This is a genomic window from Prochlorococcus sp. G5PB11 (genome assembly GCF_059772425.1).
Window position 1 is genome coordinate 825255 of sequence record NZ_CM186287.1, and the last position, 115343, is coordinate 940597.

Annotated in this window: 120 protein-coding genes, 5 tRNA genes and 1 other RNA gene (2 of these 126 cut by a window edge); 58 read left to right on the plus strand and 68 right to left on the minus strand. The window is 35.1% G+C overall.

Going from position 1 to position 115343, the window contains the following annotated elements; genetic code table 11:
- Positions 1 to 4, plus strand: the end of a protein-coding gene (locus AC6EI0_RS05100; protein WP_498523350.1) for a TIGR00180 family glycosyltransferase. The gene continues 1010 nt to the left of window position 1, outside the view; the window shows 4 of its 1014 coding nt (coding positions 1011-1014); its start codon lies off the left edge, out of view; the stop codon is at positions 2 to 4.
- Between the two features lie 205 nt (positions 5 to 209).
- Here AC6EI0_RS05100 and AC6EI0_RS05105 read toward each other — a convergent pair whose 3' ends face one another.
- From AC6EI0_RS05105 to AC6EI0_RS05120, 4 genes are all read right to left on the minus strand, one after another.
- Positions 210 to 992: a formyltransferase family protein gene (locus AC6EI0_RS05105; protein ID WP_498523351.1), complete on the minus strand. Its 783-nt coding sequence runs from the start codon at positions 990 to 992 to the stop codon at positions 210 to 212.
- Positions 989 to 1924, minus strand: coding sequence for a polysaccharide deacetylase family protein (locus AC6EI0_RS05110; protein ID WP_498523352.1), 936 nt, complete (start codon positions 1922 to 1924; stop codon positions 989 to 991). The genes AC6EI0_RS05105 and AC6EI0_RS05110 overlap by 4 nt, the downstream gene beginning before the upstream one ends.
- Before the next feature lie 282 nt (positions 1925 to 2206).
- Positions 2207 to 2812 carry a YdcF family protein gene (locus AC6EI0_RS05115; RefSeq protein WP_498523353.1) on the minus strand — a complete coding sequence of 202 codons (606 nt, stop codon included), beginning with the start codon at positions 2810 to 2812 and terminating at the stop codon, positions 2207 to 2209.
- 286 nt (positions 2813 to 3098) lie between these two features.
- Positions 3099 to 3171 (minus strand) — tRNA-Ala (locus AC6EI0_RS05120).
- 535 nt (positions 3172 to 3706) lie between these two features.
- On the opposite strand from AC6EI0_RS05120, the gene AC6EI0_RS05125 reads away from it, so the two are divergent.
- Positions 3707 to 5464, plus strand: coding sequence for an FAD-binding protein (locus AC6EI0_RS05125; RefSeq protein ID WP_498523354.1), 1758 nt, complete (start codon positions 3707 to 3709; stop codon positions 5462 to 5464).
- Between the two features lie 1037 nt (positions 5465 to 6501).
- Here AC6EI0_RS05125 and AC6EI0_RS05130 read toward each other — a convergent pair.
- Positions 6502 to 6897, minus strand: coding sequence for a hypothetical protein (locus AC6EI0_RS05130; protein WP_498523355.1), 396 nt, complete (start codon positions 6895 to 6897; stop codon positions 6502 to 6504).
- A 220-nt stretch (positions 6898 to 7117) separates the two neighbouring features.
- Here AC6EI0_RS05130 and AC6EI0_RS05135 point away from each other — a divergent pair, with 220 nt between their 5' ends.
- On the plus strand, positions 7118 to 7597 hold the full coding sequence (locus AC6EI0_RS05135; RefSeq protein ID WP_498523356.1) for a DUF2214 family protein: 480 nt from the start codon (positions 7118 to 7120) through the stop codon (positions 7595 to 7597).
- Positions 7598 to 7677: 80 nt separating this feature from the next.
- Here AC6EI0_RS05135 and AC6EI0_RS05140 read toward each other — a convergent pair whose 3' ends face one another.
- The 9 genes from AC6EI0_RS05140 to AC6EI0_RS05180 form a co-directional block, all read right to left on the minus strand.
- Entirely contained in the window at positions 7678 to 8856 is a 1179-nt protein-coding gene (locus AC6EI0_RS05140) for a polysaccharide biosynthesis/export family protein (RefSeq protein WP_498523357.1), read from the minus strand.
- A gap of 65 nt (positions 8857 to 8921) precedes the next feature.
- Positions 8922 to 10613 (minus strand): GumC family protein, encoded by a 1692-nt coding sequence (locus AC6EI0_RS05145; RefSeq protein WP_498523358.1) that lies wholly within the window; start codon positions 10611 to 10613, stop codon positions 8922 to 8924.
- Between the two features lie 188 nt (positions 10614 to 10801).
- The gene (gene galE / locus AC6EI0_RS05150) at positions 10802 to 11845 is read right to left on the minus strand and encodes a UDP-glucose 4-epimerase GalE (protein ID WP_498523359.1); all 1044 of its coding nucleotides are present in this window, start codon (positions 11843 to 11845) and stop codon (positions 10802 to 10804) included.
- Between the two features lie 1740 nt (positions 11846 to 13585).
- Complete coding sequence (lexA, locus tag AC6EI0_RS05155; protein WP_498523360.1) at positions 13586 to 14194, minus strand: transcriptional repressor LexA; 609 nt, start codon at positions 14192 to 14194, stop codon at positions 13586 to 13588.
- 65 nt (positions 14195 to 14259) lie between these two features.
- A complete protein-coding gene (gene argF, locus AC6EI0_RS05160) occupies positions 14260 to 15216 on the minus strand; it encodes an ornithine carbamoyltransferase (protein ID WP_498523361.1) in 957 nt (318 codons plus the stop codon).
- A 45-nt stretch (positions 15217 to 15261) separates the two neighbouring features.
- Positions 15262 to 17145: an ATP-dependent zinc metalloprotease FtsH gene (gene ftsH / locus AC6EI0_RS05165; RefSeq protein ID WP_498523362.1), complete on the minus strand. Its 1884-nt coding sequence runs from the start codon at positions 17143 to 17145 to the stop codon at positions 15262 to 15264.
- Positions 17146 to 17250: 105 nt separating this feature from the next.
- Positions 17251 to 18345 (minus strand): bifunctional diaminohydroxyphosphoribosylaminopyrimidine deaminase/5-amino-6-(5-phosphoribosylamino)uracil reductase RibD, encoded by a 1095-nt coding sequence (gene ribD / locus AC6EI0_RS05170; RefSeq protein ID WP_498523503.1) that lies wholly within the window; start codon positions 18343 to 18345, stop codon positions 17251 to 17253.
- 2 nt (positions 18346 to 18347) lie between these two features.
- The gene (locus AC6EI0_RS05175; protein ID WP_498523363.1) at positions 18348 to 18878 is read right to left on the minus strand and encodes a DUF3122 domain-containing protein; all 531 of its coding nucleotides are present in this window, start codon (positions 18876 to 18878) and stop codon (positions 18348 to 18350) included.
- Positions 18826 to 19113, minus strand: coding sequence for a DUF8678 family protein (locus AC6EI0_RS05180; RefSeq protein WP_498523364.1), 288 nt, complete (start codon positions 19111 to 19113; stop codon positions 18826 to 18828). The genes AC6EI0_RS05175 and AC6EI0_RS05180 overlap by 53 nt, the downstream gene beginning before the upstream one ends.
- A 98-nt stretch (positions 19114 to 19211) precedes the next feature.
- On the opposite strand from AC6EI0_RS05180, the gene cbiE reads away from it, so the two are divergent.
- Complete coding sequence (cbiE, locus tag AC6EI0_RS05185; RefSeq protein WP_498523365.1) at positions 19212 to 20498, plus strand: precorrin-6y C5,15-methyltransferase (decarboxylating) subunit CbiE; 1287 nt, start codon at positions 19212 to 19214, stop codon at positions 20496 to 20498.
- A 3-nt stretch (positions 20499 to 20501) separates the two neighbouring features.
- Here cbiE and AC6EI0_RS05190 read toward each other — a convergent pair whose 3' ends face one another.
- A complete protein-coding gene (locus tag AC6EI0_RS05190) occupies positions 20502 to 21410 on the minus strand; it encodes an NAD(+) kinase (RefSeq protein WP_498523366.1) in 909 nt (302 codons plus the stop codon).
- Between the two features lie 96 nt (positions 21411 to 21506).
- Positions 21507 to 22514, minus strand: a complete 1008-nt coding sequence (gene pheS / locus AC6EI0_RS05195) for a phenylalanine--tRNA ligase subunit alpha (RefSeq protein ID WP_498523367.1) — start codon at positions 22512 to 22514, stop codon at positions 21507 to 21509.
- A gap of 70 nt (positions 22515 to 22584) precedes the next feature.
- On the opposite strand from pheS, the gene surE reads away from it, so the two are divergent.
- Entirely contained in the window at positions 22585 to 23373 is a 789-nt protein-coding gene (gene surE, locus AC6EI0_RS05200; RefSeq protein WP_498523368.1) for a 5'/3'-nucleotidase SurE, read from the plus strand.
- A gap of 2 nt (positions 23374 to 23375) precedes the next feature.
- On the opposite strand, the gene AC6EI0_RS05205 is transcribed toward surE, so the two are convergent.
- Entirely contained in the window at positions 23376 to 23939 is a 564-nt protein-coding gene (locus AC6EI0_RS05205) for a DUF3611 family protein (RefSeq protein WP_498523369.1), read from the minus strand.
- A gap of 27 nt (positions 23940 to 23966) precedes the next feature.
- Here AC6EI0_RS05205 and AC6EI0_RS05210 point away from each other — a divergent pair, with 27 nt between their 5' ends.
- From AC6EI0_RS05210 to AC6EI0_RS05235, 6 genes are all read left to right on the plus strand, one after another.
- Entirely contained in the window at positions 23967 to 24920 is a 954-nt protein-coding gene (locus tag AC6EI0_RS05210) for a bifunctional riboflavin kinase/FAD synthetase (protein ID WP_498523370.1), read from the plus strand.
- A gap of 157 nt (positions 24921 to 25077) precedes the next feature.
- Complete coding sequence (locus AC6EI0_RS05215) at positions 25078 to 26124, plus strand: thiamine phosphate synthase (protein WP_498523371.1); 1047 nt, start codon at positions 25078 to 25080, stop codon at positions 26122 to 26124.
- Positions 26121 to 26339, plus strand: a complete 219-nt coding sequence (thiS, locus tag AC6EI0_RS05220; protein ID WP_498523372.1) for a sulfur carrier protein ThiS — start codon at positions 26121 to 26123, stop codon at positions 26337 to 26339. The genes AC6EI0_RS05215 and thiS overlap by 4 nt, the downstream gene beginning before the upstream one ends.
- 18 nt (positions 26340 to 26357) lie before the next feature.
- Positions 26358 to 27323, plus strand: coding sequence for a DUF1517 domain-containing protein (locus AC6EI0_RS05225; protein ID WP_498523373.1), 966 nt, complete (start codon positions 26358 to 26360; stop codon positions 27321 to 27323).
- A 127-nt stretch (positions 27324 to 27450) separates the two neighbouring features.
- Positions 27451 to 27618 (plus strand): DUF8633 family putative protein, encoded by a 168-nt coding sequence (locus AC6EI0_RS05230; RefSeq protein WP_498523375.1) that lies wholly within the window; start codon positions 27451 to 27453, stop codon positions 27616 to 27618.
- A gap of 66 nt (positions 27619 to 27684) precedes the next feature.
- Entirely contained in the window at positions 27685 to 27822 is a 138-nt protein-coding gene (locus AC6EI0_RS05235; protein WP_498523376.1) for a hypothetical protein, read from the plus strand.
- Here the strand turns inward: AC6EI0_RS05235 and larB are convergent.
- From larB to era, 4 genes are all read right to left on the minus strand, one after another.
- On the minus strand, positions 27819 to 28466 hold the full coding sequence (gene larB, locus AC6EI0_RS05240; protein ID WP_498523377.1) for a nickel pincer cofactor biosynthesis protein LarB: 648 nt from the start codon (positions 28464 to 28466) through the stop codon (positions 27819 to 27821). The two genes, AC6EI0_RS05235 and larB, sit on opposite strands and share 4 nt — an antisense overlap.
- Positions 28467 to 28468: 2 nt before the next feature.
- Positions 28469 to 28834 carry a TIGR03792 family protein gene (locus AC6EI0_RS05245; RefSeq protein WP_498523378.1) on the minus strand — a complete coding sequence of 122 codons (366 nt, stop codon included), beginning with the start codon at positions 28832 to 28834 and terminating at the stop codon, positions 28469 to 28471.
- 76 nt (positions 28835 to 28910) lie between these two features.
- On the minus strand, positions 28911 to 30137 hold the full coding sequence (gene trmD / locus AC6EI0_RS05250; RefSeq protein WP_498523379.1) for a tRNA (guanosine(37)-N1)-methyltransferase TrmD: 1227 nt from the start codon (positions 30135 to 30137) through the stop codon (positions 28911 to 28913).
- 5 nt (positions 30138 to 30142) lie between these two features.
- Positions 30143 to 31084: a GTPase Era gene (era, locus tag AC6EI0_RS05255; RefSeq protein WP_498523380.1), complete on the minus strand. Its 942-nt coding sequence runs from the start codon at positions 31082 to 31084 to the stop codon at positions 30143 to 30145.
- Between the two features lie 50 nt (positions 31085 to 31134).
- Between era and AC6EI0_RS05260 the strand changes: the two genes are divergently transcribed.
- Positions 31135 to 31647 (plus strand): sll1618 family protein, encoded by a 513-nt coding sequence (locus AC6EI0_RS05260; protein ID WP_498523381.1) that lies wholly within the window; start codon positions 31135 to 31137, stop codon positions 31645 to 31647.
- Between the two features lie 45 nt (positions 31648 to 31692).
- Here the strand turns inward: AC6EI0_RS05260 and AC6EI0_RS05265 are convergent, their stop codons facing one another.
- From AC6EI0_RS05265 to AC6EI0_RS05285, 5 genes are all read right to left on the minus strand, one after another.
- Positions 31693 to 32430: a Bax inhibitor-1/YccA family protein gene (locus tag AC6EI0_RS05265; protein ID WP_498523382.1), complete on the minus strand. Its 738-nt coding sequence runs from the start codon at positions 32428 to 32430 to the stop codon at positions 31693 to 31695.
- Positions 32431 to 32505: 75 nt separating this feature from the next.
- A complete protein-coding gene (locus AC6EI0_RS05270) occupies positions 32506 to 33483 on the minus strand; it encodes a PhoH family protein (protein ID WP_498523383.1) in 978 nt (325 codons plus the stop codon).
- Between the two features lie 37 nt (positions 33484 to 33520).
- Complete coding sequence (rpsP, locus tag AC6EI0_RS05275; RefSeq protein WP_498523384.1) at positions 33521 to 33853, minus strand: 30S ribosomal protein S16; 333 nt, start codon at positions 33851 to 33853, stop codon at positions 33521 to 33523.
- Between the two features lie 87 nt (positions 33854 to 33940).
- Positions 33941 to 35404: a signal recognition particle protein gene (gene ffh, locus AC6EI0_RS05280; RefSeq protein ID WP_498523385.1), complete on the minus strand. Its 1464-nt coding sequence runs from the start codon at positions 35402 to 35404 to the stop codon at positions 33941 to 33943.
- A gap of 39 nt (positions 35405 to 35443) precedes the next feature.
- Positions 35444 to 37501, minus strand: a complete 2058-nt coding sequence (locus AC6EI0_RS05285) for an IMS domain-containing protein (protein ID WP_498523386.1) — start codon at positions 37499 to 37501, stop codon at positions 35444 to 35446.
- Positions 37502 to 37615: 114 nt separating this feature from the next.
- Between AC6EI0_RS05285 and pdhA the strand changes: the two genes are divergently transcribed.
- Positions 37616 to 38692: a pyruvate dehydrogenase (acetyl-transferring) E1 component subunit alpha gene (gene pdhA / locus AC6EI0_RS05290; protein ID WP_498523387.1), complete on the plus strand. Its 1077-nt coding sequence runs from the start codon at positions 37616 to 37618 to the stop codon at positions 38690 to 38692.
- Positions 38693 to 38710: 18 nt separating this feature from the next.
- Here the strand turns inward: pdhA and AC6EI0_RS05295 are convergent, their stop codons facing one another.
- Together AC6EI0_RS05295 and AC6EI0_RS05300 are read right to left on the minus strand one after the other, a co-directional pair.
- Positions 38711 to 39652: an RpoD/SigA family RNA polymerase sigma factor gene (locus tag AC6EI0_RS05295; protein ID WP_498463344.1), complete on the minus strand. Its 942-nt coding sequence runs from the start codon at positions 39650 to 39652 to the stop codon at positions 38711 to 38713.
- Positions 39653 to 39809: 157 nt separating this feature from the next.
- Positions 39810 to 41357 (minus strand): NAD(P)H-hydrate dehydratase, encoded by a 1548-nt coding sequence (locus AC6EI0_RS05300; protein WP_498523388.1) that lies wholly within the window; start codon positions 41355 to 41357, stop codon positions 39810 to 39812.
- A gap of 42 nt (positions 41358 to 41399) precedes the next feature.
- Between AC6EI0_RS05300 and mnmA the strand changes: the two genes are divergently transcribed.
- The gene (gene mnmA, locus AC6EI0_RS05305) at positions 41400 to 42614 is read left to right on the plus strand and encodes a tRNA 2-thiouridine(34) synthase MnmA (RefSeq protein ID WP_498523389.1); all 1215 of its coding nucleotides are present in this window, start codon (positions 41400 to 41402) and stop codon (positions 42612 to 42614) included.
- Positions 42615 to 42616: 2 nt separating this feature from the next.
- Here the strand turns inward: mnmA and AC6EI0_RS05310 are convergent, their stop codons facing one another.
- Positions 42617 to 44089, minus strand: a complete 1473-nt coding sequence (locus AC6EI0_RS05310) for an apolipoprotein N-acyltransferase (RefSeq protein ID WP_498523391.1) — start codon at positions 44087 to 44089, stop codon at positions 42617 to 42619.
- 118 nt (positions 44090 to 44207) lie between these two features.
- Between AC6EI0_RS05310 and AC6EI0_RS05315 the strand changes: the two genes are divergently transcribed.
- The 3 genes from AC6EI0_RS05315 to sodX all read left to right on the plus strand — a co-directional run bounded on the left by AC6EI0_RS05315 (position 44208) and on the right by sodX (position 45725).
- Positions 44208 to 44807, plus strand: coding sequence for an FKBP-type peptidyl-prolyl cis-trans isomerase (locus AC6EI0_RS05315; protein ID WP_498523392.1), 600 nt, complete (start codon positions 44208 to 44210; stop codon positions 44805 to 44807).
- A 74-nt stretch (positions 44808 to 44881) separates the two neighbouring features.
- Positions 44882 to 45373: a superoxide dismutase, Ni gene (sodN, locus tag AC6EI0_RS05320; RefSeq protein ID WP_369793859.1), complete on the plus strand. Its 492-nt coding sequence runs from the start codon at positions 44882 to 44884 to the stop codon at positions 45371 to 45373.
- Positions 45348 to 45725: a nickel-type superoxide dismutase maturation protease gene (gene sodX / locus AC6EI0_RS05325; RefSeq protein WP_498523394.1), complete on the plus strand. Its 378-nt coding sequence runs from the start codon at positions 45348 to 45350 to the stop codon at positions 45723 to 45725. Before sodN ends, sodX begins: the two co-directional genes overlap by 26 nt.
- A 33-nt stretch (positions 45726 to 45758) precedes the next feature.
- Here the strand turns inward: sodX and trpC are convergent, their stop codons facing one another.
- The 3 genes from trpC to AC6EI0_RS05340 are packed head-to-tail and all read right to left on the minus strand — an operon-like array spanning position 45759 to position 48964.
- On the minus strand, positions 45759 to 46646 hold the full coding sequence (trpC, locus tag AC6EI0_RS05330) for an indole-3-glycerol phosphate synthase TrpC (protein WP_498523395.1): 888 nt from the start codon (positions 46644 to 46646) through the stop codon (positions 45759 to 45761).
- A gap of 42 nt (positions 46647 to 46688) precedes the next feature.
- Positions 46689 to 48131, minus strand: coding sequence for a dihydrolipoyl dehydrogenase (gene lpdA / locus AC6EI0_RS05335; protein ID WP_498523396.1), 1443 nt, complete (start codon positions 48129 to 48131; stop codon positions 46689 to 46691).
- The gene (locus AC6EI0_RS05340; protein ID WP_498523397.1) at positions 48128 to 48964 is read right to left on the minus strand and encodes a TrmH family RNA methyltransferase; all 837 of its coding nucleotides are present in this window, start codon (positions 48962 to 48964) and stop codon (positions 48128 to 48130) included. Before AC6EI0_RS05340 ends, lpdA begins: the two co-directional genes overlap by 4 nt.
- A 239-nt stretch (positions 48965 to 49203) precedes the next feature.
- Between AC6EI0_RS05340 and murA the strand changes: the two genes are divergently transcribed.
- From murA to AC6EI0_RS05360, 4 genes are all read left to right on the plus strand, one after another.
- Positions 49204 to 50580, plus strand: a complete 1377-nt coding sequence (gene murA / locus AC6EI0_RS05345) for a UDP-N-acetylglucosamine 1-carboxyvinyltransferase (RefSeq protein ID WP_498523398.1) — start codon at positions 49204 to 49206, stop codon at positions 50578 to 50580.
- A 39-nt stretch (positions 50581 to 50619) separates the two neighbouring features.
- Positions 50620 to 50701: transfer RNA gene (locus AC6EI0_RS05350), tRNA-Leu, on the plus strand.
- An 8-nt stretch (positions 50702 to 50709) separates the two neighbouring features.
- On the plus strand, positions 50710 to 51891 hold the full coding sequence (locus AC6EI0_RS05355) for an aspartate aminotransferase family protein (protein ID WP_498523399.1): 1182 nt from the start codon (positions 50710 to 50712) through the stop codon (positions 51889 to 51891).
- Positions 51870 to 53108 carry a bifunctional folylpolyglutamate synthase/dihydrofolate synthase gene (locus AC6EI0_RS05360; protein ID WP_498523400.1) on the plus strand — a complete coding sequence of 413 codons (1239 nt, stop codon included), beginning with the start codon at positions 51870 to 51872 and terminating at the stop codon, positions 53106 to 53108. Before AC6EI0_RS05355 ends, AC6EI0_RS05360 begins: the two co-directional genes overlap by 22 nt.
- 25 nt (positions 53109 to 53133) lie before the next feature.
- Here AC6EI0_RS05360 and AC6EI0_RS05365 read toward each other — a convergent pair whose 3' ends face one another.
- Both AC6EI0_RS05365 and AC6EI0_RS05370 read right to left on the minus strand, forming a co-directional pair.
- On the minus strand, positions 53134 to 54486 hold the full coding sequence (locus tag AC6EI0_RS05365) for an FAD-binding oxidoreductase (RefSeq protein ID WP_498523401.1): 1353 nt from the start codon (positions 54484 to 54486) through the stop codon (positions 53134 to 53136).
- On the minus strand, positions 54479 to 55798 hold the full coding sequence (locus AC6EI0_RS05370) for an amidohydrolase family protein (RefSeq protein ID WP_498523402.1): 1320 nt from the start codon (positions 55796 to 55798) through the stop codon (positions 54479 to 54481). The genes AC6EI0_RS05365 and AC6EI0_RS05370 overlap by 8 nt, the downstream gene beginning before the upstream one ends.
- A 205-nt stretch (positions 55799 to 56003) precedes the next feature.
- Here AC6EI0_RS05370 and AC6EI0_RS05375 point away from each other — a divergent pair.
- The 6 genes from AC6EI0_RS05375 (at position 56004) to ftsZ (ending at position 61178) form a co-directional block, all read left to right on the plus strand.
- Positions 56004 to 56076: transfer RNA gene (locus AC6EI0_RS05375), tRNA-His, on the plus strand.
- Between the two features lie 63 nt (positions 56077 to 56139).
- Positions 56140 to 57531 (plus strand): tRNA (N6-isopentenyl adenosine(37)-C2)-methylthiotransferase MiaB, encoded by a 1392-nt coding sequence (gene miaB / locus AC6EI0_RS05380; RefSeq protein WP_498523403.1) that lies wholly within the window; start codon positions 56140 to 56142, stop codon positions 57529 to 57531.
- 53 nt (positions 57532 to 57584) lie between these two features.
- Positions 57585 to 58646 carry a D-alanine--D-alanine ligase family protein gene (locus AC6EI0_RS05385; protein ID WP_498523405.1) on the plus strand — a complete coding sequence of 354 codons (1062 nt, stop codon included), beginning with the start codon at positions 57585 to 57587 and terminating at the stop codon, positions 58644 to 58646.
- Between the two features lie 36 nt (positions 58647 to 58682).
- Complete coding sequence (locus tag AC6EI0_RS05390; protein ID WP_498508021.1) at positions 58683 to 59093, plus strand: hypothetical protein; 411 nt, start codon at positions 58683 to 58685, stop codon at positions 59091 to 59093.
- Positions 59081 to 59911, plus strand: coding sequence for a cell division protein FtsQ/DivIB (locus AC6EI0_RS05395; protein WP_498523406.1), 831 nt, complete (start codon positions 59081 to 59083; stop codon positions 59909 to 59911). The genes AC6EI0_RS05390 and AC6EI0_RS05395 overlap by 13 nt, the downstream gene beginning before the upstream one ends.
- A gap of 169 nt (positions 59912 to 60080) precedes the next feature.
- Positions 60081 to 61178 (plus strand): cell division protein FtsZ, encoded by a 1098-nt coding sequence (gene ftsZ, locus AC6EI0_RS05400; protein ID WP_498523407.1) that lies wholly within the window; start codon positions 60081 to 60083, stop codon positions 61176 to 61178.
- Positions 61179 to 61202: 24 nt separating this feature from the next.
- On the opposite strand, the gene ffs is transcribed toward ftsZ, so the two are convergent.
- Positions 61203 to 61299: signal recognition particle sRNA small type (ffs, locus tag AC6EI0_RS05405), an RNA gene on the minus strand.
- A gap of 42 nt (positions 61300 to 61341) precedes the next feature.
- Here ffs and panB point away from each other — a divergent pair.
- Positions 61342 to 62160 carry a 3-methyl-2-oxobutanoate hydroxymethyltransferase gene (panB, locus tag AC6EI0_RS05410; RefSeq protein WP_498523408.1) on the plus strand — a complete coding sequence of 273 codons (819 nt, stop codon included), beginning with the start codon at positions 61342 to 61344 and terminating at the stop codon, positions 62158 to 62160.
- On the opposite strand, the gene hemW is transcribed toward panB, so the two are convergent.
- Complete coding sequence (gene hemW / locus AC6EI0_RS05415) at positions 62102 to 63331, minus strand: radical SAM family heme chaperone HemW (RefSeq protein ID WP_498523409.1); 1230 nt, start codon at positions 63329 to 63331, stop codon at positions 62102 to 62104. The genes panB and hemW overlap by 59 nt on opposite strands.
- Positions 63332 to 63439: 108 nt before the next feature.
- Between hemW and AC6EI0_RS05420 the strand changes: the two genes are divergently transcribed.
- From AC6EI0_RS05420 to cbiB, 5 genes are all read left to right on the plus strand, one after another.
- Positions 63440 to 64525: a PIN/TRAM domain-containing protein gene (locus AC6EI0_RS05420; RefSeq protein ID WP_498523410.1), complete on the plus strand. Its 1086-nt coding sequence runs from the start codon at positions 63440 to 63442 to the stop codon at positions 64523 to 64525.
- A gap of 64 nt (positions 64526 to 64589) precedes the next feature.
- Entirely contained in the window at positions 64590 to 65264 is a 675-nt protein-coding gene (locus AC6EI0_RS05425; RefSeq protein WP_498523411.1) for an ATP-dependent Clp protease proteolytic subunit, read from the plus strand.
- A 64-nt stretch (positions 65265 to 65328) separates the two neighbouring features.
- Positions 65329 to 65931 carry an ATP-dependent Clp protease proteolytic subunit gene (locus AC6EI0_RS05430; protein ID WP_498463368.1) on the plus strand — a complete coding sequence of 201 codons (603 nt, stop codon included), beginning with the start codon at positions 65329 to 65331 and terminating at the stop codon, positions 65929 to 65931.
- Positions 65932 to 66058: 127 nt separating this feature from the next.
- Positions 66059 to 67054 (plus strand): ketol-acid reductoisomerase, encoded by a 996-nt coding sequence (gene ilvC / locus AC6EI0_RS05435; protein ID WP_498523412.1) that lies wholly within the window; start codon positions 66059 to 66061, stop codon positions 67052 to 67054.
- A 64-nt stretch (positions 67055 to 67118) separates the two neighbouring features.
- Positions 67119 to 68054 (plus strand): adenosylcobinamide-phosphate synthase CbiB, encoded by a 936-nt coding sequence (gene cbiB, locus AC6EI0_RS05440; protein ID WP_498523413.1) that lies wholly within the window; start codon positions 67119 to 67121, stop codon positions 68052 to 68054.
- Positions 68055 to 68056: 2 nt separating this feature from the next.
- Here cbiB and AC6EI0_RS05445 read toward each other — a convergent pair whose 3' ends face one another.
- From AC6EI0_RS05445 to AC6EI0_RS05455, 3 genes are all read right to left on the minus strand, one after another.
- Positions 68057 to 68809: an undecaprenyl-phosphate galactose phosphotransferase family protein gene (locus AC6EI0_RS05445; protein ID WP_498523415.1), complete on the minus strand. Its 753-nt coding sequence runs from the start codon at positions 68807 to 68809 to the stop codon at positions 68057 to 68059.
- A gap of 52 nt (positions 68810 to 68861) precedes the next feature.
- Positions 68862 to 70094: a glycosyltransferase gene (locus tag AC6EI0_RS05450; protein ID WP_498523416.1), complete on the minus strand. Its 1233-nt coding sequence runs from the start codon at positions 70092 to 70094 to the stop codon at positions 68862 to 68864.
- A 134-nt stretch (positions 70095 to 70228) separates the two neighbouring features.
- Complete coding sequence (locus AC6EI0_RS05455) at positions 70229 to 70681, minus strand: NAD(P)H-quinone oxidoreductase NdhF (RefSeq protein ID WP_498523417.1); 453 nt, start codon at positions 70679 to 70681, stop codon at positions 70229 to 70231.
- Positions 70682 to 71123: 442 nt separating this feature from the next.
- Here AC6EI0_RS05455 and AC6EI0_RS05460 point away from each other — a divergent pair, with 442 nt between their 5' ends.
- Both AC6EI0_RS05460 and AC6EI0_RS05465 read left to right on the plus strand, forming a co-directional pair.
- Entirely contained in the window at positions 71124 to 71417 is a 294-nt protein-coding gene (locus AC6EI0_RS05460; RefSeq protein WP_498523418.1) for a high light inducible protein, read from the plus strand.
- 57 nt (positions 71418 to 71474) lie between these two features.
- On the plus strand, positions 71475 to 71687 hold the full coding sequence (locus AC6EI0_RS05465) for a hypothetical protein (protein ID WP_498523419.1): 213 nt from the start codon (positions 71475 to 71477) through the stop codon (positions 71685 to 71687).
- Here the strand turns inward: AC6EI0_RS05465 and AC6EI0_RS05470 are convergent.
- From AC6EI0_RS05470 to AC6EI0_RS05490, 5 genes are all read right to left on the minus strand, one after another.
- On the minus strand, positions 71684 to 71923 hold the full coding sequence (locus AC6EI0_RS05470; RefSeq protein WP_498523420.1) for a hypothetical protein: 240 nt from the start codon (positions 71921 to 71923) through the stop codon (positions 71684 to 71686). The two genes, AC6EI0_RS05465 and AC6EI0_RS05470, sit on opposite strands and share 4 nt — an antisense overlap.
- 56 nt (positions 71924 to 71979) lie before the next feature.
- A complete protein-coding gene (locus AC6EI0_RS05475) occupies positions 71980 to 72168 on the minus strand; it encodes a DUF8633 family putative protein (protein ID WP_498523421.1) in 189 nt (62 codons plus the stop codon).
- Between the two features lie 174 nt (positions 72169 to 72342).
- Positions 72343 to 72618, minus strand: coding sequence for a hypothetical protein (locus AC6EI0_RS05480; protein ID WP_498523422.1), 276 nt, complete (start codon positions 72616 to 72618; stop codon positions 72343 to 72345).
- A 147-nt stretch (positions 72619 to 72765) separates the two neighbouring features.
- Entirely contained in the window at positions 72766 to 73092 is a 327-nt protein-coding gene (locus AC6EI0_RS05485; RefSeq protein ID WP_498523423.1) for a hypothetical protein, read from the minus strand.
- A 184-nt stretch (positions 73093 to 73276) separates the two neighbouring features.
- Complete coding sequence (locus tag AC6EI0_RS05490) at positions 73277 to 73552, minus strand: HU family DNA-binding protein (protein ID WP_011295240.1); 276 nt, start codon at positions 73550 to 73552, stop codon at positions 73277 to 73279.
- Positions 73553 to 74321: 769 nt separating this feature from the next.
- On the opposite strand from AC6EI0_RS05490, the gene AC6EI0_RS05495 reads away from it, so the two are divergent.
- A complete protein-coding gene (locus AC6EI0_RS05495) occupies positions 74322 to 76382 on the plus strand; it encodes a glycogen debranching protein (RefSeq protein ID WP_498523424.1) in 2061 nt (686 codons plus the stop codon).
- A gap of 12 nt (positions 76383 to 76394) precedes the next feature.
- Here the strand turns inward: AC6EI0_RS05495 and AC6EI0_RS05500 are convergent.
- A tRNA-Gly gene (locus AC6EI0_RS05500) sits at positions 76395 to 76465 on the minus strand.
- Between the two features lie 92 nt (positions 76466 to 76557).
- Between AC6EI0_RS05500 and AC6EI0_RS05505 the strand changes: the two genes are divergently transcribed.
- Genes AC6EI0_RS05505 through plsY form a run of 5 tightly spaced genes read left to right on the plus strand, consistent with a single transcriptional unit; the run spans position 76558 to position 80806 of the window.
- A complete protein-coding gene (locus AC6EI0_RS05505) occupies positions 76558 to 77958 on the plus strand; it encodes an MFS transporter (protein ID WP_498523425.1) in 1401 nt (466 codons plus the stop codon).
- Entirely contained in the window at positions 77955 to 78704 is a 750-nt protein-coding gene (locus AC6EI0_RS05510; protein WP_498523426.1) for an MlaE family ABC transporter permease, read from the plus strand. Before AC6EI0_RS05505 ends, AC6EI0_RS05510 begins: the two co-directional genes overlap by 4 nt.
- Positions 78705 to 78709: 5 nt before the next feature.
- Entirely contained in the window at positions 78710 to 79138 is a 429-nt protein-coding gene (locus AC6EI0_RS05515) for a DUF3119 family protein (RefSeq protein WP_498523427.1), read from the plus strand.
- A 16-nt stretch (positions 79139 to 79154) separates the two neighbouring features.
- A complete protein-coding gene (locus AC6EI0_RS05520) occupies positions 79155 to 80189 on the plus strand; it encodes a DUF3086 domain-containing protein (protein ID WP_498523428.1) in 1035 nt (344 codons plus the stop codon).
- Between the two features lie 20 nt (positions 80190 to 80209).
- Positions 80210 to 80806 carry a glycerol-3-phosphate 1-O-acyltransferase PlsY gene (plsY, locus tag AC6EI0_RS05525; protein WP_498523504.1) on the plus strand — a complete coding sequence of 199 codons (597 nt, stop codon included), beginning with the start codon at positions 80210 to 80212 and terminating at the stop codon, positions 80804 to 80806.
- 4 nt (positions 80807 to 80810) lie between these two features.
- Here the strand turns inward: plsY and pyrF are convergent, their stop codons facing one another.
- Genes pyrF through AC6EI0_RS05540 form a run of 3 tightly spaced genes read right to left on the minus strand, consistent with a single transcriptional unit; the run spans position 80811 to position 83134 of the window.
- Positions 80811 to 81536, minus strand: a complete 726-nt coding sequence (gene pyrF / locus AC6EI0_RS05530; RefSeq protein WP_498523430.1) for an orotidine-5'-phosphate decarboxylase — start codon at positions 81534 to 81536, stop codon at positions 80811 to 80813.
- 8 nt (positions 81537 to 81544) lie between these two features.
- A complete protein-coding gene (gene tyrS, locus AC6EI0_RS05535; RefSeq protein ID WP_498523431.1) occupies positions 81545 to 82792 on the minus strand; it encodes a tyrosine--tRNA ligase in 1248 nt (415 codons plus the stop codon).
- A 24-nt stretch (positions 82793 to 82816) separates the two neighbouring features.
- A complete protein-coding gene (locus tag AC6EI0_RS05540; RefSeq protein WP_498508050.1) occupies positions 82817 to 83134 on the minus strand; it encodes a DUF1825 family protein in 318 nt (105 codons plus the stop codon).
- A gap of 315 nt (positions 83135 to 83449) precedes the next feature.
- Here AC6EI0_RS05540 and AC6EI0_RS05545 point away from each other — a divergent pair, with 315 nt between their 5' ends.
- Positions 83450 to 84040 (plus strand): GIY-YIG nuclease family protein, encoded by a 591-nt coding sequence (locus AC6EI0_RS05545; RefSeq protein ID WP_498523432.1) that lies wholly within the window; start codon positions 83450 to 83452, stop codon positions 84038 to 84040.
- A 46-nt stretch (positions 84041 to 84086) separates the two neighbouring features.
- Complete coding sequence (locus AC6EI0_RS05550) at positions 84087 to 85574, plus strand: leucyl aminopeptidase (protein WP_498523433.1); 1488 nt, start codon at positions 84087 to 84089, stop codon at positions 85572 to 85574.
- A 37-nt stretch (positions 85575 to 85611) separates the two neighbouring features.
- Here the strand turns inward: AC6EI0_RS05550 and msrA are convergent, their stop codons facing one another.
- From msrA to purC, 7 genes are all read right to left on the minus strand, one after another.
- Positions 85612 to 86220 (minus strand): peptide-methionine (S)-S-oxide reductase MsrA, encoded by a 609-nt coding sequence (gene msrA, locus AC6EI0_RS05555; RefSeq protein ID WP_498523434.1) that lies wholly within the window; start codon positions 86218 to 86220, stop codon positions 85612 to 85614.
- Entirely contained in the window at positions 86217 to 87392 is a 1176-nt protein-coding gene (gene lpxB, locus AC6EI0_RS05560; RefSeq protein WP_498523435.1) for a lipid-A-disaccharide synthase, read from the minus strand. Before lpxB ends, msrA begins: the two co-directional genes overlap by 4 nt.
- Before the next feature lie 3 nt (positions 87393 to 87395).
- The gene (gene lpxA, locus AC6EI0_RS05565; protein ID WP_498523436.1) at positions 87396 to 88247 is read right to left on the minus strand and encodes an acyl-ACP--UDP-N-acetylglucosamine O-acyltransferase; all 852 of its coding nucleotides are present in this window, start codon (positions 88245 to 88247) and stop codon (positions 87396 to 87398) included.
- A 4-nt stretch (positions 88248 to 88251) separates the two neighbouring features.
- Positions 88252 to 88659 (minus strand): 3-hydroxyacyl-ACP dehydratase FabZ, encoded by a 408-nt coding sequence (gene fabZ, locus AC6EI0_RS05570; RefSeq protein WP_498523505.1) that lies wholly within the window; start codon positions 88657 to 88659, stop codon positions 88252 to 88254.
- Between the two features lie 63 nt (positions 88660 to 88722).
- Entirely contained in the window at positions 88723 to 89568 is an 846-nt protein-coding gene (gene lpxC, locus AC6EI0_RS05575; RefSeq protein WP_498523437.1) for a UDP-3-O-acyl-N-acetylglucosamine deacetylase, read from the minus strand.
- Positions 89568 to 91871: a BamA/TamA family outer membrane protein gene (locus AC6EI0_RS05580; protein ID WP_498523438.1), complete on the minus strand. Its 2304-nt coding sequence runs from the start codon at positions 91869 to 91871 to the stop codon at positions 89568 to 89570. Before AC6EI0_RS05580 ends, lpxC begins: the two co-directional genes overlap by 1 nt.
- A 54-nt stretch (positions 91872 to 91925) precedes the next feature.
- Entirely contained in the window at positions 91926 to 92669 is a 744-nt protein-coding gene (gene purC, locus AC6EI0_RS05585; protein WP_498523439.1) for a phosphoribosylaminoimidazolesuccinocarboxamide synthase, read from the minus strand.
- Positions 92670 to 92857: 188 nt separating this feature from the next.
- Between purC and purD the strand changes: the two genes are divergently transcribed.
- Positions 92858 to 94171 (plus strand): phosphoribosylamine--glycine ligase, encoded by a 1314-nt coding sequence (gene purD / locus AC6EI0_RS05590; protein WP_498523440.1) that lies wholly within the window; start codon positions 92858 to 92860, stop codon positions 94169 to 94171.
- 15 nt (positions 94172 to 94186) lie between these two features.
- Positions 94187 to 96256, plus strand: coding sequence for a HAMP domain-containing sensor histidine kinase (locus AC6EI0_RS05595; protein ID WP_498523441.1), 2070 nt, complete (start codon positions 94187 to 94189; stop codon positions 96254 to 96256).
- A 3-nt stretch (positions 96257 to 96259) separates the two neighbouring features.
- Here AC6EI0_RS05595 and kaiC read toward each other — a convergent pair whose 3' ends face one another.
- Together kaiC and kaiB are read right to left on the minus strand one after the other, a co-directional pair.
- On the minus strand, positions 96260 to 97762 hold the full coding sequence (kaiC, locus tag AC6EI0_RS05600) for a circadian clock protein KaiC (protein WP_498519771.1): 1503 nt from the start codon (positions 97760 to 97762) through the stop codon (positions 96260 to 96262).
- A 130-nt stretch (positions 97763 to 97892) separates the two neighbouring features.
- Positions 97893 to 98216: a circadian clock protein KaiB gene (kaiB, locus tag AC6EI0_RS05605; protein WP_498463399.1), complete on the minus strand. Its 324-nt coding sequence runs from the start codon at positions 98214 to 98216 to the stop codon at positions 97893 to 97895.
- A gap of 171 nt (positions 98217 to 98387) precedes the next feature.
- On the opposite strand from kaiB, the gene rplU reads away from it, so the two are divergent.
- Together rplU and rpmA are read left to right on the plus strand one after the other, a co-directional pair.
- A complete protein-coding gene (rplU, locus tag AC6EI0_RS05610) occupies positions 98388 to 98813 on the plus strand; it encodes a 50S ribosomal protein L21 (RefSeq protein ID WP_498519772.1) in 426 nt (141 codons plus the stop codon).
- Between the two features lie 27 nt (positions 98814 to 98840).
- A complete protein-coding gene (rpmA, locus tag AC6EI0_RS05615; protein ID WP_498463401.1) occupies positions 98841 to 99113 on the plus strand; it encodes a 50S ribosomal protein L27 in 273 nt (90 codons plus the stop codon).
- A gap of 1 nt (position 99114) precedes the next feature.
- Here the strand turns inward: rpmA and AC6EI0_RS05620 are convergent, their stop codons facing one another.
- Positions 99115 to 99861, minus strand: a complete 747-nt coding sequence (locus AC6EI0_RS05620; protein WP_498523443.1) for a class I SAM-dependent methyltransferase — start codon at positions 99859 to 99861, stop codon at positions 99115 to 99117.
- Between the two features lie 96 nt (positions 99862 to 99957).
- Between AC6EI0_RS05620 and truB the strand changes: the two genes are divergently transcribed.
- Positions 99958 to 100896, plus strand: coding sequence for a tRNA pseudouridine(55) synthase TruB (gene truB / locus AC6EI0_RS05625; RefSeq protein ID WP_498523444.1), 939 nt, complete (start codon positions 99958 to 99960; stop codon positions 100894 to 100896).
- Positions 100897 to 100947: 51 nt separating this feature from the next.
- Here truB and AC6EI0_RS05630 read toward each other — a convergent pair whose 3' ends face one another.
- Positions 100948 to 102165: a SpoIID/LytB domain-containing protein gene (locus AC6EI0_RS05630; protein WP_498523445.1), complete on the minus strand. Its 1218-nt coding sequence runs from the start codon at positions 102163 to 102165 to the stop codon at positions 100948 to 100950.
- Positions 102166 to 102262: 97 nt separating this feature from the next.
- Between AC6EI0_RS05630 and rnz the strand changes: the two genes are divergently transcribed.
- Complete coding sequence (gene rnz, locus AC6EI0_RS05635) at positions 102263 to 103219, plus strand: ribonuclease Z (protein WP_498523446.1); 957 nt, start codon at positions 102263 to 102265, stop codon at positions 103217 to 103219.
- Between the two features lie 73 nt (positions 103220 to 103292).
- Complete coding sequence (locus AC6EI0_RS05640; RefSeq protein WP_498523447.1) at positions 103293 to 103841, plus strand: pentapeptide repeat-containing protein; 549 nt, start codon at positions 103293 to 103295, stop codon at positions 103839 to 103841.
- Positions 103842 to 103914: 73 nt separating this feature from the next.
- On the opposite strand, the gene AC6EI0_RS05645 is transcribed toward AC6EI0_RS05640, so the two are convergent.
- The 5 genes from AC6EI0_RS05645 to serA all read right to left on the minus strand — a co-directional run bounded on the left by AC6EI0_RS05645 (position 103915) and on the right by serA (position 107590).
- Positions 103915 to 104106: a hypothetical protein gene (locus tag AC6EI0_RS05645; RefSeq protein ID WP_158467090.1), complete on the minus strand. Its 192-nt coding sequence runs from the start codon at positions 104104 to 104106 to the stop codon at positions 103915 to 103917.
- A gap of 91 nt (positions 104107 to 104197) precedes the next feature.
- The gene (locus AC6EI0_RS05650; protein ID WP_498523448.1) at positions 104198 to 104620 is read right to left on the minus strand and encodes a DUF8632 family protein; all 423 of its coding nucleotides are present in this window, start codon (positions 104618 to 104620) and stop codon (positions 104198 to 104200) included.
- Between the two features lie 109 nt (positions 104621 to 104729).
- Positions 104730 to 105029 (minus strand): 2Fe-2S iron-sulfur cluster-binding protein, encoded by a 300-nt coding sequence (locus tag AC6EI0_RS05655; RefSeq protein ID WP_498523449.1) that lies wholly within the window; start codon positions 105027 to 105029, stop codon positions 104730 to 104732.
- Positions 105030 to 105066: 37 nt separating this feature from the next.
- The gene (prmA, locus tag AC6EI0_RS05660) at positions 105067 to 105978 is read right to left on the minus strand and encodes a 50S ribosomal protein L11 methyltransferase (protein ID WP_498523450.1); all 912 of its coding nucleotides are present in this window, start codon (positions 105976 to 105978) and stop codon (positions 105067 to 105069) included.
- A 25-nt stretch (positions 105979 to 106003) separates the two neighbouring features.
- Entirely contained in the window at positions 106004 to 107590 is a 1587-nt protein-coding gene (serA, locus tag AC6EI0_RS05665; RefSeq protein ID WP_498523452.1) for a phosphoglycerate dehydrogenase, read from the minus strand.
- A gap of 104 nt (positions 107591 to 107694) precedes the next feature.
- Between serA and AC6EI0_RS05670 the strand changes: the two genes are divergently transcribed.
- The 3 genes from AC6EI0_RS05670 to AC6EI0_RS05680 all read left to right on the plus strand — a co-directional run bounded on the left by AC6EI0_RS05670 (position 107695) and on the right by AC6EI0_RS05680 (position 109337).
- Positions 107695 to 108261, plus strand: a complete 567-nt coding sequence (locus tag AC6EI0_RS05670; RefSeq protein WP_498523453.1) for a hypothetical protein — start codon at positions 107695 to 107697, stop codon at positions 108259 to 108261.
- 147 nt (positions 108262 to 108408) lie between these two features.
- Positions 108409 to 109197, plus strand: coding sequence for a photosystem II electron transport protein, Sll1252 family (locus AC6EI0_RS05675; protein ID WP_498523454.1), 789 nt, complete (start codon positions 108409 to 108411; stop codon positions 109195 to 109197).
- A gap of 68 nt (positions 109198 to 109265) precedes the next feature.
- Positions 109266 to 109337 (plus strand) — tRNA-Val (locus tag AC6EI0_RS05680).
- A gap of 64 nt (positions 109338 to 109401) precedes the next feature.
- Here AC6EI0_RS05680 and AC6EI0_RS05685 read toward each other — a convergent pair.
- Entirely contained in the window at positions 109402 to 109548 is a 147-nt protein-coding gene (locus AC6EI0_RS05685) for a hypothetical protein (RefSeq protein WP_498523455.1), read from the minus strand.
- Between the two features lie 290 nt (positions 109549 to 109838).
- Here AC6EI0_RS05685 and murD point away from each other — a divergent pair, with 290 nt between their 5' ends.
- The 4 genes from murD (at position 109839) to AC6EI0_RS05705 (ending at position 112482) form a co-directional block, all read left to right on the plus strand.
- On the plus strand, positions 109839 to 111248 hold the full coding sequence (gene murD / locus AC6EI0_RS05690) for a UDP-N-acetylmuramoyl-L-alanine--D-glutamate ligase (protein ID WP_498523456.1): 1410 nt from the start codon (positions 109839 to 109841) through the stop codon (positions 111246 to 111248).
- 96 nt (positions 111249 to 111344) lie between these two features.
- Positions 111345 to 111659: an MATH domain-containing protein gene (locus AC6EI0_RS05695; protein ID WP_498523457.1), complete on the plus strand. Its 315-nt coding sequence runs from the start codon at positions 111345 to 111347 to the stop codon at positions 111657 to 111659.
- A gap of 107 nt (positions 111660 to 111766) precedes the next feature.
- Complete coding sequence (locus tag AC6EI0_RS05700; protein WP_498523459.1) at positions 111767 to 112189, plus strand: hypothetical protein; 423 nt, start codon at positions 111767 to 111769, stop codon at positions 112187 to 112189.
- Between the two features lie 47 nt (positions 112190 to 112236).
- Positions 112237 to 112482 carry a hypothetical protein gene (locus AC6EI0_RS05705; protein WP_498523460.1) on the plus strand — a complete coding sequence of 82 codons (246 nt, stop codon included), beginning with the start codon at positions 112237 to 112239 and terminating at the stop codon, positions 112480 to 112482.
- Here AC6EI0_RS05705 and AC6EI0_RS05710 read toward each other — a convergent pair.
- From AC6EI0_RS05710 to AC6EI0_RS05720, 3 genes are all read right to left on the minus strand, one after another.
- Positions 112479 to 113345, minus strand: a complete 867-nt coding sequence (locus AC6EI0_RS05710; protein WP_498523462.1) for an EamA family transporter — start codon at positions 113343 to 113345, stop codon at positions 112479 to 112481. The genes AC6EI0_RS05705 and AC6EI0_RS05710 overlap by 4 nt on opposite strands.
- A 99-nt stretch (positions 113346 to 113444) precedes the next feature.
- Positions 113445 to 114206 carry a GAF domain-containing protein gene (locus AC6EI0_RS05715; protein ID WP_498523464.1) on the minus strand — a complete coding sequence of 254 codons (762 nt, stop codon included), beginning with the start codon at positions 114204 to 114206 and terminating at the stop codon, positions 113445 to 113447.
- 217 nt (positions 114207 to 114423) lie between these two features.
- The gene (locus AC6EI0_RS05720) at positions 114424 to 114672 is read right to left on the minus strand and encodes a DUF8653 family protein (protein ID WP_498523465.1); all 249 of its coding nucleotides are present in this window, start codon (positions 114670 to 114672) and stop codon (positions 114424 to 114426) included.
- 424 nt (positions 114673 to 115096) lie between these two features.
- On the opposite strand from AC6EI0_RS05720, the gene AC6EI0_RS05725 reads away from it, so the two are divergent.
- A protein-coding gene (locus AC6EI0_RS05725; protein ID WP_498523466.1) for a DoxX family protein crosses the window boundary here: on the plus strand, positions 115097 to 115343 show its 5' portion. Its footprint extends 155 nt past the window's final position; the window shows 247 of its 402 coding nt (coding positions 1-247); its start codon is at positions 115097 to 115099; its stop codon lies off the right edge, out of view.

A 115343-nucleotide genomic window follows, 5' to 3' on the forward strand; every position in this document is an offset into this window, starting at 1 on the left:
TTAGATAAAACTTTATATACATATTCTAAGGGTTAAATTAATTAACCCTTTCTGATTCGAGCAATTAAACATCTAGAAATGCATGGATTTCGACCTTATAGTTAGATTGTTAAAACCTTCTTAAAAAGCAAGTAATTATTTAGATGTTTAAATTATATGATTTGGTTAAAATCAGAATATTTTTAATTTAATGATTGCAATAAAAATATTTAACCAAATAACGGATTTAACAAACTAGGATAGGTAAATAATTTTGAATCTAATTTCATATTTCTATTTAAGAATTCAGATGCAACTTTATCTGTAAAGTCATTATTCTTGCTATATCTAACTTCTTTTGATTGATCCTGTTTTAAGCTTTTTAAATTTGAAATAGTTCCATTACTAATAACCTTTAGGAGGCCTTCTTGAGCTATGAGCACAGACCGCATTGAAAAGTCGAAGGTATTATCATCCTTTTTTAGTTTTGGAACACAATGAAAAAGAATATTTCCACTATCTAGCCCCTTGCTAAGCAAATGAATTGTTGCTCCCACATATTCAGGTTTGTTATCATACAATGCCCAAAAATTGCAAGATGATCCCCTGTAATAAGGAGATAGACCCATATGTATATTGAGAGCTTTCTTGCTTATCAAAAAATCTATCAACCAACCTTTAATATAGCTAGCCCCAAACACAATGTAAAAATCTGAGTCAATAGCTTTTTGCAATTGAGCTCTATGAAGTTTAGTTAAATCACCACTTTTTATTATAAGAGATTTAACATTAGAGGGTAAGAAACTAATCTCACCAAAAATTTTTTTTTCAGAATTTATCACGTTACTCATATACTCTTTCATCACTTCGCTTTTACGATAAATATCATTTATTTGTCCAGGAAAAACAGTATTAGCCTCACTTATAAAAAAAACTTGATCTGCAATTTCAGAAAATAATTTTACCAAGTTTAAATGTCTTGGCTGGTTACTGCTAAATATAGTTACTTTCATTTGAGCATTTCCTTGTATACATATGTATGATCTCTACGTGGAATTTCGTATGAAGATTTACTTTTTTTGATACTCATATTAGCTCTAAAGCCTATTTCAACGCCTAATTCTTTTAAAATCGAAATTGTATCATCATTATAGCTTCCACAGGGATGTGACATTGAGTTAATATCCTTACCAGTTATTTTATATAAATACTCATAATTTTTTTTATATTCAGATTTCTGTTGTTCTTTTGAAAGTTGCTTCATTTGTGTAGGATGAGTATGAGAATGTAACCCAATAGCATATCCACTTTTATTTAAATCAATTAGATCTTTTTCAGTCATCCATAATTTGGTCTTAGCCCCAGAAACATCAAATTTCCTCTCTTGAATCAATTTAGTCATGATTTGTTTATATTTTTCTTCAGACAAATACTGATCTCTAATAAATCTAAACCACTTATCATTTTGGGAATAACAAGGATACTCTGATAAATAATTAATACGAAAAAAATCGGATCTTTTTTTCATAAATTCTTTAGGTGAGTATTCTTTAGTTTTCTCAAAAAACTCCTCATAAAAATCATCCATGTCAGAATACGCAGAATTTCTAAAATATCTATAAATTTCAAGCTCATCATAATCATTAGTTAATATACTTGTATAAACAAAGAAAAATGCATCTATTCCAAATTCCTTCAATATAGGCACAGCTATATCATATTGACATTTCAAAGCATCATCAAAAGATAGGCAAATATCATTACTTTTTAAAGTTTTATTTTTAAATTTTTTTGAATATTCATAAGCTCCTAATAGAGAATAATTATCACTCAACCAAACCAACATTTTCCTAAAATCAGATTCACTCAAACTACCTTGGACTGGTTCATGAACTTTATTATGAAAGTGATGAAACATAACTGAGTGAGAGATTATATTTTTCATAAACAAGAATTACAACAGACTTGTATAATACAGGTATTTTTTGTTCCTATTAGTACTTTCGACTCTCTTTTTAGTAAAACAAAACTAAAATATCTTCTATAATTATTTATTTCACATAAATTTTTAAAATAATTATCTTTTCTATAATAAAATATTTATAAAACCAAGAAGATAGAACATCTTGCTTGCTTCCGCAATAGATTGGCAAGGCAAATGATAGAAATAGCTTGATAAAACCTGAGATAATTAACTTTGAAAGAGGTTTAAAAATTTTTTTTTTATTTACCAAGATCTATAAATAATTCTTCCAATTAGTTCTCTTAAGGCCTTCGAACTTCTGTTTAAGCTACCAGCATTAGGTATCCATTGATTTGGGCTATGCCATGGTGAAATTTTGGAAGTTTTGAAGTCTACAGGGAAAGGGTAAACAATCAAGCCCTGCCGCTCAAATAATTTTTTTGCTCTTTTCATATGAAAAGCACTGGTAACGAGAAGAATCTTCGATGAAGAATTCATGTGATTTAGGTTTCTTCTTATTTCTATAGCTTCTTGTGCCGTATTAACTACTTTTTTAGTAGTCGAAATAGCCTCTAAAGGCAATCCAAGACTTAGCGCATGTTCTTTATATAAAGTTCCTTCATCCTTTAATTCTTTAGCATAGGGAGTTGTTCCGCCTGTAAAAAATAGTTTTGGAGCTTTTTTCTTTTGATAAAGCCTAATTCCAGCAAAATATCTATCTGGGTCTCCCCATTCAAAAATATTGGCTATTCCAGGAGCTTGAGGCCTACCTCCACCACTTAATACGATAATTGCATCAGCAGTTGGGGCATCATTTTCATCTATTCTTTGCCAAGGATGTTCAACTAATTTCCATAGGAGATCTGCCACAAAGCCTATACTAAAAATCCCAAGAAATAAAATCACACATAAGATATTTTTCTTGGCTGGTTTCTTGAGATTTACAATTAAACAAAACAAACTAAATCCCAGAGGGAGAATAAAGAGTGGTAATAGCTTGCTTAGGAAGTACGTTTTTAAGAGGAATAAGAATTAATAGTCTAAAAACAATTAATCATTAATCCAAATCTACTATATTTTCAATTATTTACTTTAAATTATCCTCAACACCTTTGAGATAAGAACTAAAGTCAGTTAAAAAAATAATCTTCTTGAATGGAGCCAAGCGGACTCGAACCGCTGACCCCCTGCATGCCATGCAGGTGCTCTACCAACTGAGCTATGGCCCCATATCATTGAAATGACAGTGATTGCAATCAGTCTCAAACGACTTGATTATTATACTTTACCAGCTAAAAACACCCAAATTGGAGTATCTTTAAGGGAAATATGCGGCAAAATCGTAAAAAAAAGGTCACATTTTTAGTGCAGTTACTCAGAAATAAGGAAAAGCTGAGCTAACTCACCTCATCAATTGGGAATACAAAAGTGACGCAGAAAAGACCAATTGACAATACATTGATCAAGAAACCTTGAAATATGAAATAGAGAAATTCAAGAAATTAGTAGAGGTGAATGTATTAGAATTGATAGATTCAAGATCTCTTAAAGAGTTGGGATAATTACCAAATCCATTATTTGCAAAAGGTCTGGACTAACAACCTCCCTTTGCAGGGAGATATCCGCTTCTAAATTAAAAAAGAGGGTAAATCTCTTTTAGATTAATACTATTACGCTGTTCTCTTTTAGTCTTTTTATGCAAATTAATTAATTTGCATAAAAAAATAATATAATAAATATATAAATAGTAAGGACAAAGCTCAATTGACTTTTAATTCGCATTTAACTCAAATATCAAATGTTTTAGTAATAGGTTGTGGTGGTGCAGGTCTAAGATCAGCCATAGAAGTAAAAAAAGCTGGTCTTGATGTTTGTATCCTTGGGAAAAGACCTAGAACCGATTCCCACACCGTATTGGCGGCCGGTGGGATTAATGCAGCTTTTGGAAATTTAGACATTAAAGATTCATGGGAACAACATTTTGTTGATACATATTTGGAAGGATATGGAATTGGTGATCCTTCAAAGATTGAGATAATGGCAAAAGAAGCACCTTCTTTGGTTAGAGAAATAGATAAATGGGGAGCTAACTTCGCCAAACTGGAAAACGGTAACTTTGATCAAAGATATTTTGGTGCTCATAAATATCGCAGAACATGCTACTCAGGAGATTTCACAGGTTTCTCAATACTAAAAACACTACTTAAAAAGGCTGATAATCTAAAAATCCCTATTTATGATTCTGAGTATGTTACTGAACTTTTGATAAAAAAAGATATTTGTTTTGGGGCTATGTCATTCAATACATTATCAGCTGAACGAACAATACATTTAGCTGATTCAGTTATTATTTGTACAGGTGGACATACAAGGATATGGAAAAAAAGTTCATCAAGAAAAAATGAAAATACAGGAGATGGATATTATTTGGCACTTAATGCAGGCTGTAAGTTAGTAGATATGGAAATGGTGCAATTTCATCCTTCTGGTATGCTATTTCCTGAAGAGATTGCAGGTACTTTAGTTACAGAAGCGGTGAGAGGAGAGGGAGGAAAACTATTTAACAACAAGGGAGAAAGGTTTATGATTAATTATGATAGTGAGAGAATGGAACTTTCTACTAGAGACAAAGTTGCCATAGCTAATTATAAAGAGATAATAGAGGGAAGAGGAACATTGAAAGGAGGTGTCTTCTTAGATATTAGTCACAAAAGCAAAGAATTTATAATCGAAAAATTACCAAGTATATACAGACAATTTCTTGAGGCACAAATGCTTGATATTTCAAAATCCCCAATGGAAGTAGCTCCAACTGCTCACTATTCTATGGGTGGTATTTTAGTTAATCCAAAAAATTTATCTACATCAGTAAAAGGTTTATTTGCAGCAGGAGAAGTTGCGGGAGGACTTCATGGTGCAAATCGCTTAGGGGGAAATTCACTTGCTGAAATACTTATCTTTGGAAAACGAGCAGGAATAGCTAGTGTAGAATATTCAAGAAAATTAAATCAACAAGAAAGGTCAAATAAAGTTATAGATTTAGCACATGAAAATATAAACAAATTTATAAAAAGTGGGAACGAATTAGTAAGACCGTTGCAATATGAGTTGCGCCAAATAATGTGGGAAAATTGTGGAGTTATAAAAAGCAAAGAATTACTTAAAAATGGTCTTGAGAAGATTAGAACTATCCAAACAAAATTAAAAGATATAGATATAAGAATAGATGAGCACAGTTGCGAAGACTTGGCTCTGATTTTCGATTTGCAATCTTCATTGATAAGTGCGGAGGCGACAATCCTTTCAGCATTAGAAAGGAACGAAAGCCGAGGAGCTCATCAAAGAAGCGATTTCCCTGTAACAGATTCCTCTTATGAGTTTAATTGTTTAATACAAATGGATCTAACCTCAAAAAAACTGATATTTTCTAAGTCACCATTGAAAAAGTTAACTAAACCTCTGCAAAAACTTGTAAATGGTGCAAGTAGAGAGGTTAATTTCAAAAATAAATTACTTGAATAACCTGTCTAAAAGTTTTCTTCTTATTAGTCCTAATTAGCGCAAATTTCGGTAAAGATAAAAAATAAGATTAAATAGGCAAGGCCTTCTTTACCTCATACAAGAATTATTGCATAATTCCTAGTGGAAACTTCAAAATCAAGCTTCCTTAAAGCTCTTTAGCTCTATTGAAAGCGAAAAGCTAAACTACCATTTTGAAATTATTTTTCTTGCATAGGCAGAAAAAAACCTGATTGGTTATTTTATTGTTCAAGCTTTTTGGTATTTGTACTCAAGAATGGATTTTTAGTGGTTATGAGTCCTGTTATGTTTTAATTTTTTTAATTTATAGAGAGTGTCAAACCATAAAAGAATATAAAAGAAAAGTTCTGTTTCCTCCCAGGTAAGCAGGTCCACCTCAAGATTAAAAAAGTTTCTTATTAAAAAAGTAATACTTAGCTCTAATACGCAAAACAAAGAATAAAAAGAGAATTTACGATCTAAGAAAAAGAAATTAAATTTATTAGCTCGTGGCAAGTAAGAACCAAAACCAAGAATGAACAAAATCAATAAAAATATAATTGCCGAAATAGTAAGATTGAAATAGAAGTCAGTTCCTGGAATAAGTATTCTTTTAAATGCTAGGTTATTTAATATATCTAAGTTATGAAAATTAATTTCATTTTTTGTATTATATTTATTAAAAAAAGGACTAATGCCTTTAGTTATATAACTACTTTCTTCATAAATTATGAAGAATAAACTAAATAGTCTTAAGTAATATGAAATTTTACTGGAAAAACAAATAAATAATTTTTTATTCCTTAACGTAACAAATAATGCTGAAACAATAAAGAAAACCTGAATGAACTCAAACAATGACCTCTCATAATATTCAGGTAGGATTTTCAAATATAAATCAGATCCTGGAATCCCAAAAGAAACAATGAACAATAATATGATAAATAAAGATAAATGAATATTAATTTTTATTGTTTTCATGGAAAAAATAATACATTAACCATTTATCCATGAAGATAAAGAAAGTTAATTTTTTCTAATTAACTTTCTTTATAAAAAGATAAGTAAGATTCGGCAAAATCTTGAATATCTTTATCTTCGTATAAATCTATCTGATAGCCACAACCATTAACAACTGAATACGCTATTTTTTGAGAAAGTAATTCTTTATTTATATTTTTAAAGTCTTTCCTATTCTTGAAAATCTCTTTATTCTCTTTAAATGAGAACTTCATCGCACTTTCCTTGGAAAGACCAAAGCCAACTGAATTGCAAAATTTCTTAGTAAAATCTTTAGATATTTTTTCTATTAATCTAGAATCTTTGGAGTCTAGAGCGAAAACTTTTTCTGGGTGTCTAAAAAATAGGTTTATATTAAACACAAAAATAAAAAGAAGAAAGCCTAAAAAGAATTTATTTAGTTTCTGTCTGATCATTAAAGGGCTCCAATAGTAGTAAATTTATTTTTACGACGAAGAAAGCTGATCCTATCTTAGATTATTCCTCCTCTAAACCAATATTCCTTAAAGTATTGTTTCCTTTGAAGATTCAGGAATAGTTTTTACCCAACTAAAAAAGCAAAACCTATCCTAGTCTTGACAAGCGGTATATTAAAATTGCTACTAGGGTATAAAAAGACACTTTAAAAGGATTTTGATGGCTTTTTCATTTCCATCAGAGGTAATTAAAAATGCTTTTTTCGCGTATATCCATTATCTAAGCTTCATGATTTGTTTTGGTGCTTTGATATATGAACGAATTTCTTTAAAAGTTGCGCCTGATCGTAGAGAATCTATATCAATGATCATTGCAGATATAATTTATGGGATTGCAGGAGTAGCCCTTTTAGTAAGCGGGATTTATAGGGTTATCAAATTTGGTCAAGGTTCTGAGTTCTACACGCAAAATCCTATATTTTGGACAAAAATCGTAACTTTCGGTTTGGTTGGCTCATTATCACTTTATCCCACAATCACATATATTTTGTGGGCCATTCCCTTAAGTAAAGGGAGATTACCAAATGTAAGTGCAAAATTAGTTTCCCGATTAAGGCTAATATTAAATATTGAGCTTGTGGGTTTCGTATCTATTCCATTTTTAGCAACTTTAATGGCAAGAGGAATTGGATTATCCTGAGTATCAAGTTGAACAACAATTTTTTAATTTAAAATTACTTAAACCTATTTTACTTAGACATTTATAAGATTTATGATACTTTATTCAGTTAAAACTTTATAAAAACCATATGTAGTAAATATACTTTGAATTGGTGAAGTCAAATCAGATAGGACCTCAGTACTTATATTCAAAGGACTCTTACCAACATAAATTAAATCTCCATTTTTCAAGAAAGGGTTTTTATACGAGCCTCTTGGAGCCGATTTGGCTAATACAAATTTTCTTTGATCAATTGATCCATCATAGTTGTATCTTAAAAAGTTTACTTTTCCTTTCAAAAATTTTGTACCACCTCCTAATTGAAGTGCCTCTAATAAGACTGAACTTTTACTAACTGTTAGCGGACCGGGGTTTTCAACTCTACCACCAATATAAATATCAACAAATTTTGGATTTAAATTTGACCTTATAGCCTTAGATATCTCAGATAAAACAGGTCTATCATTTTTAGGAATAAATATCATATCGCCATCAAAAATGCGCACATTTTGAGAGTTGTCTTTTAAATCAAGTGTATCAATAAGATTTAATTTTGTGCCTATACGGCCACTACCATTAGAAATACTATTAACTCTAGTTATCCTAATATTTTTCATATCTGCATACTGTGTTACACCTTTACTTTTTCGAATTGCATCCATAAGAGAAGGGAAAAAAATATTATTTTGCTGAGAAAGTTTCATAGATGAACCTTCTAGATTTGCTTTAAGATTTTTTGCTTCATTGTTAATCACATTTTGCACAAAAGATGAAACTTCTAATGGACTACCTGAGCCTGCTAAAACATGCAAACCAGGCTCCTCAACTTCTCCATTTATATAAAATTTTACGGGTCTGTATTTAACTATTAATAATTCTACATTTGGTTCATTAACATATTTTTTATATTCATTATTCAAAATTTCTGTCAATTCAGCTATGGTCAAACCAGAAACATATATTCTATTCAATCTTTCAAGTCTAACAACCCCTTCACTATCAACAGTGACGGTTTTGTTTAAAGCTTCTGTATCTTCTAAAATCTTTACTTCTAATGTGTCTCCGGCTCCTAGAATATATGAAGAAGAATCTGGGAGCTGTCTTATATAATCTTTAGATGGCTTGTTAATATTTTGTTGAGCATAAACTTGCCTTGGTTTATATGAAACGCCTAATATTAAATAGTTTAATATTAAGAACTTTAGAGCTAAGATTTTATAACTTGAAAAGTTAATCATTGTACTATTAAAGATTTAGAGTTAGGAGTAGATAAAGAGAAAATCAATTGTATTTATCCATAATATTAGGTTTCTAAATTTATATTATTTAAAGCTAACAATCCCAATACTGATTTCTTTTGAAATAAAAGCTTTGTATTGGTATCTAATAATTCATCCCGTCTTGTTGTTCCAAGAGCTATTATTACAATTAAATTAGTGAATTTATTTGATTCGAGCAAGTCTTTCGTAACGATAAAATCACGATTCCCTAAAAATCCTTTGAATGATTTATTGAGCTGTTCAAGTAATGAATCATTAATTTTACCAATTGCAATTAAAGCCATACTTCCATTGACTTGCAAAAGTTGATTAGAGACTAATAAATTAAGTGATTGAGACCAAGATTTCTGATTATTTCCAGGTAATTCAACTAAGAAAGGCCAATTACCCAATGTCTCCAATTCAGATATTGAATAGATAATATTTTTTCTTTTTTCAGATATCACAGCTACTCCAGCTCCAAAAAAACTTCCTAAAAGAAGTCCCATAGCTACAATCTTTTTTCGATTGGGTGCTATTGGATAAGGAAGTAATGTGGGATTAGTAATTAGTTCCCAAGGTTCCTTACTTCGAGCCTTTTCTAATAAGAGAATCCTATTTTCATTCTCTAAATTATCAAGAGTAGATTGATCTTTTAAAGCATTACTTAAAAGCATTTTATATTTTATTAATATTCCATCTGGGCGTTCTGCTGCCTTCATTCGTGCTTGCGCATCTGCCCTTCTTGCATTCAAGAATCCAGTAACTTGTTTCTTAAGCAATTCAATAAGAAATGTTCTTTCTTCAATCAAGTCTTGAATTGTTCTATCATTCTCTTTATAAATAACACGTAACCTTGTTAGTTTCGTATCAATATTTTTCAAGTCATTAGATAAACCTAACATCTCAGGAATCGTTGAAGCATAATATATTATTTGATCATCCGATCTATCTTTTAGATTAGCAATTTGATCAAGCTGTTGATCTATAATTCTTATCTGATTTGCAGCCTCAACCTTAATAGTTTCAATATTAGTTTGATTTCGTTGGCTGGAATCAATTGTTGATTCGTCCTGCCTAATAACTAAATCTTCGTCAATAGCAAATTTCTGTGCTTTCCTAAGGGATTCAATACTTTTTATTTTGTATATATTTATTTGTTTCTTATAATAGTTTAAGCCTAATTCCAAACTTCTCAGTCTTTTCTTCTCCGCGAATCCTTGATAAGCTGAAGAAATCTTATTTAAGACGGGTAGGATAAGATCTTTATCTGTATCTTTATAAGAGAGGTTTAATATTGAAGTGCCTCTTTCAAGAGTTATATCTAAGGAATCACTTCGCCAATCTGTGAATCTTAACCTTTGCATGGAAGACTTACTTTTTTGAGTTTTTACAAATTCAAAAACATTCATCAAAACAGATGGGCTTTTTAAAATACCTATCTCAGTTTGTAGAGAATTATTTTTGGGTGATATGCCTACAAATCTTGCAAGTTGTTGATTAACAGAAGATGAAATAGGCGAGCTATTTTCGAGAACAATTTGGAATTCACCCTGCCAAACTCTTTTAGTGTTAAAAGCAATCAAACCACTAACAAATATCCCAAACAAACCAAATACCCCTATTAATTTTTTATTTCTCAATAAAGCACTAAATAATTGTTTTACATCAATTTCCTCTTCTGGACCTGCCTCTTCTTTTTCTTCTTGTAAAAAACGCTGCTGATTAGTATTCATTCCCTAGTCTAATTATTCTATCATTAAATTAAATTTTACTATATTTATAGCCCTAATCAAGAAAAAATAAACAGCTACTATTTTTTCATAGAAATTTACTAGTAGGGATTGCAGGAATATGAAATTAAACTTTTGATAAAAATACTCTTTCTACTCAACAAGATTAGAATTGCAAAAATTTAAATTTATTAATAACCTTTAGGATTTAATGATTGCCATCTCCAACCATCCAAACACATTTCTTCTAGGGATCTTTTTGGAGACCAACGTAAACTTGAAATAGCCAAGGTATTATCTGCAACTACTCTACAACAATCTCCTTGCCTTCTTGCAGTGAATTCTATAGGTATCTTTATCTTATTAACGCGCTCGAAAATATTAACAAGTTCTAAAACACTTGTCCCCAAGCCTGTTCCTAGATTCACAGTTATTATTTTATTTTCGCTCAAATATTTCAACGCAGAGATATGACCTTCTGCAAGATCCATTACATGGATATAGTCACGAATGGCTGTACCATCCTTGGTAGGCCAATCATTACCAAAAATATTTAATTTCTCAATCTTACCAGCAGCAACTTGTGTTAGGTATGGAAATATATTATTTGGGACCCCTAAAGGAGCCTCACCAATAAGACCTGAAGGATGAGCGCCTATGGGATTAAAGTAACGCAAATTAGCTATCCCCCATTGATTTTGATTGCTTAAATAAAGGTCAGTTAGAAATTGCTCTATCGCTACTTTTGTCTGCCCATATGCATTTATAGGCTTAATCTTTGAATTTTCCTTGAAAGATTTATTATTTGAATAACCATAGATAGTTGCACTACTACTAAATACTATTTTTTTACATTCATATCTATTCATTACTCTTAATAGAGTGATCGAACCATTTACATTTACATCCCAATAATTTAAAGGATTTAGGATTGATTCTTTAACAGATTTAAGACCCGCGAAATGTATAACAGCATTAATAGATTTACCTGATTTTTTATAATCTAAAAACAATTTATCTAGTAATTCTTCATCTCGAATATCTGCTTTGATAATTTCAAGGGGTAAATTTTGAATCTTCTTATTAAATTTTAATATTTCAATTACTCTATCAAGAGATTTCCTATTACTATTTACAAAAGAATCAACCACAACAACTTCATAACCTTTTTCAAGAAGTGCCAAGCAAGTATGACTGCCTATAAAACCAGCTCCTCCAGTAACTAAAATCTTCATCTAATTTTTATAGTAATTAATATAAAATTTTGCTGATTTAAAGGTATTAAATTCATTGTATGTCAAAAAGGTATATTCTACCAAACTTTGTAGTAAATCAGCATTTGTGAAAAGTGCCTTACCATCTCTATATAGTATTAGTTGCTTCTTCCTTATAGCTTTCATAACAAGATAATTCTCTAAAATGTGATTAAATTCAAGTTAATCGCATGATCTTGTTTTACTATATTAACTCTGCAAGGAGCCAAAGATGAAGAGTGATCCAGTTTAAGAAATTTTATTCATCATTAACAAAAGCATTCTTTTGACGACATATAATAACTCCTTGAACTATTTAATAAATATATGTAAAATAGATCTTTTTAAAATCAAAAGCTTTGTTTGGTTGTTTATCAAGAATAGATTCTTGATATAAATTAAGCATATCTAGCCTTACTTTGAACGACAAAATTTGTAATCCAAGGAAATCATTCTAATTTTTAATTAAAGATCTTTTAGATAAATCATTTATCTATTGCTCTTTACAACTTTCTCTAGATAAAGGGGTAAAGTCTAGGACCAGTGTCATCGCAAAATATGAATTGAACTAATGATATTTTTTAATACTATAAAGAAAGTTAAACTTTAATAACAATTACTTCTTAATTGATACATTAAAAATAATTATTACTAAAAGAGAAACTTTTAGGAATAAGCAATATTTTTAAAACTCCATCTTGAAAACAATATTAAATTAAAAGATTTTTTGTCCTTCTCGATTTCATTCCAAAAACTAGCTAAGGCGGCTTGTAAAAATATTTCAGATGTTTTCCAATTAATTAAAAAAAATGGCTTTCTTTTCTTGATCTTAGATTGACTTGCTGTAAATTCTTATAGTTTTTCTAGGTGAAAGCCTTATCGATTGTGAAATCATTGTCAAAAGATAGATGTTCTATCACAAAAATTCACATAAAAAGACAAGGGCGAACCTCTCTAAAAACAGAGTGAAACTTCATGTTAAGAGAGTAAATACCTCTCTTATGAGAGCTGAGGTATATGTTGATACTTTTCCACATTTTCCTCTTTTCCTCATATTACAAAAAGTTTTGTATGCGAATTTTGACAAGAACTTTGATTTGTATCAAGAGATACCAAGTGCCTGGAAACTATTGCAGCAACTATGTTTTGAAGTAAAACAAAGTTTTTTGTAATTAATCCACTTATTCAATTGGCATCGTTCCAGTTGAGTTTATTGGGGGACTATAAATTTTGTGGAAAAGTGGAAAAACCTAATGTTTAAGGATTGGAATGCTACATTTTTTTTAATATTGAAATTAAACCATTTAATCAAAAATCATGCTTAAAAACTTAAATAAAAACAGCCACATAAATTATTCTTATCTAGCTATTCTATCTACTCTTTCTATATTTTGCTATTTAGTTCCTATCCAAATAACTATAATTCCTTTTCAAGGTAATAAATTCATATAAAATTATAAATAGTTTCATTATCTTGAAAAGTTAAAGAAAGTTTTTATATTATTTAAGAAGATATATAAATAATTAATTTTTTCTTGCTAATCTTTATCAAAATTGAGGCTTCTTTAGAGCATATTAATTTACTCATAATATTTTCTCCATTAATTACAATAAAATAGGATTTATTGAGTTATTAAAATATAATCTAAAATTTATTAATAGCGAAGTTAACATAGAAAAACCTAATACTCTTAGAAAAATATTATTAATTTTTTAAGAGTATTAGGTTTTTCTCCAAACAGCAGCTAATTTTCCTTGAACATGAACTTGCTCAGCATCAATTTCTATAGGTTCATATGCTGTGTTTGCAGCTTCTAGGCGAACTAAGCTTCCATCACGAAAAAAATGTTTTAATGTAGTTCCCAATCCAGGCACCATTGCACTAACCACAGTTCCGTTTCTTAACCGAGAAGGATCATTAACTGGTTCCATCAACACTATATCTCCATCTGCAATATAAGAATCAATCATTGAATCTCCATTTACAGTCAAGGCAAAAAGTCCTTGTAATTGAAGAACTGAATTTAAATCAAGCGTTTCCTGAATATCATCAAAAGTTTCAACTAATCCTCCTGCAGCTATTGATCCCATAACAGGGACACCAGATATACTTTCCTCGATCAATTGAAGAGTTCTTGCCTGACCCTCTTGCCATTTTATCCAACCTTTTTCTTGCAAATGTCTTAATCGGCTTTGAATTGGTGCTGGAGATCTAAGGCCCATCGCTTGCATCATCTGCCTTATGGAAGGGCTATGGTGATTGTCGCTAATAAAACCTACAAGCCAGTCATAGAGTTCTTGCTGAGCAGTAGTTAGAGATTCGCCTGGCATTTAAACAGATCAAGTACATATGTGCTCCAATACATATGTACCTAATTTTTTTCTATAATGCAAGTCTAAAGACCTCCAAGCTGGACAGCTAGTAAAGCTTGCTGTATATGAAGACGGTTCTCAGCTTGATCAAAAACATAGCTTTTGCTACTTTCCAAAGCCTCTTCTGTAATTTCCTCTCCTCTATGAGCAGGCAAACAATGCAATAAAATTGCTTCCTCAGAGGCCGAATCTATTAATTTCTTATCAACTTTATACTTTTCAAAAATTTCTTTTCTTTTTACTTGCTCTTTCTCTTGGCCCATAGACGCCCAAACATCTGTATAAATCACCTGTGCACCTTGGACAGCTCTTGAAGGGTCATTGCAGATTGATATTTTCGAGCCAAGTTCAGAAAGGGATTTTGCCTTTTCTAAAATTTTAGATTCTGCTTCGAAGCCTTTTGGAGAACAAATTTTCACATTTACTCCCAACATTGATCCGCATAGCATTAGTGAATTTGCGACATTATTACCATCTCCGATATAAGTAAGATTGATTCCTTCAAGCACGCCAAATTTCTCTTGAATTGTTAAGTAGTCAGCAAGAGCTTGACAAGGATGTTCAAGGTCAGTCAAAGCATTAATAACTGGAATAGAAGACCACTTTGCATATTCTTCTAATTCTTGCTGAGAAAAAGTCCTAATTGCAAGTGCATCACAATATCTGCTTAAAACCCGCGCTGTATCTTTGATGGGTTCGCCTCTTCCAAGTTGAGAGACTTGAGGGTTCAAATCAACTATCTGCCCCCCAAGTCTTGCCATAGCTACTTGAAAACTAACTCTTGTCCTTGTAGAAGCTTTTTTAAATATTAGACCTAGGACTCTATTACCAAGATCTATTCTTCTAGTACCTGCTTTTAGTTGTTTTGCCAACTCAAATAGAGATAAGACTTGAATACCATTCAAGTCAGCAGATGAGAGAAAATTAGTTTTACTTAAAGCAGATAATTTGGCAGCTAATCCTAAAGATGCTGAAGCCATGCATAAGCCTCAAATATCCTTTATCGGGGATAAAGGATATAAAAGTCAAGTCTTTTGATTTAAAAGTTTTTCAGGCATAACACTGTTAGAAAGCATTTCTTTTAACTCATCCCCCTCTATTACTTCTTTCTCAAGGATTTTTTGAGAAATATTTTCCAATAAGGAAAGATTATTTTTAAGAATATTTAATGCGCTCTCATGTGCATCATCTACCAAACTTCTAACTTCTTTATCAATTGCCTGAGCGGTAGCATCACTCAACTCCCTTCTAGGGTTGTTATTACCACCGAGGAATTGTCCCCCTCCTTGCTTGTCATATGCCAAAGGTCCAAGAATCTCACTCATACCATAAGTTCCTACCATTTGTTCAGCCAGGTCAGTAGCTCTTTGGAGATCATTTGACGCCCCAGTTGTAATTTTTCCAAAAATAATCTCTTCAGCTGATCTACCACCCAGAAGAGTGGCTATTTGACCTTGCAAATCTTCTTTGGAATTTAGAAACCTTTCTTCAGTAGGTAGTTGAAGTGTATAGCCCAATGCACTCATACCTCTTGGAACAATTGATATTTTTGCAACTTTGCTACCACCAGGCATTAAATGTCCCACTATTGCATGACCAACCTCATGATATGCAACGATTTTTTTCTCATCATCTTGAAGAACACGACTTTTTTTCTCTAAACCAGCGACTACTCTTTCGATTGCTTCATTTAGGTCTTGTTGCTCGACAGATTGTCTCTTTCCTCTCGCAGCAAGGAGAGCTGCCTCATTGACCATATTTGCTAGATCAGCGCCAGCAAAGCCACTGGTTGCCTGAGCGATACGATCTAAATCGATCTCATTAGAAAGTTTTACTTTCTTTGTATAAATTTCTAAAATTGTTTTTCTTCCTGATAAATCTGGTCTATCCACAAGAACTTGTCTGTCAAATCTTCCCGGACGGAGCAAGGCTGCGTCTAAGACTTCAGGTTGGTTAGTAGCGGCTAAAACAATTACCGGTTTATCAGTTGAGGCAAATCCATCCATCTCAGTTAAAAGTTGGTTGAGAGTTTGCTCTCTCTCATCATTTCCGCCGACTACTCCCATTGAGCCGGATCTACTCTTACCGATAGCATCAAGCTCGTCGATAAAGATTATACAAGGAGCTTTTTTCTTGGCTTGCTCGAATAGATCTCTAACTCTTGCTGCACCCGCACCAACAAATAATTCTACAAATTCGGAACCAGATATGATAAAGAACGGGACTTCGGCTTCACCTGCTACTGCTTTTGATAAAAGGGTTTTTCCAGTACCAGGAGGACCGACTAATAATACACCTTTGGGAATTCTTGCACCAATATCAGTATATCTTTGAGGCTTTTTGAGAAAATCAACTATTTCTGTTAATTCGTCTTTAGCTTCATCTACACCAGCCACATCGTCAAAAGTAACTTTTGATTCATCATCAGGAACATATACTTTGGCCTTACTTTTAGTAAAACTGAGTGCACCCTGAGCTCCTCCACCTCCCATGCTTCTTCGAGCAAAAAATTGTAAAACAAGGATGAAAATCAAAGGTGGAACTACCCAACTTAAAATAGTTGTAAAAATATTTGGTTTTTTGGGAGGCGCAGCTGCAAACTCGACACCTTTTTTTTCTAATCTCTGAGGAAGATCCATATCGAAAATTGGAGTTGTAGCAAGAACTGACGGAGCTCCTTCCTCTGCTGTAGAAAGTTCGTATCTAATCTGATCTTGGGTTATGTAAGCGCGTTTAACCTCCCCATCATCAACTTGATTGATAAATAAGGAGTATGGAACTCTGGGAACTTGTGTGTTGGAGCTTGGGAAAAAGCTGCTGAAAAGAAGAAGTGCCCCGAAACCTATGAGAACTAAATTAATTATTCCAAAACGTCTATTGGGTTGATTCTCATCCTGTCGTATTGGCATTAGCAAAAACTTTACTTACACCAAGTTAAACAACTTTCATACCAAATCGAAATTTTTTACTGGAGGGAGATCCGAACGAATATCTATTTAAAAAAAATTAAGGCCCTAAAAAAACAGTCTCCAACAAAGGTCTTCTCCTTTTTGTTCTAAATGAGAATGTTGCAATTTGTAGGTGGAATCTATTGATTGAAATCCAAAACTATTGAGAGGACTCATTGCAGACTTACCTCCTATGAGTTTTGGTGCCACAAAAACTATTAGTTCCTGAACACAATTAGCCTCTATAGCACTTGTAGCCAATAGAGGACCACATTCCCAGAGGATTTTATTACAACCTTTTTGCGAAAGTGCAGTCATCAATTCGGATGGATCATCCGAATTGAGTCTTAATTTTTCTGGACCATCTGGCAAATCAGAAAAAAAAGCTTCATCCCCCTCTGGCCCATAGGCAATAATGGTCTTAGCGATTTTTGTATCCCAAAGTTTTGCAGAATGAGGCAATTCCAGAGTTCTAGAAAAAACAACCCTCAAAGGTTCAAGATTTGATTTTCCCCTTGAAGTCAAAAGAGGATTATCACTTCGAACTGTTCCTCCTCCAACAATTACTGCATCACATTTTGATCTGATTTGATGAACAGAATTCCTAGAATGACAGCTCGTAATCCACTTGCTTCTCCCATTTGGTAATCCAATTCTTCCATCCAAGCTCATGGCCCATTTGAGAATTCCCCAAGGGCGGCCATTACGCACTCGAAAACTAAAATCGCGGTTAATGAATTCACATTCTTGATTTAAAACGCCCTGAATCACTTCAAGCCCGCAGTCTCTCAATCTTGAAATCCCCTCACCTGAGACTCTTGGATCTGGATCAACCATCCCAATAACAACTTTTTTCAACCCCGCATTTATTATTGCTTCTGTGCAAGGGGGTGTTAAACCATGATGACAACAAGGTTCTAAAGTTACAATAATCGTTCCATTTACCGATTTCTCTCCAGCTTGAGTAAGTGCTTCAATCTCAGCATGAGGGTTGCCTGCGCCTGTATGAAATCCCTCTCCAACAAGTCTTCCGCACGAGTCCAACAGAACTGCTCCTACAAGAGGGTTTGGGCTTGTTCTACCCTCTGCTAACAAAGCCAATTGAATTGCACGTCTCATCCATGGCACCCATATTTTTAGATTCTCTGGCAAATTAATCATTTTTATTTTGTTAGTGATCTCCATTCACTTACCAAGTATGGCGGTATTGGTAATTCATTTATCAACCCAGGCAATTTGAGTCTCAAAGGTCTATTTTTGTCCAAGTCTGAAATCAAAGGACTTATATCGAATTCTGCGGCAGAATCATTCAAAATTTCAACGTTGGTTTTATTATTTTTTGTTGTGTCTTTTAAATTCCAAGACTTCCTACCTGAATTAATTATCAAATCAGTTGGATGATCGATCCTTAATGAGCCTGGATAGCCAACAATTCTTAGTATCAATTTGGTGGAATCATTTAAGTTTGGATAGACAATAAGTTGCCAAGTTTGGTAATCCAAGTCTTTGAGGCTCTCTAAGCTTCTTTTAATCTCTTTTTTCTGATTATTAAAAGAAACTTTTGAATCTGCACAACTTTTAGATGGGCTAGTAAATAAAAAACAACAAATTAAAAGGCAAGAAATTATCAAACGAAATAAATCACGAAATCCTTGCATCACTAATGTTGCAATCTTCTGATTCAAGTAATGCATCTAATGCTATTGCTGAGCGAACGAGTGACTGATATTTCCTAATGATACGTTGATTACGTTCAACTATTTTGGAGGGATCATATTTTTTTGATTGCTTAATAGAATTTTCAAATACTTGAACATCATCATCCATTAATTCTAAATCTTTTTGCTGCTTAATCAATGCTATCAAAATTTCATGCAGTCGGGATCTTCGGTTTAAGTGCTCCTCAGCTTGATTTTTTTTAAGATTCACAAAACTTTTTAAACTCACTACTAAAGTTTTAGTTGATTTTCATCCCAAAAATAGTAAAGCTATAAAAAAAAGAAATTTCACGTCCATTTTTTTAAACCATGGCTAACGAGTCAATTCAGATAAACGTAATAGGAATTGATACTTCAAATGTTGAAAATGTCTTTGAAACCAAAAAAAAAATAATTTTTAACTCTGAGAGAATCACTGGTCCAAAAAGAATTTTAGATTCATTCAAAAATTGGTTAAAGGATAAAAATATAAATAATCATAAGTTTGAATTCATTGAAACTGACAAACTAAATAACTTCATAGCAATATTAAAAAAGGAAGAGAGAAAAACAATTGTTTTTTCTGGTGGTGATCCTCTTTGGTTTGGTATTGGTAGATTATTAATACAAAACTTTCCTTTATCAAAACTCAATTTTGAGCCAGCTGCTACAAGTTTCCAATTAGCCTTTTCACGCCTTGGTAAACCTTGGCAAAATACAAAATGGATCAGTCTTCATGGCAGAGACCCTCTACCATTTGAGAGAGCAATTAAAAAGCTTCCTTCTTCACTTGTGGTTTTAACTGACTCAAGTAGAGAGGGGGGCAAGGAAGTTTATAGATTACTTCAGTCATTAGAACTTGAAGGGAAATATGAATTTTGGACTTTTGAGAGGCTTGGCTATAAAAATGAAAGAATCACAAAAATAGATTCAATTAAGGACTTTCCAAAGGATATAGATCCGTTGCATCTTGTTATTCTTTTTGAAAAAGAAGAGCAAGAAATAAGTCCAAAAGATTTGCCTTTATTTGGAATTGAAGATTCAGTTTTTCTACAAAATCCTGACTGTCCTGGGTTGATGACAAAAAGAGAAGTTAGAGTTCAAATTCTTGCTGATCTTAATCTCCCAAACCAAGGAGTAATTTGGGACATAGGTAGTGGAGTAGGAAGCATTGGTTTAGAGGCATTAAGAATATCTCCAAATCTAAAATTAGTATCAATTGATAAAAGGATTGGAAGCAAGAATATTATTCAAGAGAACGCAAAAAGAACAGGGGTAAATCCATCTTTAATAATCGAAGATGAAATATTAAATGTATTCAACAAAAAGAAAATTTTACCTAATCTTTTACATCCAGATAGAGTTATAATAGGTGGTGGTGGATCAAGCTCAGGTTTAATTGTTGAAGAAGTATTAAAGCTAGTAAAAAATGCTTGTATATTAGTAATACCAATAATTTCATTAAAATCTATATCAAAATTAGAGTCGATATTAAGGCCTAAAGTTCACAAGTTATCTATCAGTCAACATCAATCATATAGAGGTGTAAATATCGGAGAGGATTTAAGATTATCTCCTTTAAACCCTGTTTTCATTTTGAAAGGTGAAATCCAATAATTCTTATCTCTTATCAGGCTTTGCAACGTGTGGTAGACCCCATCCTAATTTATTTCTAAGAACTTCAAAGAATTCATGATCTGAAAGTCTAATAAATTTAACTGGATGATCACTTTTCCTAATCAAAACTCGGTCCTCTGGCCACACATAACAACCTGCACTCCCATCAACAACCATCATCAATCGTTCTGGAGTAGCAGGGAATACTGTTACTGGCTCTTCATCACTGAATACAAGAGCTCTTGATGCAAGCGAGTGTGGAGATATCGGGGTAAGTTGCAAAACCGGACAATCAGGAGTAATTACTGGTCCCCCCGCACTAAGTGAGTAAGCAGTTGAGCCTGTAGGAGTAGAGAGAATTACACCATCTGCAGAAATATCTACAGGAGCATGTCGGCCAACAGAAATCTCAAAATGACACATGCTTGTCATAGGTTCTCTGTGCAATGCCATTTCATTTAGACAAAGGGCTTCCCATCGACATTGATCTCCTCTCATAACACTTACAACTAGACTGGTTCTTTCCTCAATATTCCATTGTCTTGAAGTTAGATGTTTGAAAATTTTATCTATATCAGAAAGGTAGGCTTCAGCTAAAAAGCCTAAATGTCCTGTATTAATGGTGAGGATAGGAATTCCCATAGGTGCAGTTTGTCTTGCTGCAGATAAAACAGTGCCATCACCACCTAATACAACTGCAAGCAAAATTGAAGAATCAAAACCATCAGGGATACAAGAGTTATATCCTTGTGAACTCATATATTGATCAGGGTTCGCAAAACCTAATAAACCACCTGAGCTGCTAACTCTGATAACTTCAAAGCCACAATCCTCCAATCTTTTCTGAAAAGTTTTTGCTGTCTTGACAGCAAGATCTTTCCCGTCATTAACGATCAGTCCTACTCGGGGCACCGATCATACTTACAAACAATTTGTCGATACTAGCAATTAAATTGTGAATAATATTTATTTAATACAATAAAAATTTAATTCTAAAAAAACTTAAATTTAAAATTGTTCTAAAAATCTCAGATCACTTGTATATAACTTTCGTATATCGTTTACACCATGCCTGACCATACAAAATCTCTCAACTCCAAGTCCAGCAGCAAAACCACTATATTTTTCTGAATCAATTCCTAATCCTTCTAAAACAGCTGGATCAACCATTCCACAACCCATAACTTCTAACCATTTTCCTCTCCATTGAACATCAACCTCCGCGGATGGTTCTGTAAATGGAAAATAACTAGCTCTGAAACGAATAGGTAAATCTCCAAAAAACGCTTTTAAGAATGCCATTACTGTTCCCCTCAAATGGCTAAAATTTATATCTTCGTCAATTGCTAATACCTCTATTTGATGAAAGACAGGAGAATGAGTCGCATCAACAGCATCTCTTCGATACACCCGACCAGGTGAAACGATCCTTACAGGGGGCTTATTACTTTCAAGACAACGAATCTGAACAGGGGAAGTATGAGTTCTTAAAAGATATTCACCTCCTAAATAAAAAGTATCTTGCATATCTCTAGCAGGATGGTCGGGCGGTATATTTAGTGCTTCAAAATTGTAGTAATCATTTTCTATCTCAGGACCTTCGGAAACTTGATATCCAAGACCCAAAAAAAGATCAATTATTTGCTCAGTAGTTGTTATTAAAGGGTGCCGATGTCCTTGAGAAATACCACTTGGAGGGGCTGTAACATCTATAGTTTCTTTTATTAATATCTGATTTAGAGCTTGAGCTTTTAAGATTTCAAGTTTTTCCTTTATTAATTCTTGCAATTGTGTTTTTAACACGTTCGCTCTTTGACCAATTAAAGGTCTTTCCTCATTTGAAAGATTTTTCATTCCTCCCAATAGAAGTGAAAGTTTCCCTTTTTTTCCTAGAAAACCCAACCTCAATCTCTCTATTGATTCAGAACTTTCAGCTGCAGCAATCTCTTTTGCAGCCTCGTTTTCTAAAGTATCAAGCTCATTAGTGAGCTGTTTTAGGGATGATGTTGAACTCAATTAATTCCAATCTCGGGTATTAGTTTAATCGGCAACCAGTCCAAGTTCTAAAAAAACCAATAACTAAACAATGAAACCATTGAGAATTTTAATTAGTAATGATGATGGAGTTTTTGCAGAAGGGATAAGAACACTTGCCTTATCTGCAGCGAGCAGAGGGCATAAAGTTACTGTTGTTTGTCCAGATCAAGAAAGATCAGCAACTGGACATGGATTAACCTTACATTCGCCAATACGAGCTGAAAAAGCGGACGAATTGTTTGGAGAAGGTATTAAGGCTTGGGGCTGTAGCGGCACTCCCGCTGATTGCGTAAAACTCGCACTTAATGAAATCCTTGATCAAAAGCCAGATTTAATCCTTTCTGGAATAAATCATGGGCCAAATCTTGGTACGGATATTTTTTGCTCAGGGACTGTTGCAGCGGCACTTGAGGGGACTTTAGATGGAATACCCTCAATTGCAGTGAGCATCGCAAGTTTTCAATGGAAAAATTTTAGTTTTGCTGGAAAACTAGCCTTAGATATCGCGGAGAAAGCACTTGAACAAAGTTGGCCAAAAAACTTACTTCTAAATTTAAACATTCCTCCTTGTGAAGAAAAAGAAATGCGGAATCTGGTTTGGACAAGACTTTCAATAAGACAATACGAAGAGCAATTCATTCGTCGAGCAGATCCAAGAGGGAACACCTATTTTTGGATGGCTGGCGAGGCTGTAAAAGATCTTCAATCAGCTGGAGAAGGACCTCAAGACTGGCCAAGCGACGTATCTCAAATAGCGTTACTCTCTCCTTCTTTAACCCCTATTCAACCTGATCTTTTTTGGAGAGGTGATTTAGATGATTTACCAAAACTCATATAAACTCAGTTTTTCCTAAAAATCCTCTGTAACAACCACAAAGAAAAAATCAAACCTATTAAGTGAGCAAATAAAACTTGTGTATTACTTAAAACAGAGAGCATTTCTAAAGAGGTAATTGGATAATTTTCCATTGCCCTCATCCCTGCACCTATGGATATTCCAGGAGCTTGCATTGAGGCTTGAACAAATAAAGCACCTGCCAAGGATTGATATCCAACCGACGAAAAAACTAATCCCACCAAATCGACAATTAAACCTCTCTTCAGTAATCGGCTTGTTTCTCCTCTGCCTGGTCTTGCCTCACTATCTAGAGCTCTTCCAGTCTTTACAATTAACCATCCCTGCCAAAGGCTAAACAGTAATAAGATAAAAGCCAATGTCGTGAGAGACAAACCTGGACCTAGTCCCAATGCTCGCTCTGAGTTTCTAGCTAAACTACTTCCAACATTGTTGAACAACAAAACGCCCACTACTACGACACCCAAAATTGTTTGAATCCAAAAACGAATCCAACCAATTCTTCTCATTCCCAAAGAAAGCAATTGAAAGTCACGTTGATCTGCCATCACGATGAATAAGGCGATAGTCCAAATTTGCCATCTAAGCACAAAAATTGCACGCTTATCTTGATCCCTCTCTATGCTCCTGAAAACGCGAAACTACCCACTGCACTGGCTTTGGGTAGTTTCGATGGCCTACATTTAGGTCATAAAAAAGTAATAAAAGCTGTCTTAAAAGAACCTATTGGGATACCAACGGTTGTGAGCTTCTGGCCTCACCCACGCGAAATTCTTTTTGGAGAATCAAGATTAAGATTAGATTTACCAAATGAGAAAACATCTTTACTCGAGCCACTTGGAATAGAGCAATTAGTTTTAGTTCCATTCAATAAAACTCTTGCTTCTAAAAGTGCTGAGACATTTATAAATGAAATTCTTGTGAAGACTCTTCAAGCTAAACACATATCAGTTGGGGAAAATTTTAGGTTTGGTCGTAATAGAGAAGGTGATGTTTCTACTCTGAAGAGAATTGGAGCATCTCTGGGAATCAAAGTTTCCATCATTCCAATTCTTGAAGATAATGATGGAAGACTAAGTAGTAGCAGGATACGCAAAGCACTGAAAGAAGGTGATTTAAAACATGCCAAATACTTATTAAACCGTCCGTATAGCTTCACCGGGACGGTAGAGAAAGGTAGAGGGTTAGGTAAAAAAATTGGATGGCCAACTGCAAATTTAAAAATAGATGGGCGAAAATTTCTTCCATCATTGGGGGTTTATGCAGCCTGGGCTTCCATAGAGAACAAAAAAGAACGATTCACAGCTGTTATGAATATGGGACCTCAACCTACTATTGATCCAAACTCATTATCAGTCGTAGAAGTTCATTTTCTAGATAAAGAAATCAACCTATTAGGGAAAAAATTAATTATTGAGCCTGTCCAAAGAATTAGACCTCAAAGAAAGTTTGAGAGCATTGAAGCACTTAGCAGACAAATAAGTTTAGATGCATCATTAGCAAAAGAAATTTTGGCGAGCGACACCTAAATTTAGTTAATTACGGGATAAGCATTAGATAATCCCCACACAACAAATAAACCGATGCCCCCTAACAAAAAAACACCCCAAACAAGCACTGTCATATTGTTCTCAGAATCATTTTCCACAATAAAATTTAAATACATATCATCTAATAAAGGATGACATGAAATCAATGCCTGTCACCCCTCCATCTAATAATCGTATTGCTCAATTGATTGACGCGAACCTCGATCGAGCTAGAGAGGGGCTTCGAGTTATGGAAGATTGGTGCAGGTTTGGGCTAAAGAGAAGTGATTTTTCTATTCAAATCAAAGATTGGAGGCAACAATTAGGAGTCCATCACCACAATATTTATCGAAAAGCAAGACTTACATCCAATGACCCCGCAATGGGGGTTTCACATCCGTTACAAAAAGGGAGAACAACCCCAGAGGCTGTATTTATTGCAAACTCATCCCGGGTTCAAGAAGCCTTGAGAGTAATAGAGGAATTCACTCGAATAACAGATCCGAATCTTTGTGAAATAGCCACAAAAATTAGATATGAAACTTATGAGATCGAGATAAAAGTGCTTAATATGACAGAAGGTATAGACAAAAGACAAACCTTAAAAAATTGTTCCTTATATTTAATTACCACAAACAGGAGAGATCTCGAAGAGGTTGTTCTTCAAGCCCTAAAAGCAGGCGTAAAAATAGTTCAATACAGAGAGAAATTTTTACACGACAATGAAAAAATTTCTCAAGCTAAATGCTTAGCATCTCTTTGCAAAGAATACAATTCATTATTTGTAGTCAATGACCGTATCGATATAGCACTTGCTGTTGACGCAGATGGAATTCATTTAGGGCAAGAAGACATACCAACAAAAATCGCGAGAGACCTCATAGGATCTGAAAAGATCATTGGCCGAAGCACACACTGCATTGAAGACATAAAAGATGCCGAAGATGAGGGCTGTGACTATATTGGTATAGGCCCTATTTTCCCTTCTAAAACAAAAAAACAACTAAACCCTATTGGAATTGACTACCTATCAAAGGGATTAAGCAAAACTCTCCTACCTGCATTTGCTATTGGTGGAATCAATAGCTCAAACATTAACAAAATAAACCATATAAATAATCTACGCATCGCCGTTTCAGATGCAATCATTAACTCTAATGACCCATTCTTAAAAACTGAAGAACTTCTCAAATTCCTAACATGAACTTAAAAATCAACGGCGAAATAAAAACCATTGAAGAATCTAACGAAGAAATTCTGCTGGAAGAATTACTTGAACGCTATGGCTTCAAACCTCAATTGGTTGTGGTTGAGTTAAATGGTGCAATTATTAATCCAAAAGATTGGATAAGTACAAAAATAAAAAATGGCGATTGCTTAGAGGTTGTAACAATTGTTGGTGGAGGTTCCTACAGTTAATTAATCCTGAATAAATAAGTGTTCAAAACTATTCGCTTTAACTGGATCAAAAGAAAACAGATTTTTTCTCTTCTGATTGTTTCGACAATAATCTTCTCTTCTTTCTTTACCTATCCCAACACTGCAGCAGCAGCGAGTGGAGGACGAATAGGCGGAGGAAGTTTTCAGACACCTTCTTCGCCACAGAGGCAAAATTACGGAGGTTATGGAGGCAATAACTTTAGAGGTTATGGAAGTGGCTATAGAGGCGGTGGTATTGGCTTCCCTTTCTTACTGCCGATATTTGGCTTTGGTGGTGGTGGAATTTTTGGGTTTTTAATACTTATGTCAATCGTTGGTGTGATTGTTAATTCAGTTAAAAACACTTCAAGTTTTTCCAACCCAAGCAATAATTCAATTGTTTCTCAATCAGCAAATCCATCCAAAGTATCTTTGATACAGTTTCAGATTGGTTTATTAGCAAGTGCAAAGGAGATTCAAATAAAGCTTAGAGAGCTAGCGTCCCAAGCTAACACCTCAACTTCATCTGGTCTTCAAAGAATTCTTCAGGACACAACTCTCTCCCTACTGAGGAAGCCTGAGCTGTGGGTCTATTCAAATATAGAGACAGGCACCGTTCCATTTGCCTCAGCAGAATCAACATTTAATCGGATATCAATAACTGAAAGAAGTAAGTTAAAAGCAGAACTCACGTCAAACTTCTCAGGTCAAATAAGTAAATCAACAAACAATGAATCCAATCCTGGTGATTCTGATCTAACAAATGAATACATCGCAATTACTATCCTTGTAGCGACCAAAAAGAACTTAAAACTAAACAACTCACCTAACAACGAACAAATTACAGACGCTTTGAGAGTAATTGGGTCAATACCATCAAACGAACTAATCGCTTTAGAAGTTATCTGGCAACCCGACGGAGAAGGAGAGACCTTGAGAGAAGAAGAGCTAATTACTCAATACCCAAATCTTAAACATTTATAAAGTCAGTACGCAAAGCAACCAAAACCTTGATTTCTTTATATTTTTTTCATCTTATTTACGTAAACAAGCGTCAAAAAACATACAAATAACAGTTAGCATTCCGTGACAGTTATTCATAGAAATAGACGTGTCGGCTTCTTCGCAACCTGAACCCCGCTCAATGAAATGGGAAAGCTCTGGGGAGCTTGCTCAAAGAGATTTATCAGAATTAGTTACTCGTCTTCTCGATGTTGAATCCAGCAACAATAGTGATGAGTTGACAAGACTTGGTAGCAAATATGACGAAGATTCTTAAGACCATTAATTTGCTCTTGCGCTCCGTGAGTTGTTAGCACAACTTAGGAGAAAGAAAAAACTTTTAATGAGAAGAAAAACTATTCAATGGATAAACACCCCTGTTATTACTGAAGCGATCTTCCGATATGAGAAAGGTTTACTTCCAAATTCAATGAAATTATGGTTAGAACAAGTCCTAGAAATAGACTCACATAAAGATTAGGCTTGCAAGATTCTAATTGCAGCCATCGCAGCGCCATAACCATTATCAATATTTACCACCAATAATCCTGGAGCACAACTTGCAAGCATCCCCTCCATAGCGGTTTTACCACCACCACTAATGCCATATCCAACTGAGACAGGAAGTCCGATAATTGGCTGAGGTATTAATCCTGCGAGCACCGTAGGCAAAGCCCCCTCCATGCCTGCACAAGCAATCACTACTTTTGCTAACTTTATTTCTTCAAGTCTATTTAGCAGCCTGTGAAGTCCTGCTACACCAACATCAATCAATAATTTTGTTTTTATTCCATGCACATTCAAAGCTATTTCAGCCTCTGACGCCACTCCAGCATCACTTGTTCCTCCGGTCAAAATAATTACTTCTTCTTTTGAGGAACTAGATTTCTTAAACTTCCCCATAGTCAAACAACCCGATCTTTCATGAAATTCAGCAGAAGGAAATTCAACTAAAAGTTTTTCTGCTTTCTCTTTGGAAAGTCTTGTGACTAAAGCAGTTTCAGACTCAAGTTGATATTTATTCAATATTTTAGAAATTTGTTCAATTGTTTTGTGCTCCCCCCATATGGCCTCAATTACACCCAGTCGACTTTGCCTCTGAAAATCAATAATTGATTCACTCATATTTACTCAGGATTTAATTCCCCTTCAAAAATCAATGGGAAAGGATTTCCACTGCTTACACCTGTTTCCTCTCTGGCAATCTTTTCGAAATCCTGCTGGACAAGATTTATCTCTGTCTGAGAGATATTTTTCCAAACTTCTCTTGATTCCCAACCAATCAATAAAGTTGCTTCTTCAACCTTAGGATCCCAAAAAAGCTGGCGTCCTAAAAAACCATTTTGTTTCAACAACCATGGCTCCCAACTTCCTTCTTCAGCTTTTAGCCAAGCATATTTATATTTTTTTGGAACATCAAGCTTGAGGTGCTCGACAATAGATTCCTTTGGGAAATTCACTTTCAATAAAGACTCAGCTTGAATATCTTTCACGTTTCCAAAAATAGTAGATAGAAAAATCAAACACAGAAAAAGGAACCTAAATATTTTTTCAATAAAATTTTTCTTTCTATTTTTCTTCATTTCTTTGCATCAAAACAACTGCATGGCAACATATACCTTCCTCTCTTCCCTCAGCACCTAATTTCTCATTTGTAGTTGCTTTAACTCCTACATCATCAATGTTAACTCCTATTTTCTTAGAAATTTTCTCTTTCATTAAGTCAATATAAGGTTTTAATTTTGGCCTTTCAGCGACAATGACTGAGTCAATATTTTGAATTTGCCAACCTTTCTTCTCAATTAATTCCATTACTTGTTCAAGAAGAATCAAACTATCTGCATTTTTCCATTTAGGGTCTTCTGGAGGGAAATACTTTCCAATATCACCCAAAGATAATGCCCCTAGTATGGCATCCATAATTGCATGAGTAAGAACATCCGCATCACTATGTCCATCAAGGCCTAAGCCTTCAGGATGATTTAACTTAACACCGCCAAGTATTAAAGGTCGACCAGGTACCAATCGGTGCATGTCATAACCGTTGCCTATTCGTAAGCTCACTTCAGGTCTCAATAATGAACTCCTAGTATTGAATGATAATTGGTCGTGCTTCCAAAGTTTGAACAAATCGGGTCTACGGGACTGTGTCCTGATTTCTCTTTGCTTCTGCCTCCATTCTTTAATTAATTTATGGTTACCACTTAGAAGGACCTCAGGAACTTTAATACCTTTGAATTCTGAGGGTCGAGTGTATTGCGGATGTTCTAAAAGAAAATCATTATGACTTTCTTCTTCTAACGATTCGGCACTGCCTAAAGTTCCAGGCAAAAGACGTACTACTCCATTAATAACAGTTACTGCAGGAATTTCTCCACCGGTAAGAACAAAGTCTCCAATTGAAATTTCTTCATCAGCAAGAGATCGAATCCTTTCATCAAATCCCTCATAGCTACCACATATCAATATGAGTTGATCTTCTTTTGTCCATCTAGAAAAATCAGACTGAGATATTTTTTTCCCTTGTGGAGTCATTAAAAGTATCCTTTTTTTATTAAGTTTTGGGATCTGATCTAGTACCGAAAAATAAGGTTCGGGCTTCAAGACCATTCCAGCGCCTCCGCCGTAGGGTTCATCATCAACTTTTCGATAATTATCTATTGCATGGTCACGTGGATTGTGTATGTGAATTGATGCGATATTCTCTTCAAATGCCTTTTTTATAAGTCCATGATTAAAAAAATTTTTAAATGCTTCTGGGAAAAGACTTACTACATCGAACCTCAATTTACTCATATGAATTAGCTCCCTTCATAACCAAACTCATCAAGCCGAGAAGATTTACTTCTCCAGTCAGGAACAACTTTAACAAACAATTCTAAGTAAACATTTCCATTAATTAAAGTTTGAATTTGCATTCTTGATTCCCGACCAATTTTCTTCAACATGCCCCCCCCTTTACCAATTAAGATGCTTTTCTGACTTTTTTTTTCAACACAAATAGTTGCAAGAATTCCTGTTCTTGATTTCTGTTCAGATTTTTTTTTCGATGGTATATCTACAATTTTATCAATAGAGACTGCAACACTATGTGGTACTTCTTCGCGTGTATTGATTAAAACTTGTTCTCTGATAAATTCGGCCATCAAAAAATTTTCAGGATGGTCGCAAGTCATATCACTTGGATATAGCTGAGGTCCCAAAGGCAGTTTCTCTTCTATTTCACTAATTAAATCACTGCATCCCTTTCCTGTAAGAGCACTACAACAATAAACTGGCCAATTTGTACCCTCAAAAAAGTCTAAATATTCATTCTTTCGTTCTTTAAATTGACTCAACTGAACAAGATCACATTTATTCAAGGCAACAATCACTGGGATTTGTAAATTTCTAATCAAATTTAAAATAAATGCATCCCCCTTACCTGGAGGATGATTGGCTTCAAAAATAACTAAAACTGCATCCACCTCTCCAAAAGACCTCCTGGCACTCTGAACAAGTCTTTCACCTAATAAATGATGGGGTTTATGAATACCAGGAGTATCTACAAAAATAATCTGCGACTTTTTATTGGTAAGTATTGCTTTTAATCGATTTCTGGTGGTTTGAGCAATAGGTGATGTAATTGCTATTTTTTCACCAATAAATTTGTTTATGAAAGTTGATTTCCCAACATTGGGTCGACCTATTAATGCAATAAATCCTGACTTAAAATCGTCTTGATTTAAATCTCCTAAAGACATTTTTCTCTCTACGATTATCTATAGCCTTACTCTAAAAGAGAAATAAAACCATGAATGAAAAGAAACCAACTTTTAAAGAGGCAATGCAAGCATCAATGCTTTGGTGCAAAAGCTGGGAAAATGATGAAATAAGTGACGAAGTGATTTCTGATCGAATTGGCGAGCTTATTAAAACGGTTGAGGGCGCAAGAGGATTTTTTGTTGTAAGTCTCTCAATAGATTGCCCTTTAATGGATAGATGTCCTGATGCATTAATTTTTCAATTAAGAAGTTCTGGAGAAATTGTTGTTGACTTAACCGTGAAGAATCTTGCTATGAGTTCAGCTATGATAATTACACATCGAAAAAATAAAGATCCGCAGGAAATTCAATCAAAGAGAATAAAAATTCGGTGTATTGAATTACTTAAACTCTTAGATTCAACTCAAGTAAAAAAACGTTTGGATGTATTACTTGAAGCAACAAAAGGGAATGGAGCGGACTTGAAGTTTCTAAATAAATGGGGTTATAACGATGAACAAATCAATGCCATATCAGAAAGTATTTATCAAGTTGCAACATAAAAAAAGAGCCGAAAGGCTCTTTTTTTATGTTTAATTTATCAAACCTTAATCTCTTCTTCCACCACCCTGTAGAGCAATAATCAGACGAAGAACAAAAACAAATAAATTAATATAAGTTAGGTACATTCCTAATGCTCCAGCTAAATACTGTTCATCATTGTATCTTCTTGGCATTGTGTAGAAATCCACAAAAGACATCGCAACAAAAAGTACAGTTCCAAAGCCAGCAATCATTAATTCAAATCCACTGCCTCCAAACATCCCTGGAGCAAACAAGCCACCAATAAACTGGAAAACCATTGCAATAATTAGACCTAGCAATCCAAGACCAACGGCGCCTTGTAAAGCTTGACCGACATTGTCACTCATTTTCCTGCCTACAGAAGATGCAATAACGAAAGTAATTCCAGTAGCAAATACAGCTGTTCCTATTGAGCCCATTCCTGCTACTTGAATTGCCAAGCCAACTATTCCGCTTAGAGTAAAACCAGTTAACAAACTGAATCCGGTCAATAATGGAAGTGCTTTAGAGTTATTTGCGTTGTTAGCAGCGCTGCTGGCCATAAAAAACAGAACTATTTCTGCAATAAATGCGACAATAAATAAAGGCCCAAATAGCGGATTGTTAGTGGCTTGTAAAGATAGTCCTCCTAAAACACCTAATCCGGTTAATGCCATTCCTCCACCTACATAAGGCAAGGCTTTATTAACTACATTCGGGCCAATAAGTGAACTTGATTGTGCTTCACGAATAGCTTGTTGAAAATTGCTGTTTGCTGGCATGATGCACCAGATAATTATTAATACCTATTTTGGCACAAAAAAAATAAGTCTTCACAAATGTGAATGCGGATCACCCTATTGTCTTTTTTTATCAAGTTCTGCATAAGCATCAACAACACTTTGAACAAGAGGATGTCTTACTACATCTGCTGAGGTAAGCCTGCAAACTGAAATCCCATCAACATTTTCTAGCAAATCTGCTGCTTCTGTTAGTCCACTCATCTGTCCGAATGGTAAGTCCAATTGGGTTATATCTCCTGTTACGACCATTCTTGATCTTTCACCAAGCCTTGTAAGCACCATTCTCATTTGTGCTGGAGTAGTATTCTGGGCTTCATCAAGTATTACAAAAGATTCTTCTAAAGTCCTCCCTCGCATATAGGCCAGTGGAGCAACTTCAATAACGTTTTTTTCTAAAAGCAAATTAGTTTTTTCTTGTCCGAGTAACGAATGTAATGAATCATATAAAGGTCTTAGATAAGGATCTACTTTTTGCTGCAGGTCACCTGGCAAAAAACCCAATCTTTCTCCAGCTTCAACTGCAGGTCTTGTCAAAATAATTTTCTCAATTTTTCTCTCTGTAAGCATTCTCACAGCAAGTAAAGTTGCTAAGAATGTTTTTCCTGTTCCTGCAGGACCTAAAGCAAAAGTGAGATCACTTTTTTCCATAGCTTCTACATAAATTTTCTGTCTAATTGTTCTTGGCCTTAAAAGATTTCCTCTTTGACTTCTTGCTAAAACTTTATTTGTTGATTTGGCGTGATCATTGCTTTTTCCAATATCCAAGGCCCCTGCTGCTGCATGTATATCAACGGTCGAGACAATTTGTCCTTCTTGCCATATTGGTCTCACCAATTCAACAATTGCTGCTGCTCTCTCTAATTGACAAGAATTTCCTTTTATTTCAAGTTGTAATCCCCTTAAAGAAAAGGTTGCACCAGTTAGATTTTCCAATCTGTGAAGTGTTGACTGACCAGTTCCTGATAAAGCGGTAGCAGCTTCGGAATCAGGAAGATCTATACAAAAGCGACCTTCAGTGGTTGCTTCAGACATAAATTTTCTTGAAGTTATTAATACTCATCCAAACTTCTTATTCAGAAGTTTCTGATGCTGCTGCATCTTTTTTCTTTGCTAATCTCTCTTTTTCTTGTTTTTGCTTACCTAGAACCTCTGCTGGTCGAACTTTCTTCTCAAGAAGACCTCCTTTTTCTAATAATGTTCTTACGGCATCAGTAGGCTGTGCACCTTGTCCTAGTCGCGTTCTTAAAGCCTCAGTATCTAATCTGGTTTCTTTGGTTCTTGGATTGTAAAAGCCTAGTTCTTGCAGTGGGCGACCATCTCGCCTTGATGTGCTATTACATGCAACTAGACGAAAACTAGATTCACGCTTTTTACCAAACCGCTTAAGGCGGAGCTTGATCATCTTTTATTTATTTGTAAGTGGATTGAACTCAAAAGTTCTTCAAGTTAATAATACTCCACGGATGATTAATTTAGCCTTTTGTAATCGCTAAAGATCACCAAAGCCTTTCTTTTTCTTAACTGGTCTTTGTCTTCGGGGCGCCGAGCCAGAGCCTCCTCTTCCTTTCTTTGATTGATATGGATTACCGCCTGGTGAAGGCATACCAGGAATTCCTCCCATTCCAGGAAGGCCACCTTCCATTCCGGGTAGTCCTCCTCCAGTAGACATCTGCTTCATCAAACCTCTCATTCTCTGAAAATCAGCGAGGACCTTGTCAACGTCTGCTGTTTGATGACCACTACCACTGGCAACTCTTCGACGCCTTGAGGGTTGTGCTGCTAACAATTCAGGTTTATTTCTTTCCTCTTCTGACATTGAACCAATCATTGCCTCTATTTTTTTAAGTTGATCTTCTCCACTTTTAATCATTCCATCATCAATTTTATTCATCCCAGGAATCATTTTCAGCAAGCCACCTAATGAGCCCATTCGCTTGATCATCCTCATCTGCTTTACGAAATCTGAGAAATCAAAAGTTGCTTCTTGAAGCTTCTTTTGCATGATTTCTGCATCAGCAATTTCAACTTCTTTCTGTGCTTTTTCAACAAGAGTTAAAACATCACCCATTCCTAAGATTCTGCTAGCCATCCTCTCGGGATAAAAAGGTTGCAATGCCTCAACCTTTTCTCCAGTACCGATAAATTTGATAGGTTTTCCACTGATTTTTCTAATAGAGAGAGCAGCACCGCCTCTCGAATCTCCATCTAGTTTTGTAAGAACAGCTCCTGTTATTCCAACTTTTTCATGAAAGCTTCTAGTAATATCTGCAGCCTCTTGGCCAATCATTGAATCAACTACCAAAAAAACTTCATCTGGTTGAACGGCCTCTTTAATTCGAACCATCTCACCCATCATTTCTGTATCAATTTGAAGCCGGCCGGCAGTATCTACAAGCACAGTGTCAAATCCCTCTTCTCTGGCTTTCTCCAAACCTTTTCTTGCAATCTCTTCTGGCTTGAGATTGGAACTTAAATTAAAAACCTCTACATCAATTTGATTTCCCAGAGTTACTAATTGATCAATAGCTGCTGGCCTATATGTATCAGCAGCTACAAGTAATGGCTTTAGATTTTTTTCTTTAAGGAGCAATCCAAGTTTTGCTGTGGCTGTAGTTTTTCCAGCCCCCTGAAGGCCAGCCATTAAGATCACGGTTGGTTTTTCATCTGAATTAGCCAAGGGATCATTCTCTCCCCCCATGACATTTACAAGTTGTTCATGAACAACTTGAATAAATTTCTGGCCAGGATTTATACCTCTTACAACTTCCGTACCAACTGCCTTTTCTCTAACTTCTTCGATAAATTCCTTTACAACAGATAAACTGACGTCTGCTTCTAAGAGAGCTCGCCTTACTTGCTTAAGGGCTTCATCAACATTTTCCTCCGAAATCTTAGCCTCACCCTTAAATGCCTTTACGGCATCTTCAAATTGGTTGGATAGTTCCTCAAACATTTTCTTAGAGTTTCAGAATTAATTTTTAAGAGTTATTTTTTAATTACCACTAATATAATCAACTAATTGCCAGTTATTTTTATTCTTACCTATTATATACTTTACTTTTAAAGAAGGATAAACACTTGACTCAATAATATCACCAGAAGAATTAATCTTTTTATCTTCATATTTCATTTCAACATTTGCTTCTATTCTTTTATTTGTTTTTTTAACAATATCAATTGACGTTATTTTTGCATCAATAATAATTTTTTGGCCTAAAGTTTTATATTTATTCCTTCTTTGTATTTCTATATCATATAGATTTGCAGATGCAACAGAAGAAAGAATTTGACTTTCTAAACCACTCAAAATATCTGCTTTTCCCTTTAACCATGATTCAATAAGAAATTTAATTTCTTGATCTGTAGGCGAGGGAGAGGTAAGGGGAATTGATTTGCTTATATAAAGGTTTTCTTTATCATTAACTTTTTTATTTGATCCACTATCTATATTTTTAACATCTCCCGGTTTGGCAACTTCAATGGTCGAAATATCTTTAAAATCAATAGTTCCTGATTGTTTTCTCTGCGTAAGTATCCCAAAGCTTGTTCCTATAATAAATAGACCAATAAATGTAAAAGCACTTGTATAAATTGGTCGTTTTATTAAGAAGGATTTGAAATCTGATTTTTTGATAAATTCAACAGTTGAATAATATTTTGAAAATATATTTTTAAATATATCGGTTCCAAAGAAAGCTTCTTTGCTTTGCAATCGTGACTTAAAAGACTTTTCTTTTAAAACATCATCAAAAGACCCACCTGGCATTGGCAAATCAGCTTCTTCTTCACCCAAGTTTAATGATGACTTATTCTCAATTTCTTGTTCAGGGGTCAAAGAAGAGAGAAAAGAAAACCCTGCTTTTGCTATTGCTAATGCACCTTTTGTTTCTAACTGTTCTACATATAGCTGTACTTCTTGATTAGAGAACCAATCATCGAGATTTACTGATTGTATTTGAATATCACTAAAACCTACCAACACGTCTTTGTTTAACCAATTTCTGCAATAGTCACAAAGTGCAGCCAAGGTTTCACCTGGATAATTATCTAGCCAATCTTTTAATTTCACATCTGAACTACTTCTAAAACGAGACTCTGCTTGCTTTACATCACCTAATAAAAGATCAAGACATCCAATTAATGGCATGGCGTCAAAACCATTAATGTTTATATTTCGAAGGTATTTACGTGCCTCTTGCAAAAGTTCAGGTTTTCGATAAGAAAAGCCGGAAGCAATTAAGGCAAAAGCAGCAAGAAAGCCAGCATCTTCGGACCCCCTTCGGTACCAATTCAAGTAAAGTTTTGACTGCTCTTTTGCTGTTAAAAATCTTCTGATTTGGAGGAAAAATAGCTCAAAATCATTTTGATTTAATCCTGCTATTTTTTCTGAATTTCTTTTCCCTTCAAGTCCGCCCCTTTTGCTAACAAATTCTTCCAACAACATCAGACCTTCCTGATGAGATCTTTCACCTTGGCTCTCTCTACTTAACAAATCAAGAATTCTGTATGGAAGCAAAGTCTCTAGATCAGACTCAAGGGTTTTTCTTTCCTCAACAAGCTTCCCCATCCTTTGAAGCAACTGAATCCCTTCTTGGAGCAAGTCAGCGCCTGAAGCGTATCTTCTGCATGCCTGCTCATTAATAGAAGCGTCTCTACAAGACAAAGCTGCTATTAATGTCAAGTCAGACTCTCTTCCACTACCCAAGGCAGGGGCTTGTGGCGGCTGCAGTGCTTTTTTTGAAAGCTTAAAAGCTTGCAAAGAAGAATTTGATTCCCACAAAAGAAGCAAACCTGCTACTTCACGATTTGAAGACAATTCAAGTCCTGAAGAACCCTCAATAAGAGCAAGTTCGTAAGATTGTCGTTCTGTAGGATTGGATAAAAGATCGGCAGAAAGTCTTAGAAGCTCAGCTCTTTGAGCTAAAACTTCATAAGTAAAGCCTTGCTTGGGAGGCCGATCTAGCCTTAGCTGAAAAGCCCTTAGGACCTCTTCAGCATTTGCAGAAGGGCTAACCCCCAATAAGCGAAAATGATCAATAGGTAATTCCAATCGCTACTTGGTAATTAGGGAAAAAGCTCTAGGCATCGTAAGGGGTTTTATCCATTTTGCATCCATTGACGCTTAAAGTCTAAAAAGGATTGATACGTGAATATGCACAAAGTCATGTCTCACAACAAGGACAAAAGCAGCCAAGACCCTATTCAGCACAGGGAACACGCCGATAGGCTAAGCCATTTAGCTAACACCAAACCCGCTGAAATCAACAAAGAAATTGGTTTAAATCTTTTCAAAGATATGACTTTGGGAAGACGATTTGAAGATAAATGTGCAGAAATGTATTACAGAGGAAAGATGTTTGGGTTTGTTCATCTTTACAACGGGCAGGAAGCAATAAGCACAGGTGTTATTGGTGCAATGAAACGCAAACACGACTGGTTTTGCAGCACATACAGAGATCATGTTCATGCTTTGAGTGCTGGAGTTCCTGCAAAAGAGGTGATGAGCGAGCTATTTGGCAAGGAGACAGGCTGCAGCAAGGGGAGAGGGGGTTCTATGCACCTATTTTCAAAAGAACATCATCTTCTTGGGGGTTATGCATTTATTGGCGAAGGTATTCCAGTCGCTCTTGGAGCTGCTTTCGCCAGCAAATACAGAAGGGAAGCTCTCAAAGAAAATAGTGATTCTGTAACTGCAGCTTTTTTCGGGGATGGGACATGCAATATTGGTCAGTTTTACGAATGTTTAAACATGGCCCAATTATGGAAATTGCCGATCATATTTGTAGTCGAAAATAATAAATGGGCAATTGGAATGGCCCATGACAGAGCAACTAGCGAAACAGAGATATGGAGAAAAGCTGCTGCATTTGGAATGTCAGGAGAAGAGGTTGATGGTATGGATGTGCTGGCTGTAAGAGGGGCTGCTCAAAGAGCTATAGAGCGTGCAAGAGCTGGGGAAGGGCCTACTTTAATAGAGTGCCTTACTTATAGATTTAGAGGCCATTCACTAGCTGATCCAGACGAACTTAGGTCTGAGAAAGAGAAGGAATTCTGGGCAAAAAGAGATCCAATTAAAAAGCTAAAAAATGATTTAACTAGTTCTGGATTCTTCTCTGATGAAGAGTTAAATAATATTGAGAAAGAAATTGATCTGGAAGTTAATGATGCTGTTGAATTTGCTCTAAACGCTCCAGAACCTGATCCAAGTGAGTTAACAAAATATATCTGGGCAGAGAACTAAAACTAAAGTAGATAAAATTCAAATTCCACTTGGAAGCTTTCTAGTAAGATTTCTCAATTTTCTTAAAGCTTTTAACTCAACTTGCCTAACCCTCTCACGAGAAACCTGTAACAATCTTCCTATTTCTGCAAGAGTATGTCTTTCATTACCCTCTAATCCAAATCTAAGCCTAATAACATGCTGTTCTTGTTCGCTTAGATGACTTAGCCATCTTCCAAGTTGCTCTTGATGAATTTTTTGTTCAACTTTATCTAGCGGTTCTTCTCCAGAGCCATCAGCTATTAGATCACCTAAAAAACTACGACCTTCATCACCATTAACGGGTGCATCAAGACTGCTAGTAGTAAGAGCTTGTCTCAATATCGAATCAAGTTCTTCTAACTCAATTTCCATCGCCTCAGCTATTTCAATACGACTAGGCATTGCTCCGAGCTTATGAGCCAAGTCTAAGCTGACTTTTCTAATGGTCGCTAATCTCTCGCTTAAATGAACAGGTAATCGAATTGTTCTTGACTGACAAGCAATCGCTCTTGTCATGCTTTGCCTTATCCACCAAAAAGCATAAGTAGAAAACTTATAACCACGAGTTGGATCAAATTTTTCTACTGCTCTTTCTAATCCAAGAGAACCTTCTTGGACTAAATCTAATAGTTCAAGACCCTTTCCTTGATATTTCTTTGCAACGCTTACTACAAGCCGAAGATTGGCTTTCATCATTCTTTCCTTTGCCCTCCTTCCAATTCGAATAAGTCTTCTTTGATGTGAATTAAATTCTTTGCTCTCCTCCTTAATCTGACCATCCTCGGTAAGGCTCATCATTGTTTGAACCTGATTACCAAGTTCAATTTCTTCGGCTGGCGTTAAGAGAGGAACTCTTCCAATAGAAGAAAGGTACCAACTAATTGGATCACTGCTGCGTCGTTTTTGGGATTCAGCAGGCTTGGGTGCAGATGAAACCATTGTTTCTAGACCCGTTTTTCAAAGTGATAAGACTTTCCTACAGAAATGGTAAAAGATGCCTGGCTTTCATGAAGGCTTCAGATTCTGTTGACGATTAGTTAACAAATGCCACCAAATCCACCATTTAATGCCCTGTAAATGGTTGTTTCAAAACATTTCAAGTGCTTTCCTTTTTTATTAATTCGCCAAGAAAAGTGCAAATGGTGCTTGCCGTGCTCCCTTTTACACAAAAAGCCCCTGCATATGCATGCATCAAAGCTGATGCAGCTAGCAAACTTGTATCCAATTTTTTTCCACTTGCGAGCCCAGAAGCACCCATCCCTGAAACAAACCCAGCCAAAACATCGCCAAGGCCAGTTCTTGCAACACTTGAATTCACTTGTCCTATTTGCCAGGTTTTCCCTTCTGGATCAGAAATAACACTATGAGCTGATTTCAATAAGACAGAAGAACTGCAAATTTTTGCAGCTTCAATTCCAGCCTTCAATGGATTCGAGCAATCAATTAAAGGAAATAGCCTTTTAAATTCTTCCAGATGTGGTGTAAGCCAGGTAGGTCCTTGCCTATCATTAAGCCATTCCCAACCTTTCGAAGTTATCGACAGCCTATTTATTGCATCAGCATCAAGTACAAGTAGGCCTTTGAAATCCTGCAGGTCAGAGCCAAAACAATCTTTTTCTTCTGCAATACCTAATCCAGGTCCAAGTAAAATCGAGTCAAACCTATTCAAGTCAACTTCATTTAAAACTTTGGAAAAATCTGAAGAACCGTCCTGAAAAGCATTAAGAACTCCAAGCAATAAGACTTCAGGATGAGCACTCCAAAGGGCAGATGAAACTGAATTAGGCAAAAAAGCGCTCACACTACCTGTTCCACTTGCTAAAGCCCCACTCAAAGCGAGGGATGCTGCTCCTCTGTATTTCTCACTTCCTGCAATCACCAGAACTCTTCCTCTCTGATATTTACTTTTACTTTTACTTTGCTTAGGCCAAACGAAAGTAGATAAATCGGGGAAAGAAATCCTCAAAGGCTGTTTTTCAGGAAGATCAGCCAAAATCTTATCTGGGATCCCGATATCTACTCTCTCTAAATCGCCGACAAAATCAATAGCTGAATCTTGAATTAACCCAGTCTTAAAGAGACCTAAAGATAGTGTAGAAGAAGCTTTAAATGATGTATTTGATAATGTATTCCCATTATCTGAGTCTAGTCCAGCGGGAACATCAATACTAATAAGTTTATCAGGACTAGATTTCTTCTTCCTATTCAACAAGTGAACTATTTCATCAGAAATAATTCTTGATTGACCTAATCCAAATAATGCCTCAATCCATAATGAATCAGAATTCGAATCAGGTTTATGATCCAAGTTTTTAATACCTATTCGAAGTGCATAGTCGAAATGTTTTTGTGTTAATTCTTTTTTCAATGGGAATGGACACCAAATAGAGATATCAACGCCTGCTATATAAAGTTCTCTTGCTACAACAAGTCCATCGCCTCCATTGTGCCCTGGCCCTACTAAAACGATTGCACCATTTTCAATCAATCCTTGTCTGTCTAATATCCATGAAGAGATACCAATCCCTACTTTTTCCATCAGAGCTTCAACAGGCATACCCATAGAAAACATTTCTTTTTCTATGGCTTGCATCTGCTCTGAAGTAACCATCACATGTCCCGAATCAGATTGAGGCCAATTCAAAATCAAAAACAACCAAACCACTATGAATAGAAGCTACTATCAATGCCCATGAATGTGGAAACAAGAGAAACAAAAAAAATTTTAAATCATTTGACTTCAGAAGAAACAGTCGCGAAAACATTAAAAAGACTGCAAGCATTTTCTGGGAATCATTCGGTTGTAGTTGGGCTTTCTGGAGGCGTTGATAGCTCCCTAACGGCTGCTCTCCTCTGTAAAGCTGGTTGGGATGTTGTGGGTTTAACTTTGTGGCTAATGAAAGGGAAAGGGTCTTGTTGCTCAGATGGATTAATTGATGCAGCAGGCATATGCGAACAACTTGGAATTAAGCATCACATAGTCGATTCAAAAGAAATTTTCGAAAAAGAAATAATCAATAATGTCGTAAAAGGATATGAAGAAGGAATTACTCCTTTACCCTGCTCTCGCTGCAATAAATCAGTCAAATTCTCAGAAATGCTGAAATGGGTTAAAGAAAATAAAAATGTCGAAAAGATCGCCACAGGACATTATGCAAGGATTAGATATTCAAATGAATCTTTCGACGAAAATGATCTCCCAAGTGATGGAATTAAAAGGCATAAGCTTTTAAGAGGTAAAGATCTAAACAAAGATCAAAGCTATTTTTTATACGATCTCCCACAAGAAATCCTAGGAAAAACAATTTTTCCTCTTGGAGAATTAACCAAAGAGATAACGCGAATCGAAGCTTTTAAGCATTCATTAAAAACTGCCGAAAAACCAGAAAGTCAAGACCTATGCCTAGCTGAACATTACGGATCAATGAATGCTTTTATTGACAAGTATCTCCCAAAAAAGGAAGGAGAGATTGTCCTTAAAAACGGGAAAGTAATAGGTTCACATAATGGAATTCAACATTTCACGATAGGACAACGTAAGGGATTAGGTATTGCTTGGAAAGTGCCTTTACATGTTGTTGAAATTGATGCCTCTTTAAATAGAGTAATTGTTGCCCCAAAAGAAGATTCTGGTGAATCAGAATGTATTGTGAAAGATATAAATTGGGTATCAATTGAATCGCCTCAAAAGCCAATAGAAGTTGAGGTCCAAATCAGATATAGGAGTAAGGCAGTTAAAGCAAAGTTAATCCCAATTATTGATCATACAAAAGAAGATTATTGTTATAAATGTAATATTCAGTTTGAAGAAGATCAATTTTCAATTACTCCTGGACAAGCAGCAGTATTTTACAAAGGTGATTATGTATTAGGAGGGGGACTTATTTCCAAAGATTATTAATATCAAACATACTTACGTAACCTAAAAACACCTATTAAACTTATCAGAATGACTGCAATCATGGGCAAATCAGAAATCAATGTATACAGTGTTTTCTTTCCATTTAATTCCAGATCAACTAGTTGAACAAGTTCTTTATTTGGCTTGAGAAGGATATCAATTCTTCCATTACTTTTAATCAAAGATGTTGGTCCGGTATTAGAGACAGATATTAAATTTTTTGATGTTTCAATGCTTCTTAATTGAGCAATAGATAAAAATTGTCTCTGCAAAGAAATAGGGTAGGGATCTAAATTTGCAATCACTAAAATCCATTTAGCCCCTTGATTTACTGCTTTAGCTATAGCTTTCCCATTACTCAACTCATAACAAATAGCACCTGCGAAAGAGGGACCCTCCCAATCAAGAAATCTTGATGAATTCCCACTTTCAATTCCACCTACTGCAGAGAGGCCATTTTTCAAAAAGTCAGGCAATGCAGGAATCCATTCGCCCAGCGGGACTAATCTAGACTTGTCCAATACATTCGAAAAAGATTCTTCACCTGGCTTAAAAACCAATAGTGAGCTTCGTAGAGAACCATTTATTTTTCTAAATCCTCCAGAGAAGAATTTAACAGGAAAATCTCGGATCTTTGATCTATCAAGAGGCAAAGTTCCCTCTGGAGCAATTAAAAAAGATGCATTCATTTCAATTGCATCAGTTAATGCTCTATTTACTTTTGAGGGCAAAGCATTTATTTCTTCATGACTAAATTTTTGTCTTATTGGAATATTTGTTTGCCACAAGGCAACCTTTTCAGCCGAATCAGTTGGAGAATCCACCAACAAGATAAATCCAATTAAATGAGCTAACGAAAAATAAGAAAGGCCAATAATAATCAATTTTTTGAGTTTTTTTCTAGCTTGAAATGCAATTGAAAGTTGCCAAATCCACCATCCAGCTAAAAGATGGATAGAGGCCAAGCCTCCAGCACCTATCCATCTTGCTAATCCAGCCAAATATCTATCTTGTGGTAATAAACTTGGCCCCACGCCAATCCAAAACAAAGGGCCTCTAGAAAGTAGTTCTTCAGAAAGCCCCCATATTGTTGACAATAAGACAGCATAAATAAACTTATTTTCTAATTTAGAAAACTGAAGTCTTCCAGGAGCCAAAAAGCCTCTCAAAGCTGACCAAATAAAAACCAGCCCCCCTCCAAAGGCTCCACAAAAAAGCCATATAAAAATGGTTATTGGTAAACTTAAATTTGAGCTTATCCCTACCCAACTAATTGGATGCAAAGATAGCAACCACTTATGACTCAATAAAATAGCCATCGCCCCCCAACAAAAGCCTCCCCATGGATTTTTACTAGCAGGCCAAAGTAAAGATATTCCCAAAAGCATGAAAATATAATTGCCTTCACTTAGGGAGATTCCTGCTAGAGCCCCACCAGCGAGTGCTTTAATAAAAAGAGAATAGATATTATTCATAAATCCAATTTAGTAAAATATACTCCGACCTAATTCATACTCTCTGGTTAGTTATCTTTTAAATAGATGTAATTTGGGTATTAATCTGCAAGAATATTTCCAAGTACATAATATTGTTTTGAGAGAAATCTTCATTAGCTTTTCTGTTTGCCTTAGCTGCTTGATAATTGCAGTGATTAGCCAAATCATCTCACCGAGCCCATCGGATGCCTTACAAATTGACCAACCAATACAAGCGGATGTAAGGCAATCCACAAAAACCAGCGAGTCTGTAACTAATCCATTTGAATTAGACCCAGAAGACCCAAATCCATCACTTTTTACTATGGCTTCAGATAAAACCAGTGCAAGCAACGCTCCTCTCGGAGGAGCTGAGATAGGAACATCTCAAGTAACTTCAAGTGGGCTAAAAATTACTGAATTAGTTTTAGGTGATGGTCAAGAAGCTACCCCAGGAACAAGTGTCTCAGTAAATTACAAGGGTACTCTTGATGATGGGAAAGAATTTGACAGCAGTTATGGGAGAGGTCCTTTTGAATTTTCGTTAGGTGCAGGGATGGTGATAAAGGGTTGGGATGAGGGAGTCGCAGGAATGAAAGTTGGAGGTAAAAGAAAATTAGTCATTCCACCAGAATTGGGGTATGGCAGCAGAGGAATAGGTCCAATCCCTCCTAATTCAGTTTTAACGTTTGAAGTGGAATTATTAGGTGTTAAGTGAGTTTCTTAAATTATTCAGAAAGCTCTAGATAAAGTTATGGCGTTTGTTGACAAACGCCATTAATGTAAAAAAAAATGTTCACAAATTATTCTCAGATGTTGAGCGAAACACTTACATCAATCTTTAACAAGCTTCCAGCAAAATCTGTTCACGCTCACTGTGACGGACCTTGCGGTGTATACGACCCTGCTTCAGCAAGAGTTGCCGCAGAAGCAGTTTTGTCTATGACAAAAAAACTTATTGCTCTAGCTCCAGCTGGTAACGATCAAGCTTCCATTTCAGCTTATAACAACACTTTTTCTCGCTTCGTTGCGATTAAAGAAGAAGAATCACAAAAGGCCAAAAAAGAACTTCTAATCCTCTGGACTGATTACTTCAAGCCTGAGCACTTAGCTACATATCCAGATCTTCATGACACTTTTTGGAAAGCAGCAAAGCTTTGTAGTGCATGCAAGGTAAATATTGATCAAACCAAGGCAGAAGAATTATTAGCAGCTGTACAAAAGATTCACTCGATGTTTTGGTCATCAAAAGGTAGAAGTGATAGCTGGGTTACCGCAAGCTGATAAAAGTCTTTTCCACAAGCCAGACTTAATTACTTTATTTACTTTAATAATCGGTTACCGACAACATTTACGTGTTGTCGGTACTTCTATGGAAAGAACTCTTAAAGAGGGCGATTTAGTAACATATAAAAAGTTAAACCCCAAAAATATTGACTTAGAGATTGGCGATATCGTCGTTGCCTCGCATCCAAAAACAAAAAATAAGTTAATAATAAAAAGAATTCATAGGATTTATCAAAATAAATTTGATTTAAGGGGAGACAACTCATTGTCAAGCACTGATAGTCGAGAATTGGGGTTATTTGAATTAGATTTAATCATTGGGAAAGTAGACAAAATCTTCTCTAACTAGGCTTATGAGATTGGCTAAGATATTTTCCCTAATTTATAAGTTACCAATTAACTTTTTAACTCCACCTAATATATCTTCCTGTGACATAAGAGATTCACCAACTAAAACAGCATCAGCCCCATAACTCTTCACTAAATCCAAATCCTCACGCTTAAATAAACCTGACTCGCTTACCAAAGTAATAGAATTTTCCTTGATTTGGTTAGCATAATTCTTAGCCAATTTCTTTGTAACCTCAAGATCAGTTTTAAAACTCTTTAAATTTCTATTATTAATACCTATTAAATTAAATACATTAATATTTAGTACTCGTTCAAGTTCTTCTGAGTCATGAACCTCTACTAATATTGCAAGTCCCAAATGTTCAGCGACCTTAGATAAGTACTTTAAATCAGAATCAGTCAGAATTGCCGCAATCAAAAGTGCAGCATCAGCACCAGCAGCTCTTGCTTGGTAAAGCTGATAGGGGTAAAGGATAAAGTCCTTACATAGGATTGGTATTATGACTTCCTTTCTAACTTCAACTAAGACATCAAAACCACCTTGAAAAAATTTTTTATCTGTTAAGACCGATATGCAATTAGCACCTCCCTTTTGATACATTTTACCTATCATTTTCGCGTCAAATTCTTCTCTAATTATCCCTCTACTTGGACTAGCCTTTTTTATTTCTGAGATTAGTGCTGGTTTCGAATTACTATTTCTTAATGCATCTATGAAATTTTTTGTTTTTGGTAAACCCTTGATCTTTTTCTTTAAATCTTCAAGCGAAACTTTTTTTCTTGCAATCTCAACTTCTAGATGTTTTTCCCAAACAATTTCCTCCAAAATATTTTTAGGTTTTGAATCTGGGTGAGGAATTGCATACTCTAAATTAGCTACTTTTATACTTGGGTTAGGAGGTCTTCTTCTGATTTCCATAATTTAAATAATTAATGATCTATAAAGATAAAATTTGATTTACTACTTCTTTATTTGTAAAGAAGCTTGCTTATAAGCAACCTCTACAACTTCGCTTAATGTTGGATGAGTATGAACTTCTTTTGCTAAGTCATTAACTCGTTGTCTTCTAGAAATTGCATTAGAAACTTCTTGTATGAGATCAGCGGCATGTAATCCATAAATATGAGCCCCAAGGACTTCTCCCGTATCTTTATTGAAAATCAACTTCATAATTCCATCACTTTCTAATTCAGCCAAGGCCTTAGAGTTCGCTTTGAAATAACTTCTAACAATTCCAAGTTCAAAGCCTTCGTTTTTCGCTAGATCTTTTGCTTCTTCTTCCGAGAGTCCAACGGAACTTATCTCAGGGTGAGTAAAAGTCGCTGCAGGAATACTTCTGTAATCAATTTCTATTGCTTTTCCTAAAATATTTTCTACAGCAATACTCCCTTGCGCTGCAGCGGTATGGGCCAACATCAACTTACCCGTAACATCTCCGACTGCCCATAGATTAGAAACCGGTTTTTCATTGACCAATACTCTCATCTGATCATCAATTGGAATAAAACCTCTCGTTGTTTCAACTCCAACAGATTGTAGATTTAGATTTTTAGTCGACGGTACTCGACCTGTTGCGACCAGAACAGCGTCAACTTTCAACTCCTCAATTACTTCTCGACTCTTTGCATCTGTAAGCTCGACCTCGACGGGACAACCTGGCTTAACTTTAGTAGCGAACACACCAGCTCGAGTTTCAATATCTCTTTTATCAATTAGGTTTCTTGAAGCAATTTTCGTGATATCTGGGTCAAAAGTAGGCATTACTTTATCAAGAGCTTCAATCATGGTCACCTCACAACCTAAAGCTGTATAAATATCAGCGAATTCCAAACCTATATAGCCACTACCAATTATTGCAATCCATCTTGGCAACCATTCTAAATTAATAGCCTCATCACTTGTAAAAACAGTTCGTCCATCAATTTCAATTCCAGGCGGTACAAAAGGGTCTGAACCTGTAGCTAAGATAATATCTCTAGCAGAAAAAATCCTATCAACTCCACTAGTTTCTCTTAAACCGACCTTTTGATTGCCTTCTAAACGTCCTTCTCCTCTAAGTATCTCAACTCCAGATCTTTCCAATGTTTTAGTTAGATTTTTTCGAATTGTCTCGACTAAATTTTTTGCATGTTCGGCTATTTTTTTACGTTCAAATCTAACCGGAGCCGAATGTATCCCAAATTCAGCAAGATGAGGGACATCTGCAAGCTCACGAACTTTACCACTAGCAGCTAGTAATGCTTTAGAGGGGACACAGCCTCTGTTAACACAGGTCCCACCCATATCTCTTGATTCGACAATCGCCACTTTCAAGCCAGCCTCTGCAGCGTGTTTAGCCGCATCAAAACCTCCATATCCAGCTCCGACAACAATCAAGTCAAAGTCAAAAGAAATTTCACTCACGATTTTTTTTGGAAACCTTTAACCATTTTTACCCTTTGTCGCTCCAACAAGAGAGGAACTGCAGCAGATGCCACATTTAGTGAATCAACTAATGAGCTATGAGGCAACGTAACAAAGTCTGTACAACATGCTTCAATTGAAGCATGAACACCTGAACCCTCATTACCAAGAACCAATACTGTAGGGAGATCCCAGTCTAATTCCCAATAAGGTTTCACTTTCTTATCAGTAATTTTATTCGGTGAAATTGTTCCTACCACTTGGTAATTATCATCAATTGCAATATTGAGTTTTGAAACAAGCATTTCAATACTTGAAGAAGATAAATCTCCAATCCGTTCAAAAGGCATATGAAGAACTGAGCCAGCGGAGGATCTTAAAACCTTTTGATTAAGTGGATCGGCTCCAGAAGCTAACCACATAACTTCATATTCACCAGCAAGAGCTGATCGAAATAAATTTCCCAAATTACCTGGATCTTGAATCCTATCCAAAGCCAAAATATGTTTAGGGGCTTTCCCCGATTTTGGTAACCCTTTCATTGGGAATATCGCTGCGACACCATCAGGTGTGACTGTTGACAAAGATGTTTCTAAAACGTTTTTGGTTACGAGGGTTAATAAAGTTCTTGAAGCTATTTTTTTTAAAATTTCCGCATGCTGATCACACCATTCAGGAGTTGCAATAACTTCTGTTGGCAAAAAATTTGTTTTCAAAGCCTCTTCTAACAAATGAGACCCCTCAAGCAAAAGAGAAGAATGCTCTTCACGTCCAGTTTTTTTCAAAAGACCCCTCAATTTTCGAACCAAAGGGTTTCTTTTACTTGTAATCAATGGCGAATATGAATTATTAATTTTCTAACCTCAAATTATTTAATTTTAGAAAAGCAGAAAAGTTTCTTGCATTAAAAACCACTTATTTTCTTATTAAATTCAATAAAAACTATATAAAAATTTTATTCAAACTCTCAACATTATCAATATTTAATTTGAACCCATCAATTTTCAATAAGGTTGACTGGACTATTTGAAATCCACTTGGCATTATGGCTGGGTAAGCAGTTCGCTCCAATATGAGTAGTGTAGCGACAATTAAAAGGGATATTATTCCGCCACATCTGGAGGTAAAAGGAGGGCGTCCGCTTAGTGGGATCTTAAAAGTTAGTGGGGCAAAAAATTCTTCGCTAGCTTTAATGGCTGCGGCGCTTCTTACGAAAGAAAAACTCCTCATTCAAAATGTCCCACAACTGACGGACATTGAAGTCATGTCAGAGATACTCCGTAATCTGGGTGCAAAGTTAACTAAAACAAATAATTCTCTCGAAATTAATTCAGAGTCCATTAATAATGTTGAATTGCCGTATGAATTAGTTCATAGCTTGAGAGCAAGCTTTTTCTGTGTTGGCCCCTTACTTACAAGACTTGGAGAAGCAAAAATTCCTTTGCCTGGTGGTTGCAATATTGGATCAAGACCTGTCGATGAGCATATTAATGGTCTAAAAGCTTTAGGAGCGGAAGTTGAAGTTATAAATGATGTTGTAAAAGCTAAAGTCTCAACAAAAGAAAAAAGATTACTTGGAGCGAATATTACTCTTAAATATCCCAGCGTTGGAGCCACGGAAACCATCTTGATGGCTTCTTGCTTAGCTTTAGGCAAAACAACAATATCGAATCCAGCTAGAGAACCAGAGATCCAGGATCTCGCAAAAATGCTTAATTCAATGGGAGCAAAAGTTTTTGGAGCAGGAACGAAAAGAATCACAATCCTTGGAGTTGAATCTTTAAGCGGGACTTCTCATTGTGTTATTCCAGACAGGATAGAAGCAGGAACTTTTCTTATTGCTGCAGCAATAACACGATCGCCTCTCATTATTGGTCCAGTAATCCCAAATCATTTGAGCGCTGTTATTTCAAAATTAAAAGAATGTGGTTGTTCAATATCTCAACATGGGAATCATCATTTAAAAATCATTCCAAGAGAGATTTCAGGAGTTGATATAACAACAAGTCCATTTCCCGGTTTCCCAACTGATCTTCAGGCTCCATTTATGTCACTAATGGCCACCGCTAAAGGTTCAAGCAAAATCGAAGAAAGAGTTTTTGAGAAGAGAATGCAACACGTTTTGGAGCTAAATAAAATGGGCGCCTGTATTCATCTAGAAAACAATACAGCTTACATAAAAGGAGTGAAAAAACTTGTAGGTTCAAATGTAGAGGGAGGAGATTTACGTTCTTCTGCTGCCATTATTCTTGCATGTCTCTCTGCCAAAGGAACTAGTATTTTCACGGGCCTCGAACACTTAGATAGAGGCTATGAAAAATTAGAAGAAAAATTAACGCATGCAGGTTCTATTATTTCTAGAAAATTTAATCAAATAACATCTCAAAGTTCTTTCTCTAACAAAATAATTAGAGAAGACAATATTGATACTCAAAAAAATGCAGCTTAGTTTCATATATTTGCTAGTTTTGACATAAAATAAACACATGGGAGCGTGGTGGAATTGGTAGACGCACCGCACTCAAAATGCGGCACCTTCGGGTTTGTCGGTTCAAGTCCGACCGCTCCCACTTCATTGATGAAAACTTACAATCGTTTTCCCTTAGATCTCATTAGGGGTAAAGGCTCATGGGTGTGGGATAAAAAAGGCCAAAAATATCTTGATGCTGTGGCTGGAATTGCAACATGTTCACTAGGCCACAGTGATAAAGCATTAATCAAATCCTTATCAAAACAATTAAAAAGACTTCAACACGTATCTAACCTTTACGGAATACCAGAGCAAGAAGAATTAGCTCAATGGTTAACTTCACAAAGTTTTGCCAAGAGTGTATTTTTTTGCAATAGCGGTGCTGAAGCAAATGAAGCTGCAATTAAATTGGCAAGAAAATATGGGCATATTGAACGTAATATCGACAACCCAGTCATTCTTTGCTCAAAGGAAAGCTTTCACGGAAGAACACTCGCCGCTGTAAGTGCGACAGGCCAAACGAAATACCACAAAGGTTTCGAACCAATGGTTCAGGGATTTCAGTTTTTTTCGTATAATGACAGTGAATCTTTTGAAAATCTATTTGATTCTTTAGAAAAAACAGGGCCACAAATTGCAGCTGTATTTATTGAACCTATACAAGGTGAGGGAGGAATAAATATTGGAAAAAAATCATTTTTTGAACTCTTAAGAAAAAAATGTACTCACAACAATGTTTTATTGATATTTGACGAAGTACAAACTGGAATGGGGAGGACAGGTACTCTTTGGGGATATGAACAACTAGGTATTGAACCTGATGTTTTCACACTAGCCAAAGGACTTGGTGGAGGTCATGCCATTGGAGCGTTATTGGTTAATCAATTGGCTGATGTCTTTCAGCCCGGTGATCATGCCAGCACTTTTGGAGGTAATCCTTTCGCTTGTAGAGCAGCTCTAACCGTTGGGAAAGAAATTCAAAAAAGAGACCTACTAAATAAAGTCAACGAAAGAGGTGATCAGCTAAAAGAAGGATTAATTAAACTATCTGAAAAATATTCAGATATATTTATCTCCACAAGAGGCGTTGGTCTTATTCAAGGTCTCGTCATAAAAGACGATATCAAAATAACATCTCTTGATATTGTCAAATCCGCCTTAGAGGAGAAACTTCTTCTGGTATCAGCAGGTACAAAGGTAGTAAGGATAGTCCCACCTTTAACTATTACAAAAAAAGAAGTCAAAGAGCTTCTAGCGAGAATAGACAAATGTCTGATGAAACTTTCATAACAAAATCGAACTTCATTTTTGAAACCAAGAGCACAGAATATAAAGATATGAATCTGGGCATAGATCGTATGTCATTGGCTATTAATGCCATGGGAGAGCCCTGCAAAAAAACACCTGCCATTCATATTGCCGGAACAAATGGGAAAGGCTCTATTGCAGCTTTTATTAATAGTGTTCTTAGCTTAGTCAATATCAAAACTGGAGTTACCACTTCGCCCCATTTAGTTGATTGGGTTGAGAGAATATGTATAAACAAAACTCATATACCTAAAGAAGAATTTCAATCATTAAGTCTCGCTCTTACTCCAATTGCAGAAAAATATAGATTAACTCCTTTTGAATTTGTTATTGCAATAGCACTTAAATATTTTAGTTTAAAAGAAGTTGAACTTCTTATCCTTGAAGTAGGACTCGGAGGTAGACTTGATGCAACAACCGCACATAAATATAGACCTATTATTGCATTTGGAGCTATTGGTCTTGATCATTGTGAATACCTGGGTGATAATCTAGAAAAAATAGCTACTGAAAAAGCAGCTGTAATAACTACAAAGAGCACTGTCATTACAGCCACTCAAGACAATATTGTAAAAAGAGTTTTAGAAGAGACTGCCAAGAGGAAACAAGCAGTTATTCATTGGGTAGATCCAATTCCATCAGACTGGCAACTCGGTCTATCAGGAGTAATACAGAAAGAAAATGCAGCTGTAGCCAAAGGGGTTATTGAATCCTTAAAAAATATTGGCTGGAATATTTCTAAAGAACAACTTCGAGAAGGCTTATCTCTTGCTAAATGGCCTGGAAGACTTCAAGCAACAAAATGGGAAGGGAAGCCCATAGTTGTTGATGGTGCACATAATCCTAATGCTGCTAATCAATTATCAATTGAAAGGGACACATGGCCTAATCAAAAAAGTGGAATTATTTGGATACTAGGAATTCAAGAAAGAAAAGACATGATAGGCATTTTGTATAAACTAGTTAGAGAGAAAGATTTAGCTTGGATAGTTCCTGTCCCTGGCCAACAAAGCTGGTCAAAAGATCAAATTTTAAGTTTTTCCCCTGAATTTAAAGACCAAATCAAAGAAGCGCTTAGCGTGGAAGATGTTTTATCAGCACTTAAGAATCAACATAGATGGCCATCTCCACCACCTGTAATTACAGGATCACTCTATTTAATAGGTGATCTTTTTCAAAGGAAAATATTGATAAGTTAAATTGTTTAAAAATATAGAAATTAAATCAATTGACTTTTAGATTCCATCCTTTGAGTTTACCTGGATTGAGAATCCCTTTTGGATCAAAGTTACTCTTAGCTTCCACTTGATCAGAATCAATCACACCTAGACCTCCATCTTCAACAGTGATTGTATGCGGGTTAAAAATCACTGCACCAAGCTCTCTGCATTGACTGATTAATTCATTCATAGCTTCTTCACCTTGCCACTTAACAAGAGGAAGTGAAGCTAATCTTTGCACTCCATTTTGACGAACACATTCCAAATGCCATAGAAGATTATCTCCCCACTCGGATTTCAATGTTTTCATCATTTCTAACTCAGGCTGAGGAAGAAGCATTTGCAAATATGTCCAATTAGGATCAATACCACGCATATGTAAAGTCGTGTGGTTCCAAGAAAGCTCTCGAAGGCCTGTTCCAGCCTTCAGGTTCTCCGTGCCCAAGTCATCAAAGTCTGCGCCAGCCGACTTTGCAAGTCGCTCAACTGTACTAACACCATCAGGCGCGACCAACAATAATATCCTATGTTTCTTTGATGGTTTACCAGACCAATGCGGAAGACAGTTAAGAATTTCACTCTCTAACAAGGTTCCCAAATAAAGCTCTAGTGCAGCACAATTAAATTTGATTAACAAGTCAACAGCTTGATTCCAATCAAAACAATCGACAACTATTTGTTGCCATTCAACAGATGGAGCAGTAGTTAATGTCAACGCAGTAATAATTCCGTTGGTTCCATAAGCATGGTTCAATGCCTCAGACTTGTTTGCGTTCAATTCTAGTTTTCTTGGGGAATCCTCAGTCGTTATTATTTCTAAGGATTGCAAATGGCCAGGATCTCGCAGGAAGCCCCAACGAACGGATCCTATTCCACCTGAACCACCAGCGATGAAGCCGCCAATAGAGGCGCTTCTCCATGTACTTGGAAGCAACCGTAATTGTCGACCATGTTTAATCAACTCATCATTGATATCTCTAAGCAAACAACCAGATTCAACTGTAATTTCACCTGATTTTGAATCGAAATTTCTAATTTTCTTAAGACCAGACATAACCATGACTACTCCACCATCAAGTGGAACACTTTGCCCGTAGTTCCCTGTTCCTGACCCTCTAAGCGTCAACGGAGTTGAGTACTTATTACAAATTCGAGCAACATCAATAATGGCATCTACCGAAAGTGGTCGAACAACTATTTCAGCCAAGCAGTCTTTCAATTCATTAATCAATATTGGTGAATAATCAAAGAAATCTTTAGAGAACCTTTTTAAATCACTAGTTTTTTGATAGATCTCTAAATGAGATACTTGTTTTAGTTCACTTAATAGCAACTCTATTTTCTCTTTACTAATCATGACTCATGGTTTGTGAATGTTGTTTTTTGTTTATAGGCAATTTATTCAAGAAATCACCATTAACTACTACTCTTCTTTTGGGTCTTTCAGACAAAGCTTTCACCCAACTAGTTGAATCTAACAAAATAAAATCCGCAGGACTTCCCTTTTGAAAAATGCCATCCCATTTAAGGTCAAGCAAATCTGCTGGAGACCAAGTAAATGGAGAAAGGCCCAATCTGTCCCAGGGAGATAGATGAGCAATTGTCATGGAGAATGACATTAAATTTATTGGATCAAAATTAGATAAAGGGAACCATGAATCATTTACGTTATCTCCTCCTACAGATACATCGACTCCCGCTTTTTGAAGTTGAAAAATAGGTGCTAATGGTCTTTTAGTTAAGGTGGATCGATCTTTTCTTCCTAGAAGCCAAGAGTTAGTTAATGGTAAAGAAACTACTTTTAATCTGTTCTTAGCCATTTCGTTCGCTAATAATGAAATCTCCTTTTCTCTTAACAATCCCATACTGCTTAGATGACTACAAGTTATTGATATCTCATTTTTGACTTGGCCTAATACTTCTAGAAGTAATTTTAATCCCCCAGCCGGGCAAAGTTGAGACTCATCAATATGAAGATCAACATCACACTTAAGTCTATTTGCTAGTTCCACTAGGTGAAGTAAGGACTTAAAAGTTTTCCTTTTATTGAAAGGTGGCGCTATCACCCCACCTAAGAGATCTCCATTTAGAGCAACTCTTTGAGCTAAAAGCTCGCCTTCATCACTTTGCCAAAAATCTAATGGAACCAAAGCCACAAACTGTAAAAAAATTTTCTCTTGCCATTTTGTTCTAATACTTTCTATCTGATCCCAATCTCTCATTGCTGTTTTTCCAAAACTATCTATATGAGATCTAATTGCCCTAATCCCATTAAAAAGGGCTAGGTTGAGACACTTTTCAACTCTGAAAATTAATTCTTCTTCGGACCTCAATTCATATTCACGGAGGTTTGCTGCTAATGCTTCTTGATAACTACCCCTCAAGTTAGGTGAACGTGACCATGAAAATGCTTTATCTATATGTGCATGCGGTTCTGCAAATCTTGGCAAAAGGACTTCCTCCGAAACTTTTGAAGTTTCATCTAAGCCCCTAATTGATGTAATTGTTCCATCTCGCCACTCAAGCCGAGCAGACAACAATCCTTCTTTGTCAATTGAAGTTCCCAAAACATCATGTCCATTACCAATTAAACATCTTGGAACAAGAACATCAACCCGCCCAGACTTTGGAGGACTTGCAATAAATTCAACATCTTTTGCGAAATTCACTTTTGAATAGATTTCAATCCCGGGCTTTATTATTATGTGTTCTGCTTACACAGTAACTTCTATATCTGTCAATTGCGTTTTGATCAAGATATAAAAAGTGATATTTTTAATCCGTACTATCTACAATACTCACAAGCTAAATTTTTTTACCAAAATCATTTTGAAATTTCAAAATGACAAATCATTGGTAGATTAAAAGCACAAGGCGGGCGTCGCCAAGTGGTTAAGGCAGCGGCTTGTGGCGCCGCTATACGGGGGTTCGAATCCCCTCGCTCGCCCTTAAAAATTTTTTTAGGATCATCTTAAAAATCTTTTTCCCCAAGGAAAAAAATTAATCTGTGATGACAACATCCATAGCTCCTACTAATCAAAGCAAGTCTTTTAGAAGCCATAGAGGGAGCTACTGGATTACCACTTTCGGTTGTCAAATGAATAAAGCTGATTCAGAGAGAATGTCAGGCATTTTACAAACAATGGGATATGAGCTTGCAGAGGAGGAACTTAAGGCAGATTTAGTTCTCTACAACACATGTACTATTCGTGATAATGCTGAGCAAAAAGTTTACAGCTATCTAGGTAGGCAAGCTAGAAGGAAAAAATCAGATCCTAATTTAAAAATTATTATTGCAGGATGCTTAGCTCAACAAGAAGGGGAAACACTTTTAAGAAGAGTTCCTGAAGTAGATCTTGTTATGGGACCTCAGCATGCAAATCGACTGGAGACTCTTCTTAATCAAGTTGATAACGGTCATCAGGTATTAGCGACTGATGAACAGCACATTTACGAAGACATCGCGACGGCAAGAAGAGAGAGCGCTATATGTGGCTGGGTTAATATTATTTATGGATGCAATGAGAGGTGCACTTATTGCGTAGTCCCCTCGGTTAGAGGCAAAGAACAATCACGAACACCCCAAGCTATTAAACATGAAATAGAAGAATTAGCGAGAATTGGATATAAAGAAATAACCCTTTTAGGGCAAAATATTGATGCTTATGGTAGAGACTTTAAAGCATATAAATTCAATAAGTCTGGGCAATTAACACTTTCATATTTACTAGAATATATTCATGATATTGAGGGAATAGAGCGTATAAGATTTGCCACAAGTCACCCTAGGTATTTCACGAAAGAATTAATAGATGTATGTGCAAAACTTCCTAAAGTTTGTGAACACTTTCATATACCTGTCCAAAGTGGAAGTAATAAAATACTGAAAAACATGGGTCGAGGATATACTGTTCAATCCTATAAAGAAATTGTAAATTATATAAAACAAATAATGCCTGAGTCCTCAATTACTTCTGATGCAATTGTAGCTTTTCCTGGAGAGACGAGAGATGAATTCGAAGAGACGCTATCACTTATTGAGGATGTTCAATTTGACTTGGTTAATACTGCAGCCTATTCGCCCAGACCAAATACCCCAGCTGCCTTATGGCCTAATCAATTATCTGAAACAATAAAAATCGATCGACTAAGAGAAATTAATAACTTAGTAGAAAAGACTGCACAGAAAAGAAATTTAAGGTATAAAAACTCTTTACAGGAAATACTCGTTGAGAGCATAAATTCTAAAGATAGCTCCCAATTACTAGGAAGGACTAGAACAAATCGATTAACATTTTTCCCAAAGTCTCCAATTGATAGAGAATCACCTCAACCTGGAGAAATAGTGAATATAAAAATCAATGAGATACGTCCATTCTCATTAACTGGAAATTTGTTATAAATGTTGATTAATTCAATAACCCACGCTTAAAGAATATTGAGAGCTAAATAAATATGTCAAATACAAAGCTAATTATAGGACTGGTTTTCGGTGGAGAATCAAGCGAACACGAAGTTTCCATCAAATCAGCTAAGACAATTTATAATGCTTTATCTCATCCTTACAATAGTAAAAACTTTATTGTAAATCCAATTTATATAAACAAGAATGGGGTTTGGGAGAATCCAGAATACTCAAAGTCAATTTTATTGGAAGAAAAAAAACCAATCATCACAACAAAAAACAATAAAGTTTCCATTAGTAATCTCAGTAACTTTCCAATATTAAGTAAAAATATTGATGTATGGTTCCCTGCACTACATGGTCCCAATGGGGAAGATGGCGTTATTCAAGGACTATTTAAATTAACAGGAAAATCTTTTGTTGGATCAGGAACTCTTGGTTCATCATTAGGAATGGATAAAATAGCAATGAAATCAATTTTTAAATCATTCAACCTTCCTCAAACTCCGTATGTTTTTTTTCATAAAGAAGATTTATTAAATAAATTATTAATGAAATCTATTTTTGATGAAATAGAAAAAAAAATACATTATCCATGTTTTGTAAAGCCAGCTAATTTAGGTTCTTCTATTGGAATAACCAAAGCAAAGTCAAAGCAAGAACTTATTTCTGGGATAGAAATTGCAGCAAAATACGATGAGAGGGTAATCGTAGAAAAAAATATCGAAGGGAGAGAACTTGAATGTGGCGTATTAGGCAAGTCCAAAATGAAATCTTCAGTTATAGGCGAAGTTAAATTTGAAACTGATTGGTATACATATGAATCAAAATATAATCAGGACTTGAGCAATACAATCATCCCAGCTGACTTGAACGTAAATATATCTAATAAAATACAAAAGCTAGCTATCGAGGCATGTAAAGCTATCAATGCTTGTGGCTTGGCTAGAGTCGATTTCTTTTATCAAGAAAGTACGCAACAGATTTATATAAATGAAGTTAATACCTTGCCAGGCTTTACTAGAACAAGCATGTATCCAATGTTGTGGGAAGCTTCAGGAATAAAACTAGAAAAACTTGTTGCTAATCTCATAGAAACAGCTAGAGAATGAATTAACCATGACATTTTTAGATCTCTATTTCAAAAAATGATTCACGGTCTTCTTTGGTTGCCATTATTAATGGCTTTTATTCTCATTGCTTCCCTTGGTTGGATCGAGAGAAGGCGACAGAATCTCTACTTGATTTGGGCTAAAGGTTCAGAGCTGGCCAAACTTGATGGAACAGGAGCTGCTCGATTAAAAGCTGGGATTTTATGCTGGAGCAGCTTTGAGGCTGGTAGCTTCAAGGAGGAAGCAACTTTTGAAGTCAAGAAATTAGAAATGGTTGAGCTAATGGCTTTGAGTTCAGGGGAAGCTCCTCTAACAAAAGAATCTGAAGGACGCTGCCGACTTAGGCTTATTGGTTCAGGTAAAGAAATAGATGTGCCTTTTTCAGATGCTGAACGTGCTCGTCAATGGATGGACAAACTTATGTCCAGAGCAAGATGCGACCTTTGAAATCTAACAAAATAAAAAACAGAAACTCATTAAAAAATAATCGATTATCAACTAGAAAAGTTTCGTTTATTTTTCAAAAAAAGAATTTTCTCATTGAACTTTGGCAATTACTTTTTTTCTCAAGCACTTCAATTTTTCTGATCATTACATTTTTAAACCAGGCTTGGGAACCAATTGGTTTTGATCAAACTATAATCACAGGCCTATCTGGAATAACAAAAAACGACATTAAAAAAACCACCAGTATTTTTTATCCAAAAAATTTGTTGGAATTAAATCCAAAAGAAATTGAATCTTATTTAACAAGAAAGCTACCTATTAAAGGTGTTTCCGTAAGCCGACAAATTTTCCCTCCCGAGATTCATTTAATTTTCTTAGAAAGAGAACCAATTGCTTTTGCGAGTAGAGTTTTATCAAATACTACAGAAAAAGGAATGATTGATATTGAAGGATCTTGGATACCACTTCAATTTGTAAATCAGTCAAAAAAAAATAAAATAAAATTATCTATCGAAAATTGGAATCCAAATAAAAAAAACGAAATCATTCTGATAATAAAAAATAGATTCAACTTTAAAAGCCCTCTTCAAAAAATCGAAATTAATCCTCTTGGAGAAATAAGCCTAAAAACTGAGCACTTCGATTCAGTCCTTCTAGGCTCGGGAACGGATCGCTTAATCGAGCAAATTGCTAAACTTAACCAGCTACAAAAATCATTACCAAATCTTTTAATCAACACAAAAGTAAAAATCGTGGATCTAAAAGATCCGAGTAAACCAGAATTAAAAATAGAAAAAACATTAGGGAACAGAAAGTAAAAGCCTTACCACAACACAACTTTTCAGAAATCCCAAGCAAATTTGTAATAATTCACGGCCAATCTGGGAAATTAATTTGTTAATCAATTTGAACCTATAAGCCAACAGAATTCATGGATGATGTTCATAATGCCCAAAACGAGTTCTAATCCTGAATATGGTGATGGGAATGGGAAACAAATCTAGTTTCAACATGGATGAAGGAATCCTACCCAGTCAATCTGCACGTATTGAGGTTATTGGCGTTGGAGGTGGCGGGAGTAATGCCGTCAACAGGATGATTAATAGTGATCTTGATGGAGTCACATATCGTGTTCTCAATACAGACGCTCAAGCTCTTATTCAATCATCTGCAACTCATAGAGTTCAGCTTGGTCAAAGCTTAACTAGAGGCCTTGGTGCAGGCGGCAATCCAAGCATTGGTCAAAAGGCCGCAGAAGAATCACGAGCTGACCTCCAACAAGCCTTAGAAGGTGTAGACCTAGTTTTTATTGCCGCTGGCATGGGCGGAGGCACTGGAACAGGTGCTGCCCCTGTTGTCGCTCAAGTTGCCAAAGAAAGTGGCGCTTTGACAGTAGGAATAGTTACTAAACCATTCAGCTTTGAAGGTAAACGTCGTTTAAGACAAGCAGATGAGGGTATCGCGAGGCTTGCAGAGAATGTTGACACATTAATTGTTATTCCAAACGACAGATTAAAAGACGTAATTTCCGGAGCACCTTTGCAAGAAGCCTTTAGAAGTGCTGATGATGTTTTGATGAAAGGAGTTCAAGGGATAAGCGACATAATCACTTGTCCTGGGTTGGTTAACGTAGATTTTGCGGATGTGCGTTCTGTAATGACAGAAGCTGGTACTGCCCTTTTAGGTATTGGTTTAGGCTCTGGAAGATCAAGAGCTCTAGAAGCAGCTCAAGCAGCAATCAACAGCCCACTTTTAGAAGCAGCTCGAATAGATGGAGCAAAAGGATGTGTGATAAACATCACTGGTGGAAAAGATATGACTCTAGAAGACATGACTTCTGCTTCTGAAGTTATATCTGATGTAGTAGATCCAGAAGCCAACATAATTGTAGGTACAGTTGTTGATGAAAAACTTGAAGGGGAAATCCAAGTAACCGTTATTGCAACTGGATTCGACAGTAATCAGATTTATTCAAATGAGAGAACTAGAGCAAGACTCTCTCCTCAATCACTTTACGAACAGTCAGAAGTCAGAGAATCAGGGGCCTCAATACCGGAATTTTTACGTCTAAGACAAAATCGTTGAGAATTATCAGTTTGCTTGAATTAAGGTGACCCGGAATCCACGCCTGCTTTGAGCATCCATTATGGCTGCTACCTTCCGGTCCTGACCAGGTTTAGGCGTCACAGCCGCATGGGGCCGAGTCGATAATATTCTAGCAACAGCTAAACTCGTTATTAAGAATTACATGCAAACAACAGAATTAGTTAACTTTAAAAAGGTGGGCAAACAGATAACTGTATTAACAGCTTGGGATGCTATCTCATCTTCAATAGTTGAGGCAGCAGGAGCTCATGTTGTTCTAGTTGGGGATTCACTTGGAATGGTTGTCTTAGGTCATGCAACGACACTTCCGGTAACACTTGATCAAATGCTTCACCATACACAGGCAGTTTGCAGAGGTTTTTCTAAACCCCTTTCCCAGCAACCTTTAGTAGTATGCGATCTACCTTTTTTAAGTTATCAATGTGGAGAAGACAAGGCTGTTGAAGCTGCCGGAACTCTCCTGAAAAACTCCACTGCTTCAGCAGTGAAACTTGAAGGAGCGGAGCCTGAGACTTTATTGGTTATTAAAAGACTTATTAGGATGGGAATCCCAGTAATGGGCCATCTTGGCCTAACTCCACAATCAGTTCATCAACTTGGATATAAAACACAAGCTAGAGATAAACATAGTCAAGAAAAAATTTTCAACGATTCAAAAATGCTTCAAGAATCAGGGTGTTTTGCAATAGTTCTGGAACACATACCAGGAGAAATTGCCAGCCGATTAAAGAAACATTTAGACATTCCAATAATTGGCATTGGTGCAGGGAGTGATTGTGATGGGCAGGTAAGAGTTACTGCTGATATTCTTGGCCTTTCGATTGCACAGCCCCCGTTTGCGAAACCTTTAATTGCAGGACGCGAACTTTGCATCGATGCCTTAAAAGAATGGATTAATTCTACTAATCTAAATCAAGTGAATCCCACCACAAAAACATTTGAATTAAAACCTGATTGCTAATTTGCATTCCTTCAGGATCGCTTAAAAAATACCTTCCATTTTTTCTTACTAAAGATCCTTCATTTAGAGAATTTAGCCAGAATTTTTGCAATAATTTTAAATTCTTATCGCATTCTTTTTGAGTCCATCCAACATTCTTAGCAAGTTCCTCCAAATGAACGCCCTCCCGCCTTCTGAGACCAATCATCAGTAGTTCATCCAATGGCATTGGTTTTGAATTATCTTTAGACAAAGTTTGCTCTAATAATTGACTCCCTTGCTGATCAAGCCATTTTTCATAACTGGCAATTGTTCTGGGTCTAGAAAATCTCTCACCCCAAGGAGCACTTGTTGCTCCCATGCCAAACCCCCACCAACCAGAGCCACTCCAATACATACGATTATGTCTAGAGGCATGACCAGGCAGTGCGTAACTTGAGATTTCGTATCTAGAAAAACCCTTACTTTTCAATAATTTATTAGTTAACAAATCTATTTTTTGAGCTTCAGTCTCAATTGGGATTTTCAACTCACCTTTTTTATGTCTTCTTCCAAAAACAGTATCCGGTTCAATAGTTAAATCATAAATTGACAAATGAGGGGCTTCAATTTTCAATGCTTGTTCCAACTCTTCTAGCCACATAGACAAATTTAATCCTGGAAGATTTTGAATCAAATCAAGACTCCAGCTTCTTAACATCCCTTTTTTAAATAAATCATTTACCCAATTACAAGCCTCTATTAATTGAGAGCCATTATGTTTTCTTCCAATTGAAGCCAAAGTATTGTCATCAAATGACTGACCTCCCAAGCTAAATCTATTGATTCCAATTTCTATGTATCCGTTCAGATCATTTTCAACAAATGTTGCTGGATCAATCTCCATAGTTATCTCAGCACCATCTTGAAATCCAAATTTTCTTTGAAGATTTTTCAACAATTCACCCAACTCATCTTTTTTCAATAAAGAAGGAGTTCCACCCCCTATATAGATTGTTGATAAAGCAGGACCTGGAGGGTTAATTGAAATTTCTCTATGAAGCAAATCCAAATATGCGGTAATAGAAGTTATCCCTGGACTACCAGTAACTTGAGCGCTATCACCTAAAGGGATAATGGAAAAATCACAGTAAAAACATCTTTTATGGCAAAAGGGTATATGCAAATATGCACTTCTGGGTGGAGCTACCATTTGAGCTCTAGATATACAAACCCAAATAAATGGTCACTTTTGCAGCCCAAATCTTTGAAAATAAATAAAGCTTTAGTAAAAAACGAGAAGCAAGCATAACCTGAATATATGGCAGACATAGTGATTCTGGTTTTATTTCTTATATCAGGTGCAATCACCGGATGGATTGGGGTGAATTGGTTGCCTGAAAAGACTTTAGATCATATTACTAATCTAAAGAATTTTAAAATTGCTCTATCAGGTTTAACCGCTTTTGTAGGTCTTTTAATTGCCTTTCTTTTTCAGCAATTTAGAAATAAATTAACAAAAAGGATAAGAACAATGCCAACAGATCTACTTGTCAGTAGATCTGTTGGCATTGTTCTTGGACTTCTCATAGCAACACTTTTATTGGTACCTGTATTACTTTTACCTTTACCCGCTGAATTATTTTTTGTAAAGCCAATTTTTGCTGTACTAAGCAACATATTTTTTGGAGTACTTGGATACAACCTTGCTGATGTTCATGGTCGAACAGTTTTACGTCTTTTCAATCCGAACAGCACTGAATCTTTACTAATGGCAGATGGAATTTTAACCCCAGCGAGTGCAAAAGTTTTAGATACAAGTGTAATAATTGATGGTCGAATTCAGTCTCTGCTTAGATTTGGGCTTATAGAAGGGCAAATAATTGTCGCTCAATCAGTTATGGATGAGCTACAGAAACTCGCGGACTCAAGTAACAATGAGAAACGTGGGAAAGGCAGAAGAGGTCTTAAATTGTTAAACCAATTGAGAGAAAGTTATGGGAGAAGATTAGTTATAAACAGTACCAAATATCAAGGAGAAGGAACTGATGAAATTCTTTTAAAATTAACGTCAGACATTTCAGGAATGTTAATAACTGTTGATTACAACTTATCTCAGGTAGCACAAGTACAAGAAATAAAAGTTTTAAATTTAAGCGATCTAGTGCTGGCAGTTAGACCAGAAGTTCAACCTGGTGAAAAATTAAATTTAAAAGTAGTTAGAGAAGGGAAGGAAAATTCACAAGGTATTGCCTATCTTGAAGATGGCACAATGGTTGTTATTGAAGAGGGCTTCCAATGGATAGGTAAAAGGATAGAAGTAGTTGTGACTGGAGCATTACAAACACCGACAGGGCGAATGGTTTTTAGTAAAGCTTCCAATGATCAGCCCACGAACAAATTTTAAAAAAACAAAAGCATATCAAGGCTAGATCTAGCTAGGCTCGTGTCAAAGGGTACTTAAACTTCATATGACTGCATCACAACCGTATTATGGCGATTCTGCCGTAATGAGAACTCCACCCCCTGATTTACCATCCCTTCTTTTGAAAGAGAGGATAGTTTATTTAGGCTTGCCGCTTTTTTCCGATGATGATGCAAAAAGGCAACTAGGAATGGACGTAACAGAATTAATTATTGCCCAACTTCTATATCTAGAATTTGATAATTCAGAAAAACCTATTTATTTTTACATTAACTCAACCGGAACAAGTTGGTATACAGGAGATGCAATTGGATTTGAAACTGAAGCCTTTGCAATTTGCGACACGCTTAGATATGTGAAGCCTCCCGTACACACAATTTGTATAGGTCAAGCAATGGGAACTGCAGCAGTAATTCTATCGGCAGGGACAAAAGGACAACGAGCAGCATTACCCCATGCTTCAATTGTTCTTCATCAGCCTAGAAGTGGCGCACAAGGCCAAGCAACTGATATTCAAATTAGAGCTAAGGAAGTTATTCACAACAAGAGAGCTATGCTAGAAATTCTTAGCCATAACACCGGAAGATCAGTAGATCAATTGTCCAAAGACTCAGATCGAATGAGTTACCTCAACCCTCATGAAGCAGTTGATTATGGGATAATAGATCGCGTTCTTACTAGTAGAAAAGATTTACCAGGAGAAAAAGTTTTGCCCACATAACTAAATAATTTTCCCCAAAATATTTTTAAAGATCATTACCTCAATTACCAAACATTAATTAGCCATGCCAATAGGTACTCCAAGCGTTCCATACCGTCTTCCAGGAAGTCAATTTGAAAGATGGGTCGATATTTATACAAGACTTGGTGCGGAGAGAATTCTATTTCTGGGCCAAGAGGTAAACGACGGCATCGCAAATAGCCTCGTAGCACAAATGCTTTATCTTGATTCTGAGGACAGCAGTAAACCAATCTATTTGTACATCAATAGTCCTGGGGGCTCAGTCACCGCGGGTTTAGCCATATATGACACGATGAAATATGTAAAAAGTGACCTCGTAACCATTTGTGTGGGGTTAGCGGCCTCAATGGGTGCTTTTTTATTATCTGCAGGAACGAAAGGGAAAAGACTTGCGTTACCTCACAGCAGAATAATGATTCATCAGCCTCTGGGAGGAACTGCTCAAAGACAAGCGAGTGATATAGAAATAGAAGCACGTGAAATTCTTAGAATAAAAGAAATGCTCAATAAGTCCATGGCAGAAATGACGGGTCAAACATATGAAAAGATAGAAAAAGATACTGATCGTGATTACTTTTTGAGCGCAGAGGAAGCAAAAAATTATGGTTTAATCGACCGAGTGATAAATCATCCAAGTGAAAGTTAATTTGATAATTTTGTTTTTTTTATTAATTAAATTGTCTTGATAGTCAAAAAAACATCTCAACAAAAGTAGTCTCCATAGCACTCTATTTCGTAAGCTCAGCCTAAATACAGTTCTGAAATACCCACTCATGGCAAAACTTTTTTACGACTCCGATGCAGACCTAGGTCTCCTCCAAGATAAAACCGTCGCAATTATTGGATATGGATCTCAAGGCCACGCACATGCATTGAACTTAAAAGATAGTGGAATAAAAGTTGTCGTTGGCCTTTATAAAGGGAGTAGGTCAGCGAGCAAAGCAACTTCTGATGGATTGGAAGTTTTAAGTGTCTCAGAGGCTTCAGAGAGGGCAGATTGGATCATGATTCTTTTGCCTGATGAATTTCAAAAAGATGTTTATACCAAAGAAATAGCACCTCATTTAAAACCAGGGAAAATACTAAGTTTTGCTCATGGTTTCAATATTCGTTTTGAATTAATAAAACCTCCTGAATTTGTCGACGTGGTAATGATTGCTCCAAAAGGGCCAGGACACACAGTTCGGTGGGAATATCAAAATGGTCAAGGAGTTCCTGCTTTATTTGCTATTGAGCAAGATGCCTCAGGCAACGCTAGATCACTTGCGATGGCATATGCGAAAGGGATTGGTGGAACACGCGCTGGGATCTTAGAAACTAATTTCAAAGAGGAAACAGAAACTGATCTTTTTGGAGAGCAAGCAGTTTTATGTGGTGGCCTCTCAGAATTAGTAAAGGCTGGTTTTGAAACTCTTGTAGAAGCAGGATATCAGCCTGAATTGGCCTACTTTGAATGCTTGCATGAAGTCAAATTAATAGTTGACCTCATGGTTAAAGGAGGTCTAACTGCAATGAGGGATTCGATTTCAAATACAGCTGAATATGGAGATTACGTAAGCGGTCCAAGGTTAATTACCAAAGAGACAAAAGAAGAAATGAAAAATATTCTTGCAGATATTCAAGATGGTACTTTTGCTAAAAACTTTGTAAAAGAATGCGATGAAGGAAAGCCTGAAATGAAGAGAATTCGCCAAAAAGACTCAGAACTCCCAATAGAAAAAGTAGGCAAAACACTTCGCTCTATGTTTAGTTGGCTTAAATCAGACTAGAAATATCATTCACTTAATCTTAATCGCCTTTCTTCTTGACCTTTTAATAGGCGATCCAAGGAGTTTGCCACACCCAGTCCAATTTATGGGTGTGGTTATTAGTTTTTTGAGAAGATTAGCTGAAGATTTTGCAAAAGAAAATAAAACAAAGTTATATGTTTTAGGTGCAATAATTACAATTATAGTCGTATCATTAAGTGGCATAACTGGATGGCTTATAGAAAGATTCTTTTTATTTTTTCAACTGAAAAATCCTATTTTAAGTACATTATTTTTTTCTTTAATTTTAAGTAGTTCACTTGCCTCAAGAAGTCTAAATAAAAGTATTTTAGAAATTATAAATTCGATAGGCAAAGAAAATCTTAGTAATTTAAGACGAAAACTAAGTCTTATAGTTGGTAGAGATGTTGAGAATTTAAATACCAATGAAATTCTCAGAGCGGCAGCTGAAACAGCAAGCGAAAATTCTGTTGATGGTATCTTTGCTCCGTTATTTTGGATATTTTTAGGAACTATTTTCTGGGAGTTTGATCAATCAATACCAGGACCATTAGCTATGGCATGGATCTTTAAAGCATCTAGTACTATTGATTCAATGCTTGGATATAAAGAGGGGAAATTAAAGTGGTTAGGATTTGCTGGTGCAAAACTTGATGATCTAATGGTCTGGATCCCTTCAAGAATTGTATTAATTACACTTCCTCTTTGCTGCAAAACAAAGAAATCATTTTTCAAAACGATAAAAGATTCCTGGAAGGATGGCATTTTAGATTCTTCACCTAACTCAGGAATTTCTGAGGCAATATTTGCTTATTGTGCTGGAGTAAGAATGGGGGGAATAAACTATTACAAAGGGCAAAAAAGAATAAAACCAATGATTGCAAGATCTTATCCTATTGCAAGTAAAAATTCAGTGAAAAAGATACTAAATATCAGTCTTAGGCTTCAACTTATTTGGATTCTTATCTTTTGCTTGATAATAATATTTATAAATTCATAAAATCAAAAAGCACCTCTATCCATAGGGAAGAGCAAGACTCCTAATGTAAGAATAATAATTTCTAAATCAAGTAGAAAATTTCTATTTCTTGCATAAACCAAATCTAATTCAACCCTTTTTTTATAACTAAGGTTGTTTCTTCCACTAACCTGCCATAAGCCAGTTAGTCCGGGTCTCACTGAAATAACTTCTTCCATAAAAAGACTGTATTTATTAATCTCATTACTAACAATTGGTCTTGGCCCAACCACACTCATTTCCCCTTTTAAAACATTAAAAAATTGGGGTAATTCATCTAAACTAGACCTTCGCAGAAATCTTCCTAATTTTGTTATTCTAGGATCTTTACGTAATTTAAAATCTTTTTCAAATTCCTTTCTCATAAGAGGATATTTATCTAATAAATTTGGGAGTAACTCATCAGCATCTTTATACATAGTGCGAAACTTTATGCATCCAAATTCTTTGTAATTTCTTCCTACTCTTTTTTGAACATAAAAAACAGCTCCTGGAGAACTAAACTTTACTAATATTCCAATTAGGATAAAAACTGGTGAGCCTATAGTTAACACAAGCAAAGAAAAAACAATATCCCCTATCCTTTTCAATGTTCGTCCATATCGACTTTGATTTTTTATTATTTCTACCGCAGGCAAAGAGGAAGGTTCTTGTGAGATTACTTCAAAAGGAATTATTGGAGAACCTTTACGGAACTCAGACCATCGTAATAAAGATTTTTTAGGATTAGTTTGCACAAATTATTGAGTTAGTTAGCTCAAGACTGCAATAAATTCACACCATACTTAATTAAGATTTTCTTGATGTAGAACTAAGGTCACTAGTAGCAATGTCACAAGAATTCATATGCTCTATCCAAGCTCTATTTATGATTTTCTCAAACCTTTTTTTAAATGAATCTTGAGAAAAATAATTACTCCAATCCCTAATTAACTCAGATTTTAAATCTCTCCAAAGTTGTTTTTCCTTAAAAAATTCAATTGCTTCAACCAAGGATTTCACTGTCTGATCATGAAACAAAAGTCCAGTTGCACCTTTATCTGAATTTGAATTAAAACATTTCACTGTATCTAAGATACCTCCCTTACCAAAAGCAATCACAGGGGCTCCCGAAGCCATTGCTTCCACAGGAGCAATACCAAAATCCTCAATGCCGGCATATACAAATGCTCTACATTTGCTCATAAGTTTTTGAATATTCTCTTGGCTCTGAAAACCAAGAATTTGAACTGTTGGACCTGCAAGATTTTTTAAATGTGCTTTTTCAACTCCATCACCAACAACAACTAAAGGTAATTTAAGCTTATTAAAAGCCCTCACGACCAAATCAACCCTTTTATTAGGTACCAATCTACAGACGCTTAAATAGAAATCTTCTCTGGGCTTATTCCACTCAAAACGATTGACATTAACAGGTGGATGTAAAACCTCTGAACGCCTTCTCCAATACTTCCAAATTCTCTTTGCCGTAAAATTAGAATTTGCTAGTAAGTAATCTACTCTTGAGCTACTTAATTGATCCCATTGCCTCAAAGTATGCAATTGCCATCTAATTAATGGTCCTAAACCTATTCTTCTTAAAAAAGATCGTTTCAAATATATATTCATTTGATCCCAAGCGTACCTAACTGGTGTATGAACATAACTAATGTGAAGTTGATCAGGCGAAGTCAAAACACCCTTTGCTACAAGGTGACTACTACTTATAACTAAGGGATACCCTTCTAAGTCGATCTGTTCGATTGCGAAAGGTAAAAGAGGTAAATATTGTTGAACATGTGAGATGCCAAATGGTAATTTTTGAATGAAGCTAGTTTTTACTTTTCTTTTAAACAACCAACTATTTTTCAGTATATTCTCTCCATTAACTAAAGAGAAAAGGTCTGGTTGCGATGAAATTTCACTAAGCAAATCATCAATTACCCGAACAACATTCTCGGCACCACCTGCTGATCTTGGAGTGAACCATTCATGTACTAATGCAATATTGCTTGGAAGATCTAAAGATGAATTTGCACTCAAAGTTAAAACCTTAAATCATAAAATTAGTCTTAGCTTATTACAACCAAGATATTATGACAACAGATAACTAAACCATCAATTAGGCAAACTTAAATTATTTTTCATTAAGATCCATAGGTAATGAAATAATCTCTTTAAAAAGAAATATCTATTTTATCTAAAGATGTTATTAAAGGATCATAAAAATTATGAAATAAGCTACCACTAAAAGAAAATAAATAAGCAAAGCCACTTAATAATCCTAGAAGAATAAAGTACCTAACATAGCCACTTCTTCTTTTTAGTTTGGTAACTGAAAAAAGCATAATTAATAAAAAAACTAAACCTATTGATTCAGAAACCAGCAAAGCTGGTCTATCAACTACTAATTGGAAGTTGATTCCATTTAGTAGCTCAATTCCTGATATATCTTTTTTAAATAAAATAAAGTTGATTATTTCCGAAAAGATAAGGCTGAGAATGATAAAATAGGATACCGGCTTAGTTAGCCTATTCATTGTTTTACTAAAACTCAATAAGAGCAAAGCTATAAAAATAGATGCAATTATTGGTAGCCCAGGAATCAGCCAAGTAAGATTTAATAGCATAGTTATTAGACAAGCTCAATTTTACATGCAAGAATAAGTTCTTTTAATTGCTCTCGAAGAACAAAAACAAAAAAGCGCTCTGAAAACAACGTAATACTAAACAGATTAGCACTATTCATTTTGTAAAAACATTTTATATTTTTTTAGCAAGAAAATGAGCTGAAAACAAGCTCTAAATTAATAGTCAAACAAAACTTAATAAGGGGAAAAACCTTTTTGAATTTTATAAAACTCATCTCTATTTTAGTATATCACTTATCAAAACTGATAATTATATACTATATATAATTATCAGTTTTGATTCTTATTTTTAATTCATTCTATTCTAAATAACTTGATAGTTACACGCTTCAAGTAGTCTAAACAAAAAACCAAGTCTCGTAAAAACAAAATCTTAACAAAAATAGCTTATAATCCTTATAGAATTAGGTTTAAAATTCAAATGTCTGAAATTGATGCCGAGAACAATAAGCAAAGTATAAATTCAGATCTAGGTGACACAAAGACAATTGAACCAGAGACAAATCCAGACATTGCTGATCAAAGCCAAAGTCTTAGTTCATATCCTAAATGGATAAATAATAAAGGCGAAGAGGTAAAGCAAGTCTTTGGCTTTAATGAAAATGCTGAACTTGTGAATGCAAGAGTAGCCATGATAGGGTTTTTAATGCTCATACTCACTGAATTAGCTTTCGCTGGAGAGCCAGCAACACTTAAAATTTTTGGAATTAGCTAGTGAACAAAGCTTTGTATTATATTTATTCCAACAACTTTATTGATCCTCTCCAAAGCTATGAATAAAAAAACATTAGTTGGTGTTTCATATGTATCTGCTTGGATCATTATTTGGGGAACAATTGGTTCATTTGTTGATTTTTATTTCCTGCAAAATACATATATTCCAGGCTCATTTGGTCAATATTTAACATTTATAATTACAGCTATTATCTCTTCTATTGCCGCAACATACATGTTCCCAATAATAAATAAAAAGTTTATAAGTTAATAACGATAACGTTCAACTACTTTAGAAGGCATATCATTGATTCCCTTCTGATAGAGGATCCATTGATTAGTTTCAAGATCATGGTCACAACCCAAGCCTTCTAGTTCAATAGATTTCAATCGCAATTCATAATGGCATTGCTGATCAGCTTCAAACGCTGATTTATAGCCAGTGAAAAAATGTAAATACCCAAAAATTATTACTATTAAAGATATAATCACGATAGGTATTTTCATAATAAATAATAGATTATTATTTATATATTAGCTATTACCGTAGATAAAAAAAGTATTTATAATTTTGTTTCTTTTTCTGCTTCCAAAGGTATTTCACATTCAGTTAAATCTTGATCATTTAAACGATCTAATATGCGAACCATATCAACTGCAGACAATTCCCCATTAGCTCCCCATTTAAGAGTTGTCTTTCTCTGTTGAGGAATCTTTTTAGATATGTTTTCCTGCCTTCTTTTTTGTACCATTACTAATAAACAAACTTTTGTAAAACATTAAAATATAAAGCTTCTATATCAAAACTCAAAAAAAAATTCTTAGTCAAACTTTACTTTTATTTTTCCTCAGTAGTAATATTTTCCTATTTTCAGGAGTCTAACTAAATCTTTCCTAATCATTTCGCAGTAAAAGTTATATAAACACTAGCCTCTACCAAAATTATAAACAAAATCCTGAAATGAAGGATTATAAAAATAAACAAGCACACTAATAACTAATAAAACGTTCAAACCAATTACTATTGAACCTATGATTACTCTCTGACGCTTACCTGGGACTTTATATTTCATTCCGGCTGGCAGGTTAACTAATACATCTGGATCATTAGAACTTGATTTCTTAAATTTATTTTCTTTGACCTTATTGGTCTTTGCTGCCTTATAGTTAGTTTTTTTGGAATTCGAAGCTTTGGAGCCCATTTTCTTAATTAGAGTAACTTCTTTATCTTTATGGTTCTAAGCTTACTTAGATAAATCAGATAAAAAACTATTTTGTTCTAGTTTTTCACATTAGTTTGTTAACTAAGTCATAAATCAAGAATCAAGTGATCAATATATTTATCATATTTAACAATATTTCTTGATGGCATCAAGAATATTTTTAGCTTCCTTTCTTTTGAAATCAGAATTCATAGCCATTATTAAATTCGCCTCTAAGCCAAGTAATCTAGTTTGACAAGAAAATTTTTTATTTTTTGCTGCATTAATTTGATAATTATTTATTTTAAGTAATGCTTGATTGCAAGATTTTATATCTCTATAACAACTCTTTACTAGCGTATTAATTAGCAGAAAATCTCTATTTTCTATTGCCATCAAAGGGATTAATGGAATAACCAAACATATAAAAAGAAGGAATTGAAATTTATTTTTTTTATATAGAGAACCAATCAAAACGTAATCTCCGTTAAAGTGAGTTAAAAATTATTTGAATATGTGTAACAGTTTTTGAGTCAATAAAAACAACATTATTTTCTTAATAATACAAATTCTAAGTTTTCACCAAAAAAAAAGGACTCATTTTTAAAGAGTCCCTCACGAAAGAAAAGGTAAGCAAGCAAAACAGCTTTAAGAAAACTCAACCCTGAACACGATCCTTAAACAACTTCCCAGCGGTAAAAGCAGGAACTCGCTTGGCAGGTATTGCAATCTTTTCCCCAGTCTTAGGGTTTAAGCCCTGTCGTGCAGAACGATCGCGTGGCTCAAAAGAGCCAAACCCTAGAATGGAGACTTTCTTACCCTCCACTACAGAATCAATAATTGTATCTATGGCGGCATCTACTACCAGAGAGACATCTGTTTTCGTTAGCTCAGTACGAGCTGCAACCAGGTTGACTAAATCTGCTTTGTTCATTGGAAAGATTGTATGTAGCAGGGAGTAAGAAGAGGGAAACCAAAAGGTAATTAGTTTCCATAAAACTCAATCTTGCTAATCGTATGGACCAAATCACTTGCCTGCAACCCAAAGAGCTTGTGACAGTAAGCTTTCTAAAAAACATAAGTGCTTTTTGTCATGATTCAACAAGCTTTCAAAGATTTGAATCAAATACCGGAAAGAAAGATGTAAGTTTTCAATTTTCGCCAAGAAGCTTGTCAGGGCAAGACTTCTAAAAAGATGGGTTTTCAAATTCACCATCAAGAATGGCTCTAAAGTTTGAAATTAATTCTTTTTTCTAAAGAAAATCAGACATTTAATTTAATTCTCATGAATTAACAAAGGTCTACAGAAAAGCACATTTATTGGTATTACAAAATAATACCCACACTAAAAAAAAGACAGATAAATGAAAAATTAGATTTTTTCTAGCTTTAGGAGATCTGTATGGAAGCCGTAATCCCCTAAAAAAACCAAAAAAATTTTTGTTGACTGTTTTTTAAAAAAATTTCAAAAGATTTGAATTTCAACTAAATAAGAATGTGTTTCAACTGAAGTTACTGTCCAAGTCAAAACAACAAAGAAGTACTATTGAAAAAACTATTAAGTATTCATTAAAAAAAGAGGTCCGTGCTCAATAAAAGTTTTTTTAAAATTGAATTTCGTTTTATAGAACTTGTTAAAACAAACCAACCGCCTAACTTGGAGGGAAAGTTACTTGATTACTTAATTTGAAGGACAAACACAATTGAGCAAAGTAAAAGTTGGTTCAGCATGGCCTTTGGGTAGCTCAGTCACTCCTGATGGGGTTAATTTCTCCATAGCAGCACCACATGCAACAAATCTAGAATTGCTAATCTTCCAAAATGAAAATGACGACTTTCCTAAAGAAATAATATCCCTAGATCATCAAAACAGGTCAGGTGATTATTGGCATATTGAAGTAGAGGGACTAACTGAAGGCACTTTATATGGATATAGAGTATCAACTAAAAAGAACAAAGCCACTGAGGAAAATCTTGTTTTAGATCCATGTGCCAGAGCTATTACAGGATGGCGAAATTACATAAGACCTCAAGAAGGGAAAAGAATTAATGACTATAGTCATTCTCTAAAAGGAGTAGTAACAGAAAGGGATTATTTTGATTTAAAATCCCATCCAAGACCTAAGCATGCATGGAATAAAACAATTATTTATGAATTACATGTTGGAGGTTTCACTAAAAAAACAGATTCAAGCATTAGCGAAACAAAAAAAGGAACTTTTATCGGATTAATCGAAAAGATACCTTATCTTAAAAATATTGGTATTACATCGATTGAGCTGCTTCCTGTTTGCGCTTTTGATGCTAGTGATGCCCCTAGCGGACTAGTTAACTATTGGGGTTATAGCCCTATAAATTGGTTTACGCCGCATCAAAGTTTTGTAGATGGGTTGAATCCATTAGAAGCAAGAAAACAATTCAGGAAGTTAGTAGAGGTTTGCCATGATCATGGTCTCGAAGTGTTAATCGATGTTGTTTATAATCACACAACTGAAGGTAATCAAAATGGTCCACAAATAAGTTGGAAAAATTTTGGTCCTAAAGCTTACTACCATCAAGATGAGAATGGAAATTATCAAGATGTAAGTGGGTGCGGAAATAGTATCGCTGCCAATCGACCTTTAGTTAGAAAATTAATCTTAGAGTCATTGCGATGTTGGGCAATTGAATTAGGTGTTGACGGCTTTCGATTTGACTTAGGTATTGCTTTAAGCAGAGGCGAAAATTTAATTCCTTTAGAAAAACCTCCCTTGTTTGAAGAAATCGAAACAGATCCTCAACTTAGTGATGTGAAATTAATCAGTGAGCCCTGGGATTGTGGAGGGCTTTATAAGCTAGGAGATTTCCCAGCGAAAAAGTTCAGAACATGGAATGGACATTTTAGAGATGATATTAGAAAATTTTGGAAAGGCGAGAAAAGTACAATATGGCCACTTAAAGATAGGTTAATAGGTAATAAATCCCTTTATAATGATAATAATCTAGCGAATACTTTCAGTATAAATTTCATAACTTCTCATGATGGATTTACTTTAAAAGATCTTGTAAGTTTTAACAAAAAACATAACTTAGCCAATGGCGAAAACAATCGTGATGGAGAGAATAATAATAATAGTTATAATCATGGCGTTGAAGGGCCAACTACTAATAAAGAAATAAATAATTTAAGGCAAAAACAACAAAGAAATCTTCTTTCAACACTCCTATTATCTCCTGGTGTCCCAATGCTTTTAATGGGCGACGAAGTAGGAAGAAGCCAAGGAGGAAATAACAACACTTGGTGTCAAGATAATCCACTTGGATGGATGGATTGGGACCATGAGAATTGGGATCATGACTTAAAAGAATTTGTAACAAAACTCATATCTTTAAGAAAACAACTACCAGAATTTTTTAGTCCAGATTGTATTCATAACAGTGAAAAAGATAATACCAAGGTCAAAACGTCCGATTTTTGGATTCAGTGGCATGGCATTAAAGTTAACAAACCTGACTGGAGTGACTGGTCACATACTCTTGGTTTTAGCATTAATAAAAATAATGAAGGCTCAGCAATCTGGCTTGGATTTAATGCTTACAAAGACCCAATGCTTTTTGAATTGCCAACACCAATTTCTCCATGGAAAAAATATATTGATACTTCATTTTTAAAAAATAAAAATATCTCAAAAAAACCCTTAACAAATCAATCGAACGTCCGTATTGAAAGTAACAGCCTAGTTCTAATGGTCGCTAACAATTATTCAAAAAAAATTAAGCTATGAGACCCAATATTAAGCGGGCGGCGGGAATCGAACCCGCATCATCAGCTTGGAAGGCTGAGGTTTTACCACTAAACTACGCCCGCACTGGAACTGAAGATTTACATCCGATCGGAGTAAACATTAATTCCTGTTCCTCCATTATTACCTTGCGAGTCCCATTATCCAAAAAAGATTGATGAAGTCCACATCGCTTTACGAAGGGAGTAATCGCACAAGACTAATGATCTCTTATGCAATGGGAGATGCTGGAACGGGATTAGCCGCAATACAGTTAGGTACTTATCTATTCCTATTTTTCACTTGTGCTGCAGGAATACCTGCATTTATTGCAGGCTCACTGCTTATGGTTTCTAAACTTTGGGATGCAATAAATGATCCACTAATTGGATGGATGAGTGATCACACACACTCGAAATGGGGGCCAAGGCTCCCATGGATGGTTGGAGGTGCTGTTCCCCTTGGTTTATTTCTTGCAGCAATGTGGTGGGTCCCTCCAGGAAGCATAGAGACAAAAACTACCTATTACGTATTCACCGCAATTTTCTTGATGACAGCCTATACAGCAGTGAATCTCCCTTTTGCAGCATTATCTACAGAGCTGACTGAAAATATGGGGATTAGGACAAGACTAAATGCAGCAAGATTTACTGGCTCTATTCTGGCAGGAACTTCTGGATTAATAGTAGCGGCAGGCTTCTTATCTAAAGGAGTAGACGGATATACTTCAATGGGAAGAGTTACAGGGATAATTGCTACTTTTACAACTTTAATTGCTTGCTGGGGACTTGCCCCATTTGCTAAAAAAGCAAGGAAACCGGCTTCTCAATCTGAACCTTTTAACCAGCAACTAAAAAGGGTTTTAAATAACAAACTTTTCACAAGAATTATTGCTCTTTATTTGCTGCTTTGGTGCGGACTACAATTAATGCAAACCGTTTCGTTAATATATCTTGAACAAGTAATGCTTGTCCCAATAGAAATTTCAAAATGGATTCCAATTCCATTTCAAATTAGCACTCTATTAGGTCTGCAATTTTGGAGCTTTTACTCCAATAAATATGGGAGAATAACAGCACTATTCAAAGGAGGCTCAATATGGATATTAGCTTGCCTTTTTGTTATGATTATGCCTCCTCTAACTAAGGGAATAAGTATCAATAATTTATTGTTTTTTGATAATATTGAAGGAATAAAAATGCTAATCCTATTACTAATAATTATTTTAGTAGGATTTGGAGCATCAACTGCTTACCTCATTCCATGGTCTCTACTTCCCGATGCTATTGATAAAGACCCCGAAAAACCTTCAGGAATATATACTGCATGGATGGTTTTTATTCAGAAAATTGGTATAGGTTTAAGTGTTCAATTTTTAGGAGTTCTCTTATCTTTATCAGGATATAAATCATCAACCAATTGCTTATCAAGTTTTCAAGATTTAGATCAACCTCTAACAGCAATAATTACCATTAGATTATGCATGGGATTAATACCATCTTTTCTTGTATTAGCTGGATTAATAACTATGAAACCTTGGCGAAATTTAGACTTCAAATCTGAAAGCGTAGGGCCATGAACAACACACCTCGTTGGCTAAGAAGATTCTGCAGCAGCATGTTAATTGGAGGGCAAGCAATTGCATCAATAGCCAAAAGGAAGGTCAATAAATCCGATTTAATAGATCAATTAATGGAAGCAGGACCAGGTAGCTTTCTTATTGTTCTTATAACAGGCGTTGCGGCTGGAACAGTTTTTAATATTCAGGTCGCCGCAGAATTAAGTAAGCAAGGTTTAGGTTCTGCTGTTGGCGGTCTTCTAGCAATTGGCATGGCTAGAGAGATAGCTCCTTTGCTTACCGCAACTCTACTTACGGGGAAAGTAGCAACTGCTTATGCGGCTCAAATAGGGACAATGAAAGTTACTGAACAGATTGACGCTATTACGATGTTACAAACAGATCCAGTTGAATATCTTGTTGTCCCAAGGCTATTGGCCATGGCCGTAATGGCACCAATTCAGTGCTTACTGTTCTTTTCTATAGGTCTATTTAGCGGTCAATTTAGCAGCACCGTTCTTTATCAAATTCCACCAAGCATTTTTTGGAATTCGGTAAGAGAATGGCTGATAACATCTGATCTACCATTTATGCTAGTGAAAGCATTTGTATTTGGTTTCTTAATCGCAGTCATTGCTTGTGGGTGGGGGTTAACCACGAGAGGCGGCCCCAAAGAAGTAGGCTCAAGCACTACTGGAGCAGTCGTAATGACTTTAATAACCGTTTCTTTGGTAGATGTTTTACTCACCCAAGTTCTTTTTGGCTAGAAACTATGACTTCTAAAAATTCACTCGATAAAGATAGTGTAATTTTATCTCCTTCATATCGTTTACCCATCTTCATAATCTTTGCGGGCTTATTATTTTTAATCACACCACTTAATCCTTGGCCAACAATTGTGATTAGCAGTTTTGGTTTTTTCCTATTACTTCAATCATTTACCTTGAAACTGAAATTCACTAAAGACGATTTAGTTGTTATGCAACTTGGTAATGAATTAAGAAGATTTCCCTTTAAAAATTGGATAGCCTGGAGAATCATATTACCCAATTTGCCAGGTTTTCTTTACTTTAGAGAAGAGGCAAGCCCTCATCTTTTGCCAATCCTTTTTGAGGTTAACGCATTAAAAGAACAGCTAAGGTTAAGAGTCAAGGATTTAGAAATAGAAAAAGAAGTAGACTCATCAAAATCTAAAACTTAACTAAAGTTTTTGAAATATGGAATCCGAAGAAAATCTAACTAGAGAAACACAAAATTTAGAACAGAATATTTCTGTAGAAAATTCTTCACCATTGGAAGAAAAACCCAAAGAATCTATCGAAAAACAACCTGAATTAGGAACAACCACTGATCCTAAAAATAATCAAGAAATCTATACTGAGAAGACACAGAAACAGACACTCTTTAATATTGCCCTTAAGGATCTTCAGCTTTCCCGCGAGAAATTAGAAAAAGAATTAGAAGAACTTTCAAAAAAGAAAGTACAAATCGAAAATGAACTTAAAAGCTCATTTTCAGGTCAATCTGATGCAATCGCTAGGAAAGTTAAAGGTTTTCAGGAATATTTAACTGGAGCTTTACAAGACTTAGCTCAATCAGCCGAGCAATTAGAGCTTGTTGTACCTCCAGTAATAGTTAAACCATCTCCACTGGATGAAAATAAAAAAATTGAACTTTCTCATGAACAAGAAGTTGTGCCTGCTGTTGCTGATACTTTCAAGCCTGACGAGAGTTTAATCAGGAGATGCTTTGGTCAATTTGTAGAACAACCCGATTTCTATGCAGAGCCATGGAAATTAAGAAGAAGTCTTGAAGATAATGATATTCAAATGCTCGAAGATTGGTTCTTTAGCATGGGCGGAAGAGGTGCCCAACCAAGTCGAGGGAGTAGATCAAAGAATGCTTTGGTTGCAGCAGGAATTATTGCAATTTTAGGCGAATTGTACGGCGAACAATTTCAAACATTGGTTTTAGCCAGTCAACCAGAGCGACTTGGAGAATGGAGAAGATGTCTCCAAGATGCATTGGGACTCAACCGTGAGGATTTCGGACCTAATAGCGGGATAGTCCTTTTCGAAAGATCCGATGGCTTAATAGAAAGAGCAGATCGACTCGAAGAAAGAGGTGAGTTACCTTTGATAATTATTGATGCCGCTGAGATAAACGTAGAGATTCCTATTCTTCAGTTTCCTATTTGGCTGGCTTTTGCAGGAAGCCCCAATGAAATTTATGAAGAGGATGAATTAATATAAAAATTCCGATGGCAATTGTTTTGAATCTATTATTTCTTTTTTTAGGATATTTATTTGGTTCTTTTCCTAGTGGTTATTTAACGGGAAAGATTGCTAAAGGAATTGACATTCGATCATTAGGTTCAGGGTCTACAGGAGCAACAAATGTATTAAGACATATTGGTAAACGCGCAGCAATTACAGTATTCCTACTAGATGTTTTCAAAGGAGTTATTTCTATTTTATTAGCAAAATACTTCCTTCTGAATGATTCTTGGCAAGTAGCCGTAGGTCTATCAACTTTAATTGGTCACATATGGCCTGTCTGGCTGAATTGGAGAGGCGGCAAAGCGGTAGCGACAGGATTAGGAATATTTCTTGGTCTTTCATGGCAAGTTGGGCTTGCAACTTTAGGAATCTTCATTCTTATGATTACATTATTTAGAATAGTATCACTTGCAAGTGTTAGTGCAGCATTAGCTCTACCTTTAATAATGTTTCTAAGCTTCAATACCTCCAGTATTTCATTCCCACTTTTAATTATTTCACTATTAGCTATGACTTTAGTTATTTGGAGACACAGAGAGAATATACTTAGGCTAATGAAAGGGAAAGAGCCGAGAATTGGGCAGTCCTAGAAAATTAATTCATAACTTTATCGCAAAAACTTTTAAACATAAAAGCACGATTATCTGATTGGGTAATTGCTCTTCCAATAACTAACTTTGAAGCCCCCATTTTAAGAGCTTCGGATGCCTCAGAAACTCTAGATTGATCATTATTATCTGAACCAATTGACCGGATTCCAGGCGTTATCAAATCAAAACTCTCAGGATAAATTTCTCGAAGGAACTGAACCTCCCTAGGGCTGCAGACACATCCCCCCAATCCAGCATTTGATGCAATCTCTGCTAGGTGCTTAACACGTTGATCTATTGATTGATCAATTAATAGATCGTTAGCAAAACTTTCTTGAGTCCAACTAGTTAAGATTGTTATTCCCAAAAGCTTTGGCGGCATTAAATTAACTTTAGCGGCTCCTTCCTGAGAAGCTTCATTTGCCATCTTTAGAGCTTTGATACCTGCGCAAGTATGCAAGGAAATATATTCAGCACCTATTTGTGATGCAGCAAAACATGCTCTAGCAACTGTTGTAGGAATATCGTGAAATTTAAGATCTAAAAATATTTTTTTTCCTCTATCTCTCAAGGTTGACAATATGTCTGGCCCTTCACTAACAAATAACTCCAGACCAACTTTAACCCAGATAATTTCAGGTATTTCTTCAAATAAATTGAAAACATTATTCTTATCCATACCATCTAAGGCAATAATTATTTTTTCACTTGGATGATCTATATCTTTCATAAAATCAATCAACTTGAAACCCGAAGAAATTTTTTCTTGCCAACTTGCAAAATTTTTCCTATGAGATCTTCTGGACCATCAAACTCTAAATTAGGGTCTAAAATTTTTTCTCCATCAATTCGTACGCCACCTCCAAGAATTTGTCTTCTAGCTTCACTGCTACTTGAACACATTTTCATTTTACTAAATAAATAAAATGCTTTAGCTGGAAAATTCACATTTGAAATTGAAGATTCTGGTATTTCATTAAGAGAATTTTGTGTTCCTAAAACTAATTTTTCAGAATTAGACTGAGCTTTTTTTGCTGCTTGAACTCCTTTAAAATTAGATGTTATTTTTAAAGCCATGAATTTCTGAACTTCTCTTGGATTTGAACTCAAATCATTTAAATTTTCATCAGTTAGCAAATTTAAATAACTAAAAACTAGATTATCTGGTACCTTTTCTAATTTTGAATACATCGATAATGAATCTTCATTAATTCCTACAATATTGTTTAAACTTTTACTCATTTTTTGAGTACCATCTAAGCCTACCAAAATAGGCAATAACATCCCAAACTGAGGCCTTTGACCAAAAGCTCTTTGTAAATCTCTGCCCATTGCAATATTAAATTTTTGATCTGTACCACCAAGTTCTAAATCAGAATTAATTGAGACAGAATCATATCCTTGAAGAAGTGGATAGAGAAATTCATGCAGAGATATAGGAGTGCCAGATTTATATCGATTATTAAAATCTTCCTTTGCCAGCATCTGGCCAACTGTTGAATTTGACAAAAGTTCTATAGTTTTAGACAAATCAAGATTTTCTAACCATTCACTATTTCTTCTGATTTCTAGACGACCAGGAGTAGAAAAATCGAGCAACGAATTTTGGGGATCTTTGTCAAGTCCTAATTGCTCAAGATAATTTAATGCATTTAATTCAACCTCGTCTTTTGAAAGTTGAATTCTTGTTTTACTTTTACCAGTTGGGTCTCCAATTCTTGCAGTAAAATCTCCAATTATAAGAACTGCAGTATGTCCTGCGTCTTGAAAAGCCCTTAATTTTCTAAAAAGAATACTATGACCTAAATGAATATCTGTTCCTGTTGGATCAATCCCAAGCTTTACTCGTAAAGGTTTTTTTTCTATATATGAAAGTTCTAATCTTTTTATAAAACTTTGATCAGAATCTTCAGATCTTTTATGAGGGAAAAGATCATCCAACCCCCTAGAAATCCAATCAGGTAAATCATTAAAATTATTTAACATATTTAAATCTAAAATGGTAAATAGTCATTTATCCAATTCTGATTTCATTCTAACCAACGTTTTATTCATTTGATCAAACATCTGATCGGGGGTGATACCAAATTGACCCAACTGAGTCTTCAACTGTTCAACTGTCATTTTTGCCTGAAAATCTTCTGAGAGCTCAAATCTTTTCATAAAGACTTTATACCTCTCCATCAAGTTTTCCATGGTATTGATAAACATCACTTTTCCTTCTCTATCAAATTTCCCATAATCAGAGCCTAATTGCATAAGATTCTGATAATCAGTGAAAAGTTTTTTTGCCTCTTCCTGAACAATTTCAGATTCAAAAAAGCTCATATCTCTAACCTCTGCTGATAGATCAATTGCTTAATTTTGAGTTGAACCTCTGGCATAGATTGTATCATTTATATATCTGTTTAGTCTAATCGATCATTACCAGACAACAATTGCTTAGAGAGTGTAAATAGCCACACCCCAGAAAATATTATTATTACTCAAATCATATAAAAACCTACAAATAGAAGAAAAAGACTTTTTATTTGATCTTAACAAGCTAAACTCAAACTGTTGTAAAACAAAAAATATAAAAACTTGATCTTATTATGCTGAAATATTGATCGAAAGTCATCTTATGATTCTAACCTTTTTAAAATGAAAAAATTGGAACGACAATATGATTTATTTAACAATAATGATTTAGATTTTTCAGCACATAATCTTCTTGAAGATATATTTATTGAAAAAAAAATAATTATAGAATGGCAAGAAAAAATAATTAATCATCAATCTCCCATTTTTAAATCTAACCGTAAAGATATGACTCAGTCTTCACTATTTGAATCTATTTCAGATGAGTTAAACGAAACTTTTAATCCTATTGAACTTACTCCTTTACCATTAAGTTTTTGGAGGTGGCCAAAAACATTGCACAAAGGACCCGCAGTTTATTTTGTAATGGATAAAATTTTTGATTCTGAAGAAAATATTATTTTATATATTGGAGAAACAATTTCCGCAGACAAGAGGTGGAAAGGGGAGCATGACTGTAAAAATTACCTTTCAAATTATTCGGATAGTTTACAAAAAGCAAATATGATGCCCAAATTAAACATACGTTTCTGGCTTGATGTTCCAATTAAAACTAAGGAAAGAAGAAAATTAGAACAAAAACTTATTCAAACCTGGCTTCCACCTTTCAATAAAGAAACAAGAGGAATATGGGCAACACCATTTACTTCTTAAGTCATTTAGAAAAAATTGTTATCATTAGCACAAATAATAAAATTAAATGCGCATTTCAGTAGTCGCCAAAGAAATTAACGAATGGTCAGGATCAGTACTTATTGCTGGAATTTTAGAAGAATCAATCGAATGTCAGATAAATTCATTTAAGACAATAATAAATGATACTTATTTGAAACAAAGGTTTAATGACGCAAAGTTCGAAGGCCAAAAAAGTCAGAAATTATCAATAGAGCTTGCAGAAGGCAACATAAAAAAAATTATATTTGTTGGATTAGGTAAAGCTGAAAACCTTCGAATTGATGATCTAAGAAAAGCAGCTTCAACAGCAACTCGTAAAGTTTTGGGTTATGAAAAAAAATTAGGAATTTCTTTCCCTTGGGATGCATTTGATCCATCTTCAGCTGCATCGGCCGTTGGTGAAGCAGTTCGGTTGTCCTCTATTAAAGATCTTAGATTTAAATCCGAACCAAAAGAATCGACTTCAATCGAGGAAGTTGAGTTGATAGGGCTGGACGTGAAAGCGACCGAATCAGCAATTGCTGAAATAATGCCTATTTGCGAAGGAGTTAAATTTGCGAGAGAACTGGTCGCAGCTCCTCCCAATTTCCTAACTCCATATCAAATGGCCATGGAGGCCGAGAAATTAGCAAAAGACTTTGATCTAGATTTAAAAATTCTTGACAAAAAAGATTGTGAAGATCAAGGTATGGGAGCTTACTTAGCAGTTGCTAAAGGATCAGATCTAGATCCTAAATTTATACATTTAAAATATTCTACAAAAACCACTAAAAATAAAATCGTATTAATTGGTAAAGGTTTAACTTTTGACTCTGGTGGATACAACTTAAAAGTTGGTGCCTCTCAAATTGAAAAAATGAAATACGACATGGGAGGAAGTGCCTCTGTTCTTGGAGCAGCAAGAGCCATAGCAGAATTAAAACCAAATAACATCGAGGTTCACTTCATTGTCGCTTCTTGCGAAAACATGATTAATGGTTCTGCATTGCATCCTGGAGATATCATCAAAGCCTCCAATGGAAAAACTATTGAAGTAAACAATACCGATGCAGAGGGAAGATTAACTTTAGCTGATGCATTGGTTTACGCTTGCAAGCTTAAACCTGACGCTATCGTTGATCTTGCTACTCTTACTGGGGCATGCGTCATTGCACTAGGCGATGAAATAGCTGGGTTATGGACTGACGACGACAAGCTATCGAACCAATTAACTCAAGCCGCAAGCAAAGCAGGAGAAGGTATTTGGAGAATGCCTATGCAAGATTCATACAAAGCTGGAATTAACTCATCTATTGCTGATTTGCAAAACACAGGACCTAGGCCTGGGGGCTCAATTACTGCTGCCTTGTTTCTAAAAGAATTTGTTAACTCAAATATTCCCTGGGCTCATATTGATATAGCAGGTACATGCTGGACGGAAAAAGATAGAGATATCACTCCAAAGGGTGCAACTGGCTATGGAGTTCGAATGTTAGTTAATTGGATAAAAGAATTGAGTAGAAACTCAAATTAATACTTTAATTACATAAATTTTAAATTTACAATCTTTTTTATTTATAATCGCCCCAGACTTTTTTTAATCTATTATCTCTACCACAACTGGTTCTATAAAAATTATATTTAAGGGGATTTTTAACTGCAAAATCTTGATGATAATTTTCTGCTATCCAAAAGGTTTTTGAGTCAATAATACCAACCTTTAATTGCTCCAAAGGTACATTTAATGCATCAGAGATCGTTTTTTGAGTCTCTATAGCATCACTCTTTTGTTTTTGATTAGATGTAAAAATAACAGGCTTATATGAATTACCTCTATCACAAAATTGTCCTTGATCATCAAAAGGATCTATATTAATCCAATATCGCTTAAGTAAATCTTTATAACTAATAACATCACTATCATAACTTACTTTAACAACCTCTTGATGGCCACTATGATTTTCATAAGTGGGATTAGTTAAGTCTCCTCCGGAATATCCACTTTCTGCCGACAAGACTCCATCAATCTTCTCTAGATCATGCTCTAGGCACCAAAAACAACCACCAGCAAAGATAGCTTCTTCTGATTGAGCAAATACTTTGATTGGGGAAACTATTAATAGTTGCACTAACATACAAAATACTATTAATGTTCTGAAGATTTTATTCATAGGAATCATTGAGCTAATAAGTCCAGAATATCTTCTGATACTCTATCTGTAACTCCAGGTTTTCCTAATTTATCTTTCAATCTTTTATAACCAAGCATCATGTCTTGTTTTTTTGAATTATCTTCAAGTATTCTTAATGCTTCATTAAAAATTTTTTCTGCTTTAAAATCCTCTTGTACAAACTCTGAAACTAACATTTCATTTAAAAGAAGATTAACTGGAGAAATATATTTAACATTGAATCGCAATAAGTATCTTGCGAAAAAAGCAGTAACTCTACTTACTTTATATCCAACTATTTGTGGAACTGAGCTTAAAGCCAATTCCATATTTATCGTCCCAGACTTCGCTAAAGCCAGATGAGCAGCCGAAAATAAAAATGGCTTAATCTCATCAACTTCATTTGATAAAATAACCCTTCCAGATACACCATATTCTTTTAATGAAATATTTAATACTTCATTAAATTCTTTTAAACTTGATGGAATAATAACAGTGATAGAGGGGTCATTTTCTTGAAGAAGCTTAGCCGCTTTTAAAAGTGTCGGTAAAATATATTTAAGTTCTTGTTTACGCGAAGCCGGAATGATAAGAAGAAGTTTTTTATCAGAACTTAGTCCTATTTTTTTTAATGATTCTTCTCTGGTAGGAATATTTCTATAAAAATCCAACATGGGGTGGCCTACGAATTTTACATTTCCTCCCTTATTTGAATAAAATTCAGCTTCTTCTTCGAAGATAGATAATATTCTATCTGTAAAAGTAATCAAGTCAGTTGTACCTGAATCACCTAACCTCCATGCCCATTCCTGAGGCGCAATATAATAAATTATTGGCACATTAGGAAACTTTTTTTTTACTTTTAATCCCAGTCGAATATTTGGCCCCATATAGTCAATTAAAATAACTGCATCAAGAGAGGAAGATTTTAAGTAATGATCAATTTTTGATTGTGCATTTAAAGTTGGCAGAACGTAAGGAAGGGCTTCTAAAAAACCAATTGCACCTATTGAAGAGGTATTAGATATTAATTTAGCACCAGCTTTTCTCATCCTTTCACCACCTAAAGCAATTATCTCTAATTTAATTTTTCTTCTTTCTGCATTAGTCATCAAAGACTTGATCAGTAAACTTCCCTGCAAGTCTCCTGAAACTTCACCAGTACTAATTAATAACTTCATGATTTATTTTGTTGGCATTAAAGAAGGCATTGGACCTCTTCTACCTTTCCCAATTGAGAGTTCTATAAATCCACATAACCTTTGGGAAGATTGAAATAAATTCTCTTGTTTTGCTATTTTCAAACCATCAGAAATTACATAATTAGACTTAAATAACAAGTTCCAAATTCTTTTCAATTGTAAATATTCTTCTTTATTCTCTTTATCTATACTTTTCCTTTTAATTCCAACTTTATTTAATCCCCTCATTCTTCCCGGATGACCTTCTGCTAGGCAATAAGGAGGAACATCTCTATCAACTCTTGTCATGCCTCCCACCATAGCTAAATAACCAATATGCACAAATTGATGTATTCCCAAACAACCTCCAATAACAGCTCTATCTTCAACAACAACATGACCTGCGATCTGCACACTATTCGCTATTACTACATTGTTCCCAATTTCACAATTATGTCCTAAGTGTGAATAAGCCATTAACAAATTTTGATTCCCAACTATTGTTTTCTCTCCCTCAAAAGTCGCTCTATTTATAGTTACACATTCCCTAAAAGTATTATTATCTCCAATTGAAACATAAGTAGAATCTCCATTATACTTCAAATCTTGGGGTTCTAAACCAATACACGCTCCTGGGAAAATCTTATTATTTGATCCTATTTTTACTTTCCCCTCGATAATTACATTTGGTCCTATCCAAGTATTGGGACCAACAATCACATCTGGACCAATTACAGCTCCCGGACCCACACGAACACCTTTGCCTAGGTGAGCCTTTGGAGAGACATCAGCAAAATTATGAATATTAACTTTTTCATCTCCTATTAAACTTTCAGAAGAATCAAGTTCACTCATTAGATCAATCCAAAAGAGAAAACATCAAATCTCCAGAACAAACCAATTTATTATCAACTTTGGCCTCACCCCTAATTTTTCCAAATCTCTTCCTTTTGATGCTTATCAATTCACAAGAGATTAACAATTGATCCCCAGGGACCACTGGACGCTTAAACCGAACCGAATCAATTCCAGCGAAAACAAAAAGTCCTTTTGGAAGATCAGGCATTTGAGAAACGATCAAGCCACCTACCTGAGCCATTGCTTCTACTATTAAAACCCCTGGCATTAAAGGCTTTTCAGGGAAATGGCCTTGAAATTGAGGCTCATTGAGAGTGACATTCTTTATTGCCACCGCTTTTTTCCCTGGGTCATGTTCAATCACTCTGTCAACAAGCGCAAAAGGATATCTATGAGGTAAAAGCCCCATTATTTCCTCGCTATTTAAAACAAGAGGTTGAGAAGAAGAGATGTCAGTCAAAATCAGATTTAATTAAGTTAATACCTTTTGAAGAGAAGCTGCAAATTCAGCATGAAGAGAGTGAGACCCTTTATAAACAAAAATCACCGCTCTCGGCAATCCAACAAAAGCTAGATCTCCAATGAAGTCAAGCAATTTATGACGCACTGGTTCATTTGGGAATCTTAAGGGTGGATTAACCCAAGAATCACCATTACAAACCAATGCATTTTCAAGAGATCCTCCTTTAATTAGGCCGGCTTTCTTTAATTCTTCTAACTGATCAAGAAAGCCAAAAGTTCGAGCAGGTGCAATTTCTTTAACAAAATTATTTGGAGACATCTCAATAGAGAAAATTTGCTGACCAATTGCCTTGTACGGGAAATCAATCAAACCTATCAATTTCAAATTTTTTGATGGTTTAGCAAAAATTACACTCTCTCCTTGGCTTACAAATATTGGAGATTTTATTTCTGGCCTTGGTCTAGGAGCTGAGGTCGAGCTGGTCATTCCCACCTTTTCAATTTCCTCGATCCAACCAATCGCAGAACCATCAAGTAAAGGTATCTCACTACCAAATATTTCTATATGTACATGAGTCAAGCCTGCACCAATTAATGAAGCCAACAAGTGTTCAACAGTAGATACTTTTTTCCCATTCAGGTCAAGGGTTGTGCATAAAGGAGTATTTCGTACTTGCGAAATATCAATAGGAAACACGTTGTTAGGTTCATCAGAAAAAGAGATGTAAAACCCGATTAATTCTGTTGGCTTGATAATGACTTTACATTTAAGACCTGTATGCAATCCAACGCCATCTTTTATAATTTCGTTTTTAAGCGTCCAACCTTGTTCATAATCATTGGGGAATGAGAACACTAGAATTTCCAGCCTATACCGATGTTATATCGCCAATTACCACTAAAATCTTGACTCGCTGCCTCTATCCGAATTGGGCCAACAGGTGTATTTATAACTGCTCCAGGTCCAACTGAAAAACCAGATCCTGGTTTTTCAAGAATTTTTCCAGGCTTTCCAGGGACATTCGATTGAGAATCAAAATCAGATCCTGCGTCAACAAATAGAACTCCAGAGACTAAACGCCAAATAGGAAATCTATATTCTGCTGTTGCCTCTCCATAATTTCTCGCAACACCTAGATCACAAGAGTTCCAACCTCGAACAGAGTTAGTTCCACCCAAGCAAAATGCTTCATAAGGAGGTAGCTCACCAATAATTGTTCCAATCTTTGCCTGAAAACCCAACGACTGAGAGCAATTTAATTTTTCACCAGACTTAGGACGACAACCCTTATGAAACTTCAGCCAATTTACAGGGAAAAAACGTGAATAACTTACCCTAGATCTATTAAAAGCGGGAGAATTATCCCCTAAACTAATAAATTGTTCTGAACCAAGAGTGAAATAATCTCCAGAGGTAGGATTTCTTGAATTATTTAAATTATTGTAAGTAACGGCACTTTTAAAACTAATAAGTGTATTTTCTGAAGAACAATTAAATGCTACACAAATAACTTCATCTTTTGGGACGCTACCTTCTTTAAAATTTGTAGATGCCACTCCATAAGGTCTTTTATCGCCTGCGTAATCTATTGGTTTAACTTTCTGGAAATTTGCACCAATAAGCACACTCCAAGGAACCTTTTTTAGAGGCTGACCACCATTTAATGGCCTTGCGAAAGAGAAGCCACCTCCGGTTCGCTCCAAAACAATAGAGTCACCCTCATAATCAAACCAGCTAAACTGAGGTGCTGAAGATTTAGCCGAAGAAAGATTTGTAAATGGTCCAGTTTCTATTAGAACATTATTATTATTTATATCTAATTTTTGGGATTGATTAATATCATAACTTATCGACGAATTAGATGCCTCATATCTATCTATAACTCCTCTTATACTTCCCCCATCTTGACTTCTAAGTTCTTGAGGAACTTCTCTACTTAAATATAATGAAGTTCTAAAAGATGTTCTGTGTTTATCATTTTTAATCCAGGGGTCATATAAGGAAATATTCAAAAGTGCTCCATATTCACCATAGGTCAAATTCATATTTGATGACCATGATCTTCCAATCAAATTGGACTCTTGCAAACCAATTTGACCAAAGACTCCTTGCGCTCCGCTATAACCAAGACCTCCTGTCAAAGACCCCGTTCTTTGTTCTGTTATACCTAATGAAATTATAATATTTCCAGGCTTAGAGTTAACTGGTTTAAGAGTGACTTTTACATCATTAAAAAGTGATGTTGCATATAGTCTTTTTATATCTGATTCTAATTTATTTCTATTAAAAACATCTCCAACTTTAGTTAATAATTCTCTTTCAATTACCCATTTTTTCGTTTTCCCTTTTATTTTTCTCCCTTTTTCATCTTCTGTATTGCCATCTTCATCTATAAAGCTAATCTCAATACCTGAAATATATCCTTCTTGGATATTAAGTTCTACTATTCCAGCTTTGGTTACACGACTTGGTCCAGATATCCTTGCCAATGAGTATCCATTTGCATTATACCAATCTTTAATTTCTTTGATTCTTATCTGAAGGGTATTTAAATTTAAAGTTTTTCCGTAATCATTATCAAAAATCTCATTTAATTTCTTATTTGAAAGTTTTCTTTCCAAAGGAAGAATATTTATCTCATTGAATATCGGATTAGGCTCAACTTTAATCAAAAGTTGAACTCCTAAAGAACTCTCTAAAGATTCAATTTTTGCACCTGAGAACCAACCTGTTGAATAAATTCTATCCAAATCCTTCTTTACTTCTTCCTTTATAACCTTACTACCAGGCCTAATTGACATTGCATCATAAGCAATAACTTCCAGATTCTCTTTGTCAGGATGATCTTCAAGTCCCTCAATAATTATTTCAGAAATTAAAACTCTTTTTTCTTCATCTATGTTGTTTTCGTCTTTTTGATTCGTTTCATCAGCTATCAACAAATCATTAAGCTTTAAATTAAATTTATTATTATTGATTTGACCCGTATATTGAACACTATCAGTAAAAACTTTTTCAACAAATAATTGATCATCACCTAAGATTATTTTAGAAGCTTTAGTTTCTCCAAAAAGGCTAATAAAAGGAAATACTAAAGCTATAGCATATACGCTTTTGTTTTTTAATTTCTTCTTAGATAGGATGTGTCTTTTGAACATAGATTTCAAAATAATTAAGTAAAATAAAGTGATTCTTAGCCAAGAATGATTTAATTAAAAAGCATTAGAAGACTCTTTTTCTATCCGTTTCAGAATCTCCTCATATGCATCAATAACACCTCCAAGATCTTGCCGAAAGCGGTCTTTGTCAAGGATACGTTCCTTAGGGTCAGAATTTTTTTTATCCCAAAACCTACAATTATCTGGACTTATTTCATCCGCTAACACAAGTTTTCCTAATGAGTTAAGGCCGAATTCTAATTTAAAGTCGACCAATAGTAAATCAAGTGAATCAAAATATTCTTTTAAAATTTTGTTTACACTTCTAGTAATTTTCTCTACCTCTTCCATCTGAGAAGAGGATATTATATTAAGCAACTTCAATCTTCTTTCTGTAAGTATAGGGTCTCCTAATTCATCATCTTTATAATATAAATCTAGTAGAGGAGGATTTAATATTGTTCCTTGATGTATTGGTGTTTCTCTACATAATGAACCTGTTGCGATATTGCGAATAACGACCTCCAAAGGGATTACATTAATTTTATCCGCAATCATAAAGGTTTCCGAATGGAGTTCTAAAAAATGGGTTGGAATTCCATTAGATTCAAGTAATTTAAAAAGAGCAGCAGAGATTTTGCAATTCAATCGACCTTTGCCTTCGATCTGTGATCGTTTTTTTGCGTTAAAAGCAGTAGCATCATTCTTGAACTCTATTAAAACCCTATCTGGATTTTCAGTCGCAAAAATTCGTTTTGCCTTTCCTTCATAAATTAGTGACCTTTCGATATGATTCATTAATACCTCTGTTATCTAATTAGTATAAATAGACAATGCTAAAAAAATCACCTCAATCAAAACAATTTTTTTTAAAAACTAACTTTCAAACAACTTAATAACTTTTCTTCAAGAAATATATTAACTAACAATCAAAAGGTACTTAAAGCTCCACTAAAACTATTTTTCACTGCAGCAAGAGAACAACTATGACAAAGAATCAAAAGCCAGAAGAATTAGCTGAATTAAGAAGGGTATTAATAGTTGGGAATGGAGGAAGAGAAAATTCTATTGCTTGGGCTCTGTCAAAAAATCAATCCATAGAAAAAATATATGTTTGCCCTGGGAATGGTGGTACAACTAATTTTGAAAAATGTATCCGTCTGAGACCAAAATCCAAAGATGAAAAAGCAATTATTAATGAGTGCAAAAGACTTCAAATTGATTTGGTCATCATCGGTCCTGAAGTCCCTTTAGCTGAAGGCTTGGCAGACAAAATGCGTGAAGCAGATTTAATTGTCTTTGGTCCCGGTAAAGAAGGTGCTCAACTAGAAGCAAGCAAAAACTGGGCTAAGGGTCTGATGATAGAGAATAATATCCCTACAGCAAAGTACTGGACTGCAGGCTCTAAAGAAGAAGCCTTGAAAATTCTTCAAAGATTCAATAAACCACTGGTTGTCAAAGCAGACGGTCTTGCTGCAGGTAAAGGCGTAACCGTTTGTCAAACAATTGAGAAATCTAGGGAAGCAATTAATGAAGTATTTTCTGGAAAGTTTGGCTCTGCAGGAAATAAAATTATTCTCGAAGAAACAATTGAAGGGCCAGAAGTTTCTATTTTTGCTCTTTGTGATGGAGACAACTTAGTTATTCTTCCTCCAGCCCAGGATCACAAAAGATTACTCGAGGGAGATAATGGGCCAAACACTGGTGGAATGGGAGCTTACGCTCCTGCACTTTTACTCAATCAAAGAGAACTTGATGACTTGACGGAGCTTGTTCTTATTCCTACTTTAAAAGGTCTGAAAAAAAAGAAAATCAAATACATCGGAGTTATTTATGCAGGATTAATGCTCACAAAATCTGGGCCAAAAGTTATTGAATTTAACTGTCGTTTTGGCGACCCAGAATGTCAAGCCTTAATGCCATTAATGGGAAAAGAATTTTCATCAGTAATTTTTGCTTGTGCCAAAGGAGAATTAAGAAAAGCTCCAAAACTTACATTCAACGCAAAACGAAGTGCCTGTATTGTTGCCGCATCTAATGGATATCCAGAAAGTCCTCGAAAAGGTGACGAGATTAATATGGATATTGATTCAAATTCTTCTCTACAAGTTTTTCACGCAGGAACCGAGGTGGACAAATCTGGCAATATAATTACATCAGGAGGAAGAGTTCTTTCAGTAGTTGCTCAAGGAGAAACCTTTGACGAGGCTTTCGACTTAGCTTACTCTAACCTGAAAAAAATCAAGTTTGCTGATATGCACTATCGCAAAGATATAGGTTATCAAGTTAGGAATATTTAATTTAATTGAGATCAAATGAATAATTCAAATTTAAAACAAAGTAATTCCTTTTCTTCGTCAAAAGACGGTGGATTTCAAAATGAATTAAGCATATTAGAAAAAATATATTTATGGTGGTCAAGATTTAATCTAAGATCAAAGTTACTAGCATTTGGAACACTAGTAGTTAGTTTTATAATGACACTTATTACGTTCTTTGCCCTGAGTAGTATACAAAAAGATGCGGGCATGAACGATACAAGATATGCCAGAGATTTAGGATTATTATTATCTGGTAACGTCACAGAATTAGTAGCAAAAAATCAAACAAGAGAGCTTTTCAACGTAGCAGAGAAGTTTTGGCGTTCAAGCAGAAATTTAAGGTACATTTTCTTCACTGACCCCGATGGCTTAGTGAAACTGGGCATTCCGGTCAGCGCAACGACCACGGAATCTGAAGAGGAAGGCGCCTTACAACTCACCAGAAAACTTAAACTCCCAAGTGAATTAAAAAAACAACCTCAATTCCCACTAGTCAGGCAACATTCAACTCCTCAAGGTCAAGTAACTGATGTTTTTGTTCCAATGCTTTGGAAAGGTGAATACCTTGGCACACTAGCTCTTGGAGTAACACCAAATAAAAAAGCTCTTGCCACAGCAGCATTAACAAGAGAGATTACCGTTGCTGTATTTATTTCTATTTGGGTTTTAGTAATAATTGGCGCAGTATTTAATGCCCTAACAATCACTCGTCCCATCAAAGAATTAGTTATTGGAGTTAGAGAGATTGCTAAAGGTAATTTTAAATCAAGAGTAGATCTACCTATGAGTGGAGAACTTGGAGAACTCTTAAATGGGTTTAATGCAATGGCGTCAAGATTAGAAGACTATGATGCGGCAAATATTGAAGAATTAAAAGCTGCTCAAGTTAAGCAGCAGTCTTTAATAGCCACCATGGCAGATGGAGCACTTCTGATTGATGAACAAGGAAATATCGTTTTAGTAAATCCAACTGCTAGAAGACTATTTCGATGGGAAGGTAGAAATCTTGAAGGTCAAAAATTGTTAAATCAACTTCCTGATTCCCTCGCGAAAGAGCTCGAAACTCCCATAACTTCTCTTTTAAATAATTTTGGAGACAGCGATGATTTGCGCTGCAACCTTGACGAACCCCCAAGAACACTTCGTATAGTTTTAAAGTCCGTTAGAGACACAACAGGAGAAAATATCAAAGGTATCGCTGTTACCGTTCAAGATCTCACTAGGGAAGTTCAATTAAACGCAGCACAAAAAAGATTCATCAGTAACGTTTCGCACGAATTAAGAACGCCATTATTTAATATAAAAAGCTATGTAGAGACTTTATATGACTTAGGTGAACAACTTACAAAAGATGAGCAAAAAGAGTTTCTGGGCGTTGCAAATTCAGAAACAGATAGACTTACTCGTTTGGTCAATGATGTTCTTGACTTATCGAAACTGGAGTCTGGAAGAACAATCCAATTAGAATCACTAAGTATAAAAGAAGCTATGGAACAAACCCTCAGGAACTATAAACTTAATGCTGAAGATAAAAATGTTAAACTCTTACTAAATGTTGAAAATAATTTAGCTTTTGTTTTAGGGAATTGGGATATGATTCTTCAAGTTTTAGACAACCTTGTTGGCAATGCTCTCAAATTTAGCAAAGAAGGAGGAACGATAAATTTAAAGGCATATACATGGCCCGACATATGCGTTGCTTCCCCAGTTAATCAAGATAACAAGGCCCCACATTGTGAGATATTATCTCCAATGCCAAAAATACGAGTTGAAGTGTCTGATACTGGATGTGGTATTTCTGAGATAGATCAACAAAGAATATTTGAACGTTTTTACAGAGTTGAGGATTCAGTTCATACGGAAATAGGGACTGGATTGGGGCTTTCAATTGTCAAAGGTATCGTCGACAAACATGGGAGTGAAATAAGAATGGCTAGTGAACCAAATACAGGAACGACTTTCTGGTTTGAGCTCCCTCTTGAAGATTCGGATTCTGATCAGTTATTACTTAAATCTGCAAGGAAAAATTGGGAAATTGAAAATGACAAGTCTTTAATAAAATAGAAATCACTCTTCTTTCATTTCAATGGTTTTAAAAACACCAGGAATTTGCTCTTCAGGATTAATTCGATGAGGGGCTCCACTAAAAATTTGTTCAAAATTAGAGAATGAATCTTTAATCTCAGGGCCTTCATTAGTAATAATATATTCACGTATTCTTTTGTCATGCCATGATCCCCGCATCTTAAAAACATTTATTGCTCTTGCCATTTCCCCTCTTATTTCTACATACTGTAAAAGCAAAATAGTATCAGTTATCGTCGAAATATGGGAATCAGTAATCGAGTGGCTTCCCATAAATTCTTCTGCAGTATTAGTAAAGAATCCTGCTATTTCTTCTTGTTTTGCATAACCAGTTACTCCAATAACGAACTGTCTAAATGCATTTAAGCTTACACCTCTTGCCAATGCAGATAATGAATCGATTGCCATCCTGGAAGGTTTATAGTCACTAATCTCGGATTTAATAATTTGCAGATGATCTTCCAACCCAGTTGACTCTGGATAAGCACAAATAATCTTCAGTAATCCATCAGCTTCCATTTTTTCAAAATCAATCCCCCAACTAGTTGCATTCCTCAGTAGTTGAGCTCTTGATTCTTCATATGCAAAAAGGATTGTTCGTTCTTTATGTTTATACGCATCTTCAACAAACTTAGAAACCAACATGGTTTTCCCAGTACCAGTTGCACCAGTTGCAAGAATAATTGAATCTTGAAAATATCCTCCTCCACACATTTCATCCAAATCAGGGACACCAGAACTTATGCGAATATTTGATGACCTTTGAGTCAATCTCATTGCACCTAAAGGAAATGCAACTATTCCTTGGGGACCCATTGTGAAAGGGAATTCTCCCTTCATATGAGTAGTTCCTCTTAATTTCAAAATTTCTACAGTTCTTCTCCTCTTCTCTGCTTCTAAAACATTTCTTAAAATCACAACATTGTCAGAAACAAATTCTTCAACTCCATATCTAGCAATTGGACCATATTCATCTATTCTTTCAGTGGTCATAACAGTAGTAACTCCTATTTCTTTTAGTCTTGCGATTAGCCGAAAAATCTCTCTTCTAACAACATAAATAGCATCATATTGTTGAAAAACTGCTGTCATTGAATCTATAGCCACTCTCTTAGCTTTGAACTTTCTAATGGCATAACTAATCCTTTCAATTAACCCAGACAAATCAAAACTTCCAGCCACATCTTGTCCTTCTGGGTCTGGAGATGCATCTAAAATAAAAAGTTTATTTTGGTCAATTAATTCTTGTAAATCCCAACCAAAACTTGCGGCATTTCGAACAATGTCTAGAGGTGATTCTTCAAAAGTAACAAAAATCCCAGGTTCATCAAAATTACATATTCCATGATGAAGATATTGCAGAGAAAAAACTGTTTTACCAGTCCCTGATGTTCCGCTAACTAACGTGCTGCGTGCATTAGGCAACCCACCATGACAAATATCATCAAAGCCCTCGATCCCAGTGGGGAGTTTTTGAACATGCATGTTTGATCGAATTTTTCTATTGAAGAACGCTTAAAGCTGTTATGTTTAAAACATAATCAACAAATTCTAAAAATTGCTTAGTTATCGGTTGGGCTTAAGAATTCATTTACTTCTTGTTTAATTAGCTAAATTATTTATCAGAAGAGTAAAACATTTCCTGATCTGAAAGTTCATCATACAAAAGGTCCAATCCAATTAGCACCTTTTCTCTATCTGAAAGGTCGCCAATGATTCTTCGGACAGGTGGGGGTAATATCTTAGATAAAGTTGGCGTTGCAAGGATTTTATCTTCCTCGGCTAATTGAGGACTTTTTAAAACATCAATAACTTTAAGAGCATAGACACCTTTAAATTCACTTTCTAGGATTTCTCTCAAAGTGTTCAAAGCCCTCATAGAGTTGGGAGTATTCCCAGCCACGTAGAGCTTAAGGATATATGTCTTTCTTGCACTCATTTAAAAACCTCTTAAAAATCAATAGAACATTTGCCCTACTTAGATCTTGACTAAGTAACCAACAAAAAGCCAGAATGTTAGTTTGTTTTTCGATTACGATTAAGGCTTAATCGATTAAAAGAAGGAAACCCTTTTTATTTTATTTCGAGCCTTAACGTGTCACCAATAATCATGGCTGATAAAAAATCAACTCCCACAAAGAACACTCCACAAGATAAAACTTACGCGATAGTTGAAGCCTCAGGAAAACAATTTTGGCTTCAACCCAACCGTTATTACGATTTAGACAGATGCCATGCAGAAGTTAATGATGTATTGACTCTTGAGAAAGTGCTTCTGCTTAACGATGGGAAAGATTTAAAGCTTGGGAAACCTTATGTAAAAGATGCGAAAGTAGAAATTAAAGTCTTAGAGCATAGAAGAGGTCCAAAAATAATAGTTTATAAAATGAGACCAAAGAAAAAGACAAGAAGAAAAAATGGACATCGTCAAGAGCTAACAAGAGTTTTAGTTCAATCAATATCAGTAGGATCAAAAACCAAAAAATCTAAAGAGACAAAAGACACCAAAACTACTACTGCTAAAGTAGAATCTTAGAAATTAAATTAAAAGATTTCATAAATCATGGCTCATAAGAAAGGGACTGGATCAACAAGGAATGGGAGAGACTCAAACTCCAAAAGACTTGGTGTAAAAGCTTATGGTGGTGAAAAAGTAACTGCGGGGTCTATTCTCATTCGCCAAAGAGGGACATCCATACTTCCAGGGATTAATGTAGGAAGAGGAAAAGATGATACTCTTTTCGCCCTAGCTGATGGTTCAGTTCATTTTGAAAGTATCCGAAGAGGGTTAAGGAATAGAAAAAGAATCAATATATCCACTGCTAAAGCTGTTTAGTTTATTTTTTTAAAGGTTTGTAAGCTCGAGTAGTAATTAAAAAAGGATGAAACACTTCTAAGAAGTTTAATTGTAAGGTTGAAAAGAAATTCTCAATAAGAGTAGGATCATCAAAATGGAATGGATATTCTCCGTTTTTACCTTTATAAAAATACCAATTCAGTAGAGCTATCCCTTCTGGAGAAAGTTTTTCCAAAAATATTCTCAATTGTTTTGCTGGATCTGGAAGATGTTCTAAAACATCCAAACAAATAAGAGAATCAAAAATCACATCAGAGGTGCTTTCTAAATCTCTAAAAACTGAAATCTTATTTTCTATACCCAATTCCTTAGATCTATGTTCTACAAAACTACGGTTTTGAGGATTAAGATCCACAAACCAAACATGTTCAACATCTGGCAAAAATGATGCAGCCAGAGCATGCGTACCAATACCCCCGCCAAAATCCAAAACTTTTCCAGAGGCAAAATTTTGTTGTAAACGAAGAGTATCAGCTATGTAATTAGAACTATTTAAATGCCAAGATGCAAGGTCTATCAAATGAGCATCTCCAACTTCTGCCTCATAAAAATCACCTGCATTTTTCTCAGTAAACGCTCCTGGATGCAGAGCCGCTAAATCATGAACACCGTTAATTAACCTTTGATCTAGTTGATCATTATTTATATGAAGGAAATCAATAAGGTGTTTTTTTAAATTAAAGCCATCTTTAAGGAAGCAGGAAATACTTAGATCTAAATTGGTCATATTATTTGGCTCACTGAACACACTGAGTTATAACTTTAAATGTTCAGGGTTACTTGAACAATCTTTTTACGTGAGCCTCAACCTACAATATTAATTTTGGAAAAGCCTTTTGGATTTGTTGTCATTGATAAGCCTGCTGGGCTTACTTCTCATGATTGCGTGAATAGACTTCGAAAAGTATTTGATATCAAAAAAATTGGACATAGTGGAACCCTAGATCCCTCAGTTACTGGTGTGCTACCAATAGCAATAGGTGATGCGACAAGATTAATCCCTTATTTACAAGGCTCTAAAGCCTATACAGGAATCATTCAGTTGGGGATTACTACGAATACTGATGATATGCAAGGAGAAATCATAGAATCAAAAATTTTGCCATTAATTAGCAAAAATGATATAGATCGTATACTAGATAATTTCAGAGGCGAGATATTACAAAAGCCCCCTATTTTCTCTAGTGTTCATGTAAAAGGAGAGAGAGCTTATAAGAAAGCAAGAAAAGGAGAAAAATTTGATTTAAAACCTAAAAAAATAACCATAAACAAATTAAATTTAATAAGCTGGTCACCAAGTAATGGTGAGTTATTAGTTGACGTTGACTGCTCAGCAGGAACATACATTAGATCCTTGGCTAGAGATATAGGAGATAAAATTGGATGCGGTGGTCATTTGAAAAAGTTGAGACGCACCAAAGCTTATAATTTTAACGAGAATCAATCAGTACTACTTCCTGAGAAATCAGAATTTTATCCAGAAAAAAATAAACCTAAAGTTCTTAACCCTAATATTTTTTTTGAACATCTTTCTTCTTTTAAATTAATTTCTGAAGAAGAGATTCTTAGTTGGCGCTCAGGAAGAAAGATAAGTTTTCAAAATAATATAAAACGTTTAAAGTTATCTAAGAACAAAGAAATTGAAAATAGTAATATTAATAATATTTTAGTATTAGATATTGAAAATAAAATACTTGGGATAGCAGTTTTAGATGAAAGTTATACAATTAAGCCTAAGGTTGTTTTTAATGCAATTGGTTAAACTCATAAAATATAAAACTTATAATATTAATCTATAACTATTAATATTTACCTAATAAGTTTTTATTTGTACTCCCGTATAATAATGTTTAAGGATTTCACGAAAACTTGATCCTCTTTCAGCCATAGCCCTAGCACCCCATTGGCTCATTCCTACCCCATGCCCAGCGCCATAACCTCTGACTAATAAGAAATAATCTTTTGGAATCTCCGGAAGAGGTTGAGGTGCTATATCATTGAAAACTTTATTATAAAGATTCAATTTATTATCTAAATTGCTTTGTTTATATTTTAAATAAACATCAAATTTAGTACTAAGCAATTGTAATCTTTTTCTTAAGTTTTTCCCAGAGATATACTTGCTCCCATTCAATCCGTAAAGTTTAATTTTCAAGACTCTATCGGTACTACTTTTGTTAATAATTTGTATACTGTTTACTCCACCCAAGTCAGGAAAGATCTTGTCTAACTCACCTGAAGTAAATTTATTACTCCATCTATACTTTTCACCGTCTTGATCATAGTCAATAACACTTTTTAAATAAGGTAATTGATACTTCCAAACTGTTCCACTATTCTCAGTCCTCCCACCAGAACTACTATGAAAAACTGCCTCTATAAGTTTATTTTTATAAAACAAAGCAAGTGACCTTGTACTTTTGACTGCTCTATTTATTTTTGCTGTTTCAGCTTCAAGTCCTAAATAAACTTGACTTTCTTGAGTTGAATGAATATCAAAGGATTGATTCTCGTCTAAAAGTTTTAAAGCATAAGTCCTAGCTGCTATTGCTTGAGCTTGAAGTGCTGCAAGTGGAAATTCTCTAGGCATTTCACTACCGACAACACTTTTTAAATATTTCTCTAAGTTTAAAGAATTTATTATTTGCAAATTCTGATCATTCAAAGAAATTCTTAAGTCTCCCGCATATCTTCTATTTTTATACCAAATCCCTCTATCATCATTATTTTTGATTATTAAATTAAAGTTCTTTGGTAATTCAAACCAAGAATTTTTATTGTTGTTTATAGAATAGTTAACATTGCCATTATCGTAAATTATATTTATAGATTTAATAGATCTTTGTTTAGAAGAAATCCCTTTAACAAAAAAAGATTTGGCACCATCTGCTCTAAATCTTACCTTTTTTTCTTGACCAATTAAGACTCTAATTACTGGATCTTTAGCAGCAATTGACTTTAATGGGGAAATGAAAAATATAGCTAAAAAAATCATGGCCCATCCCTTACTACTTTTAGGTGACGTGCTCACAATAAAAATTGAATTTAGGTACTAATTCTGCCTATAAGATAGAAGATCTACCAGTGGTCAAAGCTTTGAATGGCACCATGTACTAAAGAGGAGAAACTTGCAAGTCACTTTTCTAGGAACAAGCTCAGGAGTTCCAACTCTAACTAGAAACGTATCAGCGATGGTACTAAAGCCTCCACAAAGATCAGATTTGTGGTTGTTTGATTGTGGTGAAGGTACTCAACATCAATTCATAAGAAGCAACCTTAAATTATCTCAAATAAAAAAAATATTCATAACTCATATGCATGGTGATCATGTGTATGGCCTACCAGGACTTTTATCAAGTATTGGGTTGGCTGGAAGCAGCTCTGGAATTGAGCTTTATGGACCAGCACCTCTTAAAAATTTTATTGATGCTTGCTTGTATAACAGTTCAAGCAGATTGGCTTACTCATTAAAATTCCATAGAGTAGAAAATTCTGCTTTTCAAAAAGAAATTTTATTTGAAGATTCCAATTTAGAAGTAAAAGTTGCTCCTCTTAAGCATCGAATCCCCTCTTTTGCTTACAGGGTGAACCAGAAAGCCAGACCAGGTAGATTCAATATAGATAAAGCAACATCAAAAAAGATACCTCCTGGCCCCGTATACGCCGCCCTTCAGCGTGGTGAAGAAGTGAGATTGGAGGATGGTCGCATTTTTTATGGAAAAGAATTCTGCGGTCCTGCTAGGCCTGGGGTAAGCATCGTTTATTGCACAGATACTGTTTACACAGAATCAGCAATTGAGATTTCTAGAGAAGCCGACCTCCTAATCCATGAATCAACTTATTCTCATAAAGAAACTGACATGGCTTATGAACGTGGACATTCAACTGCCACCATGGCAGCTCAAGTTGCTGCAAAAGCGAACGTAAATCAATTGATTTTGACTCATTTGAGCCCGAGATATACCCCTGGGAATGAAACAAGTCCTAATGATTTGCTTAATGAAGCAAAAGCAATTTTTCCAAATACTCAGTTGGCGAAAGACTTTTTGCAAATTGATATAAAGAAACGCTGCAACAGTTCTTGATCCCTTGCCTATGAAATGCCTCTACATGAAACAATAGTCGAGTTTGGTGCTTCTTTAATCGCTGGCGTTATTAATGGATTCTCTTATTTCTTCCCTTAAACGGTCCCTTTCAAGACTATTTGTCTTGATACCTGTGCTTGCAAGTCTCATTATTAGTCCTCTTTCTGTAAGTGCCCTGTATCCCAGCGATCCTTCTTCAGTGGATAGCTTAGATCCAAGCTTGGCTGGTAAGGACTTACAAAATACAGAGTATGTAAAATACGACTTATCAGGAAAAGATCTTGGTGGGGCGAATTTCACTGGGGCTTATTTCAGTGTCTCAACTTTGAAGAACTCTGATCTAACAGGCGCAAACATGACCAATGTTATTGCTTATGCTACAAGGTTTGATAATGCGAACCTGACAAACGTAAAGCTTACTGGTGCAGAGTTGCTTAAGAGTGTTTTTGATGGTGCAACCATTGATGGTGCTGACTTTACTGATGCTGTATTAGATAGAAGTCAACAGAAAAAACTTTGTGAAGTAGCTACTGGTAGCACTGCCGAAAGTCTTGGTTGTAGCACTACTGCTGCTGGATATGTTCCTGCGACCAAAGGGAAAGGTTTCAACCCAGGTACTTAAATTTATTCAAAATTTAACAACCAATAAAAAAGGGGCCAGTGGCCCCTTTTTTATTGGTTAAAAACTAACTTTTTCACTTTGTTATTAGGAAGAAAGCCGCTGCAGCTCCTCCAACCGCAAACATTGGCAGGCCCACAAGCAAATGCGAGGTGCCAAAGCCAAAACCTTTTTGGCGCAATATAAAATAGCCAACCCCAGCAGCTCCAGCAGCCAATGGAATAGCAGCGGTAGCAGCAGAAGCAACAGCGTGATAGTCGAAGTTCATCCCTGTGTTGAAATTTAATTACCTACAATTATCCTTCAAATTTGAAAAATGGTATGTACTTATGCGCGAAATGCTTCATATCTTCATCACTTTAAATCGAAAAAGAGTTTTCAATTTTTCTAAATTCTTGATGTTGAGGTGCAATATTTGAGCTATCTCTGGAGCGCGGATGTTTGCTATACCACCATTCCTGAATATTGGTATCTAAACGACGAGAAAATAAAGTCAAGATTGTTTTTGTTGGTTTAACGCCTGGTTGGATAATTTCAACAGAATATGATGGGCATTTTTGTGCAGCTATATCAGCGACAAATCTTTTTCCAATTCTTCTCCAACTGGGTTCCTTACTTCGCCATGAGAGTCTGCAACAGGGCCAAGGTAATTCCTCACGGTCATAGAGTCGACAGCATGGGCCTAAAACCCTAAAACTAAATTGACCTCCAATGCTTGAGTGAATAGAACCATGGTCTAAAAGACCTTGAGCTTTATCTGTTGGCAAAACTTCTGAAATCAATTAATCCCTAAATAATTTTATTTGCGCTCATGAGCACATAAACAAGAGAATGGCGAGAAAAAAGGTAATTGGCAAGCTAATCGATAAAAATCTGGCGAAAAAATTAATATCAATATATTTCGTCTTCAGCATGGGTTCTAATTGTGCAATCTGAAGTGGGATAAGCAACGCAAATCAAAACATAACCTTTTTTTATCTGATCATCGTCTAAAAAACTTTGATCCTGTTGATCAACCTCTCCTTTTTCTAATTTAGCGACACAAGTTGAACATGCTCCGGATCGACAGGAATAAGGAAGCTGAATCTTTTGTTCACAGGCAGCATCAAGAATATATTTGTCATCAGGGATCTCAATGATTTCTCTGAGACCACTTAACTTATTAATAAAAGTGATCTTAAAAGACGTCATGAAAGTTGTTAATTTGGCAATTTTGAATTTATTTAATTTAAGGTAAGTTTTGAGTCAATACGAGTAAGGCCCATGGTTCCTTTGTCTTAATTTCAAGAACTTGCCAACCAAGTGAAAAAAAGAATTCTTGAAGTTCTTTAATTTGTTCAACTAATAAACCAGATAGAATGAGTTTACCTTTATTACTAATAATTTTTTCGAAACTCGGACCGAGAGATTTTATTACAGGTGCAAGGATATTGCAGAGAATTAAATCAATTTTTTTTTCGGGCATATTCGTCTCGACTTCACCAATAGAACCAAGGTAAACATTCAAGAGGTCTTCAGGGACATGGTTTAAATCAGAATTAATTTTAGTGGCGGATATTGCCAGAGAATCGGTGTCAACAGAGAAGGTGGTCTCCGCACCTAATTTCAATGCCGCTAAAGATAATATTCCACTACCACAGCCCAAATCAGCGATAGTTTGACCTACTGGAGGGTCGTTGTCTAAGAATTCAATACATAAACGCGTAGAAGGATGACTACCAGTTCCAAAAGCACTACCTGGGTCTAAACGAATAATTTTTCGTTCTAGAAATTGATCAGGGACATCTAACCATGCAGGCAAAATTAAGATTGATTGTCCTACGGGATCAGGTTTCCAGTTTTTTTTCCAACTCAAGCTCCAATCTTCATCTTTCACTTTTATCCATTTGCATGCAGGCAAAGTCAAGTCAAAAGGTTTTGCTAACGAAATAAATGATTGGACTAAGATCTCTTGATCCTTAACCAACCATTCATTCAAAGGAAGCCATACAAACAGTTTTTCAGTGGAATTGTTTGATGGATCATGCTCTAAAGAGAATCTATGAATATCTAGCTTGCTCAACAGCCAATAAAAAGAATCTTCTAGCTCAACTGCAATTTCTTGCTCCAATCTCAACCAAATAATCTGAGAATTATTCAACTCTGTATTCTGCTCAACTAACAAATTATAAAGTCACAGAATGAGCTTCGTTTATTCCTTGCATTGAAAGAATTGAGCCAAGCAACTCAGATGGGATAGGGTCATCGATACTTAAAACCATAACTGCCTCACCTCGAACGATCCTTCTTCCTACTTGCATTGAGGCAATATTAACATTGTATTTTCCAAGAAGTGATCCTATCTGACCAATAATTCCAGGCATGTCCCTATGCCTCGTAAAAAGCATATGTCTACTTGGCACAAAATTTATCGGGTACTCATCAATACTTGTGATACCGAGATCACCATCACCAAAAACAGTACCAGAAACGCTATGTCCACCTTTGTCGCTAAAACTATCCAACTGTAAAGAGCCTCGAGCAAACTCTGGGCTCAATTCATCCTTAATTTCGACGACATCAATACCGCGTGCTTTTGCTTCCAATGAAGCGTTTACATAATTAATTTTATCTCCTAATGCACTAGTAAGTAATCCCTTCAAAGTAGCAATAACTAGCGGCTGAGATGGATGTTGAGCGAATTCTCCCTGCAAACGAACTTCTAATTTTTGAATCTGTCCCCCTGAAATTTGACTAACTAATAATCCTAATGTCTCCGCAAGTTTTAAATGTGGTTTAAGACTATCCATTATCTCTGCGCTTAGACCAGGAATATTTACCGCGCTGCGTGCAGGCAAACCCAAAAGAACATCTCTAATTTGTTCTGCAACATCAATAGCTACATTTTGTTGTGCCTCAACAGTTGAAGCACCTAGATGAGGAGTAAGTACCAAGCCTTTTTTTACAGCGCGTAGAGGGGAGTTCTCAGCTAAAGGTTCTTTTGCATACACATCGATTGCAGCACCTTGTATGACATTTTCTACTAATGCATTAGCTAAATCATTTTCATTAATAATTCCGCCCCTTGCACAATTCACCAATCTTGCAGTTGGTTTCATTTTTTTCAAAAGGTCCATATCAACTAAATTCTCTGTATCAGGTGTCCTTGGAAGATGAAGGGTTACATAATCAGATTGCTTGAACAACTCTTCAATATCACTTAATCGAACCTGCATTTGCTGAGCTCTTTCAGTTGAAACGAAAGGATCAAATCCTATAACTTCCATACCCATTGCATTCGCGACCTTTGCTACATGAGATCCAATCTTGCCAAGTCCAACTACTCCTAAAGTTTTCTTATAGAGCTCATTCCCTACATATTTTTTGCGATCCCAACCTCCAGAAAACATACTTGCATGTGCTTGAGGAATATTTCTAGATAATGAAAGAATCATTGCCAAAGCATGTTCTGCTGCTGCAATCGTGTTTCCACCAGGAGAATTTACAACTAATACACCCTTTTTAGTAGCACTTGGAACATCAACATTATCAACCCCAACTCCAGCTCTACCAATGATTCTTAATTTCTTAGCCTCAGCAATCACATCTGAGGTAACTTGAGTTCCTGAACGGATCATTAAACCATCATAATCACTAATAATATTCTTTAACTCATCTATCGAAAGACCTACTTTTTGGTCAACCTGAGCAACCTGAGTAAGAATATCTATACCTGCTTGATCAATTGGATCAGAAACAAGAACTTTCGTCATTAAAGGCGATAAACGTGCCGATCTGAACTTTAGTGATCTATTTGCTGCTGGCCAGAATTATGTTGAGCAGGATTGAATATCCAAACATTTCAAGGAGCTAATTAGTGTCCACATTCGTAATCATCTCGAAAGAAAAGGAACCAGTAAAAGAGTTACTTCTCAAATTAAGAGAGGCTCAAACACCTATCCTTAATTGCGATCTTGTAGAACCATTGGATAAACAATCTAAAGATGAGGAGTCAAATCTAGACACATCTGAAGAAGTTTTTGCCAATAAATCAAATTTTAATAATATCAAGTTTCTGAATCCAACTCTTGCTCGAAAGGATCGCCAAAAAACTTTGGCATCATGGTTGATTCCCTTTGGTTTTATTGCAGGTCTAAGCTTTTCTCAAATGACAGATCTTAAAACATTCGCAGACATGGGGTTCCCAAATCAATTAGAAAAGCTCTTAGGAGGCATAGTAGGAATGATTTCAGGAGCCATAGGGAGTTTTTTTTCGGCTGGGGGAATTAGCCAAGAAACAAATGATGATTTAAGAGCTATTAGAAAAAAAAGCGAAGGAGGTTGTTGGCTGTTAATTCTAGAATTACCACTAGAGATAGAACCACCTTGGGGAATTCTAAAAGAAATAGATAGCTTAGAAGTTATAACTATAGGCAAAGAGTAATTCTAACTTAAATAATATTTAAACAAGGGAAAATAATGTTACCAGTTTAAACCCTAGATTTAATATTATATTTATCAAAATCAAGCATTAATTCAAAAGAAAGGTTTAGAATATTAAAATATAAAACGAGAAATTTATTCTCTTTTCATGTATCTTCCTAAACAAAAGATTCTATTAAATAGCAATTTTTGCGAAGAGCTAGAAGTTTTACTTGATTACGCAGAAAAGGCTCTAAATGAGAGAAAACATATATGGACACCTTTCGTTTCAGCACAATTAATGGAGGAAGTTAAAAAAAAATTCAATAATTTAAGTGATATAACCCTCTTTTTTGAGGGGGGATTCCCTGGTTCAGAACGTAAAAGAATATGTTTCATAAGATCTGAACAAGAAATCAACTTTCCGTCTTCAAATATTCCCATAAAAGGTATTTATCTAAAAGGAAATTTCCTATTCGATAGAGCAAAACAAAATGATTTTAGAGATACCTTGCATGAGCTTGGAGTAGACGAAGGCGCAATTGGAGACATTTGGTTAATTAGAGATAGAGGTGCCCAAGCCATTTGCTCGCAAAAATGTGCAGATTTAATTCATCAAAAAATTGGCAAATTACGAGAAGTCGAAATAGTAATCGAAGCGTTAGATCTCAATGATATGGAGATCCCTTTTAAGAGACCAGAAAAAATAATTAATACAGTTGAGGCCTCTACACGAATAGACGCAATAGCCTCTGCAGGATTTGGTTTATCGAGATCAAAAATAACGACTCAAATAAAGAAAGGCTGCTTGCGACTTAACTGGAAGCTGAATAATCAGCCCAGTAAATCGTTGAAAATTGGAGACCTAATCCACTTGGAGCACAAAGGTTCACTTAAAATTCTAAATATAGATAAAACAAAAAAGGAACGCTGGAGAATCAAATTACTAAGGCAATGATTATTAGGTCCTATTGCCTGCTAACTTCATTGAGGAACTTAGCAATTGAGGCCTAAATCGATTCGCAAGGGCGATTAGCTCAGAGGTAGAGCACTACCTTGACACGGTAGGAGTCACTGGTTCGATTCCAGTATCGCCCATCAATCAAATTTTGTTCGCTTAGATATTTGAATAAATAAAAGTAATAGAAAAGATTTTAAATTTTTACTTATCAAACATTTGATGAAGCTTAATCCATGTAATCTCACTCTCACTCTGCTCACCTCCACCAATTAAAGAATACTCACCATTAGTTGATTCTTGCTTTTCTTTTAGTTCTAACATTTCCACGCCATCAATGTTTGCAGGCATTAAACAGAAGCAAATTCCTTTGCATCAAAACAACTTTTAAAGAATAAAGCCAGAAGTATTAATGATTCTTTAATCTTACAAGAATCAAGTTGCAAGATTTATTATTAATTTTTTACCTTTAGGGCAGTAAGCACTGTAGTAAAAATGCGTAAATATCTTTGTTTAAGGATGAAAATAATGCAAGCAAAAAAATATTTTATATTAGATAGTAGTCAAATTTTTATGCAAGCAGATTCGTCTTAAGCTAGTTACCAATAGAAAAACCTATTTACATTCAAATCTAAATTAAGTTGTCAAAACAAACACAATCAAATCAAATCCATATTGTCCTCGGACTGGGCAAATCTGGTATAAGTGCAGCAAAGCTGCTTAAATCAGAAGGCAAGGAAGTCTTAGTGTTAGAAAATAATACAAATGAAAAATTAATAAGTATATCTAATAAACTAGAAACAGAAGGAATCAATGTTATCTTACTAGACGAACAACTTAATATTAATAATTTCACGCCCTGGATAGGTAAAATTGATACTATAATTGTAAGTCCAGGAATAGAATGGGAACATAAAGTCCTAAAAGAATTAAGAAGCAAAAACATCAATATTCAGGGTGAAGTAGAAGTGGCTTGGGAAAGATTGAATCATGTTCCTTCAATTGCTATTACTGGCACCAATGGCAAAACCACCGTAACAAATATGCTTAATCATGTTCTAAAATCAAATGGTTTAAATACTGATATGGGAGGCAATATTGGAAAGGCATTATCTAAAATCGCCTTAGAAAGTATAAACAATAATCACCAACATTTGAACTGGCTAGTTTTAGAATTAAGTAGTTATCAAATTGAAGGTTCTCCAAAAGTAGAACCGACAATCGGCATATGGACAACATTTACGCCTGACCATTTAGAAAGACATGGTGATATAGAAACTTATTTCAAAATCAAGCGAAGTTTATTAGAAAAATCATCCATTCGGATTTATAATTCCGATGACAAATCTTTATCTAGGAAAAGAAAAGAATTACCTCAAGGAATATGGGTTGGGATAGAGGAAAGATCATCCTATAATCATCATCCAAGATTCTGGATCGATCGAAAAGGTTATATTTATGAAGAACACAAACAACTATTTCATAACTCGATACTTAAGTTACCCGGCAAACATAACTTGCAAAACCTTTTACTCGTAACAGCAGCAGCAAGAGAAATAGGTCTTGATCATTCATCAATAGCTACAGCCATAAATTCATTTAGAGCGGTACCCCATAGATTGGAATATTTAGGAATCACAAAAAATTTAAGTTTTTATAATGACAGCAAAGCTACTAATTTCGACTCTTCAATAACTGGTTTAAAATCGATTCCCTCCCCGATAATTTTATTAGCTGGCGGCATACAAAAGAAAGGAGATCATCTACCGTGGTTAAAACAAATAAAACAATCTACTAACGGAGTGGTTTTATTTGGACTTAGTGCCAAAAACTTACAGAAAGCATTATTAGATTCTTCTTATAAAGGAGAAGTCATTGTCAAACACAATCTAGAAGAGGCGACACTAGCCTCTATTAATTTAGCCAGGGAAAAAGCTTCCAAAAGCATATTATTATCTCCAGCCTGCGCAAGTTTTGATCAATATCAAAACTACGAAGAAAGAGGTGACCATTTTAAAGAACTAGTCAAAAAATATAGAGATACTCAATGATCTATTTTTTCCAAAACAAATAGATTTGGTCGGAGATCCACCCTTGGGGGAGATTTTCCCCATGATAATTTAAATGTATTCCTTAGAATTTGCACTTTGAACAACAACCAGTTCTCACAAAATGCTATTAGTCATAAGGAATTAAGTGACTTTTTAATCAGAGCCAGAAAAGATATATCTTCATTTGATACCCCTGACAAAAATAAATCGAAGGAAAGTCAAGAATTGATTGATTTACTTGAAGCCTGGACAGAATCAAGTAAAAAGTTGCTACTAATGATTAGCAAGGAACAAAAAGTTTTAACTGAAAACAGAAGTCCTAAATCTCTGATAGCCTTTGGGGCTATGGGAGCCCATATAAATATGGCCTTGCAAGCTCTCAAAGCGACAGAATCTGACCAAGAAGGTTAAATATTAGGAAGTTATTACATAAGAAATTAAAAGAACTAAATGTACTTTTTAAAAAATATAATTAAGTATAAAATCCTTTAAAAAAGGGATTACAGGGATATCTTATTTTGTCCGAACAAAACCAAAATCCACTTGTTCTCGTTCCAGAGTCAACAGCTAAATTGATGAAGTCCATATCAGGCGAAAGCATTGGTTCGGTTGATGATTTAATTTATTGTCACCTATATGGAATTGTAGGTGACTGGTTCCTTTCAGAGATATCAGAAGATAGAGAAAAAGCCTTTGGATTTCAAATAATAAATTCTGAACCTGCTTGGGAAATGGATAATTGGTTAACTAATTCCAGCAAATGGGGAGAAATACCGATAAAAGCACTGCAAGAACTTGTTAATGAAAAATTTTTAAAAGAAAAAGATATTCGTTTTTTAATTACAAGAGATTTATTTTGGGAACCTACAAGGTTCTCAGAAATTAATCTCGATCAAAATACTCTTTTCTATCCAGGTACAACTGATAGAAGTTTATCTTGAATATATGAAAGAATGTATGTCACTTTCATATATAGTTTCTAATTAAAATGAAAGAAATAGACCCCAAAAAAGATCCTCTTTATTTATTAACAAAAGCAGTTGAGAGAGGGGATCCTGAAGTTGGAGAAAAAGTAAAAGATCGCCTTGATAAATCAGATAATCCTTCAGAAATGAGATATTTAGAAGGATTACTTATACTACTAGGTGAGAAACCAGGAGAACTAGAAGATCCACCCGACTTCGAAGATGATCCAGATGAGTATTGGCAAGAGAATGATTACTTTGAGGTCTAAATTAAAGCTATAGCAACTCCAGAAAAAGATAAAAAAGAATAAAAAATTGTTAATTTATTTATTTGATCTCCCTCTATCTTAGAAATAAAAAGCGCAAAAATAGGAGAAAGACTTAACAAAGTCCAACCAATACCTATAGGCAAAAATTTAAAAACTATTTGTTGAAATAGTATTCCAAAATTAGTACCAAGTAAGGTTGATAAAATTAAATTTGAATTCTTATTTTTAGTTATTGATCTATTATTTAGAAGCTCAATAAAATCCTTTTTGAAAATAAAAAATAAAAATATCGATGCTGATAAAAGTCTTATTTCAGTTGTTTGTAATGGAGTTAATTTAGAGCTGATCAAAATTATCCTTGATAATAAGGCTGCAAAAACCGCACAAAATACCGACCCCAATGCGCACAGAATACCAAGAATATTTGTTTCGCTAGCTTCCTCTTTTTGAAATGTGTTTTGACGTACAATCATCAATAAAGAAAAAGATACAATTAGAGATCCTATCCATACTCTTTGAGGATATATCTCATTAATACTCAATGTTCCTAAAATAGTCGCAATTATTGGTGTTAGCGCTTCAAATGAGAGAGTTTTTCTAGTCCCTATTATTTTCAATGAATTTATATACAAGGTATCCCCTATAGAAATACCAACTATTCCACTTATCATCAAAACAAATATAGAAGTTAAATCAGAAAACCAATTTATTGTTAGGGCAACTGGCAAAAAGAAAATTGAAGCAAGAACATTTTTATAAATATTGATTTGCCTAGGTAGCAAGTTTTTAGATTCTCTACGCCAAACAGAACACGCAAAAGTCCAAGATAATACTGCAGATATAGCCGCGATAAAACCAATCATATTTATCTTTTTTTATAAATAAATTTTAAAAGAATTAAATGTTCAGTTCATCAATAGTTTAAGTAGCTACTAACTAAAATAAGCTGGTTTTCTAGTTAACTAATTACTTTTTTTGCATTCTGGCTTGTTTTTCTTACTATTTAAATTAAGTTTGCCATCACTCCAAACTTCTAATACATCAGGGAAATGCTTCTCCATGCATAAATCGCAAATACCATGACTAAAACGAATATCTGCAATTTTTGAAAGGTATTTTTCTAAGTGCTGCCACTCGCCATCAGAATCCCTAACCTCTTTACAATATGAACATGTTGTTAAAATACCCTCAGTGTTATGCATATGGGTAAGAGCATCAAGAAGACGAATAGATCTTTTACGAAGTTCTAATAAAGTCACAACCTGTCTAGACAATGCCTCCATAATTTGATGCTGTTGACCAGACAAATGTCCAGGCTTTCTATCAATCACGCATAGAGTTCCTATTCGCTGATCATTGGGGGTTTGCAATGGAAAACCAGCATACAAACGAATTTTTGGTTCTTCAACCACCAAAGGATTTGATTTAAATCGCTCATCCAACAAAGCATCCTCAACAATCAACGGCTCAGGGCTAGCAATAGCATGAGCACAAAAAGAAACGTCCCTTGATGTTTCTTTCGTCTCAAACCCACACATTGATTTAAACCATTGCTTATCTGTATCAACCAAACTCATTAAAGAAATAGGAGTTCCACAAGTCAAAGAAGCAATTTTCGTTATGTCGTCATAACATTGCTCAGGTTCAGTCCCTAATATTCGATATTCAGCAAGAGCTTTTAATCGCTCTTCTTCTTTGCTTATCTTTGGGGCACCAAAACCCAAAACATTTCCCTAACTATATCTTTTAAGAATAAGTAATCCTCAGTAATAAAAACGAATCTCTTCTCAATAATAAATAATTAAGTTTTCATAAGAAAACCTTAAAAACTTTAAGCAAAATCCAAACTTAAGACAAGAAGAGACTTGCTAGTTAATCTACAAAATCTAGCTTTTGACCATTTTGCTTTTATATAAATTTTGTAAGTACTGATTTATTCATCTAAAAGGTTTTTGTAGTCCTGATTTTAAAACTACTCTTAGTTATCAAATTATCTTCACTAATATCAAGTCCTTTTACACTAGAGATCTCCCCTTTCAAGCCCTCTAGTTGAAGTTGATCAATCATCTGCTGAATAACCTGGCTTTCTACTAATTTCTGATCAATCATTTCTGGAGTCATTTTCTCAAATAATTTACCTGCTTTAGAGGCAACTACATCTGATGCATTAGTAATTTTGAGAAGAATCATAATTAAAGCAAAACTTAGAAAATTGAAATTCAATTCAATTTATTAATAAATAAATATTATATAAATTAATACTTCATCTAATATTAAAGAATTATGGAAATGTAATTCAACTAATAATCAATATAAAAATTTGAATTAAGACCAAGCATATAAAAATCCAAAGTAATGTCATTCCTATTTTATTGTGGAAGGAACCTTTCTTATAAATTGATGGACCTGAGTCACAATCCCTTGTCATTATTAAAAGTAAAACAATCTAAAAATAACATAGCAATAGATTTGCATTTTGATTGCTCAAGCAAACAAGTAATACAATTGAAAATCAAAATTTAAAAAATCGAGAAATATCCACAAAAACAAAATAAATATTACATAATAGTATATTAAAACTTAAACATTAATTTTTTCTCTTAATATTGAGCAAATGAACTTTGAACAAACAAGAAATTTAATTGGTAGAATATTAATCTCAGCTATATTTATTTATGCAATTCCTGGTAAGATATTAAATTTCGAAAGGACAGTTGAGGTTATATCAAATAAAAATATACCTCTTACTTTAGCCCCATATTTATTGCTTTTAGCAATCATTTGCTTGGTTTTTGGTTCGATCCTTTTCATCTCGGGATTCAAGCAAAAATTAGGCGCATATCTTCTAATAATCTTCATCG

Bases quoted from the DNA above. Each gene is read 5' to 3' on its own strand.
- AC6EI0_RS05710 (WP_498523462.1), bottom strand. From the start codon at position 113,345: ATGATTGGTTTTATCGCGGCTATATCTGCAGTATTATCTTGGACTTTT.
- ribD (WP_498523503.1), bottom strand. From the start codon at position 18,345: ATGATTAATTTGCCAGAGAATCTAAAAATATGGGTGCCATGGATGAGA.
- AC6EI0_RS05455 (WP_498523417.1), bottom strand. From the start codon at position 70,681: ATGCTATTAAATCTTACTTGGCTGATTCCTGGGCTACCAATAATTGCA.
- AC6EI0_RS05515 (WP_498523427.1), top strand. From the start codon at position 78,710: ATGACTTCTAAAAATTCACTCGATAAAGATAGTGTAATTTTATCTCCT.
- AC6EI0_RS05390 (WP_498508021.1), top strand. From the start codon at position 58,683: ATGATTCACGGTCTTCTTTGGTTGCCATTATTAATGGCTTTTATTCTC.
- purD (WP_498523440.1), top strand. From the start codon at position 92,858: ATGACAAAGAATCAAAAGCCAGAAGAATTAGCTGAATTAAGAAGGGTA.
- AC6EI0_RS05470 (WP_498523420.1), bottom strand. From the start codon at position 71,923: ATGAAAATACCTATCGTGATTATATCTTTAATAGTAATAATTTTTGGG.
- kaiB (WP_498463399.1), bottom strand. From the start codon at position 98,216: ATGAGTGCAAGAAAGACATATATCCTTAAGCTCTACGTGGCTGGGAAT.
- AC6EI0_RS05580 (WP_498523438.1), bottom strand. From the start codon at position 91,871: ATGTTCAAAAGACACATCCTATCTAAGAAGAAATTAAAAAACAAAAGC.
- AC6EI0_RS05720 (WP_498523465.1), bottom strand. From the start codon at position 114,672: ATGATTCTTCTCAAAATTACTAATGCATCAGATGTAGTTGCCTCTAAA.
- AC6EI0_RS05620 (WP_498523443.1), bottom strand. From the start codon at position 99,861: ATGACCAATTTAGATCTAAGTATTTCCTGCTTCCTTAAAGATGGCTTT.
- larB (WP_498523377.1), bottom strand. From the start codon at position 28,466: ATGAGTGAATCAATTATTGATTTTCAGAGGCAAAGTCGACTGGGTGTA.
- AC6EI0_RS05505 (WP_498523425.1), top strand. From the start codon at position 76,558: ATGAAGTCCACATCGCTTTACGAAGGGAGTAATCGCACAAGACTAATG.
- AC6EI0_RS05640 (WP_498523447.1), top strand. From the start codon at position 103,293: ATGGATTCTCTTATTTCTTCCCTTAAACGGTCCCTTTCAAGACTATTT.
- thiS (WP_498523372.1), top strand. From the start codon at position 26,121: ATGAACTTAAAAATCAACGGCGAAATAAAAACCATTGAAGAATCTAAC.
- AC6EI0_RS05655 (WP_498523449.1), bottom strand. From the start codon at position 105,029: ATGACGTCTTTTAAGATCACTTTTATTAATAAGTTAAGTGGTCTCAGA.
- AC6EI0_RS05480 (WP_498523422.1), bottom strand. From the start codon at position 72,618: ATGGGCTCCAAAGCTTCGAATTCCAAAAAAACTAACTATAAGGCAGCA.
- AC6EI0_RS05130 (WP_498523355.1), bottom strand. From the start codon at position 6,897: ATGATCAGACAGAAACTAAATAAATTCTTTTTAGGCTTTCTTCTTTTT.
- AC6EI0_RS05520 (WP_498523428.1), top strand. From the start codon at position 79,155: ATGGAATCCGAAGAAAATCTAACTAGAGAAACACAAAATTTAGAACAG.
- fabZ (WP_498523505.1), bottom strand. From the start codon at position 88,659: ATGGGGCTTTTACCTCATAGATATCCTTTTGCGCTTGTTGACAGAGTG.
- AC6EI0_RS05595 (WP_498523441.1), top strand. From the start codon at position 94,187: ATGAATAATTCAAATTTAAAACAAAGTAATTCCTTTTCTTCGTCAAAA.
- ftsH (WP_498523362.1), bottom strand. From the start codon at position 17,145: ATGCCAATACGACAGGATGAGAATCAACCCAATAGACGTTTTGGAATA.
- hemW (WP_498523409.1), bottom strand. From the start codon at position 63,331: ATGGTAGCTCCACCCAGAAGTGCATATTTGCATATACCCTTTTGCCAT.
- AC6EI0_RS05360 (WP_498523400.1), top strand. From the start codon at position 51,870: ATGTCTGATGAAACTTTCATAACAAAATCGAACTTCATTTTTGAAACC.
- ftsZ (WP_498523407.1), top strand. From the start codon at position 60,081: ATGGGAAACAAATCTAGTTTCAACATGGATGAAGGAATCCTACCCAGT.
- AC6EI0_RS05425 (WP_498523411.1), top strand. From the start codon at position 64,590: ATGACTGCATCACAACCGTATTATGGCGATTCTGCCGTAATGAGAACT.
- era (WP_498523380.1), bottom strand. From the start codon at position 31,084: ATGTCTTTAGGAGATTTAAATCAAGACGATTTTAAGTCAGGATTTATT.
- AC6EI0_RS05105 (WP_498523351.1), bottom strand. From the start codon at position 992: ATGAAAGTAACTATATTTAGCAGTAACCAGCCAAGACATTTAAACTTG.
- miaB (WP_498523403.1), top strand. From the start codon at position 56,140: ATGACAACATCCATAGCTCCTACTAATCAAAGCAAGTCTTTTAGAAGC.
- argF (WP_498523361.1), bottom strand. From the start codon at position 15,216: ATGGCTTCAGCATCTTTAGGATTAGCTGCCAAATTATCTGCTTTAAGT.
- AC6EI0_RS05355 (WP_498523399.1), top strand. From the start codon at position 50,710: ATGAAAACTTACAATCGTTTTCCCTTAGATCTCATTAGGGGTAAAGGC.
- rplU (WP_498519772.1), top strand. From the start codon at position 98,388: ATGGCTGATAAAAAATCAACTCCCACAAAGAACACTCCACAAGATAAA.
- rpmA (WP_498463401.1), top strand. From the start codon at position 98,841: ATGGCTCATAAGAAAGGGACTGGATCAACAAGGAATGGGAGAGACTCA.
- AC6EI0_RS05145 (WP_498523358.1), bottom strand. From the start codon at position 10,613: ATGAATACTAATCAGCAGCGTTTTTTACAAGAAGAAAAAGAAGAGGCA.
- AC6EI0_RS05460 (WP_498523418.1), top strand. From the start codon at position 71,124: ATGTCTGAAATTGATGCCGAGAACAATAAGCAAAGTATAAATTCAGAT.
- AC6EI0_RS05465 (WP_498523419.1), top strand. From the start codon at position 71,475: ATGAATAAAAAAACATTAGTTGGTGTTTCATATGTATCTGCTTGGATC.
- AC6EI0_RS05545 (WP_498523432.1), top strand. From the start codon at position 83,450: ATGAAAAAATTGGAACGACAATATGATTTATTTAACAATAATGATTTA.
- AC6EI0_RS05685 (WP_498523455.1), bottom strand. From the start codon at position 109,548: ATGCCTGCAAACATTGATGGCGTGGAAATGTTAGAACTAAAAGAAAAG.
- AC6EI0_RS05215 (WP_498523371.1), top strand. From the start codon at position 25,078: ATGAAATCAATGCCTGTCACCCCTCCATCTAATAATCGTATTGCTCAA.
- ffh (WP_498523385.1), bottom strand. From the start codon at position 35,404: ATGTTTGAGGAACTATCCAACCAATTTGAAGATGCCGTAAAGGCATTT.
- pdhA (WP_498523387.1), top strand. From the start codon at position 37,616: ATGTCTCACAACAAGGACAAAAGCAGCCAAGACCCTATTCAGCACAGG.
- murA (WP_498523398.1), top strand. From the start codon at position 49,204: ATGAGTAGTGTAGCGACAATTAAAAGGGATATTATTCCGCCACATCTG.
- lpxA (WP_498523436.1), bottom strand. From the start codon at position 88,247: ATGAGTGAACTTGATTCTTCTGAAAGTTTAATAGGAGATGAAAAAGTT.
- AC6EI0_RS05310 (WP_498523391.1), bottom strand. From the start codon at position 44,089: ATGAATAATATCTATTCTCTTTTTATTAAAGCACTCGCTGGTGGGGCT.
- AC6EI0_RS05175 (WP_498523363.1), bottom strand. From the start codon at position 18,878: ATGCATTACTTGAATCAGAAGATTGCAACATTAGTGATGCAAGGATTT.
- AC6EI0_RS05540 (WP_498508050.1), bottom strand. From the start codon at position 83,134: ATGAGCTTTTTTGAATCTGAAATTGTTCAGGAAGAGGCAAAAAAACTT.
- AC6EI0_RS05430 (WP_498463368.1), top strand. From the start codon at position 65,329: ATGCCAATAGGTACTCCAAGCGTTCCATACCGTCTTCCAGGAAGTCAA.
- AC6EI0_RS05490 (WP_011295240.1), bottom strand. From the start codon at position 73,552: ATGAACAAAGCAGATTTAGTCAACCTGGTTGCAGCTCGTACTGAGCTA.
- AC6EI0_RS05395 (WP_498523406.1), top strand. From the start codon at position 59,081: ATGCGACCTTTGAAATCTAACAAAATAAAAAACAGAAACTCATTAAAA.
- lpxB (WP_498523435.1), bottom strand. From the start codon at position 87,392: ATGAAGTTATTAATTAGTACTGGTGAAGTTTCAGGAGACTTGCAGGGA.
- AC6EI0_RS05705 (WP_498523460.1), top strand. From the start codon at position 112,237: ATGAAAGAAATAGACCCCAAAAAAGATCCTCTTTATTTATTAACAAAA.
- surE (WP_498523368.1), top strand. From the start codon at position 22,585: ATGAAACCATTGAGAATTTTAATTAGTAATGATGATGGAGTTTTTGCA.
- AC6EI0_RS05365 (WP_498523401.1), bottom strand. From the start codon at position 54,486: ATGATTAGTAAAGAGAAAATAGAGTTGCTATTAAGTGAACTAAAACAA.
- sodN (WP_369793859.1), top strand. From the start codon at position 44,882: ATGTTCACAAATTATTCTCAGATGTTGAGCGAAACACTTACATCAATC.
- galE (WP_498523359.1), bottom strand. From the start codon at position 11,845: ATGAAGATTTTAGTTACTGGAGGAGCTGGTTTTATAGGCAGTCATACT.
- tyrS (WP_498523431.1), bottom strand. From the start codon at position 82,792: ATGTTAAATAATTTTAATGATTTACCTGATTGGATTTCTAGGGGGTTG.
- rpsP (WP_498523384.1), bottom strand. From the start codon at position 33,853: ATGATCAAGCTCCGCCTTAAGCGGTTTGGTAAAAAGCGTGAATCTAGT.
- AC6EI0_RS05135 (WP_498523356.1), top strand. From the start codon at position 7,118: ATGGCTTTTTCATTTCCATCAGAGGTAATTAAAAATGCTTTTTTCGCG.
- panB (WP_498523408.1), top strand. From the start codon at position 61,342: ATGCAAACAACAGAATTAGTTAACTTTAAAAAGGTGGGCAAACAGATA.
- AC6EI0_RS05270 (WP_498523383.1), bottom strand. From the start codon at position 33,483: ATGTCTGAAGCAACCACTGAAGGTCGCTTTTGTATAGATCTTCCTGAT.
- pyrF (WP_498523430.1), bottom strand. From the start codon at position 81,536: ATGAAAGATATAGATCATCCAAGTGAAAAAATAATTATTGCCTTAGAT.
- AC6EI0_RS05645 (WP_158467090.1), bottom strand. From the start codon at position 104,106: ATGAACTTCGACTATCACGCTGTTGCTTCTGCTGCTACCGCTGCTATT.
- AC6EI0_RS05550 (WP_498523433.1), top strand. From the start codon at position 84,087: ATGCGCATTTCAGTAGTCGCCAAAGAAATTAACGAATGGTCAGGATCA.
- kaiC (WP_498519771.1), bottom strand. From the start codon at position 97,762: ATGCATGTTCAAAAACTCCCCACTGGGATCGAGGGCTTTGATGATATT.
- AC6EI0_RS05420 (WP_498523410.1), top strand. From the start codon at position 63,440: ATGGCAGACATAGTGATTCTGGTTTTATTTCTTATATCAGGTGCAATC.
- lexA (WP_498523360.1), bottom strand. From the start codon at position 14,194: ATGCCAGGCGAATCTCTAACTACTGCTCAGCAAGAACTCTATGACTGG.
- AC6EI0_RS05265 (WP_498523382.1), bottom strand. From the start codon at position 32,430: ATGCCAGCAAACAGCAATTTTCAACAAGCTATTCGTGAAGCACAATCA.
- AC6EI0_RS05235 (WP_498523376.1), top strand. From the start codon at position 27,685: ATGAGAAGAAAAACTATTCAATGGATAAACACCCCTGTTATTACTGAA.
- AC6EI0_RS05205 (WP_498523369.1), bottom strand. From the start codon at position 23,939: ATGGCAGATCAACGTGACTTTCAATTGCTTTCTTTGGGAATGAGAAGA.
- AC6EI0_RS05140 (WP_498523357.1), bottom strand. From the start codon at position 8,856: ATGATTAACTTTTCAAGTTATAAAATCTTAGCTCTAAAGTTCTTAATA.
- mnmA (WP_498523389.1), top strand. From the start codon at position 41,400: ATGCCCATGAATGTGGAAACAAGAGAAACAAAAAAAATTTTAAATCAT.
- AC6EI0_RS05110 (WP_498523352.1), bottom strand. From the start codon at position 1,924: ATGAAAAATATAATCTCTCACTCAGTTATGTTTCATCACTTTCATAAT.
- AC6EI0_RS05475 (WP_498523421.1), bottom strand. From the start codon at position 72,168: ATGGTACAAAAAAGAAGGCAGGAAAACATATCTAAAAAGATTCCTCAA.
- AC6EI0_RS05675 (WP_498523454.1), top strand. From the start codon at position 108,409: ATGTATCTTCCTAAACAAAAGATTCTATTAAATAGCAATTTTTGCGAA.
- AC6EI0_RS05260 (WP_498523381.1), top strand. From the start codon at position 31,135: ATGAATGAAAAGAAACCAACTTTTAAAGAGGCAATGCAAGCATCAATG.
- msrA (WP_498523434.1), bottom strand. From the start codon at position 86,220: ATGATTCCTATGAATAAAATCTTCAGAACATTAATAGTATTTTGTATG.
- cbiE (WP_498523365.1), top strand. From the start codon at position 19,212: ATGGCTAACGAGTCAATTCAGATAAACGTAATAGGAATTGATACTTCA.
- purC (WP_498523439.1), bottom strand. From the start codon at position 92,669: ATGAATCATATCGAAAGGTCACTAATTTATGAAGGAAAGGCAAAACGA.
- trpC (WP_498523395.1), bottom strand. From the start codon at position 46,646: ATGGAAATCAGAAGAAGACCTCCTAACCCAAGTATAAAAGTAGCTAAT.
- ilvC (WP_498523412.1), top strand. From the start codon at position 66,059: ATGGCAAAACTTTTTTACGACTCCGATGCAGACCTAGGTCTCCTCCAA.
- AC6EI0_RS05295 (WP_498463344.1), bottom strand. From the start codon at position 39,652: ATGGTTTCATCTGCACCCAAGCCTGCTGAATCCCAAAAACGACGCAGC.
- AC6EI0_RS05510 (WP_498523426.1), top strand. From the start codon at position 77,955: ATGAACAACACACCTCGTTGGCTAAGAAGATTCTGCAGCAGCATGTTA.
- trmD (WP_498523379.1), bottom strand. From the start codon at position 30,137: ATGAGTAAATTGAGGTTCGATGTAGTAAGTCTTTTCCCAGAAGCATTT.
- AC6EI0_RS05385 (WP_498523405.1), top strand. From the start codon at position 57,585: ATGTCAAATACAAAGCTAATTATAGGACTGGTTTTCGGTGGAGAATCA.
- serA (WP_498523452.1), bottom strand. From the start codon at position 107,590: ATGACGAAAGTTCTTGTTTCTGATCCAATTGATCAAGCAGGTATAGAT.